We start from the raw sequence: 113,865 nt of genomic DNA, 5'->3' as shown, positions 1-113,865 counted from the left end.
GCGGTCATCGAGCTGGCTGCCGACCTAGACGCCTCGGCGGGCACGGCACGGTTCTCGTCCGCCGAACTCACCGAGGTGGCGAACCTGCTGCGCTGGCTCGTCGAAGGCAACTTCACGGTGCTCGGATATCAGAGGTGCACCGTCGCGGACGGGCGGGCCACCGTCGACGAATCGAGTCGGCTCGGCCTGCTCAAGCGGCGCGAAGAGGTGCTTCCGCAGCTCACCCATAACGACGAGCTGCTGGTCCTGGCTCAGGCCACCGTGCCGACCTATCTGCGTTACGCGATTTATCCGAATATCGTGGTGATCCGGCAGGACGACGGCAGCGGTCCCGCCATCGAGCACCGCCTCGTGGGCGTGTTCACCGTGGCCGCCATGAATGCCGACGTACTGGACATCCCGGTGATCTCCGATCGGGTACACCAGGTTCTGGCGCGCTCGGACGCCAACCAGGACACGCTGGCCGGGCACATGCTCATCGACATCATGCAGAACCTGCCCCGCGCGGAGCTGTTCGCGGTGGGCGTGGACCAGCTGCAGAACATCGTCACCGCCGTGAGGAACATTGGTGCGCACCCGGGTTCGCTGCTGTTTCTGAGATCCGACGAGCTCGGCAACTTCGTGACCGCCCTGGTGTACCTGCCCCGCGACCGGTACACCACGACCGTTCGACTGGCCATGCAGGACACCCTGGTGCGTGAGCTCGGCGGCACGGGTATCGATTACACCGCGCGTGTCAGCGAATCACCCTGGGCATTGGTCCATTTCACGATTCGTATGCCCGAGGACAACCTGTCCACAAGTGTCGATACCTCCGAGGCGAACCGGATTCGTTTGCAGGGACTGCTCACTCAGACCAGCCGCACCTGGAGTGACCGTCTGGTGAGCGCGGTGCGGCCGGACTCGCCGATCGATCGCGCCTGCGCCGAGCGCTACTCGGTCATCCTTCCCGAGGTCTTCAAGACAAACGTCACACCTGTGGATGCCATTGATGACATCGCGAGGATCGAAGGGCTCCAGGATAATTCGCTGGATCTTGCCTACGATGCGGCCGAAGAGCCGGCCACCGGTGTGCTCAGCATGTACCTGGGCGGACGCTCGGCGTCGCTGAGTCAGGTGCTGCCGGTTCTGCACAGCATGGGCGTGGATGTGATGGAGGAACGCCCCTATCACTTCACCCGCCCCGATGGGCTTGCCGTATCGCTGTACGCATTCCGCATCGTGGTGCACCCGGCGATCGCACGCACCTTTGATGCCGAGGGTGTGCAGCACCGCGCGCAGCTCTTCACCGACGCGATCGACGATGTGTGGAATGGCCGCGTCGAGACGGACCGATTCAACGAACTGGTGCTGCGGGCCGGGCTCACCGCCGGTCAGATCACCATTTTGCGCGGATATGCCAAATACCTGCGGCAGGCCGGCTTCCCCTACAGCCAGGCACACATCGAGACCGTGCTCGCCGACAATTCCGCCACCGCGCGCGACTTCGTGGAACTCTTCGAGGCGCGTTTCGATCCGGCCATTACCGACAACACGCTGGCCGACACCAAGGCGGAGCGGGTTCTGGCCGAGATCGACAAGGTCGTCAGCCTCGATACCGACCGAGTGCTGCGCGCCTTCTTCGCGCTGATCCAGGCCACCCTGCGCACCAACTACTTTGTGACGGAAGAGAACTCGGCCCGGGCCAAGGGGGTGCTCGCCTTCAAGCTCAATCCCCGTGAGATCGAGGAGCTGCCCGAGCCCAGGCCGCGGTTCGAGATCTTCGTGTACTCGCCACGCGTTGAGGGTGTGCACCTGCGCTTCGGCCCCGTCGCCCGCGGCGGGCTGCGCTGGTCGGATCGCCGCGAGGACTTCCGGACCGAGATCCTGGGGTTGGTCAAGGCGCAGGCCGTGAAGAACGCCGTCATCGTCCCCGTCGGGGCCAAGGGCGGATTCGTCGTCAAGCAGCCGCCGGCCACCACCGGCGATGCCGCCGTCGACCGGGATGCGTTCCGCGCCGAGGGCGTCGAATGCTACCGGCGATTCATCGGTGGCCTGCTTGACCTCACCGACAACTTGGACAGCGCCACCAACGCCGTCATCCCGCCGCAGGGGGTGCGCCGCCGCGACGGCGATGACACCTATCTGGTGGTAGCGGCGGACAAGGGCACCGCGACGTTCTCCGATATCGCCAACGATGTCGCCAAGTCGTACGGATTCTGGCTGGGTGACGCGTTCGCCTCCGGCGGGTCCGTCGGGTACGACCACAAGGCCATGGGAATCACCGCCCGCGGTGCCTGGGAGAGCGTCAAGCGTCACTTCCTGGAAATGGGGATCGACACCCAGACAGAAGATTTCACGGTCGCCGGGGTTGGCGATATGAGCGGCGACGTGTTCGGCAACGGCATGCTGCTCTCGCAGCACATCAAGCTGGTGGCCGCCTTCGACCACCGGGACATCTTCCTGGACCCCAACCCCGACCCGGCGTCGTCGTGGGCAGAACGCAAGCGGATGTTCGCGTTGGAGCGCTCCAGCTGGGCCGACTACAACCCGGCGCTCATCAGCGCCGGGGGCGGCGTGTACAGCAAGGAACAGAAGTCGGTGCCGATCAGCCCGGAGGTGCGTGAGGCCCTCGGCATCGACGGCGATGTCACCGAGATGACACCGCCGCAGCTCATCCGGGCCATCTTGCTCGCCCCCGTCGACCTGTTCTTCAACGGCGGTATCGGCACCTACGTCAAAGCCGAGAGCGAATCGCACGCCGAAGTGGGGGACAAGGCCAACGACCCGGTCCGTGTCAACGGAAACCAGATGCGCGCCAAGGTGATCGGCGAGGGCGGCAACCTGGGTCTGACCTCGCGCGGCCGCATCGAGTACGAGCTCAACGGTGGTCGGGTCAACACCGACGCACTGGACAACTCCGCCGGGGTGGACTGCTCCGACCACGAGGTCAACATCAAGATTCTGGTCGACTCGCTGGTCAGCGCCGGCAAGGTCGAGGCTTCCGAGCGCACCGCGCTCCTGGAGTCCATGACCGACGACGTCGCAGCACTTGTATTGGCCGACAACGAGTCCCAGAACAACCTCATGGGTACGAGCCGGGCCAACGCGGCCTCGCTGCTGAGCGTTCACGCGCGACAGATCGCCCATCTGGTGGCCGATCGCGGTCTGGATCGTGCGCTGGAGGCATTGCCCTCCGAGAAGGAGATCGAGCGTCGCGCCGCACTCGGGATCGGTTTGACGTCCCCGGAGTTGTCGACACTGATGGCGCACGTGAAGCTGGCGCTCAAGGCGGACCTGCTGGCCAGTGACGCCCCCGAGCAAGAGGTCACGCAGCGGCGGATGGTGCATTACTTCCCGGACGAGCTGCGTGAGCGCTTCGATGCGGAGATCCGCAAGCATCCGCTACGTAAAGAGATCTACGCGACCATGCTGGTGAACGCGGTGGTCGACTGCGGCGGAATCACGTATGTGTACCGGCTTTTCGAAGACGCCGGGACGGGTTCAGTCGACGGACTCAAGACCTATGTGGCCGTGGAGGCCATCTTCGGGCTGCGCTCACTGTGGGACCGAATCCGGCATGCCGATGTACCGGTGTCGGTTTCGGATCGGCTGACCCTGGACATGCGCCGCCTGCTGGACCGCGCATCACGGTGGCTGATCAGCTACCGGCCGCAGCCTCTGGCGGTCGGTGCCGAGATCAACCGCTTCGCAGAAGGAATCGCCGAGCTGACCCCGAAGCTCACCACTTGGCTGCGCGGTCACGACCTGGAGATCGTCACCAAGCAGACCGAAGACTTGGTGGCGCTGGGCGTTCCGGCCGATCTCGCCGGCGATGTTGCCGGCTGCTTGTACGGATTCAGTCTGTTGGACGTCATCGACATCGCCGATATCGCCGACCGCGATGGCGCGGAGGTCGCGGATCTGTACTTCACCCTGATGGACGACCTGAGGGTGGACGATCTACTGACCGCCGTCTCCCAGCTGGAACGCAATGACCGCTGGCATTCCCTGGCTCGGCTGGCGATCCGCGATGACATCTACTCCTCGCTGCGAGCGCTCACCATGGATGTGCTTTCGGTGGGCGAACCCGATGAGACGGGCGAGCAGAAGATCGCCGAGTGGGAGTTCACCAATGCCTCGCGTCTGGAGCGCGCGCGCAGCACACTCGCGGAGATCTTTGCCTCGGGTGAACCGGACCTGGCGACGTTGTCGGTGGCAGCGCGCCAGATCAGAGGGATGATCAGGAGCAGCATCAGCGGTCCTGCATGATGGTGCGATGAGCGTTAGCGAGAAGCCCGGCTATGTCGCGGCGGTTCCGGTCCGTTGGTCCGATATCGACATGTACCAGCATGTGAACCACGCGACGATGGTGACAATCCTGGAAGAGGCGCGAGTGCCCTTCCTGCGCGATGTTTTTGGCGCAGAGATCACCACCACGGGCCTGCTCATCGCCGATGTCCACGTGAAGTACAAGGGGCAGGTGCGGCTCGCGGACTCACCGCTGCAGGTGACCATGTGGGTGTCGAAGATCCGGGCGGTGGACTTCACGATCAACTATGAGGTGCGCTCGGTGGACGCGGCTCCGGACTCCAAACCCGCCGTGATCGCGGACACCCAATTGGTGACGTTCCACCTGGACAGCCAAACCCTGCTGCGTCTCACCGACACCCACCGCGAGTACTTGCAGCGGTGGTCGCGACAGTGAGCGAAGCCGCTCTACGGGTGCCCGACGCCTCCGACCGCAAAGACCTGGCGACCTTTCTCACCCGTGTTTCCCGTATGGACGACACGGCGGTGGTGCGGTTGCGCGCTCGAGAAGATGGTCGGGTAGTTGTCTGGACCGCAACACAATTCGATGTGCTGGCCTGTCGTGCGGTGCGCGGTGAGCTGAGGACGCCCGATATCTCCGCCACCGTCGATGAAGTGCTGCGTGGCCTGCAGGCCCCGGATGCGAACGGCTACGTGCACACGGGGTTCCCCATGGACTCGGCGTGCGGGGCGCGCTGCCCGCCGATAGCGGCTTCGAGTATCTCGACGACATCCCGGCGCGGACGGTGCTCGAGCTGGCACAGCGCGGGGGAGAGCTGGCTCGCGAACACGGCAGCGCCCACGGTCCGCCCGTGTCACTGCTGGATCAGTCCGTCGTCACCGTCGACGGAACCGACGGTAGGCCGGTTGACGTGCCGATGCGATGCGTATTCGCCTTGGCTGCAATGGGATTTGTTCCCACGAGCCCGCCCGAGGGCGAACCGGTGCGAGTGCGTGCCGTGCCGGCGTGGTTGCGGCTGGATGCCCGATTCGGATCGGTGTATCGCCGCCGGACCGATCTGTCGCTACGGGTCCGTTAGACGATCCAGGCCGCGGTATTGCGCGGCAGTTTGCCATTGACGAGGGGCCCGCTGGCCAGGATGACTTCGCCCGCAGGCAAATCCACCAGATCACTGCTGACGTTCAAAGCGCAGGTCAGGCCGCCGCCCTTGACGCGGAAGGCCAGCGCACCCGGCGGGCTGCCGTACCACTCCAGGCTGGTGCCGTTGAATTCCCCTCGGTTCTTGCGTAATTCAATGGCACGCCGATACAGAGACAGCGTGGAATCGGTGCGCTCCAACTGACGTTCGACCGTGAAATCGGCCCAGCCGTGCGGCATCGGCAGCCAGGTCTGATCGTTGGTTGAGAAGCCATAGGGCGGATCGGTGCCCTCCCAGGGGATGGGCACGCGGCAGCCGTCGCGACCCCGCTCGGTGTGGCCGGAGCGCTCCCACACCGGATCCTGCAGAGCCTCGTCGGGCAATTGCACGTTGGGCAACCCCAGTTCGGAGCCGTTGTAGATGAACACAGTTCCCGGCAGTGCGAGCATCACCAGGGCCATGGCACGGGCTCGCCACTGGCCAATCGGGCCATCGCCGTAGCGCGTCACCTCACGCTCCACGTCGTGATTGGACAATGTCCAGGTAGGCATCGCTCCTACGGAATTCACTGCGGTGAGCGAGTTTTCGATGGCGGTGCGGATCTTGTCCGCGTCGAAGTCGGCCTCTACCAGTTTGAAGTTGAATCCGAGATGCAACTCGTCGGGCCTGACGTATTCGGCGAAGCGGGTGTTGTCGTTCACCCAGATCTCGCCGACGGCAACCACATCGCGGTACTGGTCGAGCACCTTGCGGATCTTGCGGTGGTACTCGTGTACGCCCTCGTTGTTGAAGCGCGGGTCCTCGTCGTCGATATGCAGCATCGAGGTGTCGGTGTCCTCGAGATCGGGGAGGCCTGGGCGCTTGGCCATGCCATGGGCCACGTCGAGGCGGAACCCGTCGATGCCCCGGTCGAGCCAAAAGCGCAGGGTCTCTGCGAAGTCGTCGAACACTTCCGGGTTGTCCCAGTTGACATCGGGCTGCTCGGGGGCGAACAAATGCAGGTACCACTGGCCGGGGGTGCCATCGGGTTCGGTCACCCGCGTCCAGGCCGGGCCGCCGAACACCGAGGGCCAATTGTTGGGTGGCAGTTCGCCATTGGCGCCCTTGCCGTCGCGGAAGATATAGCGCGAGCGGGCGTCGCTGCCCGGCGTCGCGGCCAGCGCCTCGATGAACCAGGGATGCTCGGAGCTGGTGTGGTTGGGGACCAGGTCCATGATGACCTTGATGTCGTGCCGGTGCGCAGAGGCGATGAGCCTGTGCATCGCGGTCAGCCCGCCGAACAACGGATCGATGTCCCGCGGGTTCGACACGTCATAACCGTGGTCGGCCATCGGAGATCTGGTAACAGGATTTAGCCAGATTCCCTGGATGCCAAGGAGGTCAAGGTAGCCAAGTTTTGCTGAAATACCGTCGAGATCGCCGACGCCATCGCCGTCGCTGTCGCCGAACGACCGCGGGTAGATCTGATAGAAGACGGCCTGCGACCACCAAGGGTCGTCATGTTGGCCCAAGTCGGCGGCGGTCACGGTTGATCATTCTGCACCACGACGGCCCTGGCCCCGAATCGCGATCGACTGTCAGAAGGGCGAGTTGACCATCGACTGCGCCGCCATCTCCAGGTAGCTCCACAGCTGGGCGCGATGGTCGTCGTCAAGGGTGTTGCGGTCGATGGAGTCGACGGCGGTCCGCATGCAGCGCAGCCACGCGTCGCGTTCGATAGGACCGATCCGAAACGGTGCGTGGCGCATCCGCAACCGGGGATGTCCGCGCTGTTCCGAGTAGGTGCGCGGCCCGCCCCAATACTGTTCAAGGAACATTCGGAGGCGATCCTCGGCGCCGGTGAGGTCTTCCTCCGGATACAGCGGGCGCAGCACCTCGTCATCGGCGACAAGCTCGTAGAAACGGGCCACTATCGCGTGGAAAGTGGCAGCGCCACCGACGGCGTCGTAGAAGTTTTCAGGGGTAGGGGCTGCCACGTACGCCATTGTGCCGGTACACGCTTAGACCGCTCAGCCGGGTTGGTTACGCGATGTTCATTGGATTGACCTGCGAACACGGCATAAATTGTCGTGCGAAGACCGCGGAATCGTGGTGCACTGGGTGCAATGGTGCAACACAAGAAGGGCCGCGGGCACCGGCATAACAGTGCCAGCGCTGGGCCGACCCAGAACGGGTCGGCCCGAATACTGCACAGTGTCTCAGGGACGAGGGTCCCCGGGGCCATTCCCCCACAGCACTCCAACGACGCCGGTTCCCTATGGGGCCGGCGTCGCGTGTTATTGCTGAACTCCACATATGAGCCGCTCACAGCGCTGCCGATGCGTCGCGCCGTGATCATGCTGCTGTGCGGTAAGGCCGATGTGGTGCACGACGACCCGGGTGCTCCCGTTATTCATGCCGCCACGACGTCCGTGGCGGTTCCGTCGGTGATCAGGCTCAGGACCTTTGTGCGGGTGCCGTACCGGGCGCGGGTTCCGATGACGCGCGCCGCGCTGATGCATCGCGACCGGTTCCGCTGTGCGTACTGCGGTGGCCGCGCCGACACCATCGACCACGTCATTCCGCGCAGCAAGGGGGGCACGCACTCCTGGGAGAACTGCGTGGCCTGCTGTTCGTCGTGTAATCACCGCAAGGCGGACCGGATGCTCTCGGAGCTGGGCTGGTCGCTTCACACCACGCCGATGCCGCCCAAGGGGCAGCACTGGCGACTGCTGTCGTCGGTCAAAGAACTCGACCCGGCATGGGTGCGATATCTAGGGGAGGGCGCGGCGTGAGTTCCAGGCGCGGTCGGCTACGGTTTGCATCGTGAGCTTTCTCAACAGCCCCACATACATCGGGATGCCGGTCTGGGTAGCCCTGATCACGCCGGTCTTCTTCGTGCTCGTCGGACTCTGGACGATGCGTAAGAAGGGGCCGCACCCCGCGACCTACAACATGAACGACGGCTGGACACACGCCCCGATCCTGTGGGCCGCAGTCGACGAAAACGTTGGCGATGCCCACGGGCACGGCCACGGTCATGGGCATGCTGGCACCGAGGCGATTGGAGGGTCCGCAAGTGGCAAGTGGTGAGGTCACCAAGACTGCTCCCGCCGAATTGCCGCGCGGCTGGGCCGAGACCATCAGCGGACGCCTCTCGGGGGTTACCGAGCCGGGCGCGCTGTCGGTTGAATTCCCGTTCCCCAACTACGAGCTGGCGACGCTCGACGACGCCCTGACCTACGGGTCTCGTCAGTCGAAGGCGCGGTTCTCGGTGTACATCGGCGACCTGGGCTCGGATACCGACGCCGGAGCGCGGGACGTGTTCCTCAAGGTGCCGACGCCGGATGAGGCCGTGCTGATCGCTGTTTCGCCCAACCAGCATGTGGTTGAGGTCGTCTATGGCGAGGGACTCAGGGGGCGTGGCGTCGAGTCGGCTGCCGACCTTGGTGTCGCCGCTGCCGTGGCGTCGTTCAAGGAAGGCAACTTGCTCGACGGGATCATCAGCGCGGTGCGCGTGATGAGCGCCGCCATCGCACGCCCCTGATCTTTCTTCCTGCACCGAGTGTGAAGTCTGGGCGGGAAATCGGGTGAAATCCCGCCACGGATTCACACTCTGCGGGATAGGGCCTCGCGCACGCGGCGAATGATGTCGTCCGGATGGTCCTCGGAGACCACCCTGATGATCAGCCAGCCGAGACCTTCGAGCATTTCCTGCCGTTTGATGTCTTTCACGTATTGGCGACGATCGCTGCGGTGTTGGTCGCCGTCGTACTCGATACCGACCATGACGTTCTCCCAGCCCATATCGATGTAGGCCAGCGGGACATAGTCGCCGTTGTGTACCAGGATCTGGGTTGTCGGGCGTGGGAGTCCGGCCCGGTAGAGCAAGAGTCGCAGCCATGTCTCCTTCGGGGACTGTGCACCGGAGTCCACCAGTTCCAGTGTTGCCCTTGCCTTTCTGATACCTCGTCGTCCTATCGCGCGTGCCGCGAGCTCGCTGACCTCGACGATCTTGAGTTGTGTCGCCCGGCATAGGGCATCAATGTCTGCGACGGCCTGGCCCGTGGAACAACGGCACGCCAGATCTAGCGCCGTGCGTGCCGGCGTGGTCACTTCCATGCCATCGATCACACAGATTTCATCGTCGGCGATTGCGTCGGCCCACACGGTCACCCCAGGTGGGCAATGCCTATTCCTGTACAGCACCTCGGTATCCCGGCCCGGATCGACCCAACGTGCGCCATGTAGGGCGGATGCTGAGTGGCCGGCGAGCACTCCGCTGCGCCCGGACCACAGCCAGGCGGCCTTCGCGCGCAGAGTGGCGGTTATCTCGATGTCCCGCTCGACAAAGACTCCTGGATAGATCGCACGATGTCGTGTTCGTAACGAATGCCGGGTCAATAGGCCGCCCTGAAGTGCTTCGCTACCGATGAATGGTCCCCCCATGCGCGTAGTGTGCGCCGGGCCTCCGACACGACGCCGAGTGTGAAGTCTGGGCGGGAAATCGGGTGAAATCCCGCCTCAGATTCACGCTCGGCGCGAAGGGTCGTGCCGGAGGGGCCCGCCTATTGGGCGTCGAACTCGCGGGCCTTGAGCGACCTGACGATCCCGGCGCGCCCCTCGGAAACCAGTCGGCGCAGCGCCGCCGGAATCTCCTTGGCCAAGAAGCCGTCTGCCGACTCGACAGCATGCTGTGAGATGTCCCACGAGGGGTACAGGCCGATCACCACGGTCTGGGCCACCTCGCTGGAACGCCGTGCCCACACATTCTCGATGACATCGAAGTAGCGACCCGAGAACGGCGCCAGCAGCGCGGCCTGTCCGGGCTGCACGATTCCCGCGATCACCGAACGTGCGGTGATGTTCGGCAGCGCGTCATCCTCGATGACCTGCTTCCACGCGGCCTCTTTCACCTCGGCGACCGGACGGGCTGCACGAGCCTGGGCCGCTTGACGCTTACCTGCCGCGGTCTGGTCGCGCTCCAGCTCCGCATCGATGAACACCGAAGCGTCGGGCTCTAGTGCCCCGGAGGCCGCCAGCGCGTTCACGATTCGCCACCGCAGGTCGGTGTCGACCGTCAGGCCGGGCAGGTCCAGCGATGCCGGATCGGAGTCCAGCAGCGCCTGCAACACGACGGTATGTCCTGCCGACAAGACCGAACTGGTGAAGGCGTTCACGAATGCCAGCTGATGATCCGAGCCCGGCCCAGCGGCACGTGCCAGCTCCAGCAGTCGGTCGGCGAACGCCGGCCAGCCGTGCTCACGCGCCCACTCGGGTTCCACGTATGAGCTCAACGCCGTCTGTGCCTGCAGCAGCAGACGTTGCGCCACACCGACTTCGGACTCGGCGTGCACACCGGAGGACACCAGCGCCACAAAGTCGCGCGCTCGCAGCTCTGCCTCACGAGTCATCTCCCAGGCCGCCGACCACGCCAGCGTGCGCGGCAAGGGGTCGGCGATGTCGGCCACCCGTGACAGCACGGTCTCCAGTGACTCGTCATCGAGCCGCAGGGAGCAGTAGGTCAGGTCGTCGTCGTTGACCAGGATCAGCTTGCCGCGCGAGATACCCTGCAACGCAGGAACGTCTGTGGACGGCCCTTCGACGTCCAACTCCTCGCGGTGCACGCGGACCAGCTTGCCGTCCACGTCGTCGTAGATCCCGACGGCGAGGCGGTGCACCCGCGTCTCCCCGGCACCCGGGGCCGCCCCGGACTGCTTGACGGCGAAACGCGTGAACTTTCCGTCGGCGTCCACCTCGAAGTCAGGCGACAGTGTGTTGAGCCCGGTGGTCTTAAGCCACTGGGTGCCCCAGTCCGACAGGTCGCGTCCCGAGGCCTCCTCCAGTGCGCCCAGCAGATCGTCGAAGGTCGCGTTGCCGAAGGCATGTGCCGCGAAATACGCGCGCAGGCCCGACAGGAAGTTCTCCAAACCGACATACGCCACAAGCTGTTTGAGCACGCTGGCGCCCTTGGCGTAGGTGATGCCATCGAAGTTCACCTCGACGGCCGCCAGGTCCGGGATATCGGCGGCCACCGGGTGAGTGGAGGGCAGCTGGTCCTGGCGATACGCCCACGACTTCTCGACATTGGCGAAGGTGGTCCACGCCTCGGTGTACTCGGTGGCCTCCGCCTGGCACAGCACCGAGGCGAACGTCGCAAAGGACTCGTTGAGCCACAAGTCATCCCACCAGCGCATGGTGACCAGGTCGCCGAACCACATGTGCGCCATCTCGTGCAGCACGGTCTCGGCGCGGCGCTCATAGGAGTACTTGGTGACCTTGGAGCGGAATACGTAGTCCTCCAGGAATGTCACCGCTCCGGCGTTCTCCATGGCACCCGCGTTGAATTCGGGGACGAACAGCTGGTCGTACTTGCCGAAGGCGTACGGGGTGCCAAAGTTCTTGTGGTAGAAGCCGAATCCCTGCTTGGTCTCGGTGAACAGCCGATCGGCGTCCATGAACTCCGACAGCGAGGCGCGGCAGTAGATGCCCAGATCGATGGTGCCGTGGTCATCGGAATACACGTCGTTCCATCGCGCGTAGGGACCGGCGATGAGCGCCACCAAGTAGGTGCTCATCTTCGCGGTGGTCGCGAACGTGTGCACGCCATCGGCCACCGACAGTGGCGCACCGTTGGAGATCACCTGCCAATGGGCCGGGGCGGTCACCGTGACATCGAAGGTGGCCTTGAGGTCGGGCTGGTCGAAGCTGGCGAACATCCGCTTGGCATCGGCGGTCTCGAACTGGGAGTAGAGGTACACCTCGTCGTCGACCGGATCCACGAAGCGGTGCAAACCCTCACCGGTGTGTGAGTACTCGAAATCTGCCTCCACCACCACGGTGTTGGTGGCAGCCAGTTCCGGCAGCGTGATGCCGTTCTCCTCGTCGTACCCGCTGACGTCGATCTCGACGCCGTTGAGCTCGACGCGTCGCACCGTGCGGGCGGCGATATCGATGACTGTCGAGGCCCCCGGCTGCGCCGTGAAGGTGACAGTGGTCGATGAGTGGAAGGTTTCTTCGCTGGGACCGCCCTGACCATCGGTGAGGTCGAGGGTGATCGCGTAGTGCTGGACGTCGATCGCAGCGGCTCGGGCCGCGGCCTGGTCACGGGTGAGGTTGGGAAGTGCCACGTACCCAACGTAGCCGGTAGACGGTCATTCGTGCGGGATGGGAACACGGGGGCAGGATCGTGAGTTGGGTTAGACGTCCCCCTTTAGGCCGGCCACATCACATCCGAAAGGCGCGTTATGTCTGCAGACAAGAAGGACCTCGCCGAGTTCTGGTTCGATCCGCTGTGTCCGTGGTGCTGGATCACCTCGCGGTGGATTCTGGAGGTCCAGAAAGTTCGCGATATCGACGTGAAGTTCCGGGTGATGAGCCTGGCCGTCCTCAACGAGGGACGCGATAACCTGCCGGAGCGCTACCAGGAACTCATGAAGACCGCCTGGGGACCGGTGCGGGTGGCCATCGCCGCCGAGCAGGCGAAAGGCCCCGAGATCCTGGAGCCGCTGTACACCGCCATGGGTACCCGGATTCACAACCAGGACAACAAGGACCTTCCGGCGGTCATCGCTGAGTCGCTGGCTGAGGTGGGCCTGCCGGCCGAGCTGGCCGACGCCGCCGAGTCCACCGAGTACGACGAGGCACTGCGCGTCAGCCACCACGCCGGTATGGACAAGGTGGGCCCGGATGTGGGTACCCCGACGATCCACGTCAACGGTGTGGCCTTCTTCGGCCCGGTGATCTCCAAGATCCCGCGCGGCGAAGAGGCCGGGAAGCTGTGGGATGCGTCGGTGATCTTTGCCTCGTACCCGTACTTCTTCGAGCTCAAGCGCACGCGCACCGAGGCACCGACGTTCGACTAGTAACGCGGGGGCGGATTACCGAACGTGTACGCCTGGTGAGGCGGTAGGTAGCCGTGGGCGATCGGCGGCGGCGCCGGAGGTAGCACCGGCGGCACCGGAGGAATGGGAGTCGGCGGCAGCAGCTTGGGTCGGAAGAACAACGATCCGGCCTGCTGCCGATTCCGCAACGCGGCCGCCCGCCAGGTGTGCACGGGATGGCTGGACAGCATGTTGACCAGCCACACGAAGAAGCCCGTCTCCAGGGTGGCCCGATTGGCCAGGGTGTCGAACTCGACCCGCTTGAGTAGATACTTGCCCGCCGCCATCACGCCGATGGCGCCCTGAATGCCGGTGGGGCGCATGGCGTATCCGTGATTGTCGGCGGTGTATTCCATGGACCGCGACAGCGAGGTGCCGAGGAACGGGACAAAATTCATCGCGGTCTGGGCGAACTGCCGCCAGTAGGACGCGTGCCCGGCGGCGATGTGACCGACCTCGTGGCCGATGATGAAGGCCAGTGCCTCCGGATCGCGTGCCTCGCCACCGATCTCGAACAGGTCGCTGTAGACGACGACGAACCGGCGGAAGCCATGGCCACTGGCGAAGGCGTTGATCTGGCCGTTGCCCAGTACGACATAAGCGTCGGGAAGTTCCTGCAGGCCGAAGCGCTGCGCTGCCTCGACGACCATCGCGTACCCCTCGGGGAACTGCGTCGGCGACATCTTGACGCCGTTCACGCGCTGCTGCCCGTAGAGGATGCCTCGACCCAGGAACAGGGTCAGGGGAGTGGCGGCCAGCGCGACGATGAGGATGTTCAGCTGGACGTGCTCGGGGTCGGCGAGATATCCGATGATGCCGAAAATCGCACCGATGTAGAGCAGCACTGTGAACAGGATCACGACGACGAGCAACCCGATCTCCCAGGGATGTCGACGTGGGGGATAGGTGTACTGGGGCAGTCCGACCGGGTACATGCGCGCCACGGTAACCGACCACGGGGCAACCTGGCACAACACGACTGTCACAATTGGGGCCATGCGCGTCTATGTGGGAGCCGATCACGCCGGATACGAGTTGAAGCAGAAGATCATCGAGCACCTTCGTGGTCGCGGCCACGAGCCGGTGGACTGCGGTGCCTTTGAACTGGATCCGCAGGACGACTACCCGGCGTTCTGCATCGATACGGCGCGGCGCACTGTCGCCGATCCAGGCAGCCTCGGCATCGTGCTCGGTGGTTCGGGTAACGGTGAGCAGATCGCCGCCAACAAGGTCCCGGGTGCCCGCTGTGCGCTGGCGTGGAGCCTGGAGACCGCGGTGCTGGCGCGCGAGCACAACAACGCGCAGCTGATCGGCATCGGTGGCCGCATGCACACCGTGCCCGAGGCGCTCGCCATCGTGGACGCGTTCCTGGCGGCCACGTGGTCGGAGGAGCCGCGGCACCAGCGCCGCATCGACATCCTGGCCGAGTACGAAGCCACCCACGAGGCGCCGCCGGTACCGGGCGCCGACGCGTAAACGTCTGTGCCGGAGGGGCATACCCTGCACCGGTTGGCCCGGTTGCACCAGCGCCGGTTCGCCGGATCGCCGGTGTCCGTCAGTAGTCCGCAGGGACGGTTCGCCGAAGGTGCGGCCGCGGTCAATGGGCGCGTCTTCGTGAAGGCGCATGCCTGGGGCAAGCACCTGTTCCACGATTACGGCCCCGCCGGTGTGGTGCATGTTCACCTTGGGTTGTACGGCACGTTCACCGAGCTGCCGGTCCCGATGGGTCTTCCCGTCGGGCAGGTGCGGATGCGTATCGAGGGAGCGCAGTTCGGGACCGATCTGCGCGGCGCGACGGCGTGTGAGCTCATCGACGCCGCACAGGTCGATGCGATCCTGGCTCGCCTGGGCCCCGACCCGCTGCGACCCCGGTCCGACCCGGCGACGGCCTTCGAGCGGATCACAAAGTCGCGCAGGCCAATCGGTGCCCTGCTGATGGACCAGAAGATCATCGCCGGCGTGGGCAATGTCTATCGCAGTGAGGTGCTGTTCCGTCAGCGGATCGACCCGTACCGGGAGGGCGCCCAGCTGGATTCCGGCGAGCTCACCGCGATCTGGGGTGACCTGGTGGACAGAATGCGCGTCGGACTGCGGGTCGGAAAGATCGTCACCGTCGATGCCGAATTCGACCATGGTGACCCGTCGTACGCGCCGGACCGCCCCCGCACCTACGTGTATCGCCGGGCGGGTGCGCCCTGCCGGGTGTGCGGCACGCCGATCCGCACCGCGGAGATGGATGCCCGAAATCTGTTCTGGTGTCCCTCATGTCAAATAGGCTGATGAGAGCTGCAGTGACGTGTGAGGTTGCTAGAGTGACCCAAGTGGGACACCATGTACCAGGTACAGCGTAGGAGATTGCGTGACAAGACCGGGCGCGCCGTTGGGAAAACTTTTCGCGCGCGCTGTTCGCGGACTTGGTTCGCACCCGGAACCTGACGATATTGACACCAGATTGCTGGACGCGGCCATCGAGGTGCTCGCGGAGCGGGGCACCCAGTCCGCGACCATTGACGAAGTAGCGCGGCGGGCGAAGGTGGGCCGTGCCACGGTGTTTCGACGCTTCTCGAGTAAAGACCAGTTGTTCGAGAGGGCGCTTGCCCAAGAAATGCGAAAGTTCCTGGACGAGCTACAAGAGCGTGCGGGCGGTTTTGACGACATTGACGAGCGGGTGGCCGAGGGGTTCGCTGTCTGTATCGAAGTTGTGAATCATCCTCTGCTGCGCGGTGATTCAATCGTGGCCAGGATGACTGCGATAGAAGCAATCACGCAGGGAGACCCGGCGCCAATCGAACTGGCGCGACACTATCTCACTTCCCAGATCGATCAGATGCGGGAGGAAGGGCGTATCCCGCCGGGAGATTCGAAACGGCAGGTCGATGTCTTGATCCACTTGGTGCTGGGATATCTCGCTGCGCCCACGACAACCATTGACCTCGGCAACACCGAAGAGGTACGTGCGCTGGCGCGCGAGACGTTTGCACCCATCTTGCTTACTCCGAATGTGCCGCTCGACGCGCGGTAGGTGCGCCTAGAAGTCTCCGAAGTCGCCGCCGAAGTCGCCACCGCCGCCACCATCCCAGCCGCCGCCGTCCCAACCGCTGCCACCGCCCTGATCCCAGCCACCGCCGCTCTGGTCCCAACCGGAGCCGCCCTGGTCCCAGCTCCCCTGGTCGGCCCCGCCTGCACCTTGATCCCAGCTGGCTTGGTCCGCGCCGCCGTCGTTCCCGGCATTCGCCCCGGCGTCATATCCGTCCGAATAGCCTTGGCCGAAACCGCTTTCGAAGCCGGAGGCGCCGTATCCGACGCCGTGCATACCGGAGAAGAGCGAGTTGAACAGCAGCGCCGAACCCACACCCCATGCCCCCGCCACGAGCGCGGGCTTCCACCACGGCTCGGAGTACCAGCCGGCGGGAACCGGTCGTCCGGCGACCGTGCCGCCGGGGTAGTAGTTGGGGGTGCGGCCGGAGGGCTCCGGAGAGGCCTCGATCTCGCGCCCTTCGAAGTTGATGCGCCGTTCCTCGCTGACGGAGCCGGCCTTGCTTTGTCCGGTGGTGGAGGGGAGTTCGGGTCCGGGATCCATACCCATGGCGAGGCGGGCTGCCCGGACGTAGTACAGCCCCTCGATGGCGCTTTCCTTGGCCAGCGTTGCCTGTGCCGGGGTCCGGGCCTGCTCGATCGCCGAAGATGCGGCGGTGAAGCGCTCGGAGGCGTCGGCGAGCGCCTGGCGGGAAGCGTCGTCGTTGCCGGTCAGGCCCAGCACCTGTCCGCCGAGGCGCTCGGTGAGGCGGCGGGCGTCCGCCTTGGCGTCCTCGAGTTGGTCGCCACGGCGGCGGCTCGATCCCTGTGTGTAGATGATCGCGCCACCGACGATCACGCCGAGGAGAAGCAGGCCCAGGATGATTTCCATGGCACCCACGGTACTGATGTGTGGAGCGGGTGACGGGAATCGAACCCGCGTAGCTAGTTTGGAAGACTAGGGCTCTACCATTGAGCTACACCCGCATGCGTGCGAGGTTGTCCCGCACGCGCTGACGAATGTACAGCGCCGGGGCGGATCAAATCCAATTCATACCGTTGCATGGTGAGGCCGTAAGATCGCTTCGTCTTGCCGGAAGTGTGGACGCAGGTCCGACGGGGTGTAGCGCAGCTTGGTAGCGCATCCGCTTTGGGAGCGGAGGGTCGCAGGTTCAAATCCTGTCACCCCGACAGCACGACAGCACGAAGAACCGCAGGTCACGACGATCTGCCGCGAACTATAAAGGAGCACTGCACGTGAAGAGCACCGTCGAAAAGCTGAGCCCGACCCGGGTTCGCATCAACGTCGAGGTTCCCTTCGCAGAGCTCGAACCAGATTTTTCCAAGGCATACAAGGAGCTGGCCCAGCAGGTCCGCCTGCCCGGCTTCCGTCCCGGCAAGGCTCCCGCCAAGCTGCTTGAGGCGCGCGTCGGCCGGGCCGCCGTGCTGGAGCAGGTCGTCAACTCCGCCCTTCCGGGCCGGTACAGCGAGGCCGTCACCGCGTCCGATGTCAAGCCGCTCGGACAGCCCGAGATCGAGGTCACCAAGATCGAGGACGGCGAGGAGCTGACCTTCACCGCCGAGGTGGATGTGCGCCCCGAAATCGAGCTGCCCGACCTGAGCACGGTCGCCGTCACCGTCGAACCCGTCACTGTTGAGGACTCCGAGGTCGACGCTGAGCTGGACTCGCTACGTGCACGGTTCGGGACCCTCAAGGGTGTCGAGCGTGCCGCCGAGGACGGCGACTTCGTGTCGATCGACCTGTCGGCCACCGTGGACGGCAAGGAGGTCGAGGATGCCGCGACCACCGGCCTGTCCCACGAGATCGGCTCCGGACAGCTGATCGACGGCCTGGATGAGGCCATCATCGGTCTGAAGGCCGGCGAGGAGAAGGTGTTCACCACCAAGCTGGCCGCCGGTGAGTTCGCCGGACAGGACGCTGAGGTCACCGTCAAGGTCGGGTCGATCAAGGAGCGCGAGCTTCCCGCCGCCGACGACGACTTCGCCCAGCTGGCAAGTGAGTTCGACACCATCGGCGAGCTCAAGGACAGCCTCACCGAGCAGGTGAAGGGGCGCAAGCGCATCGCGCAGGCCGACGAGATCCGCGATGAGACCATCACCGCGCTGCTCGCCACGGTCGAGATCCCGGTGCCCGAGAAGATCCTCGAGGAGCAGATCGGCAACAGCCTGCACGAGGCCGTTCACGGTCTGGATCACAACGAGGAGAAGCTCAACGAACTGCTCGAGGAGCAGGGCACCTCGCGTGAAGAGTTCGACAAGGACCTGCGTGAGTCCGCGACCAAGTCCATCAAGACCGAGCTGCTGCTCGATGTGATCGCCGACAAGTTCGACATCAACGTCGACCAGCAGGACCTCACCGAGCGTCTGGTTCTCATGTCCCGTCAGTACGGCATCGAGCCGCAGCAGCTGGTGCAGTACCTGACCCAGCAGCAGCAGCTGCCCGGCCTGTACGTCGACGTGCGCCGCGGTAAGGCCATCGCCGAGGTCATCCGTCAGGCCAAAGTGACCGACTCCACCGGCGCCGATGTCGACGTCGACGCCGTGCTGGGGCCGCGTCGTGGCGGGGCTGACGAGGCCGGCGCAGATGCGGCCGCCGAGGAGAGCGCGGACAAGGGCAAGAAGAAGGGCAAGGACGACGACAAGTCCGAAAAGTCCGAGAAGAAAGCCAAGAAGAAGAGCAAGGACGACGCCGGAGAAGCCGCCGACGCCTAAATGACGACGTGATGAGCCATTGAGGCGAGGAACATCACGCTCTGAGCGAACTCGCCCGTTGTGGGGAGTGCGCAGCCGCCGATGTTGGTTAATGTCGGCAGTACACGGAATTGGTTCTCAAGCGAAATCCCGAAGTGCTAGACGAAGGCAGGTTGCACAGTGACTGAAATGCGTTCGGCGACAGCCGGGCTCAACCTCATCGACTCGGTGTATGAGCGCCTGCTCTCCGAGCGCATCATTTTCCTGGGCCAGCAGGTGGACGACGACATCGCCAATAAGCTGTGCGCGCAGATTCTGCTGCTGACGGCCGAGGACCCCACCAAGGACATCCACCTGTACATCAACTCACCGGGTGGGTCGATCAGCGCCGGCATGGCGATCTTCGACACCATGGAGCTGTCCGAGTGCGATATCGCCACCTACGCGATGGGCATGGCGGCATCGATGGGCGAGTTCCTGCTCGCGGCGGGCACCAAGGGCAAGCGGCACGCGCTGCCGCACGCCCGGATCCTGATGCACCAGCCTCTCGGTGGTGTGACCGGTAGCGCCTCCGATATCGCTATCCAGGCCGAGCAGTTCACGGTCATCAAGAAGGAAATGTTCCGCCTCAACGCTGAATTCACCGGCAAGAGTGTCGAACAGATCGAGACCGATTCGGACCGCGACCGCTGGTTCACCGCTGCGGAGGCACTGGAGTACGGGTTCGTCGACAAGATCATCACCCGCGGCAATCTCAACGGCAGCAAGGGAGCCTCCAAGTGATCTCGAAGCACCTCAACCCGGAACTGGCTCCGCAGGCGCGCTACATCCTGCCCTCGTTCATCGAGCACTCGAGCTTCGGTGTCAAGGAGTCCAACCCGTATAACAAGCTGTTCGAGGAGCGCATCATCTTCCTCGGCGTGCAGGTGGACGACGCCTCGGCCAACGACATCATGGCCCAGCTGCTGGTGCTGGAGTCGCTGGATCCCGATCGTGAGATCACCATGTACATCAACTCCCCGGGTGGCTCCTTCACCTCGTTGATGGCGATCTACGACACCATGCAGTACGTCCGCTCGGACATCCGCACGGTGGTGCTGGGCCAGGCCGCCTCGGCCGCGGCCGTGCTGCTCGCAGCGGGCACTCCCGGAAAGCGGATGGCGCTGCCCAATGCCCGCGTGCTGATCCACCAGCCCTCGCTGTCCGGTGTGATCCAGGGTCAGTTCACCGACCTGGAGATCCAGGCCAAGGAGATCGAGCGCATGCGCGTGCTGCAGGAGACGACCCTGTCGCGGCACACCGGCAAGGCCGCGGAGATCATCCGTAAGGACACCGACCGCGACAAGATCTTCACGGCCGAGGAGGCCAAGGAGTACGGGATGATCGACGTCGTTCTGGAATACCGCAAGCTGTCCGCACAGGCCACCTCGTAGCTGCCGGGCGGCGAGTCCGGATAACAGTTGCAACACACCGGTCCTCGGTGCGCGTCATCGGCGGCCTAGGTCGGTGTGAGGCGATATGTTCTCCAGCACGGCAGGGCGTAAATGCCGTCGGTGCTATTCGGTTTATCGGTCGCGGGGTGTCCGGTATAGCGGGTAGCGTCGGGACCAACAGGTCAGCGGACGTGTTGACACCACGATCCACCACCGTGTGACAGGAAGTAGGACTGGCCACCATGGCACGTATCGGAGACGGCGGCGACCTGCTGAAATGCTCGTTCTGCGGAAAGAGCCAGAAGCAGGTTAAGAAGCTCATCGCCGGCCCCGGCGTGTACATATGCGATGAATGCATCGACCTCTGCAACGAGATTATTGAAGAGGAACTGGCCGACGCCGACGACGTCAAGCTCGATGAGCTGCCCAAACCCGTGGAGATCCGCGAGTTCCTGGAGAACTACGTCATCGGCCAGGACAACGCGAAGAAGACCCTCGCCGTCGCCGTCTACAACCACTACAAGCGCATCCAGGCCGGAGACAAGGCCCGCGATGCCCGCGGTGAGACCGTTGAGCTGGCTAAATCCAATATCTTGATGCTCGGCCCCACCGGCTGTGGCAAGACCTACCTGGCCCAGACGCTGGCCAAGATGCTCAATGTGCCGTTCGCCATCGCCGACGCCACCGCCCTCACCGAGGCCGGCTACGTGGGCGAGGATGTGGAGAACATTCTCCTCAAGCTGATTCAGGCGGCCGACTACGACGTGAAGCGTGCCGAGACCGGCATCATCTACATCGACGAGGTCGACAAGATCGCCCGCAAGAGCGAGAACCCGTCCATCACCCGCGACGTCTCCGGTGAGGGCGTGCAGCAGGCGCTGCTGAAGATCCTGGAAGGCACGCAGGCTTCGGTGCCCCCGCAGGGCGGCCGCAAGCACCCGCACCAGGAGTTCATCCAGATCGACACCACCAACGTGCTCTTCATCGTGGCCGGTGCGTTCGCGGGCCTGGAGAAGATCGTGTCGGATCGTGTCGGCAAGCGCGGCCTGGGCTTTGGCGCCGAGGTCAAGTCGAAGGCCGATATCGACACCACCGACCACTTCGCCGAGGTCATGCCCGAGGATCTGATCAAGTTCGGTCTCATCCCCGAGTTCATCGGCCGTCTGCCGATCGTCGCCTCGGTGACGAACCTGGACCGCGAATCGCTCATCACGATCCTGTCCGAGCCGAAGAACGCGTTGGTCAAGCAGTACACCCGCCTCTTCGACATGGACGGCGTCGAGCTGGAATTCAGCCAGGATGCGCTGGAAGCCATCGCCGATCAGGCCATCCACCGTGGCACCGGCGCCCGCGGTCTGCGCGCCATCATGGAGGAAGTGCTGCAGCCGGTGATGTACGACATCCCGAGCCGCGACGATGTCGCCAAGGTCGTGGTGACCGGGGAGACCGTCATCGACAACGTGCTGCCGACGATTGTGCCGCGCAAGCCCTCGCGTGCCGAACGGCGCGATAAGAGCGCCTAGTTCGTCGCGATGAGCGCCATAGCGCTGGCGCGGGCTGAGCGTATCGATCTCGCCAACCTCCTGGCCGGGCTTACTCCGGAGCAGTGGGATGCGCCATCCCTGTGTACGCAATGGCGGGTGCGTGACGTGGTCGCGCACATGATCGGGTACGAGGATCTCAGCGGTACCGAGTTCTTCCCCCGCGTCGTCAGGGGCGGCTTCAATCCGAATCGCATCAACGCCAACCGTCTCGCCGAACTCGCGAACCGAACCCCCGAGCAGCTGCTGGCGATGGTCCGGGCCTCGGAGACGCCGCGCTCGCTGACATCGGGATTTGGCTGCCGGATTGCCCTATTGGACGGCATCGTCCATCAACAGGACATCCGTCGCCCGCTGGGGATCCCGCGCGAGATTCCGGGAGAACGGATGCGCGTCGCCATGGATTTCGCGCGGTGGGCGCCGCCGGTACGGGGCGCGCTGCGCGCCCGCGGTGTGCGGCTCGTGGCTACCGACCTTGACTGGTCTCGGGGGAGGGGGCCTGAGGTCACCGGACCCGCCGAGGCGCTGCTGATGGCGATGGCCGCACGTCCCTGCGTTCTGGCGGATCTCGATGGCCCGGGTAAATCGACCCTGGCGCAACATATTTCGTAAACCCTCGTAAGCTTGTAGTGATGTCCACCGAGTTCATGAGTCAACCGACGCTAGAGGGACCAAGGCTCACCCTGCGTCCGTTGGAAGACGACGACCTTGAGCCGCTGTACCGTGCTGCCAGCGATCCGCTCATCTGGGCGCAGCACCCAAGCACGGACCGTCACCAGCGGCCGGTCTTCGAGAAGTGGTTTGTGGAGGCCCTCGCCGCGAAATCGCTTGTCATCGTCGATCATTCCACTGGGGAGATGATCGGCTCTTCTCGGTTTTACGAGTGGGATCCGGATAGGCGCGAGGTTGCGATCGGGTACACGTTCATCACCCGTGAATACTGGGGCGGCACGGTGAACGCCGAGCTCAAGACGCTCATGCTGGATTATGCGTTCATCAACGCCGACCTGGTGTGGTTCCATGTGGCCGCGGACAATCTGCGGTCGCAGCGTGCGCTCGCCAAGATCGGTGCCCACGAGCATCACCGCCAGAAGCGGGAGATCAACGGCGCGCTGGAGGACTACGTCTACTTCACGATCACGGCCGCAGACTGGCGAGAAGCCTCCGACTGAGCGCCACGTTGTCCGCGAAGCACAACGTGGCGCCCAGTCCTCGACCAATCAGCGTGTAGCCGGATCTTCGTCGACGTCCACATCGGACCGAGCGCTGTCCTGCTCGGCGCGCTGGGCCGCCTCACGCATCTCGAAGGCGTCCGTAGCGATCTCGCCGAGCTGCCGGGTGACGTCCACCACCGCGTTGGTGATGATCTTGGCGATCTCACCCACATGCTCGGCGGTCGACGACACGACCTCCTGGGCCAGGTCCTTATTGCGTTCGAACTTGCTCACCACGACACCTAACCTACGCGTCTACCAGCTCACCGCGCTCGTCAACGACCACGACCTCGGCCGGCTTACTTCCGCTCTTCTCCCGGTCTATGTGCACCACGAGCTCCTCCTCGCCGCGGAACCAGCCGTTAGGCAGGGACAGGCGAGCGATCTTCTTCCAGGTGGACGAGAGCTGGGCGAAGAGACCACCCGTGTTGTAGGGCAGGCCGTACTTCTGGCACAGCTCGCGCACCTCGGTGGCCATCTCCGGATAGCGATTGGCGGGCAGATCCGGGAACAGGTGGTGCTCGATCTGGTGGGACAGGTTGCCGCTCATGATGTGAAACAGCCTGCTGCCCTCGATGTTCGCGGAGCCGAGCAGCTGCCGGACATACCACTCACCACGTGTCTCGTTGGCGGTTTCCTCCTTGGAGAAGGTCTGGGTGCCGGACGGGAAGTGTCCGCAGAAGATGATCGAGAACGTCCACACATTGCGCACGAAATTGGCTGACATGTTGCCCAGGAAGGTGATCGGAAACAGCGGGCCGGTGAGCGCGGGGAAGATCACGTAGTCCTTGAGAACCTGCTTACTGGCCTTGCGCCACATGCCTTTGATCAACGGCTTCAGGTCGTACCATTTGCGCTTGCCCTTCACGATGTTCTCGGCCTCAAGCTCGTGCACCATGACGCCCCACTCGAAGAACACCATCAGGGCGGTCGCCCATGCCAGGTTGCCCAGGTAGTAGGGGTTCCACTTCTGTTCGGGTGCCATGCGCAGGATGCCGTAACCCACGTCGCGGTCCATGTCGACGATGTTGGTGTAGGTGTGGTGCAGGTAGTTGTGCGAATGCCGCCACTGGTCGGCGGGGCACACGGTGTCCCATTCGAAGTCGCGTGAGTTGAGGCCCTTTTCACGCATCCAGTCGTACTGTCCGTGCATGACGTTGTGGCCGATCTCCATGTTGTCGAGGATCTTGGAGACGGACAGCGCGCCCACCGCGGCGAGCCACACCGGCGGGATGAACCCCAGGTACATCAGGGCGCGTCCGGCGGCCTCGCAGCCGCGCTGCGTCTTGATGATCGAGTAGATGTACTCGCGATCACGGTCGCCCAGGTCGGCGACAACGCGCTCGCGCAATTCATCGAGGTCCTTGCCCAGCGCCTCGATATCGGCTGCGCTGATGGTGATTTCGTTGCTTGGCATCGGACTGCTCTCCTTCAGGGCTGTTTAGAGGTTGATTGAGACGTCGCCGACGGGGGCGGTGATGCAGAGCTGGATGTGCTGATCGGGGTCGTCATTCTCGTCGCCGGTGCGCAGGTTCCGGGTGCATCCGGATGTCTTCACCGCCGTGCAGGCGAAGCAGATTCCCATTCGGCAGCCGAACTCGGGCTGCAGTCCGGCGGCCTCGGCCTGTTCGAGGATGGGCCGGCCGTCGTTTTCGGCGGTGATATCGGAGGTGGCGAATCGCAGCACGCCCCCGGCCTCCCCGGTGGTGCCCGACGTGGTGAGGGTGAACTCCTCGGTGTGCAGGCGGTCGGAGAGTCCGCGCTCGGCGAACAGCGTGCTCACCGCCTCGTGCAGCGAGGGCGGTCCACACAGGAACGTTTGAGCGTCCGCACTCCAGGGCGCGATCGCATCGAGCTGCGCGGCACTGAAGTGCTGGCCGCCGTCGCGCGTGTACTCCGTGTGCACGGTGACCGAGGGCACCTCGCCGAGGGCGGTGAGCTCGCGTGCGTACGCGTTGTCCGCGGCTGTCGGCGCGTAGTAGAGCACCGCAAGCTGGCCCGGGTACCCATTGCCGATGAGTGTTCTCGCCATTGAGAGAACGGGTGTAATCCCACTACCGGCCGCGATCAGAACTGTCCGGATGGGTCGCGGCGAGGGGAGGACGAAGGTGCCGGAGGCCGGGGTGATGCTGTACACGTCGCCGACCGCGGCGTGTTTGTACAGGTGGTTGGACACCAGCCCGTCGGGTCTGCGGGCGATGGTCAGCTCGATGATGTCGCGGGCGTCGTCCGCGCAGGACGGCGAGAAGCAGCGGACATGCCGGACGCCGTCGATGACGACGCCCAACTGTACGAACTGACCTGCGCGAAAGCCCCTGAACTGGTGGGTGGTGCGCAACGTTAAGGTCACCGATCGGGTGGTACGGCGCTGCACGCGAACGACGCGGGCGCGAGCCTCTTCCCAGGTGATCATCGGGTCGACGAGCTCGAGATACCGGTCGACCGCGTGCGGGGTAAGTGCGGCTGTCAGCAGCCGGCCCAGTGAGGATTCAGGAGTCAGGATGCGTCGGGTGGCTTTAGTTAGAAATGTCATTCGAACTCCCTCCATTAGGTTAACGAATGTACACTGAAATTGTGAACCAACAGGCCCCCACTCAGTCAAGCCGCAATCACCGTGTCGGTCATCACAGCGATACAGTGACCGCTATGACCAGTCGTCGTGAACGGGGACCGCATGCGGGTGTCTCCACGCGGCGTGAATCGGTTCGGGGTGAGCAGAAACTGCGCACCAGGACCTCGCTGATCGAGGCGGCTCTCGAACTTTCACGAACCCAGGCCTTCTCCGGGCTCAGCCTGCGCGATGTGGCCCGTGGAGCGGGGATCTCGCCGACGGCCTTCTATCGCCACTTCTCGTCGCTCGATGACTTGGGCGTCGCGTTGGCGGAGGAAGGGATGCGCATAGCGCGGGGTATCGCGCGGGAAATCCGGCGACGTGAACCGGCGTCATTGGCGGAGGCCATGCGGATTCTTGCCGAGCAGGTGCAGGAAAACCCTGATCAGCTGAGGTTTGTTGTCACCGAGCGGTACACCGCACCCACCGAGGTGCGGCGGGCCGTGAACATCGAGATGCGGCTGCTCGCGGGGGAGCTGGCGATCGATCTGGCGCGCCGCGACCAGATGCGCCTGTGGGATTCCGCCGACCTCACGACGGCAGCCAACCTGATTTTGTCGATCGCCGCCAACGCGGTGGCCGAGTTGGTGCAGCCCGACGCCGAGACCGACGACGTCGTCGAGAGCGCGACCAGCGCGCTGACGATGGCCTTTGTCGGCCTGCAGAACTGGCGCTCCCAGTAGTCGAGAGTTCGCTCGCTAGTCGCGGCGCTCCGCCTCGCCGAGTCGCTGATGCAGCCGGTCGCGGATCTCATCCACCGTGTACGCCTCGCGTTTGCGTTGATCGCGCACGACTAGCACGCCCCCTGCTGCCACCCCGACGGCCCCGGCGAGCCCGAGCCACTTCCACATGTTGGCCATCGGACCAGGTTACGGTGCGGGGATGAGCCGCTTGCGTGATGACGGTCGGGCCGTGTCGATCGATGAGGCGCTCGATGCGACGCGCACCGGTGACATCTGGGTGTTCCGCGGACGTTCGGGCCCCGATCGACTCATCCAGACGTTGTCGAACAGCCCGGTCAACCACGTCGGCATGACGGTGGCGATCGACGATCTGCCGCCGCTCATGTGGCACGCCGAACTGGGCAACAAACTCACCGACGTGTGGACCGGCGACAACCATCGGGGAGTGCAGCTCCACGATGCGCGCGCGGCGATCGAGCGATGGGCGCACGTGTATGGACAGCGGTGCTGGCTTCGGCAGCTGAGCCCGCGGGTAACCCGCGAGCAGGAGGACGCCGCACTGCGCGTCGTGGCCAGGATGGACGGGACGCCGTTTCCAGCCACCGCGCGATTGACCGGTCGCTGGATGCGTGGACGGCTTCCCACGGTTAGCGACCTCACCCGCGGACTGCCCTTCGTGCACAAGAAGGTTCGTGAGGTGGCCGAGCGGGACATCACAAAGCAACGGCAGGCTGGACTGGAGACAGCGTTCTGCGCCGAGACGGTGGCGATCACCCTCGAGGAGATGGGGCTGCTCATTACCGAGAAGCGCTCGAACTACTTCGACCCGGGATCGTTCTGGAGTGGCGACGACTTGCCGATGGCGCCGGGGTACTCGCTGGGCAGGGAGATCGCGGTTGAGGTGCCGGAGGGTTAGATAACCCGATCCATCCGGGTGTAGACGTTCATGCTGTCCTCGCGCAGGAAGGCGACGAGCGTCATCCCCGACTGCGCCGCGAGGTCTACCGCCAGCGAGGACGGCGCCGACACCGCGGCCAGAATCGGAATTCCCGCCATGGTTGCCTTCTGCGCGAGCTCGAAGGAGGCCCGCCCACTGACCAGCAGCACGGTCGCAGCGAGGGGTACGCGGTCGTTTTCGAGGGCCCACCCGATGACCTTGTCCACCGCGTTGTGCCGGCCAATGTCCTCGCGCACCACCAGCATGGTTCCGTCCACGGTGAACAGCGCCGCGGCGTGAAGCCCGCCGGTCATCGCGAAAACCTTTTGCGCTGAACGAAGTTTGTCGGGCAGTCCCACCAGTGTGTGCGAGTCGATGGTGGAGGGGTCGTCGCCGGGGGAGAAGCGGCTGATGGTGCGCACCGCCTCCAGTGAGCCCTTACCGCAGACGCCGCAGGAGGAGGTGGTGTAGAAATTCCTCGTCACCGCCGGGTCGGGTGCGGGAACCCCGGGCGCCAGGGTGACATCCAGAACGTTGTAGGTGTTCAGGCCGTCGGGTCCGTCGCCCTGGCAGTAGCGCACGGTCAGCAGGTCCTCGCGGCTGTCGATGACACCCTCGGTGAGCAGGAACCCTTGGGTGAGTTCGACATCTGATCCGGGGGTGCGCATGGTGACGGCCACCGCACGCCCATTCACCCGAATTTCCAGGGGTTCCTCGACGACGAGCGTCTCGCTGCGGTCACCTCGTCCGACACCTTCGATACGCCGGATCTTGCGGTTGTCGGTGACCCTACCCACGGGCCACCAATCGAATCACGACCGCCTTCGACACCGGGGTGTTGGACCTTTCGGCGACATGGTCAAGGGGGACAAGCGGATTGGTCTCCGGATAGTAGGCGGCGGCATTGCCTCGCGGGGTGGAGTACGGCACCAGGAGAAAGTCCTCGGCTCGGCGCTCCTCCAGCACCCCGTCAGCGCCCAGGTACTCAGATACCAGATCAACCCGCGCGCCCTCGCTCAACCCGAATGCCGCAAGATCTTCCGGGTTGACGAAAACCACCCGACGGCCGCCCTTGACGCCTCGGTAGCGGTCGTCCAGGCCGTAGATGGTGGTGTTGTATTGGTCATGGCTGCGCAGTGTCTGCAGCACTAACCGGCCCGGGGGCACCGGCACCCACTCCAACGGTGCCACTGAGAAATTGGCTTTACCTGTGTGGGTGGGGAACTGGCGCTCGTCGCGAGGCGGGTGTGGTAGCGCGAACCCATCCGGCCGGCGAACCTTGGTGTTGTAATCGGCGCATCCGGGCACCACCCGTGAGATGGCATCGCGGATGGTGTCATAGTCGTCGACAAACCGGCCCCACGGCACCGGGTGTCCGGGCCCCAGGATGGTGTGTGCCAGTTGGCATACGATGGCTACCTCGCTGCGCAGCATCGTGCTGGGTGGGTGCAGGCTGCCGCGCGACAGATGCACCATGGACATCGAATCTTCCACGGAAACAAGCTGTTTACCGGATTCTTGGATGTCTCTGTCGGTGCGTCCGAGGGTGGGCAGGATAAGTGCGGTGCGTCCATTCACCAGGTGACTGCGGTTGAGCTTGGTGGAGATCTGCACGGTCAGTGCGCAATTGCGTAGTGCGGCCTCGGTAACTGCAGTGTCCGGGGTGGCCGACGCGAAGTTGCCGCCCATGCCGATGAACACCGAGACCTTGCCGTCCCGCATGGCGCGGATCGCATCAACCGTGTCGAATCCGTGCTTACGGGGGGTGGTGATGCCGAACTCGGAATCCAGTGCGGCCAGGAAGGTTTCTGGCATTTTTTCCCAGATGCCCATGGTGCGGTCGCCCTGGACGTTCGAGTGACCGCGCACAGGGCACACTCCGGCACCCGGCTTGCCGATCATGCCGCGCATCAGCAGCAGATTCGTCGCTTCACCGATGGTGGCAACCGCGTGCCGATGCTGGGTGAGGCCCATGGCCCAGCAGAAGATGGTGCGTTTCGATTCGGCTAAGAGTGTGGCAACCGTTTGTAACTGGGCCATCTCGATACCCGTTGCCTGCGTGACGGTTTCCCAGTCGACCGTCCGCGTCCGCGCGGCCCATTCCTCGTAGCCTGCGCAATGCTCATCGATGAACTGCCGGTCGACGACGCTCCCGGGGTTGGCGTCTTCGGCCTCCAGCAGCAGCCGGCCCAGCCCTGCGAAGAGCGCCATATCGCCACCGAGGCGGATCTGCACGAACTCGTCGGCGATCGCCACGCCGTGGCCGATCACGCCGTTGACCTTCTGTGGGTCCTTGAATCGGAGCAGCCCGGCCTCGGGGAGCGGGTTGACGGCAATGATCTTGGCGCCGTTGGCTTTCGCCTTCTCCAATACCGACAGCATGCGGGGATGGTTGGTACCGGGATTCTGGCCGGCGATGAGAATGACGTCGGCGTGCTCGATATCGGGCACGGACACTGAGCCCTTACCGATGCCGATCGAGTCCGTCAGCGCGGTGCCCGACGACTCGTGGCACATGTTGGAACAGTCGGGCAGGTTGTTGGTGCCCAGGCTGCGGACCAGCAGCTGGTAGCAGAATGCGGCCTCGTTGCTCGTGCGCCCCGAGGTGTAGAAAACCAGGCGGTCCGGGTCGGTGGTGGCCTTGATCTCGTGGGCGATGAGCTCGTACGCGTCGTCCCAATCAATCGGCCGGTAATGCGATTCGCCCGGGCGCAGCACCATCGGGTGGGTCAGTCGACCTTGCTGGCTGAGCCAGTATTCGGGCATCTCGCGGAGTTCCTCCACGGAGTGCTGGGCGAAAAATGCCGGGGTGACTGTGCGCTTAGTCGCTTCTTCCGCGACCGCTTTGGCCCCGTTCTCGCAGAACTCGGCAAGTTTGCGGTGACCCGGGGTTTCGGGCCACGCGCAACCTGGGCAGTCAAAACCGTGGCGTTGATTCAGCTTGGCCAGCGTCGCGGCAGTGCGCAATGGCCCCATTTGTTCGAAACCGCGTTGCAGGGAAACGCCGACAGCGGTCATCCCCGCGGCGACGTCCTTGGCTCCCGTGACGTCGACGTGGGATTCGCCATTTTCGCCCGGGTCGTGTTCTGCGCCTTGAACAACCGTCGGTATCCGGTGTCCCGTCATAGTTCTCATTCTGGCCCTATCGCGGGTGTCTGGGTGCCGCAACCCCCGAATGCTGCTCCCGGGTGGCGGCGCAGAGAGGCAACCAAGCAGATGCTTGGCCCATCCTTGTGATTTGCCTCACGTCTACTGGTGGGTAGTGAGGTAACGGCACAGGCCAGGCCGCAGGTGGCGACTCGACACGTGTCAAGTTTCGCGCCTGCGGGTATGCCCTCGTCAAGGTCAGCGGTGTGAAAGTGCAATAATCGGTACCGAGAGTGACAGAAAACTCTGCTGAATGGTGGCGTACGTACCGTCACCGCCAGAGTTCGTCGTGAAAGGTAGGTCACCGGTGGGCGACGGAGCCGTATCGGAGAAGCTGGAAAAGGTCGTCATCCGGTTTGCTGGAGACTCTGGCGACGGTATGCAGCTCACCGGAGACCGATTCACTTCCGAGGCTGCCGTCTTCGGCAATGACCTCGCAACCCAGCCGAACTACCCCGCCGAGATCCGGGCCCCTCAGGGCACGCTCCCCGGTGTTTCGTCTTTCCAGATCCAGATTGCCGACTATGACATCCTCACCGCGGGCGACCGGCCCGATGTGCTGGTGGCGATGAACCCGGCCGCACTCAAGGCCAATATCGGCGATCTGCCCCGCGGCGGCATGGTGATCGCCAACTCAGACGAGTTCACCAAGCGCAATCTGGCCAAGGTCGGCTATCAGTCCGATCCGCTGGAGCACGACGACATGTCGGACTACGTGGTCTATCAGGTTCCGATGACCACGCTGGCGCTGGGCGCTGTCGAGTCCGCCGGGGTCTCCAAGAAGGATGGCGCGCGCACCAAGAACATGTTCGCGTTGGGGCTGTTGTCCTGGATGTACCACCGTCCGCTTGAGGGCACCGAGCAGTTCCTGCGTGAGAAGTTCGCGAAGAAGCCCGATGTGGCCGAGGCCAACATCCTGGCTTTCCGGGCGGGCTGGAACTACGGCGAGACCACCGAAGCCTTCGGCACCACCTACGAGGTCGCCAAGGCGTCGCTTCCCGCGGGCGAGTACCGCCAGGTCTCGGGTAACACGGCATTGGCCTACGGCGTTGTCGCTGCGGGCCAGCTCGCCAAGACTCAGGTGGTGCTCGGTACCTACCCGATCACCCCGGCATCGGACATCCTGCATGAGCTGAGCAAGCTCAAGAACTTCGGCGTGCTGACCTTCCAGGCCGAGGATGAAATCGCGGGAATCGGTGCCGCCCTGGGCGCTTCGTTCGGCGGCGCCCTCGGTGTCACCAGCACCTCTGGTCCCGGTGTGGCGCTCAAGAGTGAGGCGGTGGGTCTTGCGGTGATGACGGAACTGCCGCTGCTGGTGATCGACGTGCAGCGCGGCGGACCGTCGACAGGCCTGCCGACTAAGACCGAGCAGGCGGACCTGCTGCAGGCCCTGTACGGCCGCAACGGCGAGTCGCCCATCGCGGTGCTGGCCCCGCGTTCGCCCTCGGACTGCTTCGATATCGCCGTCGAGGCGGTGCGGATTGCGCTCACCTACCGGACCCCGGTGATGATCCTGTCCGATGGCGCGATCGCCAACGGCTCTGAGCCGTGGGCCATCCCGGATATCGCGAGCTACCCGGCGATCGAGCACACCTTCGCCACCCCCGATCAGGACTTCGCGCCTTACAACCGCGATCCGGAGACGCTGGCCCGGCAGTTCGCCGTTCCGGGTACTCCCGGTTTGGAGCACCGCATCGGTGGTCTGGAGAAGGCCAACGGTTCGGGCAATATCTCGTACGACCCGGCCAACCACGACCTCATGGTGCGGTTGCGTCAGCTCAAGATCGACGGAATCACGGTGCCGGACTTGGAGGTCGACGATCCGACCGGTGATGCGCAACTGCTGATGGTCGGGTGGGGCAGCTCTTACGGCCCAATCGGTGAGGCATGCCGTCGCGCTCGCCGTAAGGGACTCAAGGTGGCTCACGCCCACCTGCGCCATCTCAACCCGTTCCCGACGAACCTGGGTGAGGTGCTGCGTAAGTACCCGAAGGTCGTTGCGCCGGAGATGAACCTCGGACAGCTGTCGCTGCTGCTGCGCGGAAAGTTCCTTGTGGATGTGCAGTCGGTGACGAAGGTGCAGGGCATGGCCTTCCTCGCCGATGAGGTCGAAGAAATCATCGATGCGGCCCTGGATGGGTCGCTCGCCGAAAAGGAAAGTCAGAAGGCTGTTCTCGCGCGTGAATCCGCGGTGGCCGTAGGGGATCGAGCATGACCGACGTACTCAATGGAACTGGCAGCCTCAACGGTTTGGAGCTTGGCCTGACCGCCAATGCTCTGGTACCGACTACTGATGTGGAGCAGAAGTCGAAGGACTTCACCTCCGATCAAGAGGTGCGCTGGTGCCCGGGTTGCGGTGACTACGTCATCCTCAACACCATCCGTGGCTTCCTGCCGGAGCTTGGCCTCAAGCGCGAGAACATCGTGTTCATCAGCGGTATCGGCTGCTCCAGCCGGTTCCCGTACTACCTGGACACCTATGGCATGCACTCGATCCATGGGCGCGCACCGGCCATCGCGACCGGCCTGGCGCTGGCTCGCGAGGATCTTTCGGTGTGGGTGGTGACCGGTGACGGTGACGCACTGTCCATCGGCGGTAACCACCTGATCCACACCCTGCGCCGCAACGTGAACCTGACGATCCTGTTGTTCAACAACCGGATCTACGGCCTCACCAAGGGGCAGTACTCGCCGACCTCCGAGACCGGCAAGGTCACCAAGTCGACGCCGATGGGGTCGCTGGACTACCCCTTTAACCCGGTGTCGCTGGCACTGGGTGCCGAGGCCACGTTCGTGGGACGGGCCCTGGATTCGGACAAGAAGGGTCTCTCGGAGGTGCTGCGCGCCGCAGCCGCCCACCGCGGTTCGGCACTCGTGGAGATCTTGCAGGACTGCCCGATCTTCAACGACGGGTCCTTCGACCTGTTGCGCAAGGAAGGCGCCGAGCAGCGCGTCATCAACGTGAGCCACGGCCAGCCGATCACCTTCGGCGCCGAGGGCGAACTCTGCGTCATCCGTTCGGGTTTCGGCCTTGAAGTGGCCAAGACCGCGGATGTGAAGGCCGAGGACATCGTGGTGCATGATGCGCATACGGATGATCCGGCCTACGCCTTCGCGTTGTCGCGGTTGTCCGAGCAGGACCTTGAGCACACCGTGATGGGTGTGTTCCGCAGCGTGCAGCGGGCGACCTATGACGATCTGGCCCGTGAGCAGCTGACCGCTGCCGCGGCCGCCAAGCCGAGTGACACCGCGGCATTGCAGGCGCTGCTGACCGGCCGGGACACCTGGACCGTCAGCTAGACCGAGAGCCAGGTATTCGGATGCTTCGGCGTCTCCTCGCGCGCGATGGGCGGTTGCTCTCGTAGGATGCAGGGACGTTGATGCTTCCGGGCCACAGCCGGTGCGGGACACAACCTTCATGCCCTAGATACGAGGTGAGAAGGCCGTGAGGCAGTCGCTGATTGCGGTAGCAACAGTTGTGGCGATGATCGGTGTCTCGTTGGGTGGTGCCGATACGGCAGCGGCCGCCCCGGGGGGCGGCAACGCCAACGATGTCATCAACGAGCTCAAGGCCAATGGGTACCGGGTGATCATTACCAGGAGCGGGGGCGGCGACTTGAGCAAGTGCACGGTCACCTCGGTGGAAAAGCAGTCCCCGGTGACGGATGTGGGCGCGGGGCGCGATGCGCAGAACTATCCGACTACCGTCCCGGTGACCTCGCGCAAGATCGCGGTAGTCGCGCTGCGCTGCTGACCGAAATCCTGAAATACCTTCTACCGCAAATAGTTCTGCGCGCCGGCCGGAGAACGTGATCGCGGCGTCCTTGGCATCACGTACGGCGCTCGTGCGCTGCCTTTGTCGTGTGTGACCGGCGAATCGGTCTGTGTGCCAACTTTTTTCGCTCGAAGTGCGTAAGGCGACGCGGAATGGTTACATTGTTTCTCCGGCAATTATGTGTCGCGATTGATAATTGGCAAATAGTGTTACGCCTGATATCAGAGTGAATAGAGTGAATTTGTCAATTCGCCACGCCGTATGTTGTTGAAGTTCCTATTGTTACTTGAGTGATTTGCCGCAATGGTGGCCGGGCTCACAAATTCGGCGTGATCTGACTCACTTATCGCAGGTAGGGCCAACACTAAGAGAACCTGAGAATTTCCTAAGTGACCTGGGGTTAGTCGCTGGCAATTGGCTCTGTAATCGTTTCGTTATTGGTTTGGGATGTGCGTGTCGTGAGGTGACTTTCGCTGAATGGTTCCGTACGGTCCGACACGTCAACAAATCGGAGCAAAACTCCGAACCGTGAACCCTGTGTGCAAATGGGGCCAGGAACGCTGCGAGGCGGTCTGGCCGCCGGCCACCACAAGCCGGTGAGGCAGCAGCCGCCTCCCTTGTCGCGCCCGACCGAGACGGCGCGATCCGACGACGATGTCCACCTCGCCTGGAGGTGTGCCTGAACCCGCTGCGGTATCCGCAAGCGGGTGATGTTCGGTGCGTGCCCGGCGAGAGGAACGACATGAATTACATCCGCAAAACGCTAACCGCAGCAGCCATCACCGGCGCGCTAGTCGCGGCTCCGATGGCGCTGGCTGGAACAGCGAGTGCGGATCCGGTCAACTGGGATGCCATCGCGAACTGCGAGTCCGGTGGCAACTGGGGAATCAACACCGGAAACGGCTACTACGGCGGTCTGCAGTTCAACATGGGCACCTGGCGCTCCAACGGCGGCTCCGGCTCCCCGCACCTTGCTTCGCGCGAGGAGCAGATCCGGATTGCCGAGAACGTGCTGGCCCGTCAGGGTATCGGCGCATGGCCCGTCTGCGGACGGCGCGGCTAGACCCGAGAACCACAGCTCGACCACATACAAGCCACCAGGGGCGATGACGTTCCCCTTGGTGGCTTGTGTGGTTTCTGTGCGTACCTTTCTTCCATGGACCAACTCGCGGCAGTGGTGCTCACGGGCGGGGCGTCGCGCCGCATGGGGCGCGATAAGGCGGCCATCCGCTGGGGCGGGCAGACATTGGCCGAACGCGCGGTGCGAACGGTGAGCTCACGCTGTGCACCGGTGATCGTGGTGCGCGCGCCCGGGCAGGACATCGGGGATCTGCAGGCGGTCATCGTGGATGACCTTCAACCCGGCCAGGGGCCACTGGTGGCGCTGGGGCAGGGGCTACGGGCCGCCGGGGACAGAGGGGCTGGCAGAGCCTTCGTCTGTGCCGTCGACATGCCCCTGATCTCTGCGGCACTTGTCGAGGAACTCGCGACCGGCAGCGGTCGCATCGTCTTGGCCGCCGCCGTCGGCCGGGATCACTACCTGGCCGCCCTCTATGACATAGGCCTATGCGACACCATTGATGAGTTGACCTCAGCGGGGGAACGCCGGATCGGCGCACTGATTGAGCGCGTTGGTGCGCAACGAATTTCGATATCCGACCCGGCATGGGTCGTGAACGTGAACACAGAGGCGGATCTGAACGCCTTGCCACCTCTACCCTGACAGGCGTGTCGCATTCTCATAGTCATTCCCACGCGATGCCGACGGGTCCGGCACCTCTTGGATCCAGCGCAGCCCGGATCGTGGTGGGTCTGCTCGCCGCGATGGGGGTCGCGGTCCTTATCGGGCTGGTGACGTTGTGGCCCGAGCATCGCACCGTGGACATTCCGCTGCCGTATCAAAACGCCCACGGTGGCGCGGTAACCACGGAGTCGGGCACGGTGCTGTCGACGCGCCTCGGCGAATGCGGCAGCCCGTCTACCGGGCAGGTGCTCACCGCCGACCCCGCAGCGGGGCAGACACCCGAATCGTCCTGTGCGCTTGACCTCATCGCCATCACCTCCGGCCCCAACTCGGGGGCCAAGACTCAGCTGGAGTTCACTTCCGGTGGTGGGCAACCGACTCTCGCTGCCGGAGAACACATCCGGATCACCAGACAGGTCGACGCGCAGGGCGCCACCACCTACAGCTTCTACGACTACGAACGCACCTGGCCCTTGATCGCTGTCGCCGCGGCGTTCGCGATAGTCATCTGTCTGGTGGCGCGCTGGCGTGGATTGCGTGCACTAGTCGGTATTTTTGTGGCCTTCCTGGTGCTGGCCGTCTTCCTGCTTCCGGCGCTACGTGACGGCGGCCCTGCGCTACCGCTGGCACTGATCGCGTCGGCCACGATCCTGTTCGTCGTCATCTACCTTGCCCACGGGGTCAGCATGCGCACCAGCGCGGCGCTGCTGGGTACGCTCACGGCGATGCTTTTTGCCGCGGGACTGTCCTGGGCCGTCATCGAGGTGACGCACCTGACGGGCCTGTCCGACGAGCAGAACAACGAAGTCGCCGCGTACATGGGGGGAGTGTCGATATCCGGGCTGCTGCTGGCCGGGTTCATCATCGGATCGCTCGGTGTTCTCAACGATGTGACCGTCACTCAGGCGTCCACGGTGTTCGAACTGGCAGAGCTGGGCGATGGCTCCACCCGTAAGGGCGTGTTCCTGGGTGCCATGCGGGTTGGGCGCGATCACATCGCCAGCACGGTCTACACGCTCGTGCTGGCGTACGCGGGGAACTCGCTACCGCTCATGCTGCTGTTCAGCGTCGCCAACCGCTCCCTGGGTGACGTGCTGACAAGCGAAGGTGTGGCCATCGAGATCGCCCGGTCCGCGGTGGGCGGTATCGCACTGGTGCTCTCGGTTCCCCTGACGACGGCCATCGCGGCGGCCCTGGCGACCCCCCGTCAAGCGCGTGTCGCCGAAGGCGGGCACGCGGCCTAGCCGAAGGCGCAGAACTCGTTTCCGTCCGGGTCGGTCAGCACGGTCCAGCGGATATCGGTATCGGGGCCGCGCAGTGCGCGGGCACCGTCGTGCACCAATTCGGCGGCGTCGGCGCGCACATCCCAGTGCCAGCGGTTCTTCACCACGCGCTCGTCGGCAACCCGGACGAATTTCCAGATGAGGTCACCCCATCCGGCGCCGTCGCGCAGCCACCGCAGGGTGCCGTCGGAGCCGGGAGTAAGTGTGCCGCCGACGAGACCCTGCCACCACCGGGCGAGTTCCACCGGTCTGTCGCTATCGGTGCACACTGCGAAGAGGCTTGCGGGCGTCTCGCTTTCGAGATGGGGGTCGAGGAACGCGCAAAACTCGTTGCCCTCGACGTCGGCCATCACGACCCAATCAGGTTCGGTTGTCAGTACCGTCGCGCCCAGCGCGGTGAGGTCCTCCGGGGCGCGCGCATACACATCGAAGTGCACACGGTTCTTGACGGACTTGGCCTCCGGGACACGATTGACCCAGATGTCGACATCCTTGCCGCGCCGGATCAGGGCCTCGCCGGCCTCGTCGATATCGATCTCGCCGCCGATGGCCGCGGCCCAGAACTTGGCCACGGGCACCGGCAGTATCGCGTCGATGCAGAAGTCCTTGAGACTGGCGCTGGGCGCGGGCTCCGGCCCGGGAAGGGACACAGGGAGATCCTAGGGGTGAACCGCTATGTCGCACGCGTCATATCCGGCAATGCCCTGGAGCTGCCGCCAGAACAACGAGGCGGGTAGCCGGCCCGAAGCGCGTACCAGCAGCCCGCCCAACGCCGCGGGCCGTGCAAAGGTCGCGTGCCCGATCTGGCGGCTTCGATTGACTACCACCCGGGTACGGGACTTTCGCCGGCGCGCGTACTCGCGGAAAGCGCTTGGCAGAGAGGAACGTTCAGATATCGCGGCGCCGAGTACGGCGGCATCCTCGAGCGACTGGCATCCACCCTGGCCCAGGTGTGGCCGCATCGGATGCGCGGCGTCACCGACCAGTACCACCCGACCGCCGGTGATCCGGCGCAGACGTCCGCGGTCGTAGATATCGCCGCGGAGCACCGATGACTCGTCGCTCTGGCCCAACAGGTCCGGTATGGGTTCCGCCCACTTGCTGAACTTTCTTGCCAAGTAGTCGATTTCGCCGTCAGATGCGCGCTGCGCCTCGTGGGATCGCTCGCCGGCGAACCAGTAGGTGCGGCCGCCAGGCATGGGCAGATGGCCGAATTCGATCCCCGGTCCCATGGTGACCCCTGCTAGCTCATCCGGAATCGCAACCTCGGCGATACCGCGCCACGCCGTGTATCCGGAGTATCGGAACGAGAGGGGTCCGTTGAGATATTGGGCAGCCAGCGATCCGATCCCGTCCGCTCCGATGACCGCGGCGGCGGTGAGCGACACGCCGTCGGACAGCTCGACAGAGGTCCCGTGCAGCCCATCTCGGACGTTGCTCACTCGCGCGCCGTAGCGCACGGTTCCCGGTGCGAGCCGGGTGGCCAGAATTGCCAGGAGTTGATTGCGTTCGGTGACCGCGACAGGTTCGCCCACTGCCTTGGTGAGTTGTCCGTTCGGCGGTTGCCGCAGTATTCGCCCGTCGTGCCAGCGCACCATGCCTGCCTCCACGCGTGCGCTGGCGTCACGCACATCGTCGCCGACGCCGAGGGCATCGCATGCCGCTAATGCATTGGGCCACAAGGTAATCGCGTATCCGGTGGAGGTGCCGTCCCGGTCGTCGAGAACGATGACATCACGTCCTGACTGTTGTAACGCGACTGCGGTGGCCAGGCCGGCGATACCGGCACCAACCACGACGATGTGGCCGCTCATAGCTTGACGTTATGGGTGGACCCCACAGGGGTAAAGGGTCTGAGGTTGTGATGTTCGGCATTCGTTCACTCGGGGCTGATCTGCTTGGCTAAGGTTTACCAAACCCCAGTTATCTAGGAGGAGACCCATGGCCACACTCGACGAGCTGCTCAACGAGATTCCCACCGACCAGATCGCAGCGAAGCTTGGGGTCGACAGCGAGACCGCCGACAAGGCGATCAAGTCCGTGGTGCCGCTGCTTGTGGGCGGATTCCAGGCCAATGCCGACGACCCGGATAAGGCCGCTGATCTGCAGGCCAATGTCAGCAGCGCCCCCAGCACCCTTCTCGACGGCGGAGTGAACGTTGAGGATGTCGATCAGAACGCAGGCAACGCGGTCGTCGCTTCGCTGTTCGGCGACAACAACGCCGACGATGTCGCCGCGAAGCTGGCCGGGGCGGGCGCGGGTAGCAGCGACCTGATCAAGCAGCTGCTGCCGATCCTCGCTCCGATCGTTCTGGCCTTCGTCGCCAAGAAGCTCACCGGCGGCGGCGCGCAGGCCGCGCCCGCAGAGGCGCCCGCGGCCAGTGGCGGCGGTATCGGTGACATCCTGGGCAACATCCTCGGCAGCGCCGTCGGCGGCGGGGCGGCCTCGGGCGGGAACAACCCGCTCGGCAGCATCCTGGGCAGCGTGCTCGGCAGCAAGGGCGGCAGCGACGCCCTCGGCAGCATCCTCGGCGGACTGCTCGGCGGCAAGAAGTAGCCACACGGCAGAAGACGAAACCACCCGGCGCCTCACGGACCGGGTGGTTTCGTCGTATCAGGGCCCGTCTTGTCTGACGGATATGACCTCGGTGTGGCGCGCGGTCCCCAACCGTGCGGTGGCGTCACGCTCGGCGCGTGAAAAGCCGTGGACCGGCAACCCTAGAATCTGATGGGTGACCCAAAGCCCTGATACGAACGCCGCCAGCTCCCTGCCCACGTCATGGGACCCGGGCGCGGTAGAGGCGGACCTCTATCAGGGCTGGGTGGACGCCGGATACTTCACCGCCGATCCCGCCAGCGCCAAGCCTGGCTACTCGATCGTGCTGCCGCCCCCGAACGTCACCGGCAGCCTGCACATGGGCCACGCGCTCGACCACACCCTCATGGACGCACTGACCCGCCGCAAACGGATGCAGGGCTACGAGGTGCTGTGGTTACCCGGTATGGATCATGCCGGTATCGCCACCCAGAGCGTGGTGGAAAAGCAGCTTGCCGTCGACGGCAAGACCAAAGAGGACTTTGGTCGCGAGCTGTTCATCGACAAGGTGTGGGACTGGAAACGCGAGTCCGGCGGCACCATCGGCGCACAGATGCGTCGACTCGGCGACGGTGTCGACTGGAGCCGCGACCGTTTCACCATGGACGAGGGTCTGTCCCGCGCGGTGCGCACCATTTTCAAGAAGCTGTTCGATGCCGGGCTGATCTACCGCGCGGAACGGCTGGTCAACTGGTCACCCGAGCTGCAAACGGCGCTGTCCGATATCGAGGTCAACCACAAGGAGATCGAGGGCGAACTGGTCTCCTTCCGGTACGGCTCCCTCGACGACAACCAGCCGCACCTGGTGGTCGCGACCACTCGTCTGGAAACGATGTTGGGTGACACCGCCATCGCGGTGCATCCCGATGACGAGCGCTACCGGCATCTCGTGGGCACCGAACTGGCGCACCCGTTCCAGGACCGATCGATACCGGTCATCGCGGACACCCATGTCGACCCCGAATTCGGCACCGGAGCCGTCAAGGTCACTCCCGCCCACGACCCGAATGACTTCGAGATCGGGCTGCGGCACAACCTGCCGATGCCCACCATCATGGACACCCACGGCAGGATCGCGGACAGCGGAACGCAATTCGACGGGATGGATCGGTTCGAGGCGCGGGTGAAGGTGCGTGAGGCGCTGGCCGAGCAGGGTCGCATTGTCGCCGAGAAGCGCCCCTACCTGCACAGCGTCGGACACTCCGAGCGCTCGGGTGAGCCCATCGAGCCACGACTTTCGATGCAGTGGTGGGTCAAGGTCGAGCCGCTGGCCAAGGCCGCGGGCGATGCGGTCCGTAACGGTGACACCGTGATTCACCCGGCCAGCCTGGAGCCGCGCTGGTTCGCCTGGGTTGACGACATGCACGACTGGTGTATCTCTCGTCAGCTGTGGTGGGGCCACCGCATCCCCATCTGGCACGGTCCAAACGGCGAGATCGTGTGCCTGGGACCGGACGAGACGGCGCCCGAGGGTTATGAGCAAGACCCTGATGTGCTCGACACCTGGTTCTCGTCGGCGCTGTGGCCGTTCTCCACGATGGGGTGGCCCGACGCCACCCCGGAACTGGAGAAGTTCTATCCCACAAGCGTTCTCGTCACCGGATACGACATCCTGTTCTTCTGGGTGGCCCGGATGATGATGTTCGGCACCTTCGTGTCCGGCGATCCCGCGCTACCCGGCGGTAAGGTGCCCTTCGAGAACGTCTTCCTGCACGGCCTGATCCGCGATCAATTCGGTCAGAAGATGAGCAAGTCCAAGGGCAACGGCATCGATCCACTGGATTGGGTGGAGGGTTTCGGCGCCGACGCACTGCGCTTCACCCTGGCCCGGGGCGCCAGCCCCGGCGGTGATCTGTCTGTGGGGGAGGACGCCGCGCGCGCCTCGCGCAACTTCACCACAAAGCTGTTCAACGCCACGCGATTCGCCCTGATCAACGGTGCGGCACTGGGCGAGCTGCCCGCCGCCGACAACCTGACCGATGCCGACCGTTGGATCTTGGGTCGCCTCGAGCAGGTGCGGGCCGCGGTGGATGCCGCGCTGGATCGTTACGAGTTCAGCGTTGCCTGCGAGGGGCTGTATCACTTCGCGTGGGACGAGTTCTGCGACTGGTACCTGGAATTGGCGAAGGTTCAGATGACCGACCGCGCCGAGGGAACCCGCATTGTGCTGGCGACCGTGCTGGACACCCTGCTGCGGCTGTTGCATCCGGTGATCCCGTTCGTCACCGAGGTGCTGTGGAAGACGGTCACCGGTCAGGAGTCGGTGGTGATCGCGGCGTGGCCGACAGGCTCCGGTGTTGCCCTGGACGGCTCCTATGACGTTGCCGTGCAGCGCATTGCCGATATGCAGAAGCTGGTGACCGAGGTGCGGCGGTTCCGCAGCGATCAGGGTCTGGGTGATCGGCAGAAGGTCGCGGCTCGTCTGGCAGGTATCCCTGAGGCCGGTCTGCAGGGACAGCTGGCCGCCGTGACATCGCTGGCCTGGCTCACCCCCGCCGAGGACGATTTCAGTCCGACGGCCTCGGTGGAGGTGCGGTTGTCCGGTGCCACCGTGACCGTCGAGGTGGACACCTCCGGCACCGTCGACCTTGAGGCGGAGCGCCGGCGGCTGGAGAAGGATCTCGCCGCCGCGCGTAAGGAACTCGACGGCACCACAAGTAAACTGGGCAACGACGCGTTCCTGGCGAAGGCACCGGATGCTGTGGTCGAGAAAATTCGTGCCCGCCAGCAGGTGGCCACCGAGGAAGTCGAGCGGATCACCGCCCGTTTGGCGGGGCTGGCGTGAGCGAGTCATTGCTTCCCGAACCCTCGCCCGACGAGATCGCGGCGCTGTTACAGATCGAGTATCTGCTCGACCAGCGTTGGCCCGAAACGAAGATCGAACCGTCGACCGACCGCATCGTCGCGTTGATGGAATTACTGGGTTCGCCCCAGCGTGCGTATCCGTGCATCCACGTCGCCGGTACCAACGGCAAGACCTCGGTGACGCGGATGATCGACGCGCTGTTGACGGCACTGCACCGGCGCACCGGCCGTACCACCAGCCCGCACCTGCAGTCGGCGGTGGAGCGCATCGCCATTGACGGTCAACCGATCTCGCCGGCGAAGTACGTGGAGATCTACTCCGAGATCGAACCGTTCGTGGAGTTGGTGGACAAGCGGTCGCAGGAGCAGGGCGGGCCCGCGATGAGCAAGTTCGAGGTGCTGGTCGCCATGGCCTTTGTAGCCTTCGCGGATGCACCCGTCGATATCGGCGTGGTGGAGGTCGGGCTGGGTGGGCGTTGGGATGCCACCAACATCGTCGACGCTCCGGTCGCCGTGATCACCCCGATAGGTATCGATCATGTCGAGTTCCTGGGCCCGGACCTCGCATCCATTGCCAACGAAAAGGCCGGAATCATCAAGCGGCACAAGCTTGATGAGATGACCGGTGAGGCAGGACCCGATACTGTCGCCGTCATCGCCCAACAGGCCCCCGAGGCGATGGAGGTGCTGCTGAGCCAAACCGTGGAAGCGGATGCGGCCGTGGCGCGGGAAGGTTCGGAGTTCTCGGTCCTGTCCCGTCAGGTGGCGGTCGGTGGCCAGGTGCTCGAGTTGCAGGGGCTGGGCGGGGTATACCCGGAGATATTCCTGCCCCTGCACGGTGAGCATCAGGCCCATAACGCGGCGGTTGCGCTGGCCGCGGTCGAGGCGTTCTTTGGTGCGGGTGCCGAACGTCAGCTCGATATCGATGCGATACGAGCGGGATTCGCGTCGGTGATCGTTCCCGGGCGGCTGGAACGCGTCCGGAGCGCCCCCGCCGTCTTCCTGGATGCCGCCCACAACCCCCATGGCGCTGCCGCTTTGGCGGCCACTCTGCAATCAGAGTTCGACTTTCGGCGTCTGGTGGGTGTCGTCAGCGTGATGGGGGACAAGGACGTCGCCGGAATCCTCGCCGCGCTCGAGCCGGCATTCGACGAGATCGTGGTGACGCACAACGGTTCGCCCCGTGCATTGGAGACGGACGCGCTGGCGGCCATCGCCCTCGAGCTCTTCGGCGAGGACCGCGTCGTCGTCGCACCCACGTTGCTCGACGCCATCGAAACCGCCACGGCAATGGTGGAAGAGGCCGCCGAAGATGGCGGAGCGGAAGGCTTTCTGGGTACCGGCATCGTGATCACCGGATCGGTTGTCACCGCGGGCGCCGCACGGACACTGTTCGGAAAGGACCCGCAGTGAGCAGTCCGGAGGATGGAATCGAACCCGGCGCGGACCTGAATGTCGCCGGCGGTGCGGCTCCGCCAGATCCTTGGCGGGGTTTTCGCGGGGTGATGGCGGGCACGCTCATCCTGGAGACGATCGTGGTGCTGCTGGCCATCCCGGTGGTGAAGATGGTGGGCGGCGGCCTCTCGCCGTTATCGCTGACATACCTCGTCGGGGTCGCCGTGGCGATGGTCCTGCTCACTGGCATGCAGGGTCGGTCGTGGGCGCTCCAGGCGAATCTGGCACTCCAGGTGGTCCTGGTGGCGGGATTCTTGGTGAACGCCGCGATCGGCTTCGTCGGCCTGTTGTTTCTCGGTGTCTGGTTGCTGATCTGGTACATGCGCAACCAGGTCCGTGACCGTCAGAGCCGCGGTGAGCTGCCGGGTCAGCAGGGGCGTACTACCGACCAGTAGGCTGTCGCCCGTGACTGAGCGGACGTTGGTTTTGATCAAGCCCGATGGTGTGCGGCGGGGACTTGTCGGTGAGGTGCTGAACCGTATTGAGCGGAAGGGCCTGACGCTGGCTGCCCTTGAGCTCAAGAATGTCGACGAGTCGCTGGCAAGCGCGCACTATGCCGAGCACAAGGAGAAGCCGTTCTTCGGCTCGCTGTTGGAATTCATCACCTCGGGGCCCGTGGTGGCGGCCGTGCTGGAGGGGCCGCGTGCTATCGCCGCCTTCCGTCAGCTCGCCGGCGGCACCGATCCCGTCGAGAAGGCCGCGACCGGCAGCATCCGCGGTGATTTCGCCCTGGAAACTCAGGAGAATCTGGTGCACGGATCCGACTCACCCGAGTCGGCGGCGCGCGAGATCGCGCTCTGGTTCCCGGCCCTCTGACCCCATCCACCTGATCTGACATCGCGAGTGTGCGGTTCGCGTCGATTTCCTGCGAAATCTCGACGTAAACCGCACACTCGCTTGGTTTTGCGGCCGTGCGGATCGCGCGGGTTCACGTCCTTGGTGCCCGTCGTCTGATTCGTATGGGATACTGAGTGTGGGCCACGGCACTTCGACTCCAATAGGGGCCGGCCGGAAACCCGAATGACGACACGGCGAGCGCGATTACCATTGCAGCACGTCAAGCCATCATTCCAGCCAGGCACCGGGTGGGTTCGGAACTGCGGTATCGCAGCGACGGATCGCTCGGAGCAAGACCACCACAAACCCGGACATCCCCGGGTACATAGAGAGAAAGCCCTCGCGTGGCCGCGTCCGAAGGACGCGCCCGGGGGCTTGAGGAGAATAAGTGGCCGACTATGAGCTACCAGAAGACCTACACACCAGCACTCCTGAAGGGGACTCCGCCGCGTTAGCGCCGGACACTCCGCAACTCCCTGCTGAGCAGGGAGAACTACCCGAGAAGCTGAGGGTGCACAGCCTCGCGCGCGTCCTCGGGACCTCCACCCGTCGCGTGCTCGACGCGCTGTCCAAGCTGGATGGGCGCGCCCGTAGCCCCCATTCGAATGTCGACAAGCAGGACGCCGCGAAGGTGCGCGAGGTGCTTGCCGGCGAGGCGGAACCCGCCACCCCGTCAGCGAGTGAGGCCCCGGCCCCGGTAGTTGCCGAGGAGCCCGCCAAGGTAGTCGCCCAGGATCCGGCCGAGGACGCTGACGCCCCGCCGACCGGGCCGATTCTTGTCGCGGAGCCGACCGTCATCGAGGCTGCCGCGGTACCGACCCCGGCGGCGGCGGGACCCACCGCGTACGACTACGGACCGCTCTTCGTGGCACCACAGGCTCCCGAGCCGCAGGAACGCCCCGCGCCCGTCGTGACCGTGACGGACAGCGCTGAGGACCCCGACGAGGACTCCGGTGACGGGGACGATTCAGACGCCGAGGATGACGGCGACCGTCCCGCGGCACGTCGCAGGCGACGGGGACGTCGTGGTCGCGGACGTGGTCGCGGCGAGCAGGCGGGCGCCGATGGGGCAGAGGAATCCGATACCGAGGGTGGCGAGGCCACCGATGGTGAAGATGCTGCCGAGGACGCCGATGCTGACTCCGCCGCCGAGGGTGACGAGTCGAACGCTGAGGATGGCGACACGCCCGAGGGCGCCAGCCGCCGTCGGCGCCGCCGTCGCAGGCGCAAGGCCGGAAGTGGTGACGACGGCGATAGCGCCTCGGATGACGATCCGCCGAACACCGTTGTGCATGAACGCAAACCACGCGCTGAGCGCGCCGAGCGCGGCGACGAGATTCAGGGTATTTCCGGATCTACCCGTCTGGAGGCCAAGCGTCAGCGCCGCCGTGACGGACGTGATGCCGGACGGCGCCGCCCGCCGATCCTGACCGAGGCGGAGTTCTTGGCCCGGCGTGAGGCCGTCGACCGGGTGATGGTGGTGCGGGACAAGACCCGTACGGAACCGCCGCACGAGGGCGCCCGGTACACGCAGATCGCCGTCCTGGAGGACGGTGTGCTCGTCGAGCATTTCGTGACGTCGGCCGCGTCCGCGTCGCTGGTGGGCAACATCTACCTCGGTGTCGTGCAGAACGTGCTGCCGTCGATGGAGGCCGCCTTCGTCGACATCGGCCGTGGTCGCAACGGAGTGCTGTATGCCGGTGAGGTCAACTGGGAGGCCGCCGGTCTCGGCGGCTCCAACCGCAAGATCGAGCAGGCACTCAAGTCGGGCGACTACGTCCTGGTCCAGGTCAGCAAGGACCCGGTGGGGCATAAGGGTGCCCGACTGACCACGCAGATCTCGCTGGCGGGCCGTTATCTGGTGTACGTACCGGGTGCGTCGTCGACGGGAATCAGCCGCAAGCTCCCCGACACCGAGCGGCAGCGTCTCAAGGAGATTCTGCGGGATATCGTCCCCTCGGACGCCGGTGTCATTATTCGCACCGCGTCAGAAGGTGTGCGAGAAGACGACATTCGCGCCGATGTGCAGCGCCTGCAGGAGCAGTGGCAGGACATTGAGCAGCGTTCCACCGAACTCACGTCGAAGGCATCCGGGGCCGCCATGGCGCTCTACGAGGAGCCCGACGTACTGGTCAAGGTGGTTCGTGACCTGTTCAACGAGGACTTCTCCAAGCTCATCATCGAGGGCGATGTGGCCTGGGGCACGATCGACGATTACGTGAAAAGCGTTGCCCCCGATCTTCTTTCGCGCATCAATCGATATGAGCCGACCGACGGTCCGGACGTTTTCGCGGTGCATCGCATCGACGAGCAGTTGGCCAAGGCGCTCGACCGCAAGGTGTGGCTGCCCTCGGGTGGCACCCTCGTCATCGATCGCACCGAGGCCATGACGGTTGTCGACGTCAACACCGGCAAGTTCACCGGTGCCGGCGGCAACCTGGAGGAGACGGTCACCCGCAACAACCTGGAAGCCGCCGAGGAAACCGTCCGGCAGTTGCGCCTGCGCGATGTCGGCGGAATCGTCGTCATCGACTTCATCGACATGGTGCTCGAATCCAACCGGGACCTGGTGCTGCGGCGGCTCACCGAGGCGTTGGGACGCGATCGCACGCGCCACCAGGTATCCGAGGTGACCTCGCTGGGGCTGGTGCAGCTGACCCGCAAGAAGCTCGGCACGGGCCTGATTGAGGCGTTCTCGTCGACCTGTGCCCATTGCGCGGGCCGGGGCATCGTGCTGCATGTCGACCCCGTCGATAACGCGGGCGCGGCTGCAGGGGGAACCAAGAAGGCCGAAACCGGCCGCCGTACCAAGCGTTCCCGCAAGGGCAAGGCGGATGAGCCCGAAGTGGTGGTCGTCCGCACTCCACCCCACCCGCAGGGTGAACACCCGATGTTCAGGGCGATGGCCGCCGCCAATGGCCACCACGAAGATGGGGAAGACGGCGACGTGGCCGAGGACGTGCTGGACAACGACGTGATCGATGAGGTCGACGAGATTGTCGAGGCCGTCCGGAGCGCGGAGACTCCGGATATCTCGAATGGTGAACCCGAGCCCGCCGACGGTGATGCCACACCGGAGATCGAGGCCGAGAACGCACCCGAGGTGGCCGCGGAAGAGTCAGACGAGCCCGTAGCACCGGTCGCCGACCCTGAACCGGCCGCCAAGGCGCCCACGCGTCCCCGGCGGAGACGGTCGGCCGCGCGCGCCGCGGGGCCTCCGGTCGACCACTAGGCCGCTGCTAGTTGCAGCGTTCCCGGAAATCCCCAAGCGGTCGGCGGATCTCCTGTAGATCGGCCTTCACCTGGGGATTCTCGTCCAGATATTGGCGGGCCTTCTCGCGTACCTGGTCTTTGGGCTGGCCCTTGAGGCCCGTAAAGAAGTCGTTCACCTCCGGATGTGTGAACAGGTACGTCGAGGTGGCCGCGGAGACACCTGTCGCGACACCCGCTAGATCCGCGGCCGTGCAGTTGGGCAGGGGATCGGCGGCGGCCGTGACGGCTCCGTTCAGTACCAGCGCGGCGGCGACGCCGAGCAGTCCAGCGGCCATCCCGCGAGCGGCCCAAGCTGTCATCATCACTCCTCTGTAGTCGAATTGATCACTGCTGGAACGGTATTGATCAGCGCGGCCCACCGATGCCGCCTCCACCACCTGGACGACCCGGACGCCCGAAATCGGGCGGTGGCGACGGGTTGACGGTGGGCGGTGGCGGCGAGTCGTGACTAGATCCGAGGATGACGTCCATTCCCCAGTTGTCGCAGTACCAGTCGTTCTCGCAGGGGTACGGAACATACGGCGTCGAGGACGTAGTACTGCCGCCTCCTCGGACATCACCCTGCGCGCACAGGGTGGTTCCGTTGGCGTTGACGCACTCGGCCGCCGACGGCGGGGCGGCGATGACGCCGAGCGCCGGTAGCAGGATCGCCATGCTGGCCGAGAGGACGCACCGAATCGTTCGCACCGCCGTACCTCCGCACGTCGAGGAGTGGATCGCCCGCCGATCTGTACGGTTATCTGCGGATGTCCAGGCTCAGTGAGGCGAGTGTAGTTCCGATCACACCCGGCACGAGTGCGATTGGGGTTCCGGCATCGCCGAACAAGGGGTGCCGGTTTGACCCTTAGCCCGCTGGTCACGTAGCCTTGAGCAGTTGTCACGAGGCTTCCGGCCCGCGACATGCGGGCTAGCGGAAGAACCGAGCGGGCCCACCCACGATCCAGATGCGCCAGCCGACCTGGTTGCGCGCGTCCGAAGAGCAGAGCAGAGGTAGCGCAACGATGGCGACGTACGCAATCGTCAAGACCGGTGGCAAGCAGTACAAGGTTGCCGTCGGTGACGTGTTGAAGGTCGAGAAGATCGAATCGGAGCCCGGCTCCTCGGTGCAGCTGCCCGTCGCTCTGGTCGTGGACGGCGCCACCGTCACCACTGACGCAGACAAGCTGGCCAAGGTGGCTGTGACCGGGGAGATCCTCGAGCACACCAAGGGCCCGAAGATTCGCATCCACAAGTTCAAGAACAAGACCGGCTACCACAAGCGGCAGGGTCACCGTCAGCCGTTGACCGTGCTCAAGGTCACCGGGATCAAGTAGAGGATTTGACTCATGGCACACAAGAAGGGCGCGTCTAGCTCGCGCAACGGTCGTGACTCCGCCGCACAGCGGCTCGGCGTCAAGCGGTTCGGTGGCCAGCTCGTCAAGGCCGGCGAGATCCTGGTCCGTCAGCGCGGCACTCACTTCCACCCCGGCGTGAACGTCGGGCGTGGCGGCGACGACACCCTGTTCGCGACCTCCGCGGGCACCGTCGAGTTCGGCGCCCGCCGTGGCCGCCGGGTCGTCAACATCCTCCCGGTCGACGCTTAATTGGTGTTCTGTGTTCGGTATGACCGAGCACAGAACAGTGTGAAGGAGGCTTAATGCCTCGTTTTGTTGACCGTGTTGTCATCCATGCCAAGGCAGGTACCGGCGGTCATGGCTGCGCTTCGGTGCATCGCGAGAAGTTCAAACCACTCGGTGGCCCCGATGGCGGCAATGGTGGTCGTGGCGGCAGCGTGATTCTCGAAGTGGACCCGCAGGTGCATACCTTGCTGGACTTCCACTTCCATCCCCACCTGCAGGCACCCAACGGTACGCAGGGCATGGGTGGCCACCGCAGCGGTTCCAACGGCGACGACCTGATTCTCCGGGTGCCCGACGGCACCGTTGTGCTCGATGACGACGGCCGGATCCTTGCCGACTTGGTCGGCGCCGGTACGCGTTTCGACGCGGCCGCCGGTGGCCGGGGCGGACTGGGCAATGCCGCGTTGGCATCTCGTGCCCGTAAGGCCCCCGGATTCGCCTTGCTCGGTGAGGCCGGAGCCGAAGCCGACCTCACTCTCGAACTGAAAACCGTCGCCGATGTTGGGCTGGTCGGGTTCCCGTCGGCGGGTAAATCGTCTCTGGTCTCGGTGCTTTCGGCCGCAAAGCCGAAGATCGCCGACTATCCGTTCACGACATTGGTACCCAACCTGGGCGTGGTGACCACCGGCGAGCACTCCTTTGTGATGGCCGACGTCCCCGGTCTGATTCCCGGTGCGGCCGACGGGCGCGGGCTGGGTCTGGAGTTCCTGCGTCATATCGAGCGCTGCGCGGTGCTGGTTCACGTTGTCGACTGCGCGACGCTGGAACCCGGCCGCGACCCAGTTTCCGATATCGACGCCCTGGAAAATGAGTTGGCGCGGTATCAACCGACGTTGCAAGCTGATTCTGTGTTGGGTGACCTGGCCGACCGGCCTCGTGCGGTGGTGCTCAATAAGGTCGACGTGCCGGAGGCCGCCGAGCTTGCCGACTTTGTCACCGAAGAGGTCTCCAAGCGCGGCTGGCCGGTCTTCAAGGTGTCCACGTTGACCCGGGATGGGTTACGGCCGTTGACCTTCGCTCTGTGGGAGATGATCCAGGCGGCCCGCGCCGCACAGCCCACACAGGTGAAGACCCGTGCGGTGATTCGGCCTATCCCGGTCGATGAGAGTGGCTTCACCGTGATCCCCGACGCGGAGAACCCCGGCGGATTCGTGGTGCGCGGAGTGCGCCCCGAACGCTGGATTCGTCAGACCAACTTCGAAAACGACGAGGCCGTGGGCTATCTCGGCGACCGGCTGGCACGCCTGGGCGTCGAAGATCAGCTGCTCAAGCTGGGTGCACAACCCGGCTGCGCGGTCACCATCGGCGACATGACCTTCGATTGGGAACCGCAGACTCCGGCGGGTGTCGATGTGACCCTCAGCGGGCGCGGCACCGATTCACGTATCGACAAGATCGATCGTGTGGGTGCGTCCGAGCGTCGCCAGGCCCGGCGGGTGCGCCGCGGGCAGGTAGAGCCGGAGTGAACATGGGTGCGCAGGCACGCCAAGCAATTCAGGCGGCACGCACCGTCGTTGTGAAGGTCGGCACCGCCGCCCTCACCGATGCGACCGGAACATTCAGTGCCGACCGGATGGAGTACCTCGTCGAGGCCATCGAGGGCCGGATGAAGGCCGGGTCCGATGTGGTGATCGTGTCTTCGGGAGCGATCGCGGCCGGCATGGTTCCGCTCGGATTAACCAAGCGCCCCACGGATTTGGCGACCAAGCAGGCAGCCGCCAGCGCGGGCCAGGTCGCGCTCATCAGTGCCTGGAGCGCGGCCTTCGCGCGTTATCAACGCACCGTGGGCCAGGTGCTGTTGACCGCCCACGACATCTCCATGCGTGTGCATCACACCAACGCCCAGCGCACTCTCGACAGGCTGCGGACATTGCACGCGGTGGCCGTCGTGAACGAGAACGACACCGTGGCCACCAACGAGATTCGCTTCGGGGATAACGACCGCCTGTCGGCGCTCGTCGCTCATCTCGTGGGTGCTGACGCACTGGTGTTGCTTTCCGACATCGATGGGCTGTACGACTCTGACCCCCGAAAGGGAAACGCGCGCTTCATTTCCGAGGTAGGTGGACCGGCGGATCTGGACGGTGTGATCGCCGGGCCGGGTGGTTCCCGCGGCACCGGGGGAATGGCATCGAAGCTCTCGTCGGCGCTGTTGGCCGCGGATGCCGGTGTCCCGGTGTTGCTGGCTTCGGCGACCGAGGCTGAGGCGGCCTTGGGGGACGGCTCCTGCGGAACAGTCTTCGCCGCGCGACCGCAACGCATGTCGGCACGCAAGTTCTGGGTGCGCTATGCGGCCGAGGCGACCGGCTCGCTGAGCCTCGACGCGGGTGCCGTGCGCGCGGTGGTGGCATCGCGCCGTTCCTTGCTGCCCGCCGGAATCACCGAGGTGTCCGGGCGCTTCCACGGCGGCGATGTCGTCGAACTTCGCGATGCCGAGGGCGCGATGGTCGGCCGTGGCGTGGTGGCCTATGACGCCGCCGAACTGGCGACCATGCTGGGCCGTTCCACCAGCGAGCTTCCCGAGGATCTGCGGCGCCCCGCAGTGCATGCCGACGACCTCGTCACCTGAGCGCTTCGCGCCTTGCCCGAAAGAGTGGCGCATCGCCACGGCGCCTGATAGAAATTGTCAGCTGGTTCACAGCTTGGGGTAGATTCCCCAATTTCGACGCGGCGTGTACTTTGCGCTGGTCCGGCACGGAGGGGGTATCGATGGCAGGGCGGTCGATCGGGTTTGTGAGTGCGGTGGCGATTGCGCTGGGGGCGGTGACATCGTCAGCCGTCGCCGCGGCGACATCGACCGACGAAAGCCAGATCCGGCAGGTGGTTGCCGCCGAGCTGACCGCACTGCGGGCGCTCGATCCCGCTGCCTACGCACAGAACTTCTGTGCCGAGTATCGCGACGCCTACGAGGCGTGGGTGCAGCGGAACATCACGCCGCCGCCTTTCGAGGATCTTGAGGGAGCCAATCCGAAGCGACTGACTTCGGTGCTGCGCAAGAACTTCCCCACGGTGTCGGCTATCGCGATCCAGGCTTTCGTCAACGCCGCCGCCGAAGGTGATCGGGATGCGTATCACCAGGCGTGGCTCGGGATTCTGCGGGAAGAGTTCTCCCACTACTCATATCGAGTGCGGCAGGTGCAAGTCACCGGCGACCAGGCCGATGTGACCGTTCAGGCCACACTGGCCAAGGCGTCGGGCACCGTCCAATGGCAGTTCCTCCGTGAGAGCGGCGACTGGATGGACTGCACGCCTCCTCCGGCCGCATCCGATTCCGCAGCGCCCTCCCTGAAGGGTGAGGTGCCCCAAGGACTTCTCGGTGACATCGGTGATGTGCGTGCAGCGGGGTAGCGACGATGAAAATCTGGATCGAAGGAGAATGACCGTGTCAAAGAATGTCTTCGCTTGGTTGGCGGCGCTTTTCGTGGCCATCGGGCTGCTTTCGCAGACTGCTGTCGCAAGCGCCACCGCAGCAGATGAGGCCGAGATCCGGGATGTCACCGCGGGACGGCTGTCGGCGCTGCAGGCTGTGGACGCCGTGCAGTACGCGTCGTTCTTCTGCGGTGACGTTCGGGACAAGGTCGAATCGGATTGGGGGCAATCGTTCTCCCCGCCCGAGGTCAGCCGTTTGGAGGGCGCGAACCTGAAGAAGCTGCGTGCGAAGGTTCGCGAGGTGTTTCCACTGGCTTCCAACGCTGCCGTTGAGGACTTCGTGACCGCCGTGGACAACCAAGACCAGCAGGCGTTGTCGTCGGCGTGGCACCGTTTCTGGGTGGAAACCTTCGCGCACCTGACCTTCAAGGTCAGCAAGGTGACGGTGACCGGCGATACGGCCAACGCGACCATCGCGTTCCGCAACACCGGCGGACGTGGAAACGAGCCGCGGAAGTTCGTGCGCGAGGACGGCGTCTGGAAGGACTGCACACCCGAAGCCACGCAAACTGAAACTGCCATCGGCAACGATGAGCCGCTGCTGGAGGCCCTGACCGGAGCAGAGAGCTAACGGATCTCGCGGCCGGCAGCGCCATCACGAGCGCGATCTCCGCACGCCCGTTGGCTGGTAGGTTTGCTCGGTCAGGGTGCACGAGCTGATCTGTACTGATAGAAATTAGCTCGGAGACGAGTGGTCGATACGAGCGAGGGTTGTCATGGTTTGCCGGAGATGGGCCGGGGCGGTGCTGCTGGGGGCGCTGCTGTTCGGTGGGGTGGGTTGCACGCAAACCGTGGAGGGTGACGGTCAGCCCAATGCTGAGGCGCTCGCGACGGCGCGCGACGAGAATCAGATCAAGGCCCTGATCGAGAAGCAGAACACGTATACCTCGAGCTTTGATTTTGCGAAGCTGGCCGAGACCAAGTGTGCGAAGTATCGGGATGCCACCGCCCAGAGCGGACCGCCCATTCCGCCGATGAGCGACATCGCGCCGCCGGAGATCGCCACGGTGCCGGGCGCCGGTGATGCGCTGAGGGGGTTGCTGGCCCAGAAATTCCCCACGGTGCCGCAAGACGTCATCAATGCCGTGGTCGACAGTCTCGTCGCTCAGGACGAGCAGGCGTACCAGACGGCGATGCGCAATCTGCTGAAATCGCTCATCACCGTCAAGGTCACCGATGTGCAGAACATCGAAATCAAGGGTGACCAGGCCACCGCGGATATCACGATCACCACCACGTCGGGGAACAAGACCCCCTCGGAGGAGAAGCAGACCGTCAAGTACGTCAAGGAAGACGGAAAGTGGCTGGACTGCGCGCCGCCGGGCGGCGGGGCGTAGTCCGAACGTAACGGACGGTGTCCTGCGGCGATAACGTGATGAAGCACTGCCAACCAGGGGAGGGAACCGTGAAGCGAGCGTTCGCAGTCGTCGCAGCGGTCGCTACGCTGGCCACACTCGGGGCCCCCGGTGCGGGTGCGGCGCCCAACCGTGACGCGGTGACAGAGCATGTGCGGGCCTGGGAAAAGGCATACAACGACGTCGACACCAACAAGATCGGCGACCTGACCTGCGATAAGTATCGCGACCGCGAAATGGCGAACAACGAGTCGCGGATCCCGACATGGGACGACTTCGTCAAGCCCTCGGATCTGTATGCCAAGTTCCCCAAACTCACCCAGGGAACGCTGGATCAGCTGCTTGACGCCGCCAAACGCAAGGACGCCGCCGCCTTCCGGCAGGCCTCGGTGCAGGTAGTGCGGGAGAACGCGCATCTGACGGTCACCACCATCGACAAGGTCAATGTCATCGAGGCCAAGAACGCGACGGCCACGGTGACCACGTCATCGGTGTGGGGCAACGATTCGCCCAAGACCACCACGTCCGATTGGTACCTGACCTACGAGCGTGATGCCTGGCGGTACTGCAACCCGGTCCTGACGGTCCGCTGACTCAGGCCCCCTTGAGCGACAGCTCGATCCTGGCCGCCGAGGGAGCACAGTTTCCGGCGCCTGTGCGCAGTGTGGCGAGCGCACCGGCCACATTCGCCCGCCGTAGGGCCGTCTCGGCTCCGTGCGGCCACCACGCCGCCAGCACGCCGGCGAACACATCACCGGCGCCGGTGGTGTCGATCGGCCGCACTGGATACGACGGAACCGTGATCTCCCCCTGAGGGCTGCGGTAACGCGATCCCTCGTCGCCCAGCGTGGTCACCAGGTGCCGCGACGGATACAGCCAGGATTTGGCCTCGGTCTCGTTCACGATGACCACGCTCGCGCGAAAGGCCAGCTCCGCCAGGTCCGGTGAGCGCTCGGGTACCGGGGAAGCGTTGAGTACGAATTGCTTACCGGCCTCGGCGGCCCACCGCGCCGCTATCAGAGCGACCGGAACCGGGATCTCCAACTGGCACAGCAACACATCGTGCGAGCAGATGATGTCCTTGTGCACCTTCTCGTCCAAGGTGAAGGCACTGTTGGCGCCGGGAGCCACCACGATGGAGTTCTCCCCGGAATCCTCCACGGTGATAGTGGCCATTCCACTGGGCCCGTCCACCTCGACGAGTCCGTCGAGGCCAATGTTGTTGTCTGCCAAGTGGGATCGCAGCATCGGTGCGGCGCCATCGGATCCCACCGCTCCGATGAACTGCACTGAGGCGCCCGCACGCGCCGCGGCGACGGCCTGATTGGCGCCCTTGCCTCCTGGAGAGGGCAGGGCCGACGTCGCCAGCACCGTCGCACCTGGGGCGGGCAGCTCCTCCACCCGCAACGTCAGATCCATGTTGACGCTGCCGAGGACACATACTGTGGCTAACTCGGTCACCCGCCTAGGCTAGTCCTGGCGCAGCTACATTTCGGGCACCCGGATACCCTGACACGATGAGCGTTTCAACCAACGAGTTGGCCGCACCCACGGCGGACGTCTCCGGTGCCGCCGCAGATCTGCGCGCAGACGTTCATGATGCCGCCCGGCGGGCGCGGGTCGCGGCCCGCGATCTGGCCCGGCTCACCGCGGACACGAAGAACATCGCGCTTGGTGCGGCGGCCGATGCGATTGTCGCCGCCACCGATTCGATCATCACGGCCAACGCCGATGACCTGCAGCGAGCCCGAGACGCCGGTATCGGTGTGGCCATGCTCGACCGTCTCGCGCTGGACGAGCGCCGGATCGCCGGGATAGCCGATGGGCTGCGTCAGGTCGCAGGTCTGCCGGACCCCATCGGGGAGGTGCTGCGCGGTTCCACCCGGCCCAACGGATTGCGGTTACGTCAGCTCAGGGTGCCGCTCGGCGTGGTCGGCATGGTGTACGAGGGGCGACCGAACGTCACGGTCGACGCATTCGGGTTGACCCTCAAGTCGGGCAACGCGGTGCTGCTGCGCGGCAGCTCGTCGGCCGCAACCTCCAACACCGAACTCGTGCGGGTGCTGCGTGAATCGCTGCTCGCCAGCGGGCTGCCCGCCGATGCCGTCCAGCTGCTCGACAGCCAGGACCGGGTGACGGTGACCCATCTCATCCAGGCACGCGGCCTCGTGGATGTCGTGATTCCGCGCGGCGGTGCCGGCCTCATCGACGCCGTGGTCCGCGACGCGCAGGTGCCTACCATCGAAACCGGGGTCGGCAATTGTCACGTGTATGTGCATGCCGATGCCGACCTCGAGCTGGCCGAGCGGATCCTGTTGAACTCCAAGACCCGTCGCCCGAGCGTGTGCAATGCCGCCGAGACGCTCCTCATCGACCGTGAGATCGCGGAGGCCGCGGTGCCGCGACTCATCGGCGCGCTGCAGGCCGCCGGGGTCACCGTGCACGGTGACCTGGCAGTGCCCGGCGTTGTTCCGCTGACCGAGACGGACTTCGGCACCGAATACCTGTCGTTGGATATCGCGGCCGCCGTCGTCGACGATCTCGACGCCGCGGTTCGCCACATCGAGCAGTACTCCAGTGGGCACACCGATGCCATCGTTACCGCGAATCTTGGTGCAGCCCAGGAATTTACCGATCGTGTGGACAGCGCGGCCGTGATGGTCAACGCCTCCACCGCGTTCACCGACGGCGAGCAGTTCGGCTTCGGCGCGGAGATCGGCATCTCGACTCAGAAGCTGCACGCCCGTGGCCCCATGGGGCTGCCCGAACTGACCACAACCAAGTGGATCGTCTTCGGAGACGGTCAGATCCGTCCCGCCTAACACCTGGAGAACGAGTGGACCGAACCGAGACCGCGCCGATGTTCACGAGCATCGACGACGTCATCGCCCGGCTGGCCGAGACCGGATACCTCGCTGACACCGCCACGGCGACAGCGGTATTTCTTGCCGACCGGCTGGGCAAGCCGCTACTGGTGGAAGGTCCTGCGGGCGTCGGTAAGACCGAATTGGCCAGAGCCGTAGCACAAACCACGGGCTCGGGCCTGGTGCGTCTGCAGTGCTACGAAGGTGTCGACGAGGCGCGTGCGCTGTACGAGTGGAACCACGCCAAGCAGATCTTGCGTATCCAGGCCGGGTCGGGCAACTGGGACGAGACCAAGACCGACGTCTTCGCCGAGGAATTCCTGCTCTCTCGGCCGCTGCTCACCGCGATCCGCCGCGAGGATCCCACGGTTCTCCTCATCGACGAGACCGACAAAGCCGATATCGAGATCGAGGGCCTGCTGCTGGAGGTGCTCAGTGATTTCGCGGTCACCGTCCCGGAGTTGGGCACCATCCAGGCGAGCCGCAAGCCGTTCGTTCTCCTGACCTCCAACGCCACCCGCGAGCTGTCCGAGGCGCTCAAGCGGCGCTGCTTGTTCCTGCACATCGATTTCCCCGATGCCGAGCTGGAACGGCGCATTCTGCTCAAACGGGTGCCGGAGCTGCCCGCCGCCCTCGCAGAGGAGCTGGTGCGCATCATCGGAGTGCTGCGCAGCATGCAGCTCAAGAAGGTTCCCTCGGTGGCCGAGACCATCGACTGGGGGCGCACCATTCTGGCGCTCGGCCTGGACACCCTCGACGATGCCGTCATCGCGTCGACGCTCGGCGTGATTCTCAAACATCACTCCGACCAGCAGCGGGCCGCAGGAGAGCTGAGGCTGAACTAATGCCCGCGCGTAAGCCTCCCAAGCCGACCCTGCCCCTGGCGCCGCATGGTCTGCCAGGGCATCTGGTGGGTTTCGTGGAAGCACTGCGCGAACAGGGCATCTCGGTGGGTCCGTCGGAGACGGTGGACGCGGGCCGGGTGATGACGGTGCTAGGACTGCAGAGCCGCACCGAACTCCGTGAAGGTCTGGCTTGCGCGGTCTTGCGTCGCGCCGATCATCGGCCCACCTTCGACGTGCTGTTCGACCTGTGGTTCCCGCCCGCGCTGGGCGCCCGTTTCGTCGAGGTCGACGAGGACGGCATCGACATCGACGATATCGAGCAGGTGCGGGAGCAGCTGATCGACCTGCTGGCCTCCGACGCCGGCGACCTGCCATTGAATTCGTTGATCGCGCAGATCGTGGAGGCGTACGGGAAGTACAACTCCACCCGGGGGACGTCCTACTCGGCCTACCAGGCCATGAAATCGCTGTCTTTGGACCAGATCGAGGCCAAACTGCTGATGGGCCTGCTCGGCAGTGGCGACTCCGATTCCCCAGCGTCACCAACGGACCAGGCCGTCGCGAAAGCGATTGCCAAACAGCGCATCTCGAAGGTGCGCCAGCTCGTCGAGGCGGAGACCAAACGCCGCACGGCCGAACAGCTGGGGCGCGAACGCGTGACCGCGTATGGGGTGCCGCAATTGGCCGAGAACGTGGAGTTCCTGCGAGCTTCAGGGGAGCAGCTGCGCAACATGCAGCGGGTGGTGCACCCGTTGGCGCGGATGTTGGCCAGCCGTCTGGCGGCCCGGCGCCGCCGTGCCCACACCGGTCAGATCGATCTGCGCCGCACCCTGCGCAAGTCCATGTCCACCGGCGGTGTGCCCATCGACGTCGTACAGAAGAAGCCCCGTCCGGCCCGCCCCGAGCTGGTGGTGCTCTGTGACGTGTCGGGATCGGTGGCCGGGTTCTCGCATTTCACGTTGCTGCTGGTGCACGCACTGCGTCAGCAATTCTCGCGGGTGCGTGTCTTTGCGTTCATCGACACCACCGACGAGGTGACCCACCTCTTCACACCCGACACCGATCTTGCCGAGGCCATCGTGCGGATCACCCGGGAGGCGGAGGTGTTCACCGGCGACGGACACAGTGACTACGGGCACGCGTTCAAGACGTTCGTCGAGAAGTTCCCGACGGTCCTTTCCCCCCGGAGTGCGCTGCTCATCCTGGGTGACGGACGCACCAACTACCGCAATCCCGCGGTTGAGGTGCTCACCTCGATGGTGTCCTCCAGCAGGCACGCACACTGGCTCAATCCCGAGCCCAAGAACCACTGGGGAACCGGTGATTCGGCCGCCACGCGCTACCAGGACGCCATCACCATGCACGAATGCCGATCGGCGAAGCAGTTGGCCTCGGTGATCGACAACCTGCTGCCCGTCTAGCGCCGGTCATCACTCCAGTAAGCTGGCAATTCGTGCAATCTGTCCCCGACACTCTTCGCGCCAGCGGCTCAGCGCAGCGCCGCCGACTTGGCGTGATGGGCGGGACGTTCGACCCCATCCATAATGGTCACCTGGTTGCCGCCAGCGAGGTTGCCGACCGGTTTGAACTCGACGAGGTCATTTTCGTCCCGACGGGAGAGCCGTGGCAGAAGCAGGGGCGCAAGGTCAGCCCGGCCGAGCATCGGTACCTGATGACCGTCATCGCGACCGCATCAAATCCGCGGTTCACCGTCAGCCGGGCCGATATTGACCGTGGCGGGGCGACCTACACCGTCGACACCCTGGTCGACCTGCGCGACGCGCATCCCGACGCGGACCTGTACTTCATCACCGGCGCAGACGCGCTGGCATCGATCCTGTCGTGGGAGAACTGGGAGCAGCTGTTCACCTTGGCCAAGTTCATAGGGGTCAGCCGACCCGGATACGAACTGAGTTCCGATCACATCGCCCATGCCGAGCTGCCTCCTGACGGGCTCTCGCTCGTCGAAGTGCCCGCGCTCGCCATCTCGTCGACCGACTGCCGGATTCGGGCGGGCCAGGAGCGGCCGATTTGGTACCTGGTACCGGACGGGGTCGTGCAATACGTCGCAAAACATCAGCTTTACAGTCAGAACCGAGGGGACGCCGCATGACCGCCACCGCAGATGCCGTCGAGCTAGCGACGCTGGCCGCACAGGCAGCCGCAGCCAAGCTCGCCACCGATGTCGTCGTCATCGACGTCTCCGAACAACTAGTCATCACCGACTGCTTCGTGATCGCCTCGGCCTCTAACGAGCGCCAGGTGAACGCGATCGTCGACGAGGTGGAAGAGCAGCTGCGCCGGGGCGGTCACAAGCCGGTGCGCCGCGAAGGCGGACGCGAGGGACGCTGGACGCTCCTGGACTATGTGGATGTGGTTGTCCACGTCCAGCATGAAGACGAGCGCAATTACTATGCGCTGGAGCGGCTTTGGCGTGACTGCCCGACCATCCCGGTGGACCTGGACGCGGTACCGGTCGACGCCCCGGCCGACACGGAGGACGGCGCATGATCCGTCGGTTGGTGCTGCTGCGACATGGGCAGACGACCTTCAATGCCGACAGCCGGATGCAGGGACAGCTGGACACCGGACTGTCGGATCTGGGCCGGGCGCAGGCGGTTGCGGCCGCCGAAGTGCTGGCCAAGCGGCTGCCACTGGTGATTGTGTCCTCGGATTTGCAGCGGGCGTATGACACCGCGACGGCGCTGGCGGATCGCTGCCATGTCGGGGTGTCGGTCGATGAGCGGCTGCGGGAGACCCATCTCGGCGATTGGCAGGGGTTGACCCATCACGAGGTCGACGCCATTGCCCCCGGCGCCCGGGCCGCGTGGCGCGATGATGCGACACTGGCGCCTCATGGCGGAGAGAGCCGCATCGACGTCGCCAATCGCAGCGTGCCCCTCGTCGCCGAACTCGTTGACTCGGTGACGGAATGGGGAACCGACGAGCGCGATCACCCGGTGGTCCTCGTTGCCCACGGCGGTCTGATCGCCGCGCTCACCGCCGCGCTGCTGCGTCTGGATATCAGCAACTGGCCGGTGCTCGGCGGGATGGGCAATGCGAGCTGGGTCCAGCTGGGCGGACATTCGGCGGACGGTGCCGGATTCGACGACATCCGGTGGCGCCTGGATGTGTGGAACGCCTCGGCGCAGGTGACCAATGACGTCCTCTGAGGGAGGCTCAGAGCGCAAGAAGCTGCTGATCTTTGCGGACTCGCTGTCCTACTACGGCCCAACCGGGGGCTTGCCGGCCGACGACCCCAGAATTTGGCCCAATATCGTTGGGCGGCATCTCGGTTGGGATGTCGAACTGATCGCCCGAATCGGCTGGACCTGCCGGGACGTGTGGTGGGCGGCCATCCAGGACCCGCGGGCGTGGGCGGCGGTACCGCACGCCGGTGCCGTCATCTTCGCGACGAGCGGCATGGATTCGCTGCCTTCGCCGCTTCCGACGGCCTTGCGGGAGTCGATCAGGCTGATTCGTCCGCCGAGGTTGCGCAGCTGGATCCGCGACGGGTACGGCTGGTTGCAGCCCCGGCTTTCGCCCATCGCGCGGGTGGCACTGCCCCCCAAGCTCACGGTGGAATATCTTGAAAAGACCCGTGGCGCACTGGATTTCAACCGCCCGGGGCTGCCCATGGTCGCCTCGCTGCCGTCGGTGCACATCGCCGAGTCATATGGCCGCGTGCACTCGGGCAGAGAAGCCACCGCGTCCGCCATCCAGACCTGGGCGTCGGAACACAAGATGCCGGTGGTGGACCTGAAGGAAGCCGTCGGCGAGGAGATCTTCTCGGGACGCGGGAACCCGGACGGAATCCACTGGAACTTTGTCGCGCATGAGCGCGTTGCCGAATTGATGATCAACGCGCTGCGGTCCGTGCTGCCCGAGCTCGGGGTTCGGTGACCCATGCCGGTTGTGGTGGTGACGGACACCGGGGCGCGGCTGCAACCGCAAGACGCCGAGATGCTGGGCATCCGGCTGGTGCCGCTGCATGTGTTGACCGGCGACCTGGACCTGCGTGACGGCGTGGATCCCATCCCCGCCTCGGTGTACGAGAAGGGCCGCGCCACCACCGCCGGTGCGTCGCCGGCCGAGCTGACCGAGGTGTACCGGCAGGCCCTGATCGACAGCGCCGGCGACGGCGTGGTCGCGGTCCATCTGTCCGGCAGATTGTCGAGCACTTTCGAAGCCGCCGAACAGGCGGCCCGTGAGTACGGCGATCAGCTGCATGTCGTTGATTCACGGTCGGCCGCGATGGGCAGCGGCTTCGTCGCGCTGGCCGCGGCCCGGGCCGCGGCCGCCGGTGCCGACCTGAGTGCGGCGTACCAGGCCGCGCGGGATGCGGTGGGGCGCAGCCGATGTGTCATGGTGGTGCACAAATTGGACCATTTGCGGCGCAGCGGACGGATCAGTGCCACCTCGTCCTGGCTCGGCACCGCGCTGGCCCTCAAGCCGGTGTTGCAGATCGACGATGACGGAAAGCTCGTTCTCGCGCAGCGCGTCCGCACCGCCACCAAGGCGATCGGCGCGATGGTCGACAACATCGTCGACTTCGTGGGGGAGCGTCGCGTCTCGGTGACGATCCACCACGTTGACAACACCGAAACCGCCGAGAAGGTCAACGAACTGGTGTGCTCACGGCTGAATACCGCGCATGATCCGGTGATCTCAGAGATGGGGCCGGTACTGGCAGTGCACGTGGGGCCTGGCGCTGTCGGGGTATGCGCCGAACCCGTGGAGTGAGGTAGGGCGTTCGGAGTTCTCCACAGCTCTGCATTGATCCACAGATGCCCCGCCACCTCTGGCCGGATGGTCCGGCGCTTTCTAGCGTCGGGATATGGAATCCGAGCTGCTGCACCGACGCCTTGCGCCACCCGGGCGTGAGAGTGATGACGATGACGACGACGTCGCGGGGGCGGCCGGTGCTGAGCCGGATTCCGCCTTGCGCTGGCTCCCGGATTCACTGACGCCCGGCGGTCCGCGCGGGTGGCTGGAGTCCGTCCGCACCGACCCCGGTCGCGCCGGGATTGTCGCTCTGGGCGCCATCGGCGTGCTGGCGGTGTTGGTCACGATCTTCACCGTGATGCGGCAGCCTCCACCGCCGGTGAGTGCACAACTTCCTCCGGTGCAACCGGTTTCATCGAGCTCGGCGTCCGCGCCGAGTTCCTTGGTCATCAGTGTGGCCGGCCTGGTGAAGCGACCGGGTCTGGTCACCTTGTCCAGTGGTGCCCGGGTCGCCGACGCGGTGACAGCGGCCGGGGGTGCGGTCGACGGCGCCGATGTCGTGACGCTCAACATGGCTCGGCCGGTGACGGATGGCGATCAGATAGTGGTCGGCCTGGCTCCGGCGCCCGGGCAGCCCGTAGGGATGACGAGCTCGATTATCGCCGCCGGGCAGCCACCTTCCGCCAGTGCAGGCGCCAGGGGGCCGATACCGCCGGGACGGATAAACCTCAACACGGCAACCGAATCCGAACTGGATACGCTGCCCGGCGTGGGGCCGGTCATGGCGGCGTCGATTGTGCGGTGGCGTTCTGAACATGGCAAGTTCACCAGCGTCGATCAGCTCTCGGAGGTCGACGGGTTCGGCCCCGCGCGGCTGGACAAGCTGCGCGCCCTTGTCGTGTTGTGACCCATGCCGATCTCGTGAATGTCGGCCGCGACGATGAGTCCCTTCTGGATCTGCGTCTGGTACCGCCAGCGCTTGCCGCCTGGGCCGCTACCGCGGCGGGAATCCTTTGGCCGATAGGCTATTTCCTGGCGGCGGTGCTGGCGCTGGGAGCGCTGATCGTGCACCTATCTCGTCGTCGGCTGAACAAGGCCTTCGGCACGGCGGTGCTCGTCGTCCTCATCGCCGGTATTGGATTCTCGGTCGCCGCGGCCATCCGACGTGACGGGGTGCAGAGTCATCCCTTGCGCTCTCGCGTGGGACACGTTGTTGCCGTACAGCTGCGGGTCACGGAGGACCCGCGATCGATCACCGGCGGGCGTGCGATGGTGCGCGCCGATCTCGTCGCGATGGGTGATCCCGCACAGCCACGTGGTGGCTCCGTCATCATCTTCGGGTCGTCGTCATTGCTCGGCACCGTTGCGGTCGGCGACACGGTGGCGGCGCGTGTGGTGGTCACCCGTTCCGCGCGGCATGATCTGACCGTCGCCACGCTCACCACCGTGGGAGAACCCACGGTCATGGGCCACTCGCCAGTTCATGGCGCGGCCAATGGCATTCGTGATCGATTTGTCGAGGTCGCGCGAAATGCGCTGCCTGCCGACCAAGCCGCGCTGCTGCCGGCGTTGGTACTGGGGGATACCAGTGCGCTCGACGAGGGCACCGTCGCGATGTTTCGAGCGTCGGGACTCACGCACCTCATGGCGGTATCGGGGGCCAACGTGTCCATCGTGTGCGGGGCCGTGCTGCTCCTCGGGCGACTGGTGGGCCTGCGGGCCTCGGTGATGTTGGCGGGGCTCGTTTTGGTCGGCTTCGTCATCCTCGTCAGACCCTCGCCGAGCGTGTTGAGAGCGGCGGTGATGGGTGCGATCGGACTGCTTGGTGTGTTGACCTCGCGGCGTCGACAGGCAGTACCGGCCCTGGCGGCAACGACTTTGGTGCTGCTCGCCATGGCACCGGGTCTAGCCGTTGACATTGGGTTTGCGTTGTCGGTGGTCGCCACGGCGGCCCTGGTGGCGCTTGCGCCGCGATGGTCGACGCGCATGACCGCCCGGGGCTGGCCAAAACCACTGGCCGATGCCGTATGCATCGCGGTGGCGGCGCAGGTGGTCACCGCGCCGCTGATTGCGGCGATCTCTGGAAGCGTCAGCACGGCTTCCGTCGCCGCGAACGTGGTCGCGGGCATCGTGATCGCGCCCATCACCATCCTCGGTACCTCGGCCGCGGGGCTTGCCATGATCTCACCGCTGAGCGCGGGTCTGCTGGTGCGGTTCTGTGGCCCGGAACTGTGGTGGCTTCTCCACGTCGCCGACTACGCGGCCGCCGGTGGATCGGCAGCGATTTCTGTGCCATCGGGTGTCATCGGATTCCTGACTGTGGCCGTCGCGCTGGCGCTTTCGGTGTGGTTGTGGCGCCGGCGGTGGTTCCGTGCAGTGATCTGGTTCGCGGCGCTGTGCGTGCTCGCGTTGGTTATCTCGGCGAGGCTGGTGAGCTGATGGGGATCTCTGCATCCTGTCGCTCGTAGCCGGGCACTACGGGCTACGTCCTGGAAACGGCGAGTTGGCGGCGCGGTGATTCCACGGGTGCGTCTGGCCGACGCCAGCCGTGGCGCAGCACCCGCAGCAGGAATGCGGGCCGCCGCATCTGGGATGGTGAGTCGTGCAGGTGGTTGACGCGCAGGATCGTTTCAGTGATGCGAATGTCCTCACGCGCCGCGGCCATCATCGCGAGCGCCCACCAGGCCAACAACCGCCAGGCGATGCGTTGCGTGACAGAAGCATTCGCTGGTGCTCCGGTGAATAGAGGTGCCGCCAACTTGTTCTGTTGCCACACCGCGTTGATGCGTCGACCGACGGCGTCGAAGTACCGGTGGGCGAGCTCGGCATCGCCGGCGATGAGGCAGTCCCTCAGTATCAGCGCCTCTGTGAGGGCCATGGTCATCCCCTGGCCCTTGATGGGATCCAGACTGCAGATCGCGTCGCCGATCACCAGCAGCCCCTCGGGGAACTGCTGAAGGTGGTCATAGCGTCGCCACACGGCTTCGTGATAGCGGTAGGTGTGTACGTCGTCGATCGGCACCCCGGACCGGATGGTCTCCACCAACTCGGTCGGTGCGAATTGTTCTGCAAATGACATCATTTCGTCGAAGGTGGTGGGCGGTTCCTCCATATCGAACCTGCCCAGCGTCACCATGACGGTGCCGTTCTCGCAGCGGGCGATCGCTCCACCATGCGGGTGTTCCGGTGCCGGGTTGAAGAAGGTCAGCTTGTCCATCGCGACGTCATCGGACACGTGCACGAGCTGGCTGGCGTACGTCACGGGCGATGCCATGCGGACCTCGGCAGGCCTTTCGCATCCGAGCCGATCCAAGAACGTTTGCGTCCGTGGAGTCCGTCCGGTGGCGTCAACCACCAGGTCTGCGATGAGTGTTGTGACCAGCCCTGTGGATCGTCGCGCTACGCGAACGCCGGTGACGCGGTGTTCCTCGGTCATCGGTTCGATGACATCGTGCCCATCGAGGAACCTGACGTTGTCGATCAGTCGAACATGTTGTCGTACATGGGACTCCAGAAAGGGGCGGGTTGTGAGATAGAGCTTGAACGTTCCCGGGTCACGGAACTTGTCCGATCGGTTGAACATCTCATGTGGTCCGATCAGCATCTTGATGCGCGAGAGGTCACCCTCGTCGCAGACGGTGGCTCCGTCCGCCCGGAGCTCTCCGAGAATGCCGGGGAACAGTTGTTCCAGCGCTTCGGTGCCCGAGCTCATGAACATGTGAATGTGCTGGCCCTGCCGCACGCCGCTGCGCGGGGTAGCGCCCACGCCCAGTTCGTCGCGTTCGACCACCGTGACCGATTCGTAAGACTCCGACAGCACCCTGGCTGCCAGTAGTCCGGCCATCCCAGCCCCGAGGACTACCGCGTGATCTCTGTGTTCCCGCTTTTCAGGTGTCATCGCCGATCCTTTCGTCTCGATGCACCCTACTCTTATTAATCTCTTAATTTCTTAGAAAAGACTTAGATTTGAGACGGTCGTGTCGTCAGCCGCCAAAGAGCAGGTACAGCCCGGTGAAGGTGTACCCGACCATCACCAGCATCATCGCCAGCTGGCCGGTCACCTGGTGTCTCCGGGGCAAGACCTGCAGGGCGCGGTCGTGCGCGGCCATGACGCCCGCGATGTGCCCGGCCAGCACGAAACCCACCTTGAGCGTCGCAAGCACCGACGGGTGCATCGACAACACATACGAGACGTCGACCGTGGAGAACCATCCGCGCCCAAGGGGGTCGGCGAGCCGCAGCAGTGTCTGCTGGCCGCGCTCCACGAGGTAGGTCAGATAGTGGGCGAATACATAACCGATGACGATCGGGATCAGTGAGTGTGCCAGCAGGCCAGGCAGTTCGCGCCGGGTGCCAGGGGTGACACCGCCGGTCGCGCGCGCGGCCAGACAGAAGGTGGTGGCGACCGTGGCCACGAAGACCGTCAGCCCCGCGGTGCGGATCGCGATGGCCGCCACTGTCGAGCCACCGGCGAGTTCGTCGACGAACGCGCGCCAGCCGGGCATGGCCGAGAAACTGTCGAATGCGGTCGAGCCCAGCAGGACCGCGAGCACCGCCACGACGCCCGGACGAATCGGCAGCGACGGCAGATGGTCGAACGGATTGCCAAGTGCGATACGGCCGTCGGTGTTGCGCCGCACGGGTGACAGCCGCGAGGCCACCATGCTGTAGACCTCGAACGGATCGGCCCGTGCACACCAGCGCGTGCCACATGCCAGCGCGCCCGCGAGAGTTATCGCCGCGTACGCCAGGAGCCAGATCTTCACCGCGCGAGGCGATCCGGGGTCCGCGCTGGCCAGCTCCAGCCACACGAACAGGTACAGTCCGGCGGCCGCGGGCCAATATCCCCACCGGCGTGGGTATTCGACCGGCGGGGGCCGTCGCGAGAAGGCCAGTAATCGGTACACGGCGCGCACGGGCGATAGCGCACGCCACACTGGCCCGAACAGTAGCGACAACGCGACCACGCCGACCCACAGCAATACGTAGAAGACGCCCGGCAGCGGATTCCCGCCGTCCTGTGGCCCGCATATCGCCGCCACGGTGACCCATGCGGTCGCCAGGAGTACCAGTGCGGTACCGGCCCAGCGCGCGGCCGGACGGTCGGCGGCGGCCGTGATCCAGGCCGGCAGTGGTCGCCCGGGCCGGGCTGCGTCGAACCGGGGCTTCTTCCAGGCCAGCGCAACCACGGCGAAGGTGAACGTCAACGCCCACGCCGCGCCGATCAATGCATAGGTATAGGGGATCGGAAGATCGGATGACCCGCCCAGGCCGTGGGCGAGTACGGCCGTCGACCGGCCGGCGGTCACGGCTGTACGGAGATCGTGGCGATCGTCTTCTTGAGTTTGTGGAGCTCGACGTCGACCTTGCCGGGCACGGTGACGCTGAACTGGAACGTCTGGCCGCTCTTCGGCTCGATCTCGAAGCTGTGGTCGGGAGTGGAGTGAACGTGCAGTTCGTCGGCGGCATCGCTGTCCACGCGGATCACGATGGGTTCGGAGACCCGCGTGTGCACTGTGGCGTTGCTCGGCGTGACGACCCCGCCCTTGATGGTGACATCGATGGTCAGCTCGGGCGCCGGTGTGCTGGATCCGGTGGCGGCGCTATCCCTTGATGTGACACAGCCGGCGCAGATCAGCGCTGCGGCGGCGATCGCGGTCAGGGCTCTCATCCTCATCCTTGATTCCTCCTAGTCCCGGTGTTCCTCTTCGCCGACGGGATCGTCCCCGTCGTCGTGACGGCGGTCTCGCAGCGCCACCCAGATGACCACGCCCGCCACCAGGATGGCGGGCGCGAATGCGGGCAATGCCAATAGCAGTGAGTGATCGGCCAGATATTGGACGGTCATGGGCCGTGCGGCACCGGCTCCTTGGGGCCCGGTTTAGGTCCCGGGGTGGGCAATGCATCACTGGCGCTGTGTGTTTCGGTGCCGTTGATGCGTCCGGCGCCCCAGCTCAACGCCGCGATGAGCGCCAGCGTGCAGAACAGCACCACCAGTGACGCCACGGTGAAGAGCCAGGATGGATGGTTCTGGTTGCGTTCGCGCTGCAGGATCGTCAGTTCCTGGGTGAACGGCCGGGTGCTGGAGGCCAGTGCGGGTGTCTCCGGTGCGCCGATGCCGGGGTCGGCGGGTAAGAAGATCGGCACGCCGGTCATTGTGGTGCCATCCTGCACCCGCAGCAGCGTCTTCCACGAGCCGGAAACCGGGATCGGTTGAGTTGAACGGTAGTGGCCCTCACCGACCTTCTGCAGCCGGTCGATCGACAGCCCGCGGTTGTTGGCCAAGCCGCCCTGCCAGGACAGGATTGTCACCCACTCGGGATCGTCACTGATGAGGTCGCGCGGATTGATCACGACATCCGCCGAATCGTCACTGATGAGGTCGCGCGGATTGATCACGACATCCGCCGACACCATGCGCTTGCCGTCCTCATTGGATAGCTCGCTCAATGCGATTGTCGCCGTGGCATGTTCAGGAACCTCGGTGCGCAGGCCATTGGCCACCGCACCACCGATGATCAGCACCGTGATGACGACCGCCGTGATGCTCAGGGCGGGTCTGGGCAGCTGCCGCCCCGTGAGCACCATGCCCAACAGTGCGCCACAGACACCCATGGCAATCGCGACGGGCACCGCCATCGCAAGGGCCTCCGGCCACATGCTCACCGGCCACGGGTACCGGTAGACCGCACCGATCCAGAGCGACTCCAGCCACAGCCCGGCGGTACCTACGCCCAGGCCCGCGATTGCGCCGAACAGTATGGGGCGCTTGATCAAGGGAGTCAGCGCGATGAGTTCGACGACCAGAGCCGGCCCAAGATAGAGGGCGAACCAACTCGTCGGTCCGCCGAGAATCGGGCCGACGAGAATCGAGACGGCACCGCGCAACGCGATGGCGAGTAGCGCGCCGATGATCGCGGCGCCGCGGCCCATCACCATGCGTGCGCTCACCGCGGCGAAGGCGCCGGCCGCTGCGATCATCATGGGCTGCTGCACCAGCCGGAACTGTTCGACGCCGAAGTCGTACTCGATCTGGAACACCGACAGACCGATGAACAACCCGCCAAAGGACATGTAGCGCAAGAACTTCACGAAATTGGTGTCATCGTCTGGGTTGAAGCCGATGGCCCGCCTGCCCTCGTATTCAAGAATCAGAACGGAGAGCAGGGACAGCCCGGCACCGCCGATCAGCATCAGGTGGGTGGGACCCCAGAGCGTGACGTCTTGGCCGAAGATGCGGTGCCAGATGTCGTCCAGCGGGAACCCGATCAACGCATAGAGGCCACACACCGCCATCAGCAGACCGCCGACCGGCGCGTACCAGGTGCGGGTGATGCGCACCGCCGCCGAACCGGGCCTGTCATAGGGCAGAACGATCGCGAGTGTGCCCGCGATGAACAGCAGGAACAACCCGAACAGAATGAAGTAATGCGCGGGATTGGCCAGCGGCCCCGCGTCGCGGCCCTTGCCGATGTGCAGGCTGACATCCCAGATGAAACCGAACAGCGCGGCCACGATCGTCGAGACGAAGAGGCAGATCTGAAGCGCCACCCAGGGCGGGCGATTGAACTTGTTACCCACCCGGTCTGCGAGGTTCTGTAGCCAGGTGATGCGTCGCTGGCGGTGCAGGTAGCCGATCCAGAGCAGGCCACCCGAGACGATCGCGGCGACCACCGACATGCCGATCACCTGGTCGAGCGCGGCGCCACCGCCCTCGTCGGCAGCAGCGATGATGTGCAGAGACTCCGTTGTCATTGGCCGGCCATCCTGTCCGCTGAGTGGGGGAGCAACAGTGCTACTGGTCGGTAATGTTTCCAGAATCTCGCGGCGCAAACAGGGGTACGTGCTAATCACTCACCCGGTCGGCGGTGGAATCTCCGTGTCCCCGCGGCATGGGACGATCGTCGGGTGACCGATGCGCTGCACCTGATCCTGGGCGATGAAGAACTACTGGTCGAGCGTGCGGTGACGTCGGTGCTCCATGCGGTCCGCGGCAAGGCGGGTGCGGACATCCCCGTCAATCGGCTACGGGCAGGGCAGGTGGACGTGGCGGAGCTGGCTGAGCTGCTGAGCCCCTCGCTGTTCTCCGACGAAAGGGTCATCGTCGTCGAGGCTGCCGCAGAAGCGGGGAAGGACTCTGTCGCCCTCATCGAGCAGGCGGCCTCCGATCTGCCGCCGGGAACCTTTCTGCTTGTGCAACATTCCGGTGGTGGCCGCGCCAAGGCGCTGGCCACCACATTGCAGAATCTCGGCGCCGCGGTGCACAACTGCGCACGGATCGCCAAGGCTGCCGAGCGGGCCGACTTCGTGCACAAAGAATTCCGCCGACTGGGGCAGAAGGTGGACGCCGAGGTGGTCGCCATCGTGATCGACGCCGTCGGCTCCGACATTCGTGAATTGGCGGCGGCGTGTTCGCAATTGGTATCGGACACCGACGGCAACGTCGACGAGGCCGCGGTGCGCCGCTATCACTCCGGACGTGCGGAGGTGTCCGGATTCGATATCGCCGACAAGGCGGTGGTGGGTGACATTGCCGGCTCGACGGAGGCGCTGCGCTGGGCGATGCAACGGGGTGTCCCGCATGTGCTGTTGGCCGATGCGCTCGCCGAGGCGGTGCACACCATCGCGCGGGTGGGGCCCATCAAACAGAACGCCTACGCGGCGGCCTCCGAGCTTGGGATGCCGCCGTGGCGCATCGAAAAGGCGCAGAAACAGGCGCGCCGGTGGTCGCGTGATGCGGTGGCCGAGGCCATCCGGGTAGTGGCCGCGCTCAACGCCGATGTGAAGGGGGCGGCGGCCGACGCCGACTACGCCCTGGAATCGGCGGTGCGCAAGGTGGCCGAATTGGTGAACACCTAACCCGCCGGAGCTACCTCGAGACGCGAAAAACGCCGAGCACGCTCGCGCGCTCGGCGTTGATCGGAAATCTAGATCAGAGCTTGTTCAGCGCCAGGGCCAGCGCCGACTTCTTGTTGGCGGCCTGGTTCTTGTGGATGACACCCTTGGTGACAGCCTTGTCCAGCTTGCGGCTGGTCGCGACGAGCAGCTCGCCCGCCTTGTCCTTGTCACCCTCGGCGATGGCATCGCGGAAACCGCGGACTGCCGTGCGCAGAGACGACTTGGTCGCCTGGTTGCGCAACCGGGCACGCTCGTTGGTCCGGATGCGCTTTTCCTGCGACTTGATATTGGCCACGCGTCTAAATCCTTCGGTAAATCGTCTGGTAGGGCGGCGGGCCTCCAGATCATTGGATCCAGGGCAGCTGAGCAGCACCGCAAGGGAAGAGACTACCAGGGGTGCGGCCGAAACCTGAAACCGGCGGGTGGGCCAACAACGTGAGATTGCGTCCAGGTAGCCAGCAAGTATCGGCGATCCGCGCGCACGCACTGCCGAATCCGGAGAGTTGGTGCAGCATAGGCAAGGTGAGCCTGCGAACAGTGATGCCAAACTCGGGCCGACCCACACGCACGGCGGCAACGCCACGGCTAACCCGGCGTGATGACCAGATCTTTGGCGGATACCGCGCACTGGTGTCCGAGAAGGGCGCCTACTCCAAAGCCTTCGATGAAATGTTCGACGCGGATGGCAACGTGCGCGGACCCTACAAGGGGATCTACGCCGAGCTCGCGCCCACCGACGCCGCCGACCTGGCCGCGCGTGCCGACGCGCTGGGCAGGGCATTCGTCGATCAGGGAATCACCTTCTCGCTGTCGGGTCAGGAGCGGCCGTTCCCGCTGGATCTGGTGCCGCGCGTCATCGCCGCGGCCGAGTGGTCACGGCTGGAGCGGGGCATCGCCCAGCGGGTCAAGGCGTTGGAGATGTACCTCGCCGACATCTATGGCGATCAGGAGATCCTGCGCGACGGGGTGATCCCGCGTGCCTTGATCACCTCCTGCGAGCACTTCCACCGCGAGGCAGCCGGGATCAACCCACCCAACGGGGTGCGCATCCATGTCGCGGGTATCGACCTGGTGCGCGATGCGCAGGGCACCTTCCGGGTGCTCGAGGACAACCTGCGCTCTCCGTCCGGGGTGTCGTACGTGATGGAGAACCGCCGCACCATGGCGCGGGTCTTTCCGGACTTGTTCACCTCGCACCGAGTGCGCGCGGTGGACGACTACGCCTCGCATCTGTTGCGTGCCCTGCGCAAATCGGCGGCCACCAACGAGGCCGATCCGACCGTGGTGGTTCTCACACCCGGTGTCGCGAACTCCGCATACTTCGAGCACTCACTGCTGGCGCGCCAGATGGGTGTCGAACTCGTCGAGGGCCGCGACCTGTTCTGCCGCGACAACCAGGTCTATATGCGCACCACCGAGGGGGAGCGTCAGGTCGACGTCATCTACCGCCGCATCGATGACACCTACCTGGACCCCATGCAGTTCCGTCCCGATTCGGTACTCGGGGTCGCTGGGCTACTGAACGCCGCGCGCGCCGGGAACGTCGTCATCTCCAGCGCCGTCGGCAATGGAGTGGGCGACGACAAGCTCGTCTACACCTATGTGCCGACGATCATCGAGTACTACCTCGGTGAGAAACCCATCGTCGCGAACGTGGACACCTACCGATGTTGGCTCGACGACGAGCGCGAGGAAGTCCTCGACCGCATCGATGCGCTCGTCATCAAGCCGGTGGAGGGGTCCGGTGGGTACGGCATCGTGTTCGGGCCCGACGCCTCGGAGAAGGAACGCGCCGCCATCGCCAAGAAGATCAGGGCGGACCCGCGCGGGTGGGTGGCGCAGCCCGTGGTCCAGTTGTCGACGGTGCCCACGAAAGTCGGCGATCAGCTGGTGCCCCGGCATGTGGATCTGCGCCCGTTCGCGGTCAACGACGGTGATGACGTGTGGGTGCTGCCGGGTGGTCTTACCCGGGTGGCGCTGCCGGAGGGCTCGCTGGTGGTGAACTCGAGCCAGGGTGGCGGATCCAAGGACACCTGGGTGTTGGCCTCGCGGGCCTCTGTCGCCGATCGTGAGTTGTCGGGGGCTGAGGTGGTCCCCGAACTGCCGCAGGCGGCGGAGGTTGAGCAGGGACCTGAGGCGGCTACCGCGGGTCTGCAAGTGCAACAACAGCAACAACAACAGCAGGTGATGTCCTAATGCTGGCGCGAAACGCGGAGTCGCTCTACTGGATCGGCCGGTACGTCGAGCGTGCCGATGACACCGCCCGCATCCTGGATGTCACGGTGCACCAGCTGCTCGAGGACGCCAGCGTGGACCCCGACCACGCCTCCCGGGTGCTGTTGCGCGTGCTGGGTATCGACGCGCCGGACATCGTGCTCGACGTGTGGTCACTGACCGAACTTGTGGCGTTCAGCCGCGGAGTGCAGGGCGGCTCGATCGTCGACTCCATTTCCGAAGCGCGTGAGAATGCCCGCGGCGCACGCGAAGTGACGTCCACCGAGATGTGGGAGTGCCTCAACACCACCTACAACGCGCTGGCCGATCGTGAGCGCGCCGCCCGCAGACTCGGACCCCACGAGTTCTTCACCTATGTGGAGGGGCGCGCCGCGCAATTCGCGGGGCTCGCCGACTCCACGCTCAGCCGTGACGACGGGTACCGATTCCTGGTGCTGGGCCGGTCCATCGAGCGGGTGGATATGACGGTGCGGCTGCTGCTTTCGCGCGTTGGTGACCGTGCGTCCTCGCCCGCCTGGGTGACCTTGTTGCGCAGCGCTGGCGCCCACGACACGTACCTGCGTACGTACCGTGGGGTGCTGGATGCCAGCCGGGTCGTCGAGTTCATGCTGCTGGACCGGCTGTTCCCGCGTTCGGTGTTCCACTCCCTGCGCCAAGCCGAGCTGAGCCTGGAGGAACTGGATCACCAGCCGCATAGCCGTGTTGGTGCGCGTGCCGAGGCGCAGCGCCTACTGGGCCGGGCCCGCAGTGAGTTGGAGTTCATGCGTCCCGGCGTGCTGCTGGAGGACCTGCCGACACGTCTGGCCGGCCTACAACAGACCTGCCGGGAGTTGGGTGAGGCGGTGGCGCTGCAGTATTTCCACGCCGCACCGTGGGTGGCGTGGAGCGATGCCGGTGGTCGCCACGATGTGGATCCCATCGAGGAAGGCGAGATCTAACGATGAGCCGCTTGCGCGAAGAGGAGAAGTAGATGTGGCGTCTGCGAGTCGTCCACGCGACCGGTTACGCCTACAAGACGCCGGTGACGGCCTCCTACAACGAGGCGCGGTTGACGCCGCGTAGTGACGGTCGTCAGAACGTCATCCTCAACCGTGTGGAGACGGTCCCGGCCACCCGCTCGTACCGGTATGTCGACTACTGGGGTACCGCCGTCACGACATTCGACCTGCACGCACCGCATACCGAGCTGGAGGTGACGGGTCTGTCGGTGGTCGAGACCGACGTCGCGGAAAGGCCAGAGGAATCCATGGGCTGGGATGACATCCACGCCACGGCCGTCCTCGACCGATTCGACGAGTATCTGTCGCCCAGTGCCTACGTCCCGCACAGCAAAAAGGTGCAGGCGGTGGGGAAGAGGATCGCCAAAGATGCCACACCCGCCGAGGCCATTGTGGCGGCATCGCAATGGGTGCACTCGGAGCTTGACTACGTGCCCGGAACCACCGGCGTGCACTCGTCGGCGCTGGACGCATTGCGCGAAAGAAAGGGCGTGTGCCAGGACTACGCGCACCTGACCTTGGTTCTGCTGCGCAGTATGGGGATTCCGGCGCGCTATGTGTCCGGCTATCTGCACCCCAAGGGTGACGCGGCCGTGGGCGAGACGGTGGATGGACAGAGCCACGCCTGGATTCAAGCCTGGGCCGGCAGCTGGTGGGATTACGACCCCACCAACGACAGCGAGATCAACGAGCAATACATCACCATCGGCATCGGCCGGGACTACTCGGACGTCAGCCCGCTCAAGGGCATCTACTCGGGGGGCGGCTCGACCGATCTGGATGTCGTGGTCGAAGTCACACGACTCGCCTAAACATCGCAGAAAAGCCGGTTATTGCACAGGTGTCTGGCAAGAAGAGTAATAATGCGTAGACCATGGTGACCAAACAAGCTACCGGGCTATACGGCGGACGAACGGCAGATGAGCGCCGCGCGGAGCGGCGGCGACGCCTCCTTGAGGCGGGGCTCGAGGTGATGGCCAGCTCAGGCTGGGCAGCGACAACGGTTCGGGAGATCTGCAAGACCGCCGGGCTGAACACGCGTTACTTCTACGAGTGCTTCGACGGCCTCGACGAGCTGCTCGTCGCGGTCTTCGACTGGATCATCGAAGACAGCATCGCCACGGCGGGTTCGGCGATGGCCGCTGCCGACAAGGACTCCCGCTCGCAGGTGCATGCCGGCGTCGTGGGCGCGGTGACCGCGCTGACCGCCGACCCCCGGCGCGCCCGCGTGATCGCCACCGAGGCAATGGGAAGCCAGCGACTCACTCGTCGTCGTATGCGGTTGACCCACTACATGGCGTTGATGCTCGGTGCCGCTCGCGCCGAGTTCGATCCGGATGCCGATCCGAACTACACCGCGGTGCAGGCCGAAGCTCTGGCCGCGGGTGTTGCCGGCACCGTCTTGGCATGGCTCGACGGACGGCTGCGTCTGGAGCGTGAGGAACTGGCCGAGTACACCGCTCAGTTCATCGATCAGGCCATGTTCACGCCGTCACCGGTGCGCAACTCCGTAGAACTGCGTAACTCCGTAGAACACTGAGGCCGCGCGGATCGATTGGATCAGCTCCAGGAGAACCGCGTGCGCAGATGCGTTGCGACGATGTTGAATCGCTCCACGTCCAGAATGGCGCCCTCGCGCCGAATTCCCTCTTCGGGAACATCAAGCACTCGATCGAGGCGCACCCAGCTGGGGCGTCCGTCGTAATCCCAGCTACCACTGCCGAGCCCCACCCAATCCAGATCGCTCTCGTGGCGCTCCTGGCTCGACAGCATCAGGCCCAGCAGGACAGTCCCGTCTCGTCCCACGACGAGCACCGGACGGTCCTTCCCCTGTGAGGGGTCATCCTCGTAGACCACCCACGTCCACACGATCTCGCCGGGATCGGCGCGACCGTCCAGGTCGGGTGCGTATTCGATGCGCCGGGCACGATGGGCTGTGGGCACACTGCGGTTGGTCACCGGACGGCCTGGAATGGCTGTCTGCTGCTCGGTTTCTACGACACCGATCGCCTCGAGTCCGCGCTGCAATCCACGCTGGACAAGTTCGGACCCCTGTAGTTGCCGCAGCACCTTCGGGCCTTCGCGGAACACGATGGTTTCCGCGATCTTCCCGAGCCTCCGCCCGAGCGTCTGCCACTGTGACGCCATGCAGCGAGCATACTGACCGGTAGCCCTCGGCGACGTGTGTGTCAGGAGCACGTCTGTCGGCATGGGAGCATGGTGCGGTGCCAAGTTTTGCCGACACGACGTTCACGGACCCGGCGCGTATCCGTAACTTCTGCATCATCGCCCACATCGACCACGGGAAGTCGACGCTGGCCGACCGGATGCTGCAGCTGACCGGTGTGGTCGACGCGCGGTCCATGCGCGCCCAATACCTGGACCGGATGGATATCGAACGCGAACGCGGCATCACCATCAAGGCCCAGAACGTGCGGCTGCCCTGGAAAATCAGCACCGACGCCGATTCTGCCGAGTACGTGCTGCATCTCATCGACACCCCCGGGCACGTTGACTTCACCTACGAGGTGTCGCGCGCCCTAGAGGCCTGTGAGGGCGCTGTCCTGCTGGTCGATGCCGCACAGGGCATCGAGGCGCAGACACTGGCCAACCTGTACCTGGCGCTCGACAAAGACCTGACGATCATCCCGGTTCTCAACAAGATCGATCTGCCCGCCGCCGACCCCGACCGCTACGCGCAAGAAATCGCGCACATCATCGGCTGCGAGCCCTCCGATGTGCTGCGGGTATCCGGCAAGACCGGTGAGGGCGTCGAGGCGCTGCTCAATGAGGTGGTGCGGCTGATTCCTGCGCCGCAAGGTGATCCGGACGCGCCGGCGCGCGCGATGATCTTCGACTCCGTGTACGACATCTACCGCGGTGTCGTCACCTACGTCCGCGTCGTCGACGGCAAGATCACGCCGCGCGAGAAGATCGCGATGATGTCGACGGGCGCCACCCATGAACTGCTGGAGGTGGGCATCGTCTCGCCGGATCCCAAACCCTCTGTGGGCCTTGGGGTCGGTGAGGTGGGCTACCTGATCACCGGCGTGAAGGACGTGCGGCAGTCGAAGGTCGGTGACACCGTCACCTCCGCACGTAAGGGTGCGACCGAACCGCTGACCGGTTATCGCGAACCCCGGCCGATGGTGTACTCCGGGCTCTACCCGGTGGACGGATCCGACTACCCGAATCTCCGTGAGGCGCTGGACAAGCTGCAGCTCAACGACGCCGCACTGACCTACGAGCCGGAGACGTCGGTGGCGCTGGGCTTCGGATTCCGTTGTGGCTTCCTGGGATTGCTGCACATGGAGATCACCCGTGAGCGGCTGGAGCGCGAATTCAACCTCGATCTCATCTCGACTGCTCCGAACGTGGTGTACCGGGTGGTCAAGGAGGACGGCACCGAAATGATGGTGACCAACCCGTCCATCTGGCCCGAGGGCAAGATCCGGTCGGTGTTCGAGCCCGTGGTGAAAACCACCGTCATCGCGCCGAGTGAGTTCATCGGTTCGATCATGGAGCTGTGCCAGTCGCGGCGCGGAGAACTCGGCGGCATGGACTACCTCTCGCCGGAGCGTGTCGAGCTGCGTTACACGATGCCGTTGGGCGAGATCATTTTTGACTTCTTCGACTCGCTGAAATCACGCACCCGCGGCTACGCCAGCCTGGACTACGAAGAGGCGGGCGAGCAGGAGGCCGACCTGGTGAAGGTTGACATCCTGCTCCAGGGTGAGGCGGTCGATGCGTTCAGTGCCATCGTGCACAAGGACGGCGCCTCGGCGTATGGCAACAAGATGACCGTCAAGCTCAAGGAGCTTATTCCGCGCCAGCAGTTCGAGGTGCCGGTGCAGGCTGCCGTCGGGTCCAGGATCATTGCGCGCGAGAACATTCGGGCTATCCGTAAGGATGTGCTCTCCAAGTGCTACGGCGGTGACATCACCCGTAAGCGCAAGCTGCTGGAGAAGCAGAAGGAGGGCAAGAAGCGCATGAAGACCATCGGACGGGTCGAGGTGCCACAGGAAGCCTTCGTGGCGGCGTTGTCCACCGAGTCCGCGGCGGACAAGCCCAAGAAGTAGCGCGGTTCAGGCTCAGTGTTCTGGGCATTCCTGACTCGGCATCCCGACGATCGCCCCGCCCTGCGGCCAGCCGGCGGGTGAGTCCTCCCAGGGTTCTTGACGTCCGTACGGCGTCAGGTCCAGGAACGGATAGCCGACCGCGGAATGGTCCAGCCCGCGCGCGAAGGCCGAATAGGTATGAAAGACCTCATCGTCGCGACGCAGAAAGACACTGGCGCCTGGCCAGTCCCCGCGCAGGTCCTCGTCGCTGAATCCGTCGGCGCGCAACTCATCGAGCGACTTGTAGTTGTACTCGACCGGAATGCGTGACGGGTCGAGCGTCACATGGAAGTCGTAGCTGAAATCGCCGTCATTGGTGGAATACCACGGGAATGTCCACCCGTGTTCGTCGCGGTAGCGCGCGATGCTTGCGTACGGCGCGCGGGATACGCAGGCGAAGGTGACGCCCTTGTCGGTCAACAAGGTGCGGTCTCGTTCGGTGAACGTCATGTCGGCCGCCCCCGTGCAACTGGGGCAGCCGCGGTCGATGTCGTCCAGCCACATGAAGTGGTGGATGTAGAGCGTGTGCCGTCCCTCGAACATGTCCAGGAGCCGCACCTGTCCGTCGGGGCCCTCGAATACGTAGTCCTTCTCGACCTTCACCATGGGCAGCCGTCGACGTTCGGCGTTGACGGTGTCGCGGAGATGCGTGGCCGCGCGCTCGCGGGCCAACAGATGCTTGCGGGCCGTCAGCCATTCCTCGCGGGTGACGGCGGCGGGGTAGGCGGGTGAGCTTGTCATATCCATACCGACCCGCCCCGGCCGGAAAACTCATCGCGTCGATACGCTGAGGGACATGAGTACCGTGCTTGCCGGGCTTCGTCTTCCTATCGTCGGTGCCCCGATGGCCGGCGGTATCACCGTCCCGGCGTTGGCGCGCGGTGTGAGTGCGGCAGGCGGTTTCGGCCTGCTGCCCGCGGGGTACCGCACCATCGCGCAGTTGGATCAGGACCGCGAGGCGATGGGTGATCTGCCCTTCGGCTTCAACGTTTTCGTACCCACACCCGATCAGGGTGCCGACCTGCGGGAGTATCTCGACAAGCTGAAGGTGTGGGCCGACAAGTTCGAGGTCGCTCCCGGTGACCCGGTCTGGCATGACGACGCGTATGCCGACAAGATCGAGTATCTGGTCACCAACCCTGTCCCGGTGGTGTCGTTCACCTTTGGGGTGCCGTCCGCGCAGGATGCGCACAGGTTGCGCGCCGCCGGATCCGAGGTATGGATCACGGTCACCAGTGCCGCCGAGGCCACGATCGCCGAGGGGATCGGCGCCGACGCGCTCGTGGTGCAGGGCCCGGAGGCCGGCGGTCATCGCAGCAGTTTCGACGCCGGAGCTCCCGAGGAGCCGCTGGTGGACCTGATCGCGAACGTGCGGGCGGTCACCGCGTTACCGCTGGTTGCCGCGGGCGGAATCATGGACGGCGCCGACATCGCCCGGGTGCTTGCCGCCGGAGCCTCGGCGGCGCAGCTGGGTACCGCGCTGGTGGTGACCGACGAGTCGGGAGCCAGGCAGGTCTACAAGGACGCTCTGCTGCAACCGGCCGAGACGGTGGTGACACGGGTGTTCTCGGGCCGACCGGCGCGGAGCATCTCCAACGCCTTCCAGCGAGACATGGAAGCGGTTGCCCCGGTGAGCTTCCCGGCGCTGAACTCGGCGACCAAGGAGCTTCGGGCGAGCGGGGACCCGGACGTGATGTCGTTGTGGGCGGGTACCGAACATCACCGTGCGCGGGCGCTGCCGGTGGCGGAATTGATGTCCGTATTGGCTGCCGAGCTGGGCTCGGCTGCCGGTGAGGTGACGACATGAAGCCGACTGCTCTCATGTGGACCATGGTCATCGCCGCATGCGTGTTGATCGGCCTCGACCTGGTCATCTACCTGGCGGGGCCGCGCAGTGGAGGCTCCACCGGTGTCCTGGTGGCGCTGTTGGTCTTCAATCTGCTGCTGTTCGGCGGTCTCGGTATCTATCTGCGCCGCCGCCGTTAAATAGCCGGTGCGTCCCGGGTCGCGCATACGATGGTCCGATGGTGTCGTCTCTTGATCCCGAGTTGTCGCTAGAAGGACTGATCTCGAGTCAGTCTCCTCCTCAGCGCCGTGGCCCCTTCCCGCCGATCGCCGACTACGCGTTCCTCTCGGACTGGGAGAACACCTGCTTGATCGCTTCCAACGGGTCAGTGGAGTGGATGTGCGTTCCGCGTCCGGACTCACCGAGCATCTTTGGCGCCATCCTCGACCGCGGCGCCGGCCACTTCCGGATTGGACCGTACGGACACAACGTTCCGGCCGCGCGCCGTTACCTGCCGGGCAGCCTCATGGTGGAAACCACCTGGCAGACCAAGACAGGATGGCTCACCGTCCGCGACGCACTGGTGCTGGGGCCATGGCATGACGTCGATTCGCGGTCGAAGACACACAAGCGCACGCCGACCGACTGGGATGCCGAACACATCCTGCTGCGCACCGTGCGCTGTGTCAGCGGCACCGTCGAAGTAATCATGAACTGCGAGCCCGCCTTCGACTATCACCGCGAGGGGCTCACCTGGGAGTACTCCGGCGACGGATATGGTGAGGCGATAGCCCGGGCGGCCAAGAACCCCGAGACCAACCCGACTCTCAAGCTCACCACGAATCTTCGGCTGGGATTGGAGGGCCGCGAGGCACGGGCCCGTACCCGACTCACCGAGGGTGACAGTGTTTTCGTCGCGCTCAGCTGGTCCAAACACCCTGTCCCGCAGACCTATGCGGAAGCCGCCGACAAGATGTGGAAGACCGCCGAAGCCTGGCGGCAATGGATCAACATCGGCGAATTCCCCGATCATCCATGGCGGTCGTACCTGCAGAGCAGCGCGCTGGTCCTCAAGGGCCTGGCGTACTCGCCGACCGGAGCGCTGTTGGCGGCGTCGACCACGTCTCTACCGGAAACCCCTGGGGGAGTGCGTAACTGGGACTACCGCTATTCCTGGGTGCGGGACTCGACCTTTGCGCTGTGGGGCTTGTACACGCTCGGGCTGGATCGCGAGGCCGACGACTTCTTCGCCTTCATCGCCGATGCGTCCGGTGCGAACAACGGGGAGAGACATCCGCTGCAGGTGATGTACGGCGTGGGCGGAGAACGCACGCTGACGGAGGGGGAATTGCCGCATCTGTCCGGGTACGACGGGGCCCGGCCGGTGCGGATAGGCAATGGCGCGTTCGATCAGGTGCAGCACGACATCTGGGGCACCATGCTCGATTCGGTGTACGTGCACGCGAAATCGCGCGAACAGATTCCGGCGACGCTGTGGCCGATTCTGAAGAATCAGGCAGAGGAGGCCGCGCGGCACTGGCGCGAACCCGACCGTGGCATCTGGGAGGTCCGGGGCGAGCCGCAGCACTTCACCTCGTCCAAGATCATGTGCTGGGTCGCGATGGATCGCGGCGCCAAACTCGCTGAGCTGCATGGTGAGAAGAGCTATGCCCAGCAGTGGCGTGAGATCGCCGACGAGATCAAAGACGATATCCTCGAAAACGGCGTCGATGAACGCGGGGTGCTGGTACAGCGTTATGGCTCAACGGCTTTGGATGCCTCACTGCTGCTGGCGGTACTCAACCGATTCCTGCCGCCCGACGACCCGCGGATCCGTGCGACAGTGTTGGCGATCGCCGACGAACTGACCAACGACGGTCTGGTGCTGCGCTATCGGGTGGAAGAGACCGACGACGGGCTCTCGGGTGAAGAAGGTACCTTCACCATCTGCTCGTTCTGGTTGGTCTCGGCATTGGTCGAGATCGGCGAGGTGCGCCGGGCACGGCACCTGTGCGAGCGGCTGCTCTCCTTCGCCAGCCCGCTGCAGCTCTACGCCGAGGAGATCGACCCGCGCACCGGTCGGCATCTGGGCAACTTCCCGCAGGCATTCACCCATCTGGCGTTGATCAACGCTGTCGTGCACGTCATCCGGGCCGAGGAGGAGGCGGACGTGAGCGGTACCTTCCAGCCGGCGAACGCACCCACGTGAGGGCCCGGGGCGGCACCGCCGCGGTCGTGGTGATGATGTGTGTGATCGCAGCTGGTTGCGGCCGCACCACCGACCACGCCGAGCAGACGTCCACCACGACGGAGTCCTCCTCGGGAACAACGTCGTCGGGCTCTGCGGTGAACACCGCCCCGGCCTTTGGGTACACACCCCTCTCGGAAACGGTCAAGGGTGCCGAAGGTCTGGTCACCTACGACGTGCAGGTGCCGCAGCTGTCCGGTGGAGTACCCGCGGTTCGTGATCGATTCAACGAAGGCACGCGCGCCGCGCTGCGGGAATTGATCGAGGCGTTGCCCGGTCCCGGCAACAGCCAGCAGGTGTCGATCGGTAATGGTGATGTCGGGCCTGGCCTGGAGGCCACCGGTGTCGCCATGATCGGGCCGCACGTAGTCGCCGGCATCCAGGTGTATCTCTGGTACGCCGGCGGTGCACACCCCAACCAATCAGTGTCGACCACCGTGATCAATGGCGATACCGCCCAGCCCATCACCTATGACGACCTGTTCCCCAACCAGTACGCGGCCCTCGAACGGCTGAGGCAGGTATTACCCGATCTCGATCCGACCGGACGGGTGCGCCAGGGGAACGTCAACGGGCGACTTGAGCAGTGGGTACCGGCACCGACGGGGTTGCGGTTCTACGTGCCCGTGTCGCATGCCGCCGGTGATTTTGTTCCGATTACCGTGCCGTGGGAGAGGATCCGCGATCAGGTGGCGCCTGAGATTCTGCCGATACTGAGTCAATAGTTGGGGGCTGTGCTTGTGAAGTCGCGTCTTGTGGTGATGCTGGTGTTGATGTGTGGTGCTGTCGCCGGATGTCTCAAACCACCGGAACAACCCGCGCAGCCCTCGGAAGCCCCGCCGTCCACCAGCACAACACCGGCCAAACCGGCTGTGTCCCTTACCCCGGCGCAAGCACCGCCGACCGCGAAGCCCGCCTTTGGCTTCAACCCAACGCTGGAGCAGGAGGCCGGCAAGCAGGGGAAGGTTGACTACAACGTCAAACTGCCTCAAGTCACCGGCGATAAGGCCGGCGCTCGGGACAGATTCAACGACGGCATGCGCACGGCGCTCAAGGATGTGGTGCGGATCCTGGACGATCCGAAGAATACGAAGCCCGCGACAATAGGCGATGGGCAGCTGCAGCCACGGGAATCGAGTCGGGTCTCCTTCATTGGCCCGCATGTGTTGTCGGGAGCCGCTGTGTTCCTCGCGAACAGCGGTGGACCGTATCCCAGTAATACGGTGGCAACCATCACCATCAACACCGATACGGCGCAGCCGATCATGTTCGGTGACGTCTTCGCGGACCAGGGTGCGGCTCGCGAGCAATTGCGCACGTTGGCACAGGAGCTGGGGCCACCAGATCGCATCAAGGCAGCGGGGGACATGAAGTCCGAGCAGTTCCTGCACTGGCTACCCGTGCCCAACGGGCTGACCTTCTACGTCTCCGTCCCGCACGTCGCGGGAGACTTTGTGCCCGTTACCGTGCCATGGGAGAAGATTCGTGACCGGGTCGCGCCCGGGATGCAGAAGGTGCTCAGCCCGTAGGAAAGCGGCGTGCGAAATCGGGCGCGTGCTCGGGTAGCGGTCCGATCGCCACGCCATAGGCCGGAATCGCCTGTAACCATGGGTACTTGGTGGCCACCGACAGCACCGACGCGATTTTGGTGCTCGGGGTGACGGTGGTCGTGGAGTCCACCGCCGAGAACACCCGTCGGTGTACGGCCCGCTGCACCCGCTGGATCAGGGCGGTCGGTCCCCATCGGCGCACCTGTACCTTGCGAAGGTCGGCGGTCGTGAGCGTTCCCTGACGCAACGGCTCGGCGAGGATGCGTGCGGTGGCCACGGCGTCGGCGATGGCGAGGTTGATGCCGACGCCGCCGACCGGAGACATGGCGTGCGCGGCATCGCCGATGAACAGCAGCCCCTCCCGGTACCACTTGCGGAGCCTATTGAGCTGCACATCAAGCAGTTTCACGTCATCCCAGCTGGTGATGGCATCGGTGCGGTCGGCCAGCCAGGGCACCATTTCGGCGATCCTGTCCCGGAGTACCTGCACATCGCCGCTGCGCATCTGCGAGTCGGTGCCCTTGCCGATGAGGTAGCCGCATTGAAAGTAGTCGCCGCGATCGAGCATCACCATGAATCGGTTGGCGCCGACCCGTGCGCGCGGCCCCTGCGGGTCATCGGAATGCTTGGGGAGGCGGAACCACCAGACATCGATCGGAACACCGAACTGTCGCGGCCGCATTCCGGCTGCGGCACGAAGCACCGAGCCACGGCCATCGCAGGCGACGGTGAGGTCCGCCTTGAGCTGGCCGGTTTCTCCTGCGGCGGTGCGGTATTCAACACCGGTGATGCGGTCGCCCGCTCGTAGCAGCCCGGTGACTTCCGTGCTGCGCAGCAGCCGGAAGGTGGGTTCGAGCTCCGCGGCACTCGCCAGCATTTCCAGGAAGTCCCATTGGGGTGCCATCGCGATGTGTTTGTGCGGTCCGGGAAGCCGATTGAGATCGCCCAGCCGATACGTCTGCTCGCCCAGGTCCACCGTTACCTGCTGAACCAGGTTGTGCGACATGGCCGCGAACTTCGCACCGAGCCCCAGCTCGTCGAGCAGGTTGAGCGTGCTGGCATGCACGGTGTCCCCGCGAAAGTCCCGCAGGAAATCGGGATGCTTCTCCAGCACGGTGACGTTGACGCCGGCGCGTGCGAGTAGTAGCGCCAACATCATCCCGGCCGGTCCCCCACCGGCGACGGCACATGTGGTGCTTTGCGACAGCTCAGGTTTGGTCACGAGTCCTCCTCCACGCCACGATCAAGACCCCGGCCAACGCGAACACGGGTATCAACGACAGCGTCCAACTCAACGCCAGCGGCGGCCCGGGCTGGGGCAGCACGTCCAGGTTGAGTGTGCCCTTCCCGGGCCCCTGCGGTCCGGCGATATCGAAGATGAACTGGTAGTGCCCCTCTTCCTGCAGCGCCCGGACGTCCAAACCCCAGACCTCACGCTTGCGTGGGTGGCGCGCCAGCGGTTCGGCACGCCCCAGCTGGCCGTCGGGCGACACGATGGTCAGGGTGCCCGACTTTCCGGTGATCCCGTCAACGGGAATGAACGTGAAATCCAGTGATTGCATGGCGCGCAGCGGCCACGTCGAGAACCCGACAGTCACCGGATACGGGCCTGCCGTCACCTGTTCGGTATGCACCACATTCACCGGCGCATAGGCGTGGGCGGGAGTGCTGAGCCCGAGGGATAAGCCGATGACGGTTAAGAGCGACAACATGATTCGGGTGTGTCTCACGCGATGGTCTCCGCAGTGTCGACGGCGTTTCCGGGCATCCGCAACATCAGTGCGATGCGTTGTGCCAGGAATCCGGCGATCGCACCCAGCACCAGACCCGCCAGGCCGACGGTGACGTAGCTGCTCACCGTTTCGGAGCCCTGGCGATACAGCATCGCTCCCTGCAGCAGATATCCCGTGCCCGCGACCGATCCCAGAATCGCACCGATGGCGGTCATCGGCCACCGTTGCCATGTGCGATCACGTGCCAGAGACAGCAGCCCCGTGGCGAGCGCGGCGAAGACCGCGAGAAACACCGGCATCATTCCCGGGATCGTGGGTGGGCCGCCCCATAGGTCATCGCGTAGCGGCAGTCCCACCGCTGCGGCGTATTCGTGTGCGGCCCAAGGGGAGAACCACCAGAAGATGGCCTGAATCGCGCCCATGATCGCCGCGACGCCGAGCGGTGCCAGCGTTGACCGCAACACGCCCGCGATGAGCAGCAGCACGAGCGGAACGATGAACGCCGAGCCGAGAGAAATCGGGTTGAAGTCGAACTTGAAGAGGAACAGTGCGGTGAACGGAATGGCGGTCATCGCCGCCACCAGAGACGCCTGCGTCATCAATCCGACCGCACCCCAGCGGAATCGGCGTGCTGCCGCGAAGGTGACGACACTGCCGAGGTCGGTGACCGTCCCGGATACGAACAGTGCGAAATGAGGGGGCGAGGCCAGGACCGCGTCGAACCCGTAGACCGTGTGCCACCACAGATCCAACAGCCCATACATGAGAAATGACGCGGCGCCACAGCCGGAGAGCAGGAAGCCCAGGGGTGCGGTGAATCTGCCGCCGAACACGCGAATCGGCACACCGCCCACCCAGCGCGGTACCGCTTCGCCCGCGCGCTGAGCGGCCGTGACCATCAAAACCATGACGAGGCTGGTGATTCCACTGATCGCACTGCCGGAATACAGGAACAGGTGCGGTAACGTGAAGAACGTATCGGGGCCCACATCGTCATGCCATTCCACGTCCCAGGTGGTCCCCACCGCACCCACAACGCTGCCCAGCAGTACTCCGTACGCTCCGAGCGGCGCGTACTTCTCGACGGTGGCGCGGGTAACTCGCGGCGCCTGCTGGGCACCGGCGCTCACGGTGCTTGTCTCGGGGCCCATCTCAACCTCCACTCACCCATAGTGGCATTGTCGTGCGTTCATCCGGATCACCCGATGGCGGCGTGACGGTCACGACGATGTCCCAGGGCCCGGCCATGGACAGCATCACCTGGTCGAATTTCGTCCGGCAGGACACCACCTCGCGCAGCGGTGGCATGGCGTGGCCCATCAGGGGCATCACCAATTCGACTGACACCGATTCGGATTCAGGAAGGTTGCCATCTTCCCTGCTGGCGACGGCGAGCTCCAGCGCGGTGATCCCAACGCGGGGATCGTCGACGGTCACCGTGACGACGTAGTGCTCGGTACCGGAGTAGAGGGTGACGGCCTGGGGTGCGCTGGGCCAGGCAATCCATGCCAATCCCAACACCGCGGCAACTATTACCGCGAGCCCCGCCCACACCTGACGTGTCATGAGATGTCCAGTCGTACCGGGATTGTCAGCACCCGATAGTCACGCTGTGCCTGAATCCAGGCGAGGTACCGGCCCGGCTTGGGGAATGTGAAGGTGAACGGTACATCGGGCCCAAAGGCGGCCACCGTCTCGTCGGGAGGACTGTCACCGTTGAGTGGTGGGGACCCCACCATGGGTGGCATCGAATCGTCGTGACTGGGCGAGTGGCCGGCGCTGTGCTCCATGCCGGGCATGTTGGTGCCGCCGTGGCCGCCCATGGAATGAGCGTGGGCCCAGACCGCTGAATCCTGCACCGCAGCGCCGAGATCGCTCGCGGAGGTGTCGCGGGGAATCGGTCCGGCGATCACCAGATGACCGAGCATGCCCAGCCACGGCTGCAGGACCGGGTCGGCCCCGACCGTGGCGGAGAGCGTCGTCGGCCGCCCCGCACGCAGGCCGGTGGCGCTCACGTGCACGTGCAGCCCGTCGATCATGCGCATCCCGGGTCCGTCGAATGCTGCCGGCGGTGCGGGCTTCCCGCCACGCGCCGTGAGTCCACCCGGCAAGCGCACCGTCTGCACGCCGCCGCCACGTCGCACGAACTCGGCCGAGACCGCGTACCGGCCCGCGACCGCGGGCAAGAGAGGTACCGAATAGCGGCCCGGTGCAACCCTTATCGGATGCAGATGGGATAGCCGCCCGTCCGGGGCCACCACCAGCAGGTGGATCAACGCGCTGTCGTGGATGACCAGGTCATCAGCGGGAAGACCGGTCGCCGTGTCGATGAGTGAGAAGTAGATGTCCGTCGCGCGATCCGAATCCAGCTCGGACTGTTCGGCGATGAGCGCGGCCGAAGGCCGGGAGTAGTCGGTGACGGCGGGACGATCCAGCCGGTAGGGGTTGGCGGTGTTCTCGACGGTCGGGTCCCGTTGCGGGCCAGGCTCGGGCGGCGGCGGCGCCGATATGGACAGCACCGCGCCGGTGATGGCGACCGCGAGGGCCGTCACCGTGGCGGTCACCGGCACCGCGATCCACACACCACGACGGACCCGGGTCGCCACCACGAGTGAGACGACCAGAAGCAGCCCCGTGGCGGCCAGACCCAGATAGGCCACTCGTTCAGGTGGTGACGTCGCCTGACCGATGAGGACCAGCGGGATCCGGGCGGTGTGCACACCGTCGCTGATCGTCAGGTCGGTGGGCCCCGTGCGGTCGACATCGAGCGTCGCACCGTACGGGCCGGGCTTCTCACCGAGGACCACCATCGCCGTCGAGGTGGGGACCCCCGGAACGGGTTGATAGTCATCGGTGCTGGCGCCGGTGGGCACGATCTGCGCCCGGAGCGGGCCGGCCGCGGTACCGCGGTGGGTGATCACGTCGACGCGCAGCGGGCCGGGAATGCTGGTTACCCGGCGGGCCACCACGGTGAGTTCACGCTCGCCCAGACTCAGCGCCACCTGCACATCAGCGCCCGCTGCGGCCGAATCCGCCGCCGCGACGGGGGCCCCGCTGAACAGTGCGGAGAATGCGAGCACCAGGAACAGGCACATCGCGCGCAAATCGCTCATCGGTGTCCAGTCTGCCCTGCGCCGGACGGGCCGCGGGATGGTCCGCCTAAACTGGCCCGCGTGAACAGCGACAGCGTGATCGGCCTCCTGAGTTGGTGGGATGGCGTGGAGCTGTGGCTCAGCGGACGCGGGTTCATCCTTCAAACGATCATCGTGATGCCGGTTGTATTGGTCTTGGCGTACGCGATGGCCGTGGCCGGTGACAAGGTCTTGTTTCTGCTGCTCAGCGCGGCGAATCGGCTCGGCCGGTGCTATCAGGCGGCGCGCCGCCACTTCATGGAAAATCGGGTAGCCGCGGCCACCCCGGTGGACCTCCCATGAGCGGTTTGCCGCAGTCGCGCGTCACGTTGGCGCTGATTGCGCTGGCCATTCTGGTGATAGTCGCCTGGCTGTTGAGCCGGTAGTTACTGGCTGTTGACGTAATAATGCTTCTACCTGCCGGTTCGGCCGTAAAGACGGCGTCAAAGAGCTCTGCTACGCTTCCGCTCATGCATTCCGCCGCCCCGGTTATCCGCGTGCGCCACATCCTGGCGCTCATTGCGGTCGGTACATGCGCGGTCGCAGACGTTCACTGTTGTCGCTAGACCCATCCCGTCCGCGGTTTGGTGTCGGTAGCGGCTAGTTCGAAGCCCACTGGCTGTTTCGCTGCCTTTCTGTCGTCACGGGATTCCATGAGATATCCGTCCCAGGTAATCGTCATCCCACGAAAGGCATCGCATGCTCGGCTCCAGGATCAACATCGCGAAGACGGTAGGCGCCCGCCGGTGGCGCCACATCGGAGTTCTTGCCACAGCGGCAACAGTTCTCGCCGCCTGCGGTGGAGGATCCAGTGATGTCGCCGGTGGCGAGTCGCACTCCGATGCCGACACCACCTTGACGCTCGTCGCCTATGCCGTGCCGGAGCCCGGCTGGAAGAAGATCATCCCGGCATTCGCGAACACCGCCGAGGGCAAGGGTGTTGCGGTCACTACCTCCTATGGCGCGTCCGGCGATCAGTCCCGGGCTGTCGTCGACGGCAAGCCGGCCGATATCGTGAACTTCTCGGTGGAGCCCGACGTGAGCCGTTTGGTCAAGGCGGGCAAGGTTTCCGAGGATTGGAATGCCGATGCCACGAAGGGTGTGCCCTTCGGTTCGGTGGTTTCGCTGGTCGTGCGCAAGGGCAACCCCAAGAACATCAAGGACTGGGACGACCTTCTGCAGCCGGGAGTCACGGTCATCACCCCCAGCCCGTTGAGCTCGGGCTCGGCCAAGTGGAACCTGTTGGCGCCGTATGCGGCCAAGAGCAACGGTGGCCGCGATGACCAGGCGGGCATCGACTACGTCAGCAAGCTCGTCGGCGAGCACATCAAGCAGCGCCCCGGTTCCGGGCGCGAGGCCACTGACGTGTTCCTGCAGGGCAGCGGTGACGTGCTGATCAGTTACGAGAACGAGGCGATCAACGTCGAGCGTCAGGGCAAGGATGTCGAGCACGTCAATCCGCCGCAGACGTTCAAGATCGAGAACCCGGTTGCCGTCGTCAAGGGCAGCGCGCACCTGGACAAGGTGAACGCCCTGAAGAACTTCCTGTACACCCCGGAGGCGCAGAAGCTCTGGGCTGAGGCTGGTTTCCGTCCCGTCGATCCAGCCGTTACGGCAGAATTCGCCAAGGACTTCCCGACACCTGAGAAGCTGTGGACCATCGCCGAACTGGGCGGCTGGAAGACAGTTGACCCGGCGTTGTTCGACAAGGAAAACGGCAGCATCACCAAGATCTACAAGAAGGCCACCGGATGACAGCCTCTACGGAACAGTCGACGGAACCGGCTTCCGAGCCGAAATCGACTGCCCGGCCCGACCGTGAGGTCGGTGCCGGGCAGCCGGGGGGCCTGTTGAGGCGCCGATACGGCAGCACCTCGCTGCGGGTCGGCGCGGCATCGATCTGGCTCAGCATCATCGTGCTGTTGCCGCTGGCCGCGATCATCTGGCAGTCCGCCGGTGGCGGGTGGACCGCGTTCTGGAACGCGATCACCTCGAATGCGGCGGTGAGCTCGTTCCGGGTAACCCTGGGAGTCTCGTTCGGGGTGGCCGTCGTCAACCTGTTTTTCGGGCTGTTGGTGGCCTGGGTGCTGACCCGTGACGACTTCCCTGGAAAGCGGTTGGTCGACGCCGTCATCGATCTGCCGTTCGCCCTTCCGACGATCGTGGCCAGTCTGGTGATGCTCGCGCTGTACGGCCCGGGCAGCCCGGTGGGCATCCACATCCAGCACACCAGGTGGGGGATCGGGATTGCCCTGCTGTTCGTCACCCTGCCGTTCGTGGTGCGATCCGTGCAGCCTGTCCTGTTGGAACTCGACCAGTCCGTCGAGGAGGCTGCTGCCTCGCTGGGAGCTGACAACTGGACGATCTTTCGCGCGGTGATCCTTCCCGCGCTGCTTCCGTCACTGTTATCGGGTGCGGGCCTGGCCTTCTCTCGGGCGATTGGTGAATACGGCTCGGTGGTGCTGATTGGTGGTGCGGTGCCCGGCGAGACAGAAGTGTCTTCGCAGTGGATCAGGACGCTCATCGAGAACGACGACCGGACCGGCGCCGCGGCGATCTCGATTGTGCTGCTGATTATTTCGTTTGTCGTGTTGTTCGTCTTGCGCACCATCGGGTCGCGCGCGGCCAAGCGAGAGGAGCTGGCGCAGTGACGCCGTCACCGCTGGTCAAGTATGTGGCGCGTTACGCGGCGCTGCTGTATATCGGCATCCTGGTGATCGTTCCGGTGGGCCTCATCCTGTGGCGCACGTTCGAGCCCGGGGTAGGGGCGTTCTTCGAGTCGATCGCCACGCCGGCCGCGGTGTCGGCCCTGCAGCTGTCGCTGCTGGTGGTCGCGATCGTGGTGCCGCTGAACGTCATCTTCGGCATCCCCACGGCATTGGTACTGGCACGGAACAAGTTCCGCGGCAAGGCCGTGCTGCAGGCGATCATCGACCTCCCGTTCGCGGTCTCGCCTGTTGTGGTGGGTGTGGCGCTGATCCTGTTGTGGGGATCGGCGGGCGTGTTCGGGTTCGTCGAGAACGATTTCGGGCTCAAGGTCATCTTCGGATTCCCGGGTATCGTGCTCGCGAGCATCTTCGTCACGATTCCGTTCGTCATCCGCGAGGTCGAGCCGGTGCTGCATGAACTGGGCACCGAGCAGGAAGAGGCGGCCGCGACGCTAGGAGCCACTGCCTGGCAGACGTTCTGGCGTATCACGTTGCCATCCATCCGCTGGGGGCTGACCTACGGCATCGTGCTCACCATCGCGCGCACACTGGGTGAGTACGGCGCGGTGATCATGGTGTCGTCGAACCTGCCCGGGGCATCGCAGACCCTGACCCTGCTCGTGTCCGATCGTCATCAGCGAGGCGCCGAGTACGGCGCCTATGCCATCTCAGCGTTGTTGATGGCTGTTGCGGTGATCGTCCTGGTGGTCCAGGTGGTCATTGATGCGCGACGAGCAAAAGCCAATAGCGAATAGCAAGGAGCCACAGAATGACTGACGCGATTACCGTTCGCGGCGCGAACAAGCATTACGGCGACTTCGCCGCGCTGGACAACATTGATTTCGAGGTGCCCTCAGGCTCGTTGACCGCGCTACTGGGCCCCAGTGGGTCGGGCAAGTCGACGTTGTTGCGGGCCATCGCCGGGCTGGACCAGCCCGATACCGGCACGATCACCATCAACGGGCGTGACGTCACCGGTGTACCGCCGCAGCGGCGCGGTATCGGATTCGTGTTCCAGCATTACGCCGCCTTCAAGCACCTGACCGTGCGCGAAAATGTCGGATTCGGACTCAAGATTCGCAAGAAGCCGAAGGCCGAGATCAAGGAGAAAGTCGACAATCTGCTCGAAGTGGTGGGGCTGAGCGGTTTTCACGCACGCTATCCCAACCAGCTTTCCGGCGGCCAACGTCAGCGCATGGCGCTGGCGCGGGCGCTCGCCGTCGACCCGGAAGTGCTGCTCCTGGATGAGCCCTTCGGCGCGCTCGATGCGAAGGTGCGCGAGGACCTGCGGGCCTGGCTGCGCCGACTGCACGAAGAGGTGCACGTCACCACGGTGCTGGTGACCCACGACCAGGCAGAGGCTCTCGACGTCGCCGACAGGATCGCGGTGCTCAACAAGGGGCGCATCGAGCAGGTGGGTTCTCCCGACGACCTCTACGACCGCCCGGCGAACAGCTTTGTGATGTCGTTCTTGGGTCCGGTGGCCAAGCTGAATGGAATCCTAGTGCGCCCGCACGATATTCGTGTGGGGCGCAACGCCGATCTGTCCCGTGCTGCCGCGGAGGGCACCGGCGAGACCACCGGGGTGACCAAGGCGACGGTGGGGCGGGTCGTGCACCTCGGTTTCGAGGTACGGGTGGAGTTGACCAGTGCCGCCACCGGGGAGCAGTTCACCGCGCAGATCACCCGTGGTGATGCCGAGGCACTCGGGCTGCACGAGGGTGACCAGGTGTACGTGCGTGTCACACGGGTTCCTGACCTGGGTGACCTCGCGGAGGTCGCGTCCTAAGGTGTTTTCCGCGCCTTTCGGAGCGCACCTGCAAGTGCCCGGCTATGAGCGACACGCGTCGTTGTGTCGGTGGCGTGTGCCACCGTGCGGTCATGACGGCGAAAGTTCGGGTACGCGGGATTGAGCTGCGATATCTGCTGACGTTGTACGTGCATCGGTTCGGTACGACGACTGTGTCGGAACTTGTGAACATGTTGGACCACAAAGGCTTCGGCACCGATGGGCGCACGTCAAAGGCCGTGTCCGATGCGTTGCGTTGGGAGGTCCGCCGAGGTCGGCTCAGTCATGTTGGCCGGGGCTGTTACGGCCTCGGGGAGCGGCTTCCGCGCGGAACCGAGCACCGCATGCTTCTTCGGGAGAAGGCGCTTTTGTCGCTCGTAGCCGGGCACGACGAAGAATGCCTCTGAAACGCACCTGACAAAAAATGGCCCCCGGTTCTCCGGGGGCCATGTGTTAGTGCGTTCTAGTGCTCGTCGTAGTGATCGCCGTGCGGGGCGTGGCGGTGTCCATCGTGGATGTAATCCACGTGGTCCTCGTGGGTGACTGCCTCGTGGCCGCAGTCGGGGCCGTGGACGTGGTCGGGGTGGTCGTGGGTCTTGTGCTCGGTGCTGGTCACGCATTCGACCCTACGGCAGACATGCGCATATAACAATGCGTTCGTCGGGGTACTGCGCGAACGTGCGGTGGGTTTGGTCAGTGCGCTACCGGGACCGGTGCGGCGACTGCCGACGCGTACCGGTGCACCACTACCTCGGCGACCAGCCGGTCCGCGCCCAAAGGTGCCGCCACCTGGAAACCCGCCTGTGCGGCTTCGGCGCGGATCTGGTCCAGCAGCAGTCCGGGGGACAGGAACCACGGTGCGACAACGATTTCTGTGGCACCCCGAGATCGCAGCGCGTCTGCCGCGTCGGCGATGGTGGTCGACTCTCCGGTGGCGAAAACCGTCGTCGAGAGGGCCCACTGTGCGGCCAGCGCCCGGGTGCGGGCGTTGGCCGTGGAGTCCGAGGATCCGACCGCGGTGAGAATCACCGCGGGATTGTCGACGCCGAGTTCAGTCACGCGACGCCGCGCCAGCCGCAGCAGGCGGTCATCGGCGCCGAGCACAGGCGCTTGCATCACCCGCAGTCCCGACGGTGCCGAGCACAGCACGGTCGGCAGATCGATCCGTGCGTGGTAGGCATCCGACAACAGCAGCGGCACCACAACCGCCTCACCGCTCAGATCATCCAGCACGTCAGCGAGATTCGGCTCGGACAACTCAAGGAACGCCAGCCGGACATCCAGCTCCGGCCGGAGCACCCGTACCTGCGCGACCAATCGGCGCGCGTTCTCCGCGAACCGTGGGTCGCGGCTCCCGTGCGCGACAGCGAGAAGCGTGGGACTACGCACGATTCAGTTCGACGGCGCGCAAGGCATCGCCGACCAGTCCGGCCGCCAACGTGTTACCGCTCGAGGGATCGATCAGCAGGAAGCTCCCCGCCATCCGGTCGTCGACGTATTCATCGACGCTGATCGCCTCGGCCAGACGGATGCTTATCTGACCGATGTCATTGAGTTCCAGCGATTCCGGTGCGGGATCGGCCGACAGATTCTGCTCGTCGAAGCGCTCCACCAGCTCGCCGACGATCGCCGGAACGGTGCGGGTGCCGTGCTTGAGCAGCAGGCGCGCACCGGCCTTCAACGGCTTGTCGGCCAGCCAGCACACCGTGCCGTCAATCTCCGAAACCGGTTCTGGCACATCGGTTGATGCGATCAGATCGCCACGCGAGGCATCCACGTCGTCGGCCAGGATCAGCGTCACGCTGCGGCCCGCCTCGGCGACCTCAAGCGGCCCGTCGGCGGTGTCGATGCCCGCCACCGTGGTGCGTTGCCCGGCGGGGGAGATGAGCACCTCGTCGCCCACCCGCACGACGCCGGCGGCAACCTGCCCGGCGTAGCCGCGATAGTCGGGGTATTCGGCGGTACGCGGCCGGATCACATACTGGACCGGGAAACGCAGGCCAACGGTGCTCGACTCCTGGTGCGCCGGAATCGATTCCAGATGCTCGATGAGGGTCGGCCCGCTGTAGAAGCCGGTCCGCTCGCTGCGGGTGGCGATGTTGTCGCCGTGCAGTGCGGACACGGGGATCTCCACGACGTTCTCCGGCTTCCAGCCCAGCGAGCTGGTCAGCTCGTTGAACTCGGCGCTGATCGCCTCGAAGATGCGGGCGCTATCGGCCACCAGGTCGATCTTGTTGACCGCCAGCACCAGCCGTGGCACGCCCAACAGTGCCAGCACCGCCGCGTGTCGACGGGTCTGCTCGATGACACCCTTGCGCGCGTCGACGAGAAGGATCACCAGCTGCGCGGTGGAGGCCCCGGAGACGGTGTTGCGGGTGTACTGCACATGCCCGGGGGTGTCGGCGAGAATGAACGAACGCTTCGGGGTGGCGAAGTACCGGTACGCCACGTCGATGGTGATGCCCTGCTCGCGCTCGGCGCGCAGTCCGTCGACCAGCAGTGACAGATCGGGAGTATCGAGCCCGCGTGATTCGGAAGCCTTTGCCACGGCGTCGAATTGGTCGATGAGCACCGACTTGGTGTCGTACAGCAGCCGGCCCACCAGGGTCGACTTGCCGTCGTCGACGCTGCCGGCGGTGGCAATACGCAGAAGATCGCTCATGATCAGCTCTGCCCCTGTTTCTTCGTGCAAGCCCTCATCAGAAATAGCCCTCTCGCTTGCGGTCTTCCATCGCCGCCTCGGATACTCGGTCGTCGCCGCGGGTCGCGCCCCGCTCGGTGATCCGCGATGCGGCCACCTCGGCAAGTACCGCGTGGACGTCGGCGGCATCGGAGAGCACGGCGCCCGTGGTGGAGCCGTCGCCCACGGTGCGGTATCGCACCGAAAGTGTTTGCAGTTCTTCACCGTCACGCGGTCCGCCCCACGGGCCCGGCGTCAGCAGCATGCCGTCACGGTTGAACACCTGGCGCTCATGCGCGTAGTAGAGGTTGGCCAGCTGCACATCTTCGCGAGCGATGTAACGCCACACGTCCAACTCGGTCCAGTTGCTGATAGGGAACACCCGCACGTGCTCACCCGGGGCATGCCTGCCGTTGTAGAGACTCCAGAGCTCGGGACGCTGCTTCTTGGGATCCCACTGGCCGAAGGCGTTGCGCAGACTGAAGATGCGCTCCTTGGCGCGCGAGCGCTCCTCATCGCGACGTCCACCACCCAGCACCGCGTCGAACTTGTTGTCGGTGATGGCTTCGAGCAGCGGGATGGTCTGCAACGGGTTGCGGATGCCGTCGGGCCGCTCGGTCAGGCGGCCGTCGGCCAGGTAGTCCTCGACATTCGCGACGACCAGGCGCAAGTTGTGGCGTTCGACAATCTCGTCGCGGAAGGCCAGCACCTCGGGGAGGTTGTGCCCGGTGTCGACATGCAGCAGCGCGAAGGGAAGCGGTGCGGGCCAAAAGGCCTTGAGCGCGGTGTGCAAGAGCACCGTCGAATCCTTGCCGCCGGAGAACAGCAGCACCGGTCGCTCAAACTCGCCGGCCACCTCGCGGATGATGTGAATCGACTCGGATTCCAGGTCGGTGAGTGTATCGGTCTGATTCAACACGGCGTCCGTTCTGATTTCCGGTCCAATGTGTGTCGTCATGAGGCGTGCAACCCGCATTCTGTTTTGGCCATGCCCTGCCAGCGTCCGCTGCGTGCGTCGGCGCCGAGTGCCGGCTTGGCCGTGCACGGGGCGCAGCCGATCGACGGATATCCCTCGTCGACAAGCGGATTCACCAGGGTCCCGTGATCATCGATGTACTTCTGCATGTCCTCGTCGGTCCACGCGGCAATCGCGTTGATCTTCACCAGCCCGAACGCCTCGTCGAAACTGATCAGCGGTGCGTTGGCCCGGGTCGGTGCGTCGACACGCCGCAACCCGGTCACCCAAGCGGAGTACCCGGACAGCGACTTGCGCAGCGGCACAACCTTACGAAGCCGGCAGCATTCGCCGGGATTGCTCGCGAACAGATCCTTGCCCACCAGCTCGTTCTGCTGGGCCACCGTCTGCTCGGGGGCCACGTTGACGATGTGGATGTCGTACACCGATTCCACGGCATCGCGGGTGCCGATCGTCTCGGCGAAGTGATAACCGGTGTCCAGGAACAACACGTCAACACCCGGACGCACCTGTACGGCGAGGTCTATGAGCACAGCGTCCTGCATGTTGGAGGCGACGACGTACCCCTTGGGGTCATTGCCGAAGTTCTCTTCGGTCCACCGCAGCAGCTCCTCGGCGGAGGCATCATGCAGTTCGGCGGCGCCGCGCTCAGCCAATTCACGCAGCTGGTCGGCGTTCCTGTGGCCCTCCAGAACGCTCATCGCAGATCCGCCTCCTCAGCCCGAACGGCCCACTGCGCGAAGCGCTCTCCGTCGGTGCGCTGCTTGACGAAGTTCCGCACCACCCGGTCGATGTAGTCGCCGAGCTCGGTGCTGGTCACCTTGTGCTGACGCAGCTTGCGGCCGAACCCACTGTCCAGGCCCAGGCTTCCGCCCAGGTGCACCTGGAAGCCCTCGACGCTGTTGCCCTCGCCGTCGTCGACCATCTGACCCTTGAATCCGATGTCTGCGACCTGCGAACGCGCACACGAGTTGGGGCATCCATTGATGTTGATGGTGACCGGAGTGTCCAGCTGTGCGTTGAGATCGTCCAACCGCTTGTCCAGCTCTGGCACCAGATCCTGTGCACGCTTGCGGGTTTCGGTGAACGAGAGCTTGCAGAACTCGATGCCGGTGCAGGCCATCAGATTCTTGCGCCAGTGCGACGGACGCGAGGGCAGCCCGAGCGCATCCAGCCCCTCCGTCAGCTCACCGAGTTTGTCGTCGGGAACGTCGAGGATGATCAGCTTTTGATACGGCGTGAACCTGACACGGTCCGAGCCAGCCTTCTCGGCAAGATCGGCGACCGCCGACAAGATGGTGCCGGACACCCGGCCGGCAATGGGCGAGACGCCAACAGCGTTGAGCCCGTTCTTGAGTCGTTGCACCCCGACGTGGTCGATGGGCCGTGGCGGCTGCACCGGAGCAGGCCCGTCGATAAGAGGCCGCTTCAGGTATTCGGTCTCGAGAACCTCGCGGAACTTCTCGACACCCCAATCCTTGACCAGGAACTTCAACCGTGCCTTGGCACGCAGACGGCGGTAGCCGTAATCGCGGAAGATGCTGACGACGCCCTCCCAGACGTCGGGCACTTCGTCGAGTGGCACCCATACCCCGAGACGCTGCGCCAGCATCGGGTTGGTGGACAGACCGCCGCCCACCCACACGTCCAGACCCGGACCGTGCTCCGGATGCACCACGCCGATGAAGGCGACGTCGTTGATCTCGTGCACCACGTCCTGCAGGCCGGAGATGGCCGTCTTGAACTTGCGGGGAAGGTTCGCGTACTCCTTCTTTCCGATGTAGCGGCGCACGATCTCGTCGATGGCCGGTGTCGGATCGAGTACTTCATCCAGGGACTCACCGGCGAGCGGCGAGCCCAGGATCACGCGGGGGCAGTCGCCGCAGGCCTGTGTCGTGTGCAGCCCGACCTCGTCGAGACGGCGCCAGATCTCCGGCATGTCCTCGACCCGGATCCAGTGATACTGCACATTTTCGCGATCGGAGAGATCGGCCGTATCCCGCGCGTACGTGGTGGACAGATCACCCAGGGTGCGCAGGGCACCGACCGACAGCGCGCCGCCGTCCGAACGCACGCGCAGCATGAAGTGCTCGTCTTCGAGCATGTCGGTGTTCTCGTCACCGGTCCAGCTGCCGTCGTAACCAGGCTTGCGCTGGGTGTACAGACCCCACCAGCGGAAGCGGCCACGTAGGTCGGTCTTGTCGATGCTCTCGAAGCCCTTGTGGGCGTAAATCGTTTCGATGCGCTCCCGCACGTTCAGCGGGTGGTCGTCCTTCTTCGCCTGCTCGTTGGCGTTGAGGGGTTCGTGATAGCCGAGTGCCCATTGGCCCTCGCTGCGCTGTTGCTTCGGGCGAGCGGGCCGGGTCTCGCTGGTTGTCATGGTGCTCCTCAGAAAGGCAGGCACAGTCGTGGGCGACACACCGGGGGCTGACCGGAGGCGCAGATCCTCACGACCGTATGGGTGGCAGACGGGTAGGACTACGTCAGTAAGGGAGACAACACGCGCTACAGACACGCTTCAGGTCGATGTGTCGCCGCGCGACAAGTGGGACCTGATGTGTGCTCACCCGGCCAATTGTGCCATGCGAAACTGGCACCCCGTACGACCGGGTCGTAATTCCGCTCATTGTGAGCAAAACCTCTATTCGGCGTGGGGGATTCCCGCTATTGACCGGACAGATTTTTTCTGCTGCCGCCCCTAGCACACACTTGACCGGTGAGACCCGAAACCACTGCCACCCTGCCGCCTCTGGTGCCGGCGGTGGGACGCCCGTTCGGGATCTACGTACACGTTCCGTTCTGTGCCACACGCTGCGGATACTGCGACTTCAACACCTATACCGCCGACGAGCTCGGTGACGGCACCTCACCCGCGGGCTGGCTGGAGGCGCTGCGTGCCGAGCTGGAGCTGGCCGCGCGGACTCTAGACGGAAAACCGCCGGTGGAGACCGTATTCGTCGGCGGCGGGACGCCCTCCCTGCTGGGCGGTTCCGGGCTCGCAGAGGTGCTCGACGCCATCGGTGCGCATTTCACCGTGGCGCCGGGCGCCGAGGTGACCACCGAGGCCAATCCGGAGTCCACCTCGCCGGAGTTCTTCGAGACGATTCGCGCGGCCGGATACACCCGGGTCTCGCTGGGTATGCAGTCCGCGGCCCCGCATGTGCTGGCCACGCTGGATCGTGTGCACGCGCCCGGGCGGGCGGTTGCGGCGGCGCGGGAGGCGCGTGCGGCCGGTCTCGAGCATGTGAACCTGGACCTCATCTATGGCACCCCGGGGGAGACCGATGACGACCTGCGCCGCTCCATCGATGCCGTACTCGACGCCGGGGTAGACCACGTGTCGGCGTACGCGCTGGTCGTCGAGGAGGGCACCGCGCTAGCTCGGCGTGTCCGTCGCGGCGAACTGCCGAATCCCGACGAGGACGCCCTGGCCGACCGGTACCAGCTGCTGGATGCGGCGCTGTCGGCGGTGGGGCTGGACTGGTACGAGGTATCCAACTGGGCACGCCCCGGCGGGCAGTGCCGGCACAATCTTGGCTACTGGGCCGGCGGTGACTGGTGGGGTGCGGGACCCGGTGCGCACGGACATGTCAACGGCGTGCGGTGGTGGAACGTCAAGCACCCCAACGCCTATGCCCAGCAGTTGGGGCAGGGGCAGCTGCCCGTCGGCGGCCACGAGATCCTCAGTCCCATCGAACGGCACACCGAGGATGTCCTGCTCGCGGTGCGGCTGAACACGGGAATCGCCTTGGCGGACTTGACCGTCGAGGAACGCGGCCGGGTACCCGCCGTGGTGGACGGGGGGCTGGGGCGGCTGGTGGATGATCGGCTGGTGCTCACCGATCAGGGGCGCTTACTGGCCGACGGCGTGGTGCGCACGATCCTGGATTGACGCCGCCTACACCCCGCGCAGCTGATCCATATCGAAAACCCTGGCGTGCAACACAACCCGATTGCGCAACGCGGCTCGCACGGCTCGGTGCAGTCCGTCCTCCAGGTAGGTGACGCCCTGCCACTTCACGGCGTGCGGGAACAGGTCCCCGTAGAACGTCGAGTCCTCGCTGAGCAAGCGGTCCAAGGCGAGCACCGTGGTGGTGGTGACGAGTTCGTCCAGACGGATCTGCCGGGGTGGGATGCGCGACCAATCCCTCGTCGATAGCCCATGTTCTGGGTACGGCTTCCCCTCGCGAACACCCTTAAAGATCACTGCAAATCACTCCGGGATGATCCCTGCATAACACCTGAGGTTAGCGTGGACTGCCATGGTGGCGGGTTGACGCAGCGTGGCCCCGTAAAATAGGGGCCAAATCACGCGTGAGGGAGGTGACCATGGCCAGTGCCGATGATCGGCGCTTCGAGGTACTGCGGGCCATCGTCGCCGACTACGTCACCACCAAGGAACCGATCGGCTCCAAGGCCCTGGTCGACAGGCACGGCCTCGGGGTTTCCAGCGCCACCGTCCGCAACGATATGGCGGTCCTGGAGGCCGAGGGCTACATCGCCCAGCCGCACACCAGCTCAGGACGCATTCCGACGGAAAAGGGCTACCGCGAATTCGTCAACCGGCTTGAAGACGTCAAACCGCTCTCGGGCGCCGAGCGCAAGGCCATCCTGAATTTCCTGGAAGGCGGCGTCGACCTCGATGACGTGCTGCGACGTGCCGTGCGGCTGCTGGCGCAGATGACGCGTCAGGTCGCCGTCGTGCAGTATCCGACGCTGTCCTCCTCCAGCGTGCGCCACCTCGAGGTGGTGCTGCTGACCCCGGCCCGGCTGCTGCTGGTGGTGATCACCGACTCCGGGCGGGTCGATCAGCGGATCGTCGAGCTGGGCGATGTCATCAACGACGAGCAGCTCGGCCGCCTGCGCGTCCTGCTGGGCGCGGCGCTGGAGGGCAAGAAGCTGTCGGCGGCCTCGGTGGCCGTCGCCGAGCTCGCCGAGCAGTCCGACGATGACCTGCGCTATCCCCTCACGCGCGCGGCGACGGTCCTGGTGGAGACGCTTGTCGAGCATCACGAGGAACGCCTGCTGCTCGGTGGCACGGCCAACCTGACGCGCAATGCCGGCGACTTCGGTGGTCAGCTGCGCACCGTGCTGGAGGCGCTGGAGGAGCAAGTGGTGGTGTTGCGCTTGCTCGCCGCACAGCAGGAGGCAGGCCGGGTCACCGTGCACATCGGTCACGAAACCGCTGCTGAGCAGATGATCGGCACCTCGGTCGTCTCCACCCCGTATGGTGCGGGCGGAGCGGTGTTCGGCGGCATGGGTGTGCTGGGGCCCACACGGATGGACTACCCGGGAACCATCGCGAACGTCGCGGCGGTTGCCATGTATATCGGCGAAGTGCTAGCCAATCGCTAGCAGTTATGTGAATTAGACAGATACCAACGGAGCGAGATCAACACAGTGGCGCGTGATTACTACGGCATCCTCGGGGTCAGCACGGGTGCCAGCGACAGCGAGCTCAAGCGGGCGTACCGCAAGCTCGCCCGCGAGCTGCACCCCGACATCAACCCCGACGAACAGGCCCAGACGCGGTTCAAGGAGGTCAGCATCGCCTACGAGGTGCTGACCGACCCGGAGAAGCGGCGCATCGTCGACCTGGGTGGCGACCCGCTGGAGAACGGCGGCGGTGGCAACGGGTTCGGTGGTGGTTTCGGTTCGGGCTTCGGCGGCCTGGGCGACGTCTTCGAGGCCTTCTTCGGCGGATCGGCCGGCGGCTCGCGTGGTCCGCGCGGCCGCGTGCAGCCCGGATCCGACTCCCTGCTGCGCATGCGGCTCGAACTGCTGGAATGTGCAACCGGCGTCAGCAAGCAGGTGACCGTCGATACCGCGATTCTGTGCGACGGATGCGCCGGCAAGGGCACCCACGGAAATTCGGCGCCGAGCGCCTGCGAGACCTGTGGTGGCCGTGGCGAGGTGCAGACGGTGCAGCGCTCCCTGCTTGGCCAGGTGCTGACATCGCGCCCCTGTCCGACGTGTCAGGGGGCCGGAGAGGTCATCACCGATCCATGCCACAAGTGCGGAGGCGACGGCCGGGTGCGCGCGCGTCGCGAGATCACGGTCAAGATCCCGGCCGGTGTCGGCGACGGTATGCGGGTGCGCCTGGCGGCCCAGGGGGAGGTCGGTCCCGGCGGTGGACCGGCCGGCGACCTGTACGTCGAGGTGCATGAGAAGCCGCATGACGTGTTCATCCGTGACGGGGATGACCTGCACTTCACGGTTCGGGTCCCGATGGTGGAGGCGGCGCTGGGCACCAGTGTGTCGGTTGACGCCATCATCGATGGACCGACCGTCGTCAAGGTCGAGCCGGGATCGCAGCCGGGTTCGGTGGTGACGATGCGCGGGAAGGGCATGCCGCACCTGCGCACCGGTGTCCGCGGAAACCTGCACGCCCATCTGGACGTGGTGGTGCCCACCCGGATGGACGCCAAGGAACGCGAGCTGCTGAAGGACTTCAAGAAGGTCCGGAACAAGGAAGCCGCCGAGGTGGTCTGGGCGGAATCTGCGTCGGGCGGGGTGTTCTCGCGGCTGCGCGAGGCGTTCACGGGCCGGTAGATCCAGATGGCGGCCGCCACGATCTTCTACGTTGACCAGATTCCCGCTGTCGGGGAACAGGTGAGCCTGCTCGGTGACGAGGGACATCACGCCACCCGGGTGCTGCGCATGCGTGTCGGTGAGCCCGTCATGGTGTGCGACGGTGCGGGCGAGGTCGGTGACGGCGTCGTCGCCTCCGTGGACCGCGCCGGCCTGTCGATCGAGGTGACCGGACGCTGGAGCGTCGCCGTTGCGGCCCCCAGAGTGACTGTGGTGCAGGCACTTCCCAAATCTGATCGCTCCGAGCTCGCCGTCGACCTGGCGGTGGAGGCGGGCGCCGACGAGATCGTTCCGTGGCAGGCGCAGCGATGTGTGTCGCGCTGGGACGCGCAGAATGACCCGGACAAGGCGGCGAAGGGGCGGCGGCGCTGGGAGGCGGTGGCCCGAGCGGCGTCACGACAGTCCCGGCGGGCCTTCGTCCCGGCGGTGTCGACACTGCACTCGACGGCGCAGCTGGCCGAGCTGATCCGTCGGCGGGTCGCCGACGGGGCCGTCGTGCTGGTGCTGCATGAATCGGCGGACTCCGGGCTCAGCGCGCGGGGCGAGCGGCTGTCCGCGGCGTCGTCGGTGGTGCTGATCGTGGGGCCCGAGGGCGGTGTCGCAGACGATGAGCTGGGGGTTTTGACGGCTGCGGGCGCGCATGCGGTGCGTTTGGGGCCGACGGTGCTGCGCACCTCCAGCGCCGCTGCCGTTGCGCTGGGTGCCCTCGGGGCGCTCACCGACCGGTGGGCCGACGGTCCGCTGGCGCACCGATGAGCGCTCGCGTGCAGAGACGGCGACACTAATCGCGTGGAGGCTGACGGTTGCCAGCGGTAAACTCGAGGCAACTTCACAACCCAAGAAAGCAGGCGACCTTAACCACGTGACGAGCCGAGAAGAAGATGCCGCTGTGCAGTCCAGGGAAGTACGCAGCAGCGTCGAGATTCCGAACGATCTCATCATGGGCCTGCTGGGTTCTGCTGATGAAAACCTGCGCGAGCTTGAGGACATGTTGACCGCCGATGTCCACGCCCGCGGAAACACCATTACCTTCATCGGCGAGCCCGGCGATGTGGCGTTGGCTGAGCGTGTGGTCTCCGAGCTGATCGTGATCGCGCGCCGGGGCCAGCAGCTGACGCCCTCGACGGTGCGGCATACCGGCGCCATGCTCGCCGGCGACGACGATGAATCGCCCGCTGAGGTGCTGAGTCTGGACATCCTGTCGCGGCGTGGCAAGACCATCCGCCCGAAGACGCTGAACCAGAAGCGCTATGTGGACGCGATCGATGCCAACACGGTGGTTTTCGGTATCGGCCCGGCCGGTACGGGCAAGACGTATCTGGCGATGGCCAAGGCGGTCAACGCGTTACAGAGCAAGCAGGTCACCCGGATCATCCTGACCCGTCCGGCGGTCGAGGCGGGGGAGCGGCTGGGCTTCCTGCCCGGCACCCTGAGCGAGAAGATCGACCCGTACCTGCGGCCGCTGTACGACGCGCTGCACGACATGATGGACCCCGAACTCATCCCCAAGCTGATGTCTGCCGGGGTCATCGAGGTTGCGCCGCTGGCATACATGCGGGGCCGGACACTCAACGACGCGTTCATCATTCTCGACGAGGCGCAGAACACCACCGCCGAACAGATGAAGATGTTCCTCACCCGGCTGGGGTTCGGTTCCAAGATCGTGGTCACCGGTGACGTGACACAGGTCGACCTGCCGGGTGGCGCCCGTTCCGGGCTGCGTGCGGCGGTCGACATTCTGGACAATATCGACGGAATTCACTTCTCGGAGTTGACCAGTGCCGATGTGGTTCGTCACCGATTGGTGTCGGAGATCGTGGATGCGTATGCACGTTTTGAGGACTCAGATCTGACAGGCAACCGCGCGCAGCGCCGCGCATCGGGGAACCGGAGCCGGCACCGATGAGTATTGAGGTCGTCAACGAGTCGGGTGTCGACGTCGCCGAGGGTGAATTGGTCAGCGTCGCACGATTCGCCATCGCGGCAATGGATGTCCATCCGGCAGCGGAACTTTCGATGATGCTCGTCGATCTCGCGGCCATGGCGGACCTGCATATGCGGTGGATGGATCTGCCGGGCCCCACCGACGTGATGTCCTTCCCCATGGACGAGCTGGAGCCTGGGGGCCGCCCGGACGCACCCGAACCCGGTCCCTCGATGCTCGGCGATATCGTGCTGTGCCCGCAGTTCGCGGCCGAACAGGCTGAGGCGGCGGGGCATTCGCTGGCACACGAGCTGGCGCTGCTGACCGTGCACGGCGTGTTGCACCTGCTCGGCTACGACCACGCCGAACCCGAGGAAGAGCGCGAGATGTTCGCGCTGCAGAACCAGCTGCTGAAGGACTGGTACGAGCAGCAGGCCCAGCTGTATCGGGATAGTCGCCTGCTCGACAAGTCGCGCAACTTCGACGAGTGATGTCTGGCATAGGGCTGCTGCTGGCGGCGATCGTCCTCGTCGGCCTGGGGGGCGCGTTCGCGGCCATCGACGCGGCCATCAACACCGTGTCCTCGGCGCGCATCGACGAGCTGGTTCGTGAGGAAAGGCCGGGCGCGGTAAGGCTTTCCGCGGTGATCCGGGACCGTCCACGCTATGTGAATCTGGTTGTCCTGCTGCGTACCACGTGCGAGATCTTGTCGACGGTGTGCCTGGCCGGATATCTGACCGCGCGGATGAGCCTCGGTGCCGCGCTGACGATCTCGGCGATCGTCATGGTGGTGACGAGCTTCGTGGCGATCGGGGTGGGTCCGCGTACGTTGGGGCGCCAACATGCGTACTCGATAGCACTGGGTGCCGCCGTGCCGCTGCAGGTGATTTCGGTGCTGCTGGGCCCCATTTCGCGGCTGCTCATCCTGCTCGGTAACGCGGTGACGCCCGGGCGCGGCTTCCGCAACGGCCCGTTCGCCTCCGAGATCGAGCTGCGCGAGGTGGTCGACATGGCCCAGCAGCGTGGTGTGGTGGCCGATGACGAACGTCGAATGATCCAGTCGGTGTTCGAGCTGGGCGATACGCCCGCCCGCGAGGTGATGGTGCCGCGCACCGAGATGGTGTGGATCGAATCTGACAAGACGGCCGGCCAAGCCACCTCGCTGGCGGTGCGCAGTGGCCACTCTCGGATTCCGGTGGTCGGGGAGAACGTCGACGACGTCGTCGGGGTGGTCTTTCTCAAGGATCTTGTGCAGCAGACGTACTACTCGGTGAACGGTGGCCGCGATGTCACCGTGGCACAGGTGATGAGGCCGGCGGTGTTCGTTCCGGACTCCAAGCCGCTGGATGCGCTGCTGCGTGAGATGCAGCAGCACCGCAAACACATGGCGCTGCTCGTCGACGAGTACGGGGCCATTGCCGGGTTGGTGACCATCGAGGACGTGCTGGAGGAGATCGTCGGGGAGATCGCCGACGAGTACGACCACGACGAGGTCGCTCCGGTGGAGGATTTGAAGGACAAGATGTTTCGTGTCTCCGCCAGGTTGCCCATCGAGGACCTGGGGGAGCTGTACGGCATTGAATTCGACGAGGACCTGGACGTCGAGACCGTCGGCGGACTACTGGCACTGGAGCTGGGGCGTGTTCCGCTGCCGGGGTCCACGGCCGCCTCGCACGGACTTTTGTTACAGGCTGAGGGTGGCCCGGACACCCGGGGCCGGGTGCGCATCGGCACGATCCTGGTGCAACCCGACCCCGAAGGCGCCGCGGTGGCAGATGACGAGAAAGCGGAGGAAAGAGATGAGTGAATCAGGCGCCAGTCTGAACGATGAAGATAACAAGCTCGTCGTGTTGGCCCGTGGAGCGATGGGGCGTGCCGAGGCGAAGTCAGGAGCGGCGGTGCGCGACGGCGACGGGCGCACCTATGCGGGTGCGCCGGTGTCGCTTTCGGCACTGTCGCTGACGGCGCTGCAGGCGGCGGTGGCAGCGGCGGTCTCCAGTGGAGCGTCGGCCATCGAGGCCGCGGTGCTGGTCGGTGGCTCTCACGAGGATCCGGGTATCGCGGCGGTGCGAGAGCTGTCGCCGTCGGCGACGGTCATCGTGACCGACCGCACCGGTGTGCCTGCGGGGCAGTTGTGAGCGGAACCGATGAGGAGTTCCGTTCTGGCTTCGTCTGTTTCGTCGGACGGCCGAACACCGGTAAGTCGACGCTGACCAATGCGCTGGTGGGGCAGAAGGTCGCCATCACCTCGAACCGGCCGCAGACCACCCGGCATACGATTCGCGGAATCGTGCACCGCGAGAATTACCAGATCGTCCTCGTCGACACTCCGGGGCTGCATCGGCCGCGCACGCTTCTCGGGCAACGGCTCAACGACCTTGTGCGCGATACGTATTCCGAGGTCGACGTGATCGGCCTGTGCATTCCGGCCGATGAGGGCATCGGGCCGGGCGACAAGTGGATCTACGAGCAGATCAAGCTCATCGCGCCGCGCACCACGCTGATCGCGATCGTCACCAAGATCGACAAGGTGAGCAAGGAGCGGGTGGCCGAGCAGCTGCTGGCGGTATCCGAGCTTGTCGGGCCGGATGCGGACATTGTTCCGGTGTCCGCGGTTTCTGGAGCCCAAGTTGAGGTGCTGACCGAAGTTTTGGCGTCGAAGCTGCAGCCCGGGCCCGCGTTTTACCCCGACGGTGAGCTGACCGATGAGCCCGAAGAGGTGCTCATGGCCGAGCTGATCCGCGAGGCGGCGCTCGAAGGTGTGCGTGACGAGCTACCGCACTCGCTGGCGGTGGTGATCGACGAGGTGAACGAACGCGAGGGTCGGCCCGAGGGCTCGGAGCTGATCGATGTGCACGCGATCCTCTACGTCGAGCGGGACAGCCAAAAGGGCATCGTCATCGGCAAGGGCGGATCGCGGCTGCGCGAAGTCGGGACCAATGCGCGCAAACAGATCGAAAAGCTGCTGGGCACCAAGGTTTTCCTGGATTTGCGGGTCAAGGTGGCCAAGAACTGGCAGCGCGACCCCAAGCAGCTCGGCAAGCTCGGGTTCTAGCTCCACCCCTGCGGCCCCCCTTGCCCCGATTGCCCCCCTTTGCGCCGACACGCCGCGTTTTGCGTCGGCTACTCGCGAAATGCGTCGAAAACCGTAGTCTCGTCGACTTGTCAGAGGGGCATGCAAGGGTCCTGCCATGGGTGGGCTCATCGTTGCAAGCGAGGGACTGGCGTCGGGGGTGCTGACACCGCAGATGCTCCGTAAGGACTACGCGAAGGTGTTCCAAAACGTCTATCGGCGACGCGATGTCGAACTGACCGCAGCGCTTCGCGCCGAGGCGGCCTTCTTGTGGTCCGGGCGCAAGGGTGTGGTGTCTGGAGTGTCAGCCGCTGCGTTGCACGGCAACTCATGGATATCGGCGGATCGACCGGCCGAGCTAGTGCGTCGGCGACACGATTCACCACCGGGGATTGTGATCCATAGCGACAGATTGCTGCTCGCGGAGGTGATGACGGTTCGTGGGATACTAGTGACCACACCGGCCCGCACGGTGTTCGATGTTGGCCGCCGTGTCCGGCTAAACAGAGCTGTCGAGCTTGTTGATGTGCTGCTGCGGCTGTGCACAGTTGAATCGGTCACGCGAGTCACCGAGCGGCATCGCGGGGCGCGAGGGCTGAGGCAGTTGGAACGCGTGCTGGCACTGGCGGATGCAGGTGCGGAATCGGTGCAGGAAACTCGACTACGTATGTGTCTCGTTGGTGCCGGATTGCCCGAGCCGGAAACTCAGATCGAACTGCGCGGTCCCGACGGGCGGACCATTCGCCTCGACATGGGCTGGCGGGAACAACGGGTGGCCGCCGAATTCGACGGGGCGCAGCACTGGGGCGATTCTGACCAGCATCGCCGCGATATCGAACGGCACGAGATGATCGCTTCGATGGGCTGGCGGCTGGTGCGTGTCAGTCGTGATCAGCTGGCGCACCGGCCCGACGCAGTGATCGAGCGCGTGCGAGCGGCACTGACCGCCGCGCAGCGCGCCGCCTAGTCATCGAAGCTACGGTTTTCGACGCATTTCACGAGTAGCCGACGCAAAACACGGCGTGTCGATGCAAAGGGACGGCCGAGGGGAGCGCGGCAAAAGGGCCCGTCACCACCAGGGGTCGGGGGTCTCCGATGCCCAGTTGTTGATCGATTCGAGCTGCGCCGCAAGGGAAATCAGCAGTGGCTCGCTATTCGCCGGACCCATCAGCTGTACGCCGACCGGCAACCCGTCCTCGGTGAAACCGGCGGGCACGTTGACCGATGGCCACCCGAGCACATTCCACGGCCAGGTCATGGGGCAGGCGCCGATTTGTCCGCGATCCGTTGCGATGCTGCCGATATCGTCGAAATCGTAGATACCCGTTGGCGGTTGGGCTGTCGTTGGCGCCAGCACGACATTGAAGCTGCCGAAGATCTTGCCGACGCGTGCCTGCAGCCTCGGCTCCGCGGCACGCGCCCGCCGCAGCGCCCAGCCCGCCAGGCGTCGGCCCGTACGCATGTTGGTCACGGTGCGGTGATCCCAATGCGCGCCGGCATCGAGCCGGTCCTGCCAGGGCAGCAGCCCGGCGGTCGCCCGCGGCAGGAAGTTCAGGCCGAGCCCGACGCCGTAATCCGGATCGCCCTCGGACACCATATGCCCGAGCGAACGCAGCTGATGGCCCACATAGCGGGTCGCGGCTTCGATCGTCGGATGAATGTGCGCGGGAAACCCTGAGAACGGAACCTTGAGCGACAGCGCGATACGCAGCTGCCCCGGGTCCTCCTGGACGGCGTCGAACACCCGCACATGGGGTGGCTTGTGCAGATCTCCGGGCGCGCTCCCCGAGGCGGCGTCCAATAACAGCGCGGCATCGGCAACGGTGCGCGCCAGGGGCCCGTGCACCGTAATCCCGTTGAACGCCTCCGCCAGTGGCCAGGTGGAGATCCGTCCACGCTGCGGCTTGATGCCGACCAGGTGCGTCCATGCGGCCGGAATCCGGATGCTTCCGGCCCCGTCCGAACCGATTGCCCCGGCGACGAGGCCGGCCGCCACCGCGGCGGCGCTACCCCCCGACGATCCGCCGGGGGTGTGAGCGCGGCTCCACGGGTTGCGGGTGTGCCCGAAGCCGGGACCGCTGGTGAAGCCCCACTGGCCGAGCTCGCAGGTATTGGTTTTGCCGACGATGATCGCGCCCGCTGCCCGCAGCCGTCGCACCAGTTCGGCGTCCTCGGATTCCGAGCCCACGGCCCCGGCGGTACCGAATGCGGTGGGGGTGCCCGCCAGGTCGGTGTCGTCCTTGATGGCAATGGGAACCCCGAGCAACGGCAGCCGCTCGCCCCTGGCTAATCGCTTGTCGGCCTCGGCGGCATCGGCGAGGGCGCTCTTGGTGCACACCACCCGGAACGCGTTGAGGGTCGACTGGCTGGATTTGATCGCGTTGAGCGCCGCGAGGGTCAGGGAAACGGAGCTGGCCGAACCCTCTACCAGCGCGGAGGCCTGGGAGGTGAGCGTAGGAAAGCCCGACATGACCAGAAGGGTAGGCCGTCGAAATAGTGCGTCAATGCGGGGATTCGTCGGTACCAGATGGAAAACTGTTCGCATGCGGCTTTATCGGGATCGTGCTGTTGTGCTGCGGCAGCACAAGCTCGGTGAGGCCGACCGCATCGTGACCCTGCTGACCCGCCAGCATGGCCTGGTCCGCGCGGTAGCCAAGGGGGTGCGCCGCACCCGCAGTAAGTTTGGGTCGCGGCTGGAACCGTTCGCGCATATCGATGTGCAGCTGCATCCGGGACGCAATCTGGACATCGTCACGCAGGTGCAGGCCATCGACGCCTTCGCGTCGGACATCGTCAGCGATTACGGCCGGTACACCACCGCCTGCGCCGTCCTGGAGACCGCTGAGCGGATCGCCGGTGAAGAGCGCGCCCCGGCCCTCGCTCTGCACCGCCTCACCGTTGGCGCGCTCAGGGCCATCGCCGATCAGCAGCGCTCCCGCGAGCTGGTTCTGGATGCGTATCTGTTGCGCGCCATGAGCATTGCCGGGTGGGCACCCGCCATCAACGAGTGCGCGCGCTGTGCCACCCCCGGCCCGCACCGGGCCTTCCATGTGGGGGCGGGTGGCAGCGTCTGTGTGCACTGCCGTCCCGCGGGTGCGGCGACTCCACCGCCGGGTGTGCTGGAGCTGATGGCCGCACTTCACGACGGCGACTGGGCGGCCACCGATGACGTGCCGCAGACCCAGCGCACGCAGGCCAGCGGATTGATCGCGGCGCATTTGCAGTGGCATCTGGAGCGCAAGCTGCGGACACTCCCGCTGGTCGAACGCGGGACCAGGTTAAATATGACCCATGGTGAAGAGCAGCCAGCCCGATCCGCAGCAGGATAAGTACTTCACGGATTGGGCCGACGTCCCGCCCGGCTACGCCCCGACGTTCCCGGACAAGACGGTTTTTCCTGCCGTTTTCCCCAAGCTGCTGCCCGGTTCGGGCCCCGATGGCACCCGTCCACATCCCGCGCCCAAGCATCCGTCGGGGGCGATACCGCCGGCCATCCCCAAGGAGCTGGTTCCCCGGCACGTCGCGGTGGTGATGGACGGCAACGGGCGCTGGGCGCGCGCCCGCGGGTTGCCACGCACCGAGGGACACAAGATGGGCGAGGCCACCATGATGGACATGGTCTGCGGTGCCATCGAGATGGGCATCCCGTGGCTTACCACCTACGCGTTCTCGACGGAGAACTGGAGAAGGCCCGCGGACGAGGTTCGATTTCTCATGGGCTTCAACCGCGACGTGGTCAAGCGTCGCCGCCACGACCTGAACAACATGGGCGTGCGGTTCCGCTGGGCAGGGCAGAAGACGCGGTTGTGGAGCAGCGTCTACAAGGAGCTCGAGATCACCGAGGAGCTCACCAAGAACAACAGCACGCTGACGTTGACCACATGCATCAACTACGGTGGCCGGGCCGAAATCGCCGAAGCCACAAGGAGAATCGCCCGGCTGGTGGAGTCCGGACAGCTCAAGCCGGACCGCATCACCGAGGAGACCGTTGCCAAATACCTCGACGAGCCGGATATGCCTGACGTCGATCTGTTTCTGCGGCCCTCGGGTGAGTTTCGGTCTAGCAACTTCATGATGTGGCAGTCGGCATACGCCGAGTTCGTGTTCCAGGAAAAGATGTACCCCGATTTCGATCGCCGCGACCTCTGGGCGGCTTGCCTGGAGTATGCGCAGCGCGACCGGCGATTCGGTACGGCCTAGTGACCGACCCCGATAACGGAGCCGACGAGATTCTGGACCGGGTGCACCGTGTGCTGCACCCGGTGCTGCCGGTCACCA

General features: G+C 65.2%; 116 protein-coding genes, 2 tRNA genes and 2 pseudogenes (2 of these 120 running past the window's edge). 80 read left to right on the top strand and 40 right to left on the bottom strand.

Annotation, left to right across the window (positions count from 1 at the left end; genetic code table 11):
- From B4400_RS07825 to B4400_RS07815, 3 genes and pseudogenes are all read left to right on the top strand, one after another.
- Positions 1-4,251, top strand: the 3' portion of a protein-coding gene (locus tag B4400_RS07825; protein WP_078309415.1) for an NAD-glutamate dehydrogenase. Its footprint begins 423 nt before the window's first position; the window shows 4,251 of its 4,674 coding nt (coding positions 424-4,674); its start codon lies beyond the left edge, outside the window; the stop codon is at positions 4,249-4,251.
- 7 nt (positions 4,252-4,258) lie between these two features.
- Positions 4,259-4,687, top strand: coding sequence for an acyl-CoA thioesterase (locus tag B4400_RS07820; protein ID WP_078294221.1), 429 nt, complete (start codon positions 4,259-4,261; stop codon positions 4,685-4,687).
- Positions 4,684-5,330, top strand: a pseudogene (locus tag B4400_RS07815) (DUF8185 domain-containing protein). Before B4400_RS07820 ends, B4400_RS07815 begins: the two are co-directional and overlap by 4 nt.
- Here the strand turns inward: B4400_RS07815 and B4400_RS07810 are convergent.
- Together B4400_RS07810 and B4400_RS07805 are read right to left on the bottom strand one after the other, a co-directional pair.
- Positions 5,327-6,916, bottom strand: a complete 1,590-nt coding sequence (locus B4400_RS07810) for a glycoside hydrolase family 13 protein (RefSeq protein ID WP_078309186.1) — start codon at positions 6,914-6,916, stop codon at positions 5,327-5,329. The pseudogene B4400_RS07815 and the gene B4400_RS07810 sit on opposite strands and share 4 nt — an antisense overlap.
- Positions 6,917-6,967: 51 nt before the next feature.
- On the bottom strand, positions 6,968-7,375 hold the full coding sequence (locus tag B4400_RS07805; RefSeq protein ID WP_078309185.1) for a globin: 408 nt from the start codon (positions 7,373-7,375) through the stop codon (positions 6,968-6,970).
- 120 nt (positions 7,376-7,495) lie between these two features.
- On the opposite strand from B4400_RS07805, the gene B4400_RS07800 reads away from it, so the two are divergent.
- Genes B4400_RS07800 through B4400_RS07790 form a run of 3 tightly spaced genes read left to right on the top strand, consistent with a single transcriptional unit; the run spans position 7,496 to position 8,916 of the window.
- Positions 7,496-8,164, top strand: coding sequence for an HNH endonuclease (locus B4400_RS07800; RefSeq protein ID WP_078309184.1), 669 nt, complete (start codon positions 7,496-7,498; stop codon positions 8,162-8,164).
- Positions 8,165-8,195: 31 nt separating this feature from the next.
- A complete protein-coding gene (ctaJ, locus tag B4400_RS07795) occupies positions 8,196-8,462 on the top strand; it encodes an aa3-type cytochrome oxidase subunit CtaJ (RefSeq protein WP_078309183.1) in 267 nt (88 codons plus the stop codon).
- Positions 8,449-8,916 carry a DUF5130 domain-containing protein gene (locus B4400_RS07790; RefSeq protein WP_078309182.1) on the top strand — a complete coding sequence of 156 codons (468 nt, stop codon included), beginning with the start codon at positions 8,449-8,451 and terminating at the stop codon, positions 8,914-8,916. Before ctaJ ends, B4400_RS07790 begins: the two co-directional genes overlap by 14 nt.
- A 62-nt stretch (positions 8,917-8,978) precedes the next feature.
- On the opposite strand, the gene B4400_RS07785 is transcribed toward B4400_RS07790, so the two are convergent.
- Both B4400_RS07785 and pepN read right to left on the bottom strand, forming a co-directional pair.
- Positions 8,979-9,818 carry an endonuclease domain-containing protein gene (locus B4400_RS07785; protein WP_078309181.1) on the bottom strand — a complete coding sequence of 280 codons (840 nt, stop codon included), beginning with the start codon at positions 9,816-9,818 and terminating at the stop codon, positions 8,979-8,981.
- 119 nt (positions 9,819-9,937) lie between these two features.
- A complete protein-coding gene (gene pepN / locus B4400_RS07780) occupies positions 9,938-12,499 on the bottom strand; it encodes an aminopeptidase N (protein ID WP_078309180.1) in 2,562 nt (853 codons plus the stop codon).
- 117 nt (positions 12,500-12,616) lie between these two features.
- On the opposite strand from pepN, the gene B4400_RS07775 reads away from it, so the two are divergent.
- Positions 12,617-13,234: a mycothiol-dependent nitroreductase Rv2466c family protein gene (locus B4400_RS07775; RefSeq protein ID WP_078309179.1), complete on the top strand. Its 618-nt coding sequence runs from the start codon at positions 12,617-12,619 to the stop codon at positions 13,232-13,234.
- Here B4400_RS07775 and B4400_RS07770 read toward each other — a convergent pair.
- On the bottom strand, positions 13,231-14,187 hold the full coding sequence (locus tag B4400_RS07770; protein WP_078309178.1) for a M48 family metallopeptidase: 957 nt from the start codon (positions 14,185-14,187) through the stop codon (positions 13,231-13,233). The two genes, B4400_RS07775 and B4400_RS07770, sit on opposite strands and share 4 nt — an antisense overlap.
- Before the next feature lie 61 nt (positions 14,188-14,248).
- On the opposite strand from B4400_RS07770, the gene B4400_RS07765 reads away from it, so the two are divergent.
- The 3 genes from B4400_RS07765 (at position 14,249) to B4400_RS07755 (ending at position 16,274) form a co-directional block, all read left to right on the top strand.
- Positions 14,249-14,728 carry a ribose-5-phosphate isomerase gene (locus tag B4400_RS07765; protein WP_078309413.1) on the top strand — a complete coding sequence of 160 codons (480 nt, stop codon included), beginning with the start codon at positions 14,249-14,251 and terminating at the stop codon, positions 14,726-14,728.
- 6 nt (positions 14,729-14,734) lie between these two features.
- A complete protein-coding gene (locus B4400_RS07760) occupies positions 14,735-15,532 on the top strand; it encodes an Fpg/Nei family DNA glycosylase (protein ID WP_078309177.1) in 798 nt (265 codons plus the stop codon).
- A gap of 79 nt (positions 15,533-15,611) precedes the next feature.
- Entirely contained in the window at positions 15,612-16,274 is a 663-nt protein-coding gene (locus B4400_RS07755; RefSeq protein ID WP_078309176.1) for a TetR/AcrR family transcriptional regulator, read from the top strand.
- A 6-nt stretch (positions 16,275-16,280) separates the two neighbouring features.
- Here the strand turns inward: B4400_RS07755 and B4400_RS07750 are convergent, their stop codons facing one another.
- Positions 16,281-17,159 (bottom strand): hypothetical protein, encoded by an 879-nt coding sequence (locus B4400_RS07750; protein ID WP_078309412.1) that lies wholly within the window; start codon positions 17,157-17,159, stop codon positions 16,281-16,283.
- A gap of 21 nt (positions 17,160-17,180) precedes the next feature.
- Positions 17,181-17,254: transfer RNA gene (locus tag B4400_RS07745), tRNA-Gly, on the bottom strand.
- Positions 17,255-17,384: 130 nt separating this feature from the next.
- Between B4400_RS07745 and B4400_RS07740 the strand changes: the two genes are divergently transcribed.
- The 7 genes from B4400_RS07740 (at position 17,385) to B4400_RS07710 (ending at position 23,125) form a co-directional block, all read left to right on the top strand.
- Positions 17,385-17,458: transfer RNA gene (locus tag B4400_RS07740), tRNA-Pro, on the top strand.
- 66 nt (positions 17,459-17,524) lie between these two features.
- Complete coding sequence (tig, locus tag B4400_RS07735; RefSeq protein WP_078309175.1) at positions 17,525-19,000, top strand: trigger factor; 1,476 nt, start codon at positions 17,525-17,527, stop codon at positions 18,998-19,000.
- Between the two features lie 168 nt (positions 19,001-19,168).
- Complete coding sequence (locus B4400_RS07730; protein ID WP_030095101.1) at positions 19,169-19,762, top strand: ATP-dependent Clp protease proteolytic subunit; 594 nt, start codon at positions 19,169-19,171, stop codon at positions 19,760-19,762.
- The gene (locus B4400_RS07725; protein WP_078309174.1) at positions 19,759-20,412 is read left to right on the top strand and encodes an ATP-dependent Clp protease proteolytic subunit; all 654 of its coding nucleotides are present in this window, start codon (positions 19,759-19,761) and stop codon (positions 20,410-20,412) included. The genes B4400_RS07730 and B4400_RS07725 overlap by 4 nt, the downstream gene beginning before the upstream one ends.
- Before the next feature lie 242 nt (positions 20,413-20,654).
- Positions 20,655-21,935 carry an ATP-dependent Clp protease ATP-binding subunit ClpX gene (gene clpX / locus B4400_RS07720; RefSeq protein ID WP_078291227.1) on the top strand — a complete coding sequence of 427 codons (1,281 nt, stop codon included), beginning with the start codon at positions 20,655-20,657 and terminating at the stop codon, positions 21,933-21,935.
- Positions 21,936-21,944: 9 nt separating this feature from the next.
- Entirely contained in the window at positions 21,945-22,565 is a 621-nt protein-coding gene (locus B4400_RS07715) for a maleylpyruvate isomerase family mycothiol-dependent enzyme (RefSeq protein WP_078309173.1), read from the top strand.
- Between the two features lie 20 nt (positions 22,566-22,585).
- The gene (locus B4400_RS07710) at positions 22,586-23,125 is read left to right on the top strand and encodes a GNAT family N-acetyltransferase (protein ID WP_078309172.1); all 540 of its coding nucleotides are present in this window, start codon (positions 22,586-22,588) and stop codon (positions 23,123-23,125) included.
- Between the two features lie 48 nt (positions 23,126-23,173).
- Here B4400_RS07710 and B4400_RS07705 read toward each other — a convergent pair whose 3' ends face one another.
- The 3 genes from B4400_RS07705 to B4400_RS07695 are packed head-to-tail and all read right to left on the bottom strand — an operon-like array spanning position 23,174 to position 25,700.
- On the bottom strand, positions 23,174-23,404 hold the full coding sequence (locus B4400_RS07705) for a hypothetical protein (protein ID WP_078309171.1): 231 nt from the start codon (positions 23,402-23,404) through the stop codon (positions 23,174-23,176).
- A gap of 10 nt (positions 23,405-23,414) precedes the next feature.
- Positions 23,415-24,584, bottom strand: coding sequence for a fatty acid desaturase family protein (locus B4400_RS07700; protein WP_078309170.1), 1,170 nt, complete (start codon positions 24,582-24,584; stop codon positions 23,415-23,417).
- A 24-nt stretch (positions 24,585-24,608) separates the two neighbouring features.
- Complete coding sequence (locus tag B4400_RS07695) at positions 24,609-25,700, bottom strand: ferredoxin reductase (protein WP_078309169.1); 1,092 nt, start codon at positions 25,698-25,700, stop codon at positions 24,609-24,611.
- Positions 25,701-25,804: 104 nt separating this feature from the next.
- On the opposite strand from B4400_RS07695, the gene B4400_RS07690 reads away from it, so the two are divergent.
- Positions 25,805-26,461, top strand: coding sequence for a TetR family transcriptional regulator (locus B4400_RS07690; protein ID WP_170914944.1), 657 nt, complete (start codon positions 25,805-25,807; stop codon positions 26,459-26,461).
- A 15-nt stretch (positions 26,462-26,476) separates the two neighbouring features.
- On the opposite strand, the gene B4400_RS24320 is transcribed toward B4400_RS07690, so the two are convergent.
- Complete coding sequence (locus tag B4400_RS24320; RefSeq protein WP_139359845.1) at positions 26,477-26,638, bottom strand: hypothetical protein; 162 nt, start codon at positions 26,636-26,638, stop codon at positions 26,477-26,479.
- 52 nt (positions 26,639-26,690) lie between these two features.
- Here B4400_RS24320 and B4400_RS07685 point away from each other — a divergent pair, with 52 nt between their 5' ends.
- Complete coding sequence (locus tag B4400_RS07685; protein ID WP_170914951.1) at positions 26,691-27,377, top strand: guanylate cyclase; 687 nt, start codon at positions 26,691-26,693, stop codon at positions 27,375-27,377.
- Here B4400_RS07685 and fdhD read toward each other — a convergent pair.
- Positions 27,374-28,195, bottom strand: a complete 822-nt coding sequence (gene fdhD, locus B4400_RS07680; protein ID WP_078309166.1) for a formate dehydrogenase accessory sulfurtransferase FdhD — start codon at positions 28,193-28,195, stop codon at positions 27,374-27,376. The two genes, B4400_RS07685 and fdhD, sit on opposite strands and share 4 nt — an antisense overlap.
- On the bottom strand, positions 28,188-30,524 hold the full coding sequence (locus tag B4400_RS07675) for an FdhF/YdeP family oxidoreductase (RefSeq protein WP_078309165.1): 2,337 nt from the start codon (positions 30,522-30,524) through the stop codon (positions 28,188-28,190). The genes fdhD and B4400_RS07675 overlap by 8 nt, the downstream gene beginning before the upstream one ends.
- Positions 30,525-30,798: 274 nt before the next feature.
- On the opposite strand from B4400_RS07675, the gene B4400_RS07670 reads away from it, so the two are divergent.
- The 6 genes and pseudogenes from B4400_RS07670 (at position 30,799) to B4400_RS07645 (ending at position 37,308) form a co-directional block, all read left to right on the top strand.
- Entirely contained in the window at positions 30,799-32,760 is a 1,962-nt protein-coding gene (locus B4400_RS07670) for a 2-oxoacid:acceptor oxidoreductase subunit alpha (protein ID WP_078309164.1), read from the top strand.
- Positions 32,757-33,845 (top strand): 2-oxoacid:ferredoxin oxidoreductase subunit beta, encoded by a 1,089-nt coding sequence (locus B4400_RS07665; RefSeq protein ID WP_078309163.1) that lies wholly within the window; start codon positions 32,757-32,759, stop codon positions 33,843-33,845. The genes B4400_RS07670 and B4400_RS07665 overlap by 4 nt, the downstream gene beginning before the upstream one ends.
- Before the next feature lie 145 nt (positions 33,846-33,990).
- A complete protein-coding gene (locus B4400_RS07660) occupies positions 33,991-34,299 on the top strand; it encodes a hypothetical protein (protein WP_078309162.1) in 309 nt (102 codons plus the stop codon).
- Positions 34,300-35,158: 859 nt separating this feature from the next.
- Positions 35,159-35,383: pseudogene (locus B4400_RS07655) on the top strand (transglycosylase family protein); the annotation flags it as partial.
- A gap of 93 nt (positions 35,384-35,476) precedes the next feature.
- Positions 35,477-36,043 carry a molybdenum cofactor guanylyltransferase gene (gene mobA, locus B4400_RS07650; RefSeq protein WP_078309161.1) on the top strand — a complete coding sequence of 189 codons (567 nt, stop codon included), beginning with the start codon at positions 35,477-35,479 and terminating at the stop codon, positions 36,041-36,043.
- A 5-nt stretch (positions 36,044-36,048) separates the two neighbouring features.
- Positions 36,049-37,308, top strand: coding sequence for a YibE/F family protein (locus B4400_RS07645; RefSeq protein WP_170914943.1), 1,260 nt, complete (start codon positions 36,049-36,051; stop codon positions 37,306-37,308).
- Here the strand turns inward: B4400_RS07645 and B4400_RS07640 are convergent.
- Positions 37,305-37,997, bottom strand: a complete 693-nt coding sequence (locus tag B4400_RS07640; protein ID WP_078309159.1) for a VOC family protein — start codon at positions 37,995-37,997, stop codon at positions 37,305-37,307. The genes B4400_RS07645 and B4400_RS07640 overlap by 4 nt on opposite strands.
- Positions 37,998-38,006: 9 nt before the next feature.
- Entirely contained in the window at positions 38,007-39,161 is a 1,155-nt protein-coding gene (locus B4400_RS07635) for an FAD-dependent oxidoreductase (RefSeq protein WP_078309158.1), read from the bottom strand.
- Positions 39,162-39,288: 127 nt separating this feature from the next.
- Here B4400_RS07635 and B4400_RS07630 point away from each other — a divergent pair, with 127 nt between their 5' ends.
- The 6 genes from B4400_RS07630 to B4400_RS07605 all read left to right on the top strand — a co-directional run bounded on the left by B4400_RS07630 (position 39,289) and on the right by B4400_RS07605 (position 48,271).
- Positions 39,289-39,903 carry a DUF937 domain-containing protein gene (locus B4400_RS07630; RefSeq protein ID WP_078309157.1) on the top strand — a complete coding sequence of 205 codons (615 nt, stop codon included), beginning with the start codon at positions 39,289-39,291 and terminating at the stop codon, positions 39,901-39,903.
- Between the two features lie 175 nt (positions 39,904-40,078).
- Positions 40,079-42,727, top strand: coding sequence for a valine--tRNA ligase (locus B4400_RS07625; RefSeq protein ID WP_078309156.1), 2,649 nt, complete (start codon positions 40,079-40,081; stop codon positions 42,725-42,727).
- Positions 42,724-44,160 (top strand): bifunctional tetrahydrofolate synthase/dihydrofolate synthase, encoded by a 1,437-nt coding sequence (gene folC / locus B4400_RS07620; protein ID WP_078309155.1) that lies wholly within the window; start codon positions 42,724-42,726, stop codon positions 44,158-44,160. The genes B4400_RS07625 and folC overlap by 4 nt, the downstream gene beginning before the upstream one ends.
- Positions 44,157-44,597, top strand: a complete 441-nt coding sequence (locus tag B4400_RS07615; protein ID WP_078309154.1) for a DUF4233 domain-containing protein — start codon at positions 44,157-44,159, stop codon at positions 44,595-44,597. The genes folC and B4400_RS07615 overlap by 4 nt, the downstream gene beginning before the upstream one ends.
- 10 nt (positions 44,598-44,607) lie before the next feature.
- A complete protein-coding gene (gene ndk / locus B4400_RS07610) occupies positions 44,608-45,018 on the top strand; it encodes a nucleoside-diphosphate kinase (RefSeq protein WP_078298456.1) in 411 nt (136 codons plus the stop codon).
- Positions 45,019-45,427: 409 nt separating this feature from the next.
- The gene (locus B4400_RS07605; protein WP_078309153.1) at positions 45,428-48,271 is read left to right on the top strand and encodes a ribonuclease E/G; all 2,844 of its coding nucleotides are present in this window, start codon (positions 45,428-45,430) and stop codon (positions 48,269-48,271) included.
- Between the two features lie 7 nt (positions 48,272-48,278).
- Here the strand turns inward: B4400_RS07605 and B4400_RS07600 are convergent, their stop codons facing one another.
- Positions 48,279-48,611 carry a heme-binding protein gene (locus B4400_RS07600; RefSeq protein ID WP_078309410.1) on the bottom strand — a complete coding sequence of 111 codons (333 nt, stop codon included), beginning with the start codon at positions 48,609-48,611 and terminating at the stop codon, positions 48,279-48,281.
- A 46-nt stretch (positions 48,612-48,657) separates the two neighbouring features.
- Positions 48,658-48,999, bottom strand: coding sequence for a hypothetical protein (locus B4400_RS07595; RefSeq protein WP_078309152.1), 342 nt, complete (start codon positions 48,997-48,999; stop codon positions 48,658-48,660).
- 314 nt (positions 49,000-49,313) lie between these two features.
- On the opposite strand from B4400_RS07595, the gene rplU reads away from it, so the two are divergent.
- The 8 genes from rplU to B4400_RS07555 all read left to right on the top strand — a co-directional run bounded on the left by rplU (position 49,314) and on the right by B4400_RS07555 (position 55,308).
- On the top strand, positions 49,314-49,625 hold the full coding sequence (rplU, locus tag B4400_RS07590) for a 50S ribosomal protein L21 (RefSeq protein ID WP_078291167.1): 312 nt from the start codon (positions 49,314-49,316) through the stop codon (positions 49,623-49,625).
- Positions 49,626-49,637: 12 nt separating this feature from the next.
- Positions 49,638-49,895 (top strand): 50S ribosomal protein L27, encoded by a 258-nt coding sequence (gene rpmA / locus B4400_RS07585; RefSeq protein ID WP_030095129.1) that lies wholly within the window; start codon positions 49,638-49,640, stop codon positions 49,893-49,895.
- A gap of 53 nt (positions 49,896-49,948) precedes the next feature.
- A complete protein-coding gene (gene obgE, locus B4400_RS07580; protein WP_078309151.1) occupies positions 49,949-51,397 on the top strand; it encodes a GTPase ObgE in 1,449 nt (482 codons plus the stop codon).
- A 2-nt stretch (positions 51,398-51,399) separates the two neighbouring features.
- Positions 51,400-52,500: a glutamate 5-kinase gene (gene proB, locus B4400_RS07575; protein WP_170914942.1), complete on the top strand. Its 1,101-nt coding sequence runs from the start codon at positions 51,400-51,402 to the stop codon at positions 52,498-52,500.
- Between the two features lie 140 nt (positions 52,501-52,640).
- Entirely contained in the window at positions 52,641-53,279 is a 639-nt protein-coding gene (locus B4400_RS07570; RefSeq protein WP_078309149.1) for a hypothetical protein, read from the top strand.
- Positions 53,280-53,313: 34 nt separating this feature from the next.
- Entirely contained in the window at positions 53,314-53,931 is a 618-nt protein-coding gene (locus B4400_RS07565) for a hypothetical protein (RefSeq protein ID WP_139361304.1), read from the top strand.
- 172 nt (positions 53,932-54,103) lie between these two features.
- The gene (locus tag B4400_RS07560) at positions 54,104-54,697 is read left to right on the top strand and encodes a hypothetical protein (RefSeq protein ID WP_078309147.1); all 594 of its coding nucleotides are present in this window, start codon (positions 54,104-54,106) and stop codon (positions 54,695-54,697) included.
- A 68-nt stretch (positions 54,698-54,765) separates the two neighbouring features.
- Positions 54,766-55,308 carry a hypothetical protein gene (locus B4400_RS07555; protein WP_078309146.1) on the top strand — a complete coding sequence of 181 codons (543 nt, stop codon included), beginning with the start codon at positions 54,766-54,768 and terminating at the stop codon, positions 55,306-55,308.
- Between the two features lies 1 nt (position 55,309).
- On the opposite strand, the gene B4400_RS07550 is transcribed toward B4400_RS07555, so the two are convergent.
- Entirely contained in the window at positions 55,310-56,176 is an 867-nt protein-coding gene (locus B4400_RS07550) for a ribokinase (protein ID WP_078309145.1), read from the bottom strand.
- 56 nt (positions 56,177-56,232) lie between these two features.
- On the opposite strand from B4400_RS07550, the gene B4400_RS07545 reads away from it, so the two are divergent.
- The 10 genes from B4400_RS07545 to B4400_RS07500 all read left to right on the top strand — a co-directional run bounded on the left by B4400_RS07545 (position 56,233) and on the right by B4400_RS07500 (position 65,588).
- Positions 56,233-57,537 carry a glutamate-5-semialdehyde dehydrogenase gene (locus B4400_RS07545; RefSeq protein WP_078309144.1) on the top strand — a complete coding sequence of 435 codons (1,305 nt, stop codon included), beginning with the start codon at positions 56,233-56,235 and terminating at the stop codon, positions 57,535-57,537.
- 38 nt (positions 57,538-57,575) lie between these two features.
- A complete protein-coding gene (locus tag B4400_RS07540; protein WP_078309407.1) occupies positions 57,576-58,424 on the top strand; it encodes an AAA family ATPase in 849 nt (282 codons plus the stop codon).
- The gene (locus B4400_RS07535) at positions 58,424-59,845 is read left to right on the top strand and encodes a vWA domain-containing protein (protein WP_078309143.1); all 1,422 of its coding nucleotides are present in this window, start codon (positions 58,424-58,426) and stop codon (positions 59,843-59,845) included. Before B4400_RS07540 ends, B4400_RS07535 begins: the two co-directional genes overlap by 1 nt.
- Before the next feature lie 32 nt (positions 59,846-59,877).
- Positions 59,878-60,537, top strand: a complete 660-nt coding sequence (gene nadD, locus B4400_RS07530) for a nicotinate-nucleotide adenylyltransferase (protein ID WP_170914941.1) — start codon at positions 59,878-59,880, stop codon at positions 60,535-60,537.
- Positions 60,534-60,935 carry a ribosome silencing factor gene (gene rsfS / locus B4400_RS07525; RefSeq protein ID WP_078309142.1) on the top strand — a complete coding sequence of 134 codons (402 nt, stop codon included), beginning with the start codon at positions 60,534-60,536 and terminating at the stop codon, positions 60,933-60,935. Before nadD ends, rsfS begins: the two co-directional genes overlap by 4 nt.
- On the top strand, positions 60,932-61,597 hold the full coding sequence (gene gpgP / locus B4400_RS07520) for a glucosyl-3-phosphoglycerate phosphatase (protein WP_078309141.1): 666 nt from the start codon (positions 60,932-60,934) through the stop codon (positions 61,595-61,597). The genes rsfS and gpgP overlap by 4 nt, the downstream gene beginning before the upstream one ends.
- Positions 61,584-62,327 carry a diglucosylglycerate octanoyltransferase gene (gene octT, locus B4400_RS07515; RefSeq protein WP_078309140.1) on the top strand — a complete coding sequence of 248 codons (744 nt, stop codon included), beginning with the start codon at positions 61,584-61,586 and terminating at the stop codon, positions 62,325-62,327. Before gpgP ends, octT begins: the two co-directional genes overlap by 14 nt.
- 3 nt (positions 62,328-62,330) lie before the next feature.
- Complete coding sequence (locus tag B4400_RS07510) at positions 62,331-63,167, top strand: DegV family protein (RefSeq protein WP_078309139.1); 837 nt, start codon at positions 62,331-62,333, stop codon at positions 63,165-63,167.
- Positions 63,168-63,261: 94 nt separating this feature from the next.
- On the top strand, positions 63,262-64,056 hold the full coding sequence (locus B4400_RS07505) for a ComEA family DNA-binding protein (protein WP_078309138.1): 795 nt from the start codon (positions 63,262-63,264) through the stop codon (positions 64,054-64,056).
- Positions 64,053-65,588 (top strand): ComEC/Rec2 family competence protein, encoded by a 1,536-nt coding sequence (locus B4400_RS07500; protein ID WP_078309137.1) that lies wholly within the window; start codon positions 64,053-64,055, stop codon positions 65,586-65,588. Before B4400_RS07505 ends, B4400_RS07500 begins: the two co-directional genes overlap by 4 nt.
- Positions 65,589-65,631: 43 nt before the next feature.
- On the opposite strand, the gene B4400_RS07495 is transcribed toward B4400_RS07500, so the two are convergent.
- From B4400_RS07495 to B4400_RS07480, 5 genes are all read right to left on the bottom strand, one after another.
- Positions 65,632-67,047 (bottom strand): NAD(P)/FAD-dependent oxidoreductase, encoded by a 1,416-nt coding sequence (locus tag B4400_RS07495; protein WP_078309136.1) that lies wholly within the window; start codon positions 67,045-67,047, stop codon positions 65,632-65,634.
- An 85-nt stretch (positions 67,048-67,132) separates the two neighbouring features.
- Positions 67,133-68,458, bottom strand: coding sequence for a hypothetical protein (locus B4400_RS07490; RefSeq protein ID WP_078309135.1), 1,326 nt, complete (start codon positions 68,456-68,458; stop codon positions 67,133-67,135).
- Entirely contained in the window at positions 68,455-68,820 is a 366-nt protein-coding gene (locus tag B4400_RS07485; RefSeq protein WP_078309134.1) for a hypothetical protein, read from the bottom strand. The genes B4400_RS07490 and B4400_RS07485 overlap by 4 nt, the downstream gene beginning before the upstream one ends.
- Positions 68,821-68,838: 18 nt before the next feature.
- Positions 68,839-68,997, bottom strand: coding sequence for a hypothetical protein (locus B4400_RS24315; protein ID WP_139361302.1), 159 nt, complete (start codon positions 68,995-68,997; stop codon positions 68,839-68,841).
- On the bottom strand, positions 68,994-70,904 hold the full coding sequence (locus B4400_RS07480; protein WP_078309133.1) for a hypothetical protein: 1,911 nt from the start codon (positions 70,902-70,904) through the stop codon (positions 68,994-68,996). Before B4400_RS07480 ends, B4400_RS24315 begins: the two co-directional genes overlap by 4 nt.
- Positions 70,905-71,057: 153 nt before the next feature.
- Between B4400_RS07480 and holA the strand changes: the two genes are divergently transcribed.
- Positions 71,058-72,008, top strand: a complete 951-nt coding sequence (gene holA / locus B4400_RS07475; protein WP_078309132.1) for a DNA polymerase III subunit delta — start codon at positions 71,058-71,060, stop codon at positions 72,006-72,008.
- Between the two features lie 73 nt (positions 72,009-72,081).
- Here holA and rpsT read toward each other — a convergent pair whose 3' ends face one another.
- The gene (gene rpsT, locus B4400_RS07470) at positions 72,082-72,342 is read right to left on the bottom strand and encodes a 30S ribosomal protein S20 (protein ID WP_078291125.1); all 261 of its coding nucleotides are present in this window, start codon (positions 72,340-72,342) and stop codon (positions 72,082-72,084) included.
- Positions 72,343-72,587: 245 nt separating this feature from the next.
- Between rpsT and B4400_RS07465 the strand changes: the two genes are divergently transcribed.
- The 4 genes from B4400_RS07465 to gplR1 all read left to right on the top strand — a co-directional run bounded on the left by B4400_RS07465 (position 72,588) and on the right by gplR1 (position 76,820).
- A complete protein-coding gene (locus B4400_RS07465; protein WP_078309131.1) occupies positions 72,588-74,243 on the top strand; it encodes a circularly permuted type 2 ATP-grasp protein in 1,656 nt (551 codons plus the stop codon).
- The gene (locus B4400_RS07460) at positions 74,243-75,220 is read left to right on the top strand and encodes an alpha-E domain-containing protein (protein ID WP_078291117.1); all 978 of its coding nucleotides are present in this window, start codon (positions 74,243-74,245) and stop codon (positions 75,218-75,220) included. Before B4400_RS07465 ends, B4400_RS07460 begins: the two co-directional genes overlap by 1 nt.
- Positions 75,221-75,252: 32 nt before the next feature.
- Positions 75,253-76,092 carry a transglutaminase family protein gene (locus tag B4400_RS07455; protein WP_078309130.1) on the top strand — a complete coding sequence of 280 codons (840 nt, stop codon included), beginning with the start codon at positions 75,253-75,255 and terminating at the stop codon, positions 76,090-76,092.
- Positions 76,093-76,154: 62 nt separating this feature from the next.
- Positions 76,155-76,820, top strand: coding sequence for a TetR/AcrR family transcriptional regulator GplR1 (gene gplR1 / locus B4400_RS07450; RefSeq protein ID WP_078298529.1), 666 nt, complete (start codon positions 76,155-76,157; stop codon positions 76,818-76,820).
- A 20-nt stretch (positions 76,821-76,840) separates the two neighbouring features.
- Here the strand turns inward: gplR1 and B4400_RS07445 are convergent, their stop codons facing one another.
- Positions 76,841-77,428, bottom strand: a complete 588-nt coding sequence (locus tag B4400_RS07445) for a type II toxin-antitoxin system PemK/MazF family toxin (RefSeq protein WP_078309129.1) — start codon at positions 77,426-77,428, stop codon at positions 76,841-76,843.
- A 77-nt stretch (positions 77,429-77,505) separates the two neighbouring features.
- Here B4400_RS07445 and lepA point away from each other — a divergent pair, with 77 nt between their 5' ends.
- On the top strand, positions 77,506-79,359 hold the full coding sequence (lepA, locus tag B4400_RS07440) for a translation elongation factor 4 (RefSeq protein ID WP_078309405.1): 1,854 nt from the start codon (positions 77,506-77,508) through the stop codon (positions 79,357-79,359).
- A 12-nt stretch (positions 79,360-79,371) separates the two neighbouring features.
- On the opposite strand, the gene B4400_RS07435 is transcribed toward lepA, so the two are convergent.
- The gene (locus B4400_RS07435; RefSeq protein WP_286151122.1) at positions 79,372-80,139 is read right to left on the bottom strand and encodes a DUF899 domain-containing protein; all 768 of its coding nucleotides are present in this window, start codon (positions 80,137-80,139) and stop codon (positions 79,372-79,374) included.
- A 55-nt stretch (positions 80,140-80,194) separates the two neighbouring features.
- On the opposite strand from B4400_RS07435, the gene B4400_RS07430 reads away from it, so the two are divergent.
- From B4400_RS07430 to B4400_RS07410, 5 genes are read left to right on the top strand one after another with little or no spacing between them, the layout of a single operon-like run.
- Positions 80,195-81,205, top strand: coding sequence for an NAD(P)H-dependent flavin oxidoreductase (locus B4400_RS07430; protein WP_078309127.1), 1,011 nt, complete (start codon positions 80,195-80,197; stop codon positions 81,203-81,205).
- The gene (locus B4400_RS07425; RefSeq protein WP_078309126.1) at positions 81,202-81,384 is read left to right on the top strand and encodes a hypothetical protein; all 183 of its coding nucleotides are present in this window, start codon (positions 81,202-81,204) and stop codon (positions 81,382-81,384) included. The genes B4400_RS07430 and B4400_RS07425 overlap by 4 nt, the downstream gene beginning before the upstream one ends.
- A gap of 38 nt (positions 81,385-81,422) precedes the next feature.
- Entirely contained in the window at positions 81,423-83,393 is a 1,971-nt protein-coding gene (locus B4400_RS07420) for a glycoside hydrolase family 15 protein (protein ID WP_078309125.1), read from the top strand.
- Positions 83,390-84,157: a hypothetical protein gene (locus tag B4400_RS07415; RefSeq protein ID WP_139361301.1), complete on the top strand. Its 768-nt coding sequence runs from the start codon at positions 83,390-83,392 to the stop codon at positions 84,155-84,157. The genes B4400_RS07420 and B4400_RS07415 overlap by 4 nt, the downstream gene beginning before the upstream one ends.
- A 15-nt stretch (positions 84,158-84,172) precedes the next feature.
- A complete protein-coding gene (locus B4400_RS07410; RefSeq protein WP_078309401.1) occupies positions 84,173-84,961 on the top strand; it encodes a hypothetical protein in 789 nt (262 codons plus the stop codon).
- Here the strand turns inward: B4400_RS07410 and B4400_RS07405 are convergent.
- From B4400_RS07405 to B4400_RS07385, 5 genes are read right to left on the bottom strand one after another with little or no spacing between them, the layout of a single operon-like run.
- Positions 84,951-86,204, bottom strand: coding sequence for an FAD-dependent oxidoreductase (locus B4400_RS07405; protein ID WP_078309124.1), 1,254 nt, complete (start codon positions 86,202-86,204; stop codon positions 84,951-84,953). The genes B4400_RS07410 and B4400_RS07405 overlap by 11 nt on opposite strands.
- A complete protein-coding gene (locus tag B4400_RS07400; RefSeq protein WP_078309399.1) occupies positions 86,191-86,691 on the bottom strand; it encodes a hypothetical protein in 501 nt (166 codons plus the stop codon). Before B4400_RS07400 ends, B4400_RS07405 begins: the two co-directional genes overlap by 14 nt.
- Positions 86,692-86,708: 17 nt before the next feature.
- Complete coding sequence (locus B4400_RS07395; RefSeq protein ID WP_078309123.1) at positions 86,709-87,866, bottom strand: hypothetical protein; 1,158 nt, start codon at positions 87,864-87,866, stop codon at positions 86,709-86,711.
- A gap of 1 nt (position 87,867) precedes the next feature.
- On the bottom strand, positions 87,868-88,281 hold the full coding sequence (locus tag B4400_RS07390) for a hypothetical protein (protein WP_078309122.1): 414 nt from the start codon (positions 88,279-88,281) through the stop codon (positions 87,868-87,870).
- A complete protein-coding gene (locus B4400_RS07385) occupies positions 88,278-89,828 on the bottom strand; it encodes a hypothetical protein (RefSeq protein ID WP_078309121.1) in 1,551 nt (516 codons plus the stop codon). The genes B4400_RS07390 and B4400_RS07385 overlap by 4 nt, the downstream gene beginning before the upstream one ends.
- Positions 89,829-89,888: 60 nt before the next feature.
- On the opposite strand from B4400_RS07385, the gene B4400_RS07380 reads away from it, so the two are divergent.
- The 7 genes from B4400_RS07380 to B4400_RS07355 all read left to right on the top strand — a co-directional run bounded on the left by B4400_RS07380 (position 89,889) and on the right by B4400_RS07355 (position 94,750).
- Positions 89,889-90,149 (top strand): hypothetical protein, encoded by a 261-nt coding sequence (locus B4400_RS07380; RefSeq protein ID WP_078309120.1) that lies wholly within the window; start codon positions 89,889-89,891, stop codon positions 90,147-90,149.
- 104 nt (positions 90,150-90,253) lie between these two features.
- Positions 90,254-90,412 carry an Ms4533A family Cys-rich leader peptide gene (locus B4400_RS25030; RefSeq protein WP_353615242.1) on the top strand — a complete coding sequence of 53 codons (159 nt, stop codon included), beginning with the start codon at positions 90,254-90,256 and terminating at the stop codon, positions 90,410-90,412.
- Positions 90,413-90,545: 133 nt separating this feature from the next.
- A complete protein-coding gene (locus B4400_RS07375; protein ID WP_078309119.1) occupies positions 90,546-91,601 on the top strand; it encodes a sulfate ABC transporter substrate-binding protein in 1,056 nt (351 codons plus the stop codon).
- Positions 91,598-92,497, top strand: coding sequence for a sulfate ABC transporter permease subunit CysT (gene cysT, locus B4400_RS07370; RefSeq protein ID WP_078309118.1), 900 nt, complete (start codon positions 91,598-91,600; stop codon positions 92,495-92,497). The genes B4400_RS07375 and cysT overlap by 4 nt, the downstream gene beginning before the upstream one ends.
- Complete coding sequence (gene cysW / locus B4400_RS07365) at positions 92,494-93,309, top strand: sulfate ABC transporter permease subunit CysW (RefSeq protein WP_078309117.1); 816 nt, start codon at positions 92,494-92,496, stop codon at positions 93,307-93,309. Before cysT ends, cysW begins: the two co-directional genes overlap by 4 nt.
- Positions 93,310-93,323: 14 nt before the next feature.
- Positions 93,324-94,343 carry a sulfate/molybdate ABC transporter ATP-binding protein gene (locus B4400_RS07360; protein ID WP_064408394.1) on the top strand — a complete coding sequence of 340 codons (1,020 nt, stop codon included), beginning with the start codon at positions 93,324-93,326 and terminating at the stop codon, positions 94,341-94,343.
- A 92-nt stretch (positions 94,344-94,435) separates the two neighbouring features.
- Positions 94,436-94,750 carry a hypothetical protein gene (locus tag B4400_RS07355; protein WP_078309116.1) on the top strand — a complete coding sequence of 105 codons (315 nt, stop codon included), beginning with the start codon at positions 94,436-94,438 and terminating at the stop codon, positions 94,748-94,750.
- Between the two features lie 56 nt (positions 94,751-94,806).
- On the opposite strand, the gene B4400_RS07350 is transcribed toward B4400_RS07355, so the two are convergent.
- The 7 genes from B4400_RS07350 to B4400_RS25025 form a co-directional block, all read right to left on the bottom strand.
- Positions 94,807-94,959 (bottom strand): zinc transporter permease, encoded by a 153-nt coding sequence (locus tag B4400_RS07350; protein ID WP_078291081.1) that lies wholly within the window; start codon positions 94,957-94,959, stop codon positions 94,807-94,809.
- Between the two features lie 77 nt (positions 94,960-95,036).
- Positions 95,037-95,732: a sirohydrochlorin chelatase gene (locus B4400_RS07345; protein ID WP_078309115.1), complete on the bottom strand. Its 696-nt coding sequence runs from the start codon at positions 95,730-95,732 to the stop codon at positions 95,037-95,039.
- Entirely contained in the window at positions 95,725-97,005 is a 1,281-nt protein-coding gene (locus B4400_RS07340; protein WP_078309114.1) for a sulfate adenylyltransferase subunit 1, read from the bottom strand. The genes B4400_RS07345 and B4400_RS07340 overlap by 8 nt, the downstream gene beginning before the upstream one ends.
- A 37-nt stretch (positions 97,006-97,042) precedes the next feature.
- A complete protein-coding gene (gene cysD, locus B4400_RS07335; protein WP_078309113.1) occupies positions 97,043-97,981 on the bottom strand; it encodes a sulfate adenylyltransferase subunit CysD in 939 nt (312 codons plus the stop codon).
- On the bottom strand, positions 97,978-98,700 hold the full coding sequence (locus B4400_RS07330) for a phosphoadenylyl-sulfate reductase (RefSeq protein WP_078309112.1): 723 nt from the start codon (positions 98,698-98,700) through the stop codon (positions 97,978-97,980). The genes cysD and B4400_RS07330 overlap by 4 nt, the downstream gene beginning before the upstream one ends.
- A complete protein-coding gene (locus B4400_RS07325; RefSeq protein ID WP_078309111.1) occupies positions 98,697-100,379 on the bottom strand; it encodes a nitrite/sulfite reductase in 1,683 nt (560 codons plus the stop codon). Before B4400_RS07325 ends, B4400_RS07330 begins: the two co-directional genes overlap by 4 nt.
- A gap of 103 nt (positions 100,380-100,482) precedes the next feature.
- Complete coding sequence (locus B4400_RS25025) at positions 100,483-100,626, bottom strand: Ms4527A family Cys-rich leader peptide (protein ID WP_353615241.1); 144 nt, start codon at positions 100,624-100,626, stop codon at positions 100,483-100,485.
- Between the two features lie 89 nt (positions 100,627-100,715).
- Here B4400_RS25025 and hemW point away from each other — a divergent pair, with 89 nt between their 5' ends.
- Positions 100,716-101,891 (top strand): radical SAM family heme chaperone HemW, encoded by a 1,176-nt coding sequence (gene hemW / locus B4400_RS07320; protein WP_078309110.1) that lies wholly within the window; start codon positions 100,716-100,718, stop codon positions 101,889-101,891.
- A gap of 6 nt (positions 101,892-101,897) precedes the next feature.
- Here hemW and B4400_RS07315 read toward each other — a convergent pair whose 3' ends face one another.
- Complete coding sequence (locus B4400_RS07315) at positions 101,898-102,206, bottom strand: type II toxin-antitoxin system VapB family antitoxin (protein ID WP_078291065.1); 309 nt, start codon at positions 102,204-102,206, stop codon at positions 101,898-101,900.
- Positions 102,207-102,328: 122 nt separating this feature from the next.
- On the opposite strand from B4400_RS07315, the gene hrcA reads away from it, so the two are divergent.
- From hrcA to B4400_RS07270, 9 genes are all read left to right on the top strand, one after another.
- A complete protein-coding gene (hrcA, locus tag B4400_RS07310; RefSeq protein ID WP_078309109.1) occupies positions 102,329-103,354 on the top strand; it encodes a heat-inducible transcriptional repressor HrcA in 1,026 nt (341 codons plus the stop codon).
- A 45-nt stretch (positions 103,355-103,399) separates the two neighbouring features.
- Positions 103,400-104,551: a molecular chaperone DnaJ gene (gene dnaJ, locus B4400_RS07305; RefSeq protein WP_078309108.1), complete on the top strand. Its 1,152-nt coding sequence runs from the start codon at positions 103,400-103,402 to the stop codon at positions 104,549-104,551.
- A gap of 6 nt (positions 104,552-104,557) precedes the next feature.
- On the top strand, positions 104,558-105,346 hold the full coding sequence (locus tag B4400_RS07300) for a 16S rRNA (uracil(1498)-N(3))-methyltransferase (protein ID WP_078309107.1): 789 nt from the start codon (positions 104,558-104,560) through the stop codon (positions 105,344-105,346).
- Between the two features lie 106 nt (positions 105,347-105,452).
- Entirely contained in the window at positions 105,453-106,496 is a 1,044-nt protein-coding gene (locus tag B4400_RS07295) for a PhoH family protein (RefSeq protein ID WP_078309106.1), read from the top strand.
- A complete protein-coding gene (gene ybeY / locus B4400_RS07290; protein ID WP_078291054.1) occupies positions 106,493-107,005 on the top strand; it encodes an rRNA maturation RNase YbeY in 513 nt (170 codons plus the stop codon). Before B4400_RS07295 ends, ybeY begins: the two co-directional genes overlap by 4 nt.
- Entirely contained in the window at positions 107,005-108,321 is a 1,317-nt protein-coding gene (locus tag B4400_RS07285; RefSeq protein WP_078309105.1) for a hemolysin family protein, read from the top strand. Before ybeY ends, B4400_RS07285 begins: the two co-directional genes overlap by 1 nt.
- Complete coding sequence (locus B4400_RS07280) at positions 108,314-108,652, top strand: cytidine deaminase-like protein (protein ID WP_078309104.1); 339 nt, start codon at positions 108,314-108,316, stop codon at positions 108,650-108,652. The genes B4400_RS07285 and B4400_RS07280 overlap by 8 nt, the downstream gene beginning before the upstream one ends.
- Complete coding sequence (gene era / locus B4400_RS07275) at positions 108,649-109,569, top strand: GTPase Era (RefSeq protein ID WP_078309103.1); 921 nt, start codon at positions 108,649-108,651, stop codon at positions 109,567-109,569. Before B4400_RS07280 ends, era begins: the two co-directional genes overlap by 4 nt.
- Positions 109,570-109,705: 136 nt before the next feature.
- The gene (locus B4400_RS07270; protein WP_078309102.1) at positions 109,706-110,554 is read left to right on the top strand and encodes a PDDEXK-like endonuclease domain-containing protein; all 849 of its coding nucleotides are present in this window, start codon (positions 109,706-109,708) and stop codon (positions 110,552-110,554) included.
- Between the two features lie 102 nt (positions 110,555-110,656).
- Here the strand turns inward: B4400_RS07270 and B4400_RS07265 are convergent, their stop codons facing one another.
- Complete coding sequence (locus B4400_RS07265; RefSeq protein WP_078309101.1) at positions 110,657-112,057, bottom strand: amidase; 1,401 nt, start codon at positions 112,055-112,057, stop codon at positions 110,657-110,659.
- Between the two features lie 73 nt (positions 112,058-112,130).
- On the opposite strand from B4400_RS07265, the gene recO reads away from it, so the two are divergent.
- The 3 genes in view from recO to B4400_RS07250 are tightly spaced (each overlapping or abutting the next) and all read left to right on the top strand, a layout consistent with a single transcriptional unit that may run on beyond the window.
- Positions 112,131-112,916 (top strand): DNA repair protein RecO, encoded by a 786-nt coding sequence (recO, locus tag B4400_RS07260; protein WP_078291039.1) that lies wholly within the window; start codon positions 112,131-112,133, stop codon positions 112,914-112,916.
- Positions 112,879-113,787 (top strand): isoprenyl transferase, encoded by a 909-nt coding sequence (locus B4400_RS07255; RefSeq protein WP_078309100.1) that lies wholly within the window; start codon positions 112,879-112,881, stop codon positions 113,785-113,787. The genes recO and B4400_RS07255 overlap by 38 nt, the downstream gene beginning before the upstream one ends.
- Positions 113,787-113,865 carry the 5' end (the start) of a hypothetical protein gene (locus B4400_RS07250; protein ID WP_078309099.1) on the top strand. The gene runs 329 nt beyond the window's last position, so 79 of the gene's 408 nt are visible here — the first part of the coding sequence; its start codon is at positions 113,787-113,789; its stop codon lies beyond the right edge, outside the window. Before B4400_RS07255 ends, B4400_RS07250 begins: the two co-directional genes overlap by 1 nt.

The sequence above is a fragment of the Mycobacterium sp. D16Q13 genome (assembly GCF_002013375.1).
GTDB lineage: Bacteria > Actinomycetota > Actinomycetes > Mycobacteriales > Mycobacteriaceae > Mycobacterium.
The sequence above is the reverse complement of the archived record's forward strand: the minus strand, read 5'-3'. Positions and strand labels throughout refer to the sequence as shown.

Bases quoted from the DNA above. Each gene is read 5' to 3' on its own strand.
- B4400_RS07820 (WP_078294221.1), top strand. From the start codon at position 4,259: ATGAGCGTTAGCGAGAAGCCCGGCTATGTCGCGGCGGTTCCGGTCCGT.
- B4400_RS07805 (WP_078309185.1), bottom strand. From the start codon at position 7,375: ATGGCGTACGTGGCAGCCCCTACCCCTGAAAACTTCTACGACGCCGTC.
- B4400_RS07800 (WP_078309184.1), top strand. From the start codon at position 7,496: ATGGTGCAACACAAGAAGGGCCGCGGGCACCGGCATAACAGTGCCAGC.
- B4400_RS07785 (WP_078309181.1), bottom strand. From the start codon at position 9,818: ATGGGGGGACCATTCATCGGTAGCGAAGCACTTCAGGGCGGCCTATTG.
- B4400_RS07775 (WP_078309179.1), top strand. From the start codon at position 12,617: ATGTCTGCAGACAAGAAGGACCTCGCCGAGTTCTGGTTCGATCCGCTG.
- B4400_RS07770 (WP_078309178.1), bottom strand. From the start codon at position 14,187: ATGTACCCGGTCGGACTGCCCCAGTACACCTATCCCCCACGTCGACAT.
- B4400_RS07765 (WP_078309413.1), top strand. From the start codon at position 14,249: ATGCGCGTCTATGTGGGAGCCGATCACGCCGGATACGAGTTGAAGCAG.
- B4400_RS07750 (WP_078309412.1), bottom strand. From the start codon at position 17,159: ATGGAAATCATCCTGGGCCTGCTTCTCCTCGGCGTGATCGTCGGTGGC.
- B4400_RS07730 (WP_030095101.1), top strand. From the start codon at position 19,169: ATGCGTTCGGCGACAGCCGGGCTCAACCTCATCGACTCGGTGTATGAG.
- clpX (WP_078291227.1), top strand. From the start codon at position 20,655: ATGGCACGTATCGGAGACGGCGGCGACCTGCTGAAATGCTCGTTCTGC.
- B4400_RS07715 (WP_078309173.1), top strand. From the start codon at position 21,945: ATGAGCGCCATAGCGCTGGCGCGGGCTGAGCGTATCGATCTCGCCAAC.
- B4400_RS07710 (WP_078309172.1), top strand. From the start codon at position 22,586: ATGTCCACCGAGTTCATGAGTCAACCGACGCTAGAGGGACCAAGGCTC.
- B4400_RS07700 (WP_078309170.1), bottom strand. From the start codon at position 24,584: ATGCCAAGCAACGAAATCACCATCAGCGCAGCCGATATCGAGGCGCTG.
- B4400_RS07695 (WP_078309169.1), bottom strand. From the start codon at position 25,700: ATGACATTTCTAACTAAAGCCACCCGACGCATCCTGACTCCTGAATCC.
- B4400_RS24320 (WP_139359845.1), bottom strand. From the start codon at position 26,638: ATGGCCAACATGTGGAAGTGGCTCGGGCTCGCCGGGGCCGTCGGGGTG.
- B4400_RS07675 (WP_078309165.1), bottom strand. From the start codon at position 30,524: ATGACGGGACACCGGATACCGACGGTTGTTCAAGGCGCAGAACACGAC.
- B4400_RS07670 (WP_078309164.1), top strand. From the start codon at position 30,799: ATGGTGGCGTACGTACCGTCACCGCCAGAGTTCGTCGTGAAAGGTAGG.
- B4400_RS07665 (WP_078309163.1), top strand. From the start codon at position 32,757: ATGACCGACGTACTCAATGGAACTGGCAGCCTCAACGGTTTGGAGCTT.
- mobA (WP_078309161.1), top strand. From the start codon at position 35,477: ATGGACCAACTCGCGGCAGTGGTGCTCACGGGCGGGGCGTCGCGCCGC.
- B4400_RS07635 (WP_078309158.1), bottom strand. From the start codon at position 39,161: ATGAGCGGCCACATCGTCGTGGTTGGTGCCGGTATCGCCGGCCTGGCC.
- B4400_RS07630 (WP_078309157.1), top strand. From the start codon at position 39,289: ATGGCCACACTCGACGAGCTGCTCAACGAGATTCCCACCGACCAGATC.
- B4400_RS07600 (WP_078309410.1), bottom strand. From the start codon at position 48,611: ATGACAGCTTGGGCCGCTCGCGGGATGGCCGCTGGACTGCTCGGCGTC.
- rplU (WP_078291167.1), top strand. From the start codon at position 49,314: ATGGCGACGTACGCAATCGTCAAGACCGGTGGCAAGCAGTACAAGGTT.
- rpmA (WP_030095129.1), top strand. From the start codon at position 49,638: ATGGCACACAAGAAGGGCGCGTCTAGCTCGCGCAACGGTCGTGACTCC.
- obgE (WP_078309151.1), top strand. From the start codon at position 49,949: ATGCCTCGTTTTGTTGACCGTGTTGTCATCCATGCCAAGGCAGGTACC.
- proB (WP_170914942.1), top strand. From the start codon at position 51,400: ATGGGTGCGCAGGCACGCCAAGCAATTCAGGCGGCACGCACCGTCGTT.
- B4400_RS07570 (WP_078309149.1), top strand. From the start codon at position 52,641: ATGGCAGGGCGGTCGATCGGGTTTGTGAGTGCGGTGGCGATTGCGCTG.
- B4400_RS07545 (WP_078309144.1), top strand. From the start codon at position 56,233: ATGAGCGTTTCAACCAACGAGTTGGCCGCACCCACGGCGGACGTCTCC.
- B4400_RS07540 (WP_078309407.1), top strand. From the start codon at position 57,576: ATGTTCACGAGCATCGACGACGTCATCGCCCGGCTGGCCGAGACCGGA.
- B4400_RS07535 (WP_078309143.1), top strand. From the start codon at position 58,424: ATGCCCGCGCGTAAGCCTCCCAAGCCGACCCTGCCCCTGGCGCCGCAT.
- rsfS (WP_078309142.1), top strand. From the start codon at position 60,534: ATGACCGCCACCGCAGATGCCGTCGAGCTAGCGACGCTGGCCGCACAG.
- gpgP (WP_078309141.1), top strand. From the start codon at position 60,932: ATGATCCGTCGGTTGGTGCTGCTGCGACATGGGCAGACGACCTTCAAT.
- octT (WP_078309140.1), top strand. From the start codon at position 61,584: ATGACGTCCTCTGAGGGAGGCTCAGAGCGCAAGAAGCTGCTGATCTTT.
- B4400_RS07510 (WP_078309139.1), top strand. From the start codon at position 62,331: ATGCCGGTTGTGGTGGTGACGGACACCGGGGCGCGGCTGCAACCGCAA.
- B4400_RS07505 (WP_078309138.1), top strand. From the start codon at position 63,262: ATGGAATCCGAGCTGCTGCACCGACGCCTTGCGCCACCCGGGCGTGAG.
- B4400_RS07495 (WP_078309136.1), bottom strand. From the start codon at position 67,047: ATGACACCTGAAAAGCGGGAACACAGAGATCACGCGGTAGTCCTCGGG.
- B4400_RS07485 (WP_078309134.1), bottom strand. From the start codon at position 68,820: ATGAGAGCCCTGACCGCGATCGCCGCCGCAGCGCTGATCTGCGCCGGC.
- B4400_RS24315 (WP_139361302.1), bottom strand. From the start codon at position 68,997: ATGACCGTCCAATATCTGGCCGATCACTCACTGCTATTGGCATTGCCC.
- B4400_RS07480 (WP_078309133.1), bottom strand. From the start codon at position 70,904: ATGACAACGGAGTCTCTGCACATCATCGCTGCTGCCGACGAGGGCGGT.
- B4400_RS07465 (WP_078309131.1), top strand. From the start codon at position 72,588: ATGCCAAACTCGGGCCGACCCACACGCACGGCGGCAACGCCACGGCTA.
- B4400_RS07460 (WP_078291117.1), top strand. From the start codon at position 74,243: ATGCTGGCGCGAAACGCGGAGTCGCTCTACTGGATCGGCCGGTACGTC.
- B4400_RS07455 (WP_078309130.1), top strand. From the start codon at position 75,253: ATGTGGCGTCTGCGAGTCGTCCACGCGACCGGTTACGCCTACAAGACG.
- gplR1 (WP_078298529.1), top strand. From the start codon at position 76,155: ATGGTGACCAAACAAGCTACCGGGCTATACGGCGGACGAACGGCAGAT.
- B4400_RS07445 (WP_078309129.1), bottom strand. From the start codon at position 77,428: ATGGCGTCACAGTGGCAGACGCTCGGGCGGAGGCTCGGGAAGATCGCG.
- B4400_RS07435 (WP_286151122.1), bottom strand. From the start codon at position 80,139: ATGACAAGCTCACCCGCCTACCCCGCCGCCGTCACCCGCGAGGAATGG.
- B4400_RS07430 (WP_078309127.1), top strand. From the start codon at position 80,195: ATGAGTACCGTGCTTGCCGGGCTTCGTCTTCCTATCGTCGGTGCCCCG.
- B4400_RS07425 (WP_078309126.1), top strand. From the start codon at position 81,202: ATGAAGCCGACTGCTCTCATGTGGACCATGGTCATCGCCGCATGCGTG.
- B4400_RS07420 (WP_078309125.1), top strand. From the start codon at position 81,423: ATGGTGTCGTCTCTTGATCCCGAGTTGTCGCTAGAAGGACTGATCTCG.
- B4400_RS07395 (WP_078309123.1), bottom strand. From the start codon at position 87,866: ATGGGCCCCGAGACAAGCACCGTGAGCGCCGGTGCCCAGCAGGCGCCG.
- B4400_RS07390 (WP_078309122.1), bottom strand. From the start codon at position 88,281: ATGACACGTCAGGTGTGGGCGGGGCTCGCGGTAATAGTTGCCGCGGTG.
- B4400_RS07385 (WP_078309121.1), bottom strand. From the start codon at position 89,828: ATGAGCGATTTGCGCGCGATGTGCCTGTTCCTGGTGCTCGCATTCTCC.
- B4400_RS25030 (WP_353615242.1), top strand. From the start codon at position 90,254: ATGCTTCTACCTGCCGGTTCGGCCGTAAAGACGGCGTCAAAGAGCTCT.
- B4400_RS07375 (WP_078309119.1), top strand. From the start codon at position 90,546: ATGCTCGGCTCCAGGATCAACATCGCGAAGACGGTAGGCGCCCGCCGG.
- cysT (WP_078309118.1), top strand. From the start codon at position 91,598: ATGACAGCCTCTACGGAACAGTCGACGGAACCGGCTTCCGAGCCGAAA.
- B4400_RS07360 (WP_064408394.1), top strand. From the start codon at position 93,324: ATGACTGACGCGATTACCGTTCGCGGCGCGAACAAGCATTACGGCGAC.
- B4400_RS07355 (WP_078309116.1), top strand. From the start codon at position 94,436: ATGACGGCGAAAGTTCGGGTACGCGGGATTGAGCTGCGATATCTGCTG.
- B4400_RS07340 (WP_078309114.1), bottom strand. From the start codon at position 97,005: ATGAGCGATCTTCTGCGTATTGCCACCGCCGGCAGCGTCGACGACGGC.
- cysD (WP_078309113.1), bottom strand. From the start codon at position 97,981: ATGACGACACACATTGGACCGGAAATCAGAACGGACGCCGTGTTGAAT.
- B4400_RS07330 (WP_078309112.1), bottom strand. From the start codon at position 98,700: ATGAGCGTTCTGGAGGGCCACAGGAACGCCGACCAGCTGCGTGAATTG.
- B4400_RS07325 (WP_078309111.1), bottom strand. From the start codon at position 100,379: ATGACAACCAGCGAGACCCGGCCCGCTCGCCCGAAGCAACAGCGCAGC.
- B4400_RS25025 (WP_353615241.1), bottom strand. From the start codon at position 100,626: ATGAGCGGAATTACGACCCGGTCGTACGGGGTGCCAGTTTCGCATGGC.
- hrcA (WP_078309109.1), top strand. From the start codon at position 102,329: ATGGCCAGTGCCGATGATCGGCGCTTCGAGGTACTGCGGGCCATCGTC.
- B4400_RS07300 (WP_078309107.1), top strand. From the start codon at position 104,558: ATGGCGGCCGCCACGATCTTCTACGTTGACCAGATTCCCGCTGTCGGG.
- ybeY (WP_078291054.1), top strand. From the start codon at position 106,493: ATGAGTATTGAGGTCGTCAACGAGTCGGGTGTCGACGTCGCCGAGGGT.
- B4400_RS07285 (WP_078309105.1), top strand. From the start codon at position 107,005: ATGTCTGGCATAGGGCTGCTGCTGGCGGCGATCGTCCTCGTCGGCCTG.
- B4400_RS07280 (WP_078309104.1), top strand. From the start codon at position 108,314: ATGAGTGAATCAGGCGCCAGTCTGAACGATGAAGATAACAAGCTCGTC.
- B4400_RS07270 (WP_078309102.1), top strand. From the start codon at position 109,706: ATGGGTGGGCTCATCGTTGCAAGCGAGGGACTGGCGTCGGGGGTGCTG.
- B4400_RS07265 (WP_078309101.1), bottom strand. From the start codon at position 112,057: ATGTCGGGCTTTCCTACGCTCACCTCCCAGGCCTCCGCGCTGGTAGAG.
- recO (WP_078291039.1), top strand. From the start codon at position 112,131: ATGCGGCTTTATCGGGATCGTGCTGTTGTGCTGCGGCAGCACAAGCTC.
- B4400_RS07255 (WP_078309100.1), top strand. From the start codon at position 112,879: ATGGTGAAGAGCAGCCAGCCCGATCCGCAGCAGGATAAGTACTTCACG.